Source organism: Micromonospora sp. WMMD714 (assembly GCF_029581315.1).
GTDB classification, from domain to species: Bacteria; Actinomycetota; Actinomycetes; order Mycobacteriales; family Micromonosporaceae; genus Micromonospora; species Micromonospora rifamycinica.
The window spans coordinates 4,195,198-4,310,540 of record NZ_CP120744.1 but is presented as its reverse complement, the minus strand read 5'-3'; the positions used below and the strand labels follow the sequence as shown (position 1 = coordinate 4,310,540).

Genomic DNA, 115,343 nt, shown 5'->3' with positions numbered 1-115,343 from the left:
CGGAATCGCGCCCGCCGGCGGCCATGCTGCATTCACGTCGACATCCACACCTGCATTCACGTCGGTGTTCTCCACGACCAAACCGGTCGCGTGACACACCCACGAATCATCACCACCCCCATCACCGCCACCACTACCATTCCCATTCCGGGAATACACCGCCACCCGGCCATCCCCACCCACCACCGTCTGCACCTCGACAAACCCCGACCCCTCCACCACCAACGGCACCTGCACCATCAACTCCCGCACCACCGACAAACCCACCACATCACCCGCACCGATCACCCATTCCACAAACTGCGTCCCCGGCACCAACACCACTCCATTCACCACATGATCCCCCCACCACGAACCCACCCCCACCGCAATCTCCACCGACACCACCACACCACCATCACCCAACCGCACCACCCCACCACCGCCACTACCACTGCCGCTGTTTCCGGTGTTGCCGTCCAGCCAGAAACGTTCCCGCTGGAACGCATACGTCGGCAACTCAGCCGGTGCCACCCCTACGGGCATCACCGAATCCCAACTCACCGCTACTCCTGCTGTATGCAGCGTGCCTGCTGCCCGTAGCAGGTCTTTCATGCCCCCATCGCCGCGCCGCAGTGTTCCCGTCACCACACCCCCAGGCACCATGTCTGCTATCCCGGCCAGCAACACCGGGTGGCCTGACACCTCCACGAACCGATGCAACCCATCACGAGCCGCCGCCCGCACCGCATCCTCGAAACGCACCTCCCCCCGCAAATTCTCAAACCAATACCCGCTATCCAGTTCCCCACCGTCCACCAACCCACCCGTCACCGTCGAATACCACGGCACCACACCAGACCGAAAACCCACCACACCCAAACGCTCCCGTAGGACTCCTTCGACCACATCCACCTGCACCGAATGCGACGCATAATCCACATCCACCCACCGCACCCGCGCCCCACCCCAATCCACCGACCCCAACACCCCACGATCCCCCGACACCACACACAACCCCGGACCATTCACCGCCGCCACCGACACCCCCACCACACCCACCAACCGCAACCGCACCTCCTCCACCGACAACCACACCGACAACATCCCCCCACCACCACCCGACAAAAACTCCCCCACCACACCCGCCCGCACCGCCACCACCCGCGCACCCTCCTCCAACGACAACACCCCCGCCACCACCGCCGCCGCCACCTCACCCTGCGAATGACCCACCACCCCCACCGGAACAACCCCCAACGACCCCCACACCCGCGCCAACGACACCATCACCGCCCACATCAACGGCTGCACCACCCGCACATCACCACCCACCACCCCACCCGACAACAACACCCCCACCACCGAACAACCCACCCACGGCAACAAAACCCGATCACACTCCCCCATCGCCCCCGCAAACACCCCCGACTCCACCAACAACCGACACGCCATCCCCTCCCACTGCCACCCCTGACCCGGAAACACCAACACCACACCCAAACCAGAACCAGAACCAGCACCAGCACCAGCACCAGCACCAGCACCAGCAGCTAAAGAACCCCGCAAACCATCCAACAACTCCTCCACCGAACCACCCACCCCCACCGCCCGGAACGGCAACAACGCCCGACCCCACAAACCCACCGCCACCGAACCCACCGACACACCCGAACCCACCCCCGACACAAACCCCTCCAACCGCTCAACCTGCCCCCGCAAAGCCACCTCAGAACGCGCCGACACCAACCACACCACCGGACCACCAACCCCATTGGCATCATCGGCATCAACGCCGCCAACAACAGCACCAGCCGACACCACAACATCCCCAGAAACCACAACGGAACTGGAACCGGAATCCAAATCCGAATCCGAATCCGACCGCACCAACGCCCACTCCGAATCCGGTCCCTGTTCCAGGATCACGTGCGCGTTCGTGCCGCTGACCCCGAACGACGACACCCCCGCTCGACGCGGCCGACCCACCTCAGGCCACGCCGTCCGCTGGACCGCCAGCTCCACCGCACCGGTCGACCAGTCCACCTGCGGAGTCGGCGCGTCGACGTGCAGCGACCTCGGCACCACACCATGCCGCATGGCCAGGACCATCTTGATCACACCAGCCACACCCGCCGCCGCCTGCGTATGACCGATGTTCGACTTCACCGACCCCAACAACAACGGCCGGTCACGATTCTGCCCGTACGCCGCCAACACGGCCTGCGCCTCGATCGGATCCCCCAACCGCGTCCCCGTCCCGTGCGCCTCCACCACATCCACGTCGGCCGGAGACAACCCCGCCGACACCAACGCCTGCCGAATCACCCGCTGCTGCGACGGACCATTCGGCGCCGTCAACCCATTCGACGCACCATCCTGATTCACCGCCGAACCCCGCACCACCGCCAGGACGCGATGCCCACGCTCCCGCGCCACCGACAACCGCTCCAGCAGCACCAGACCGATACCCTCGGAGAAGCCCGCGCCGTCAGCCGCGGCCGCGAAGGACTTGCACCGGCCATCGGCGGCCAACCCACGCTGCCGGGAGAACTCCACAAGGACACTCGGCGTCGCCATGATCGATACCCCGCCGGCGAGTGCCATGTCGCATTCCCCGGCCCGCAGCGACTGCGCCGCCAGGTGCAACGCCACCAACGACGACGAACACGCCGTATCCACCGTCACTGCCGGACCCTCAAAACCAAACGTGTACGACACCCGACCCGACGCCACACTCCCCGCATTACCGTTCGTGAAATAACCCTCCAACTCCACCGGAACCGACCGCACCCGCGACCCGTAATCGTGATACATCAACCCCGCGAACACACCCGTCCGACTCCCCCGCAACGACAACGGATCCAAACCCGCCCGCTCCAACACCTCCCACGACACCTCCAACAACAACCGCTGCTGCGGATCCATCGCCAACGCCTCACGCGGCGAAATCCCAAACAGATCAGCATCGAAATCCGCAGCGTCGTACAGGAAGCCACCGTGTCGGGTGTAGGCGGTCCCCGGCTTCTCTCCAGTCGGGTCGTAGAGCGAGGCCAGGTCCCAGCCCCGGTCGGTGGGCAGATCACCGATCACGTCGGCGCCATCCGTGAGCAGCTGCCACAGATCCTCGGGTGAGGACACACCGCCGGGGAACCGGCACGCCATCGCGACGACGACGATCGGGTCCTCCTGCGTCGCGGTCGCCGTCGCGGGCACCTCCGAGGGCTGCGGCGAACCGAACACCAGCTCGTCGAGGTGGGCGGCCAGCGCCACAGGTGATGGATAATCGAAGACCAGCGTGGCCGGCAGCCGTACGTCCAACTGCGCAGCCACACGATTGCGCAGGTCTACCGCGGTCAGCGAATCGAAGCCCATGTCCCGGAAGGCCGAGCGGGGCTCGATCCGTCCCTCGTCGCGGAAGCCGAGAACCGCAGCCGCCTGTCCGCACACCAGCCGCAGGATGTCGGCACGGCGGTGCTCCATGTCCAGGACGGCGAGACGGCGAGCCCAGGTGGCGTCCCCCTCGCCAGTCGCGGCCACGGGACGAATCACCTTGACCAGCTGTGACAGCAGCGGGGGCACCTCTGTGGAGCCGGTCAGGCGCAAACGCGCCGGCATCACCACGGGAGCGTCCACCCGGAGTGCGGCGTCGAACAGGCGCAGCCCGAGTTCGTCACCGATCGGCAGTACCCGGGACCGCTCCAGGCGCTCGCGATCGGCCGAGCCGGTCATCGCGCTTTCACTGTCCCAGAGGCCCCAGGCGAGTGACTGACCGGGTAGTCCCTGTGCCCGCCGTTGTCGGGCCAGGGCGTCGAGGTAGGCGTTCGCCGCGGCGTAGTTGGCCTGACCCGCCGAGCCGAACACACCGGCGGCCGAGGAGAAGAACACCAACGCGTCGAGCTGCCGGTCGCGGGTCAACTCGTGCAAGAGGTACGCGCTGCGGGCCTTGGCGGCAAAGACCGCCTGCAACCGCTCCGGCGTCAGATTGACGATCGTGGCATCGTCGAGCACCCCGGCCGCATGAACCACCACACGCGGCCGAACCTCGTCGAGCAACGCCGCCAACGTCTCCCGATCAGCCACATCACACGCCACCACCCGAGCCCCCGGCAGATCCCGCACCAACCCGTCGGCACCCGGGGCGCCCGGGCCACGGCGCGAGACCAGGACCAGGTCGTCCACCCCGTACCTGCGCACCAGATGCCGGGCCAGGAGACCACCCAACGTGCCAGTACCACCGGTGATCAACACCGGGCCGGCACCGAAATCAACCCCGACATCGCCCTTGGCCGGCGCGGCCCGCACCAAGCGGGGCACCCGAACACGGCCGTCGTCATCCACCTGTAGCTGCGGCTCGTCGCACACCGCCACCGCCGCCCGCGCCACCGCCGGGTCTACGGTGTCGACCAGTACGAACCGGTCGGGGTGCTCGGTCTGCACCGACGCCAACAAACCCCACACCGCCGCCGCGTCCGGAACCGTCTGACCACCAGGGACCAGAACCAGCCACCGCCGCTCGTCGGCAGCCAACCGCTCCTGCACCCCGGCCAGAACATCAGCCAGGTCGGCACCCGCGCAGTCCCACACCGGCAACTCAGCTTCCACCACACCGAGGTCGACCGCACCGAACTGGCTGCCCTGACCGGCATGGCCGACCTGGTTCGCCTCCCCGGCCTGGCTGACCTGGCTGAGTTGGCCACCGTGGCGGACCTGGCCGGCGTCGATCCAGTCGATGGTGTAGAGGTCTCGCACCGTCCTGGCTGGCAGCTGGTCCGGCAGCGGCCGCAACACCAACGAACCCACCGTCGCCACCAACCCACCACCACTATCGGTCAAGACCACCGACAGCCGATCCCCGTCAACCCGCATCCGTACGCGCGCCTCGGTCGCACCGGTCGCATGCACCACCACGTCCTGCCACGCAAACGGCAACACCACCGGTCCACCACCATCAGCACCCCCACCCACCACCACCGCCGCATGCAACGCCGCATCCAACAACGCCGGATGAATCACCAACCGCCCGACACCCTCATGCCCCGACACCGGCAACTCCACCTCAGCGAAAACCTCACCACCACCCACCCACACCGCCCGCACACCCCGGAACACCGGACCATACTCATAACCCCGCGCCGCCAAGCCCTCATAAAATCCCTCAACCGACACCGGAACCGCACCCACCGGCGGCCACGCCGAACCAAACTCCACCGGCAATGCCGACACCCCATCCGACACATTCACATCGGCAGCAGCAGCCAACAAACCCGTCGCGTGACACACCCAATCGCCATCCCCATCACCGCCACCATTCCCATTCCCATTACGATTCCCATCGTCGTTCGCGTTCCGGGAATAGACCACCACCCGGCCGTCTCCGGCCACTACCGTCTGCACCTCGACAAACCCCGACCCCTCCACCACCAACGGCACCTGCACCATCAACTCCCGCACCACCGATAAACCCACCACATCACCCGCACCCACCACCCACTCCACAAACTGCGCCCCCGGCACCAACACCACCCCACCCACCACATGATCCCCCCACCACGAATCCCCACCACCCACCCGACCCGACACCACCACACCACCGTCACCCAACCGCACCACCCCACCACCACTACCACTGTCTCCGGTATGACCTTCAAGCCAAAAACGCTCCCGCTGAAACGCATACGTCGGCAACTCGGCCGGTGCCACCCCCACCGGCATCACCGAACCCCAATCAACCCCCACCCCCGCCACCCACAACACACCCGCCGCCCGCAGCACATCCCCCATACCGCCATCGCCGCGCCGCAACGTCCCCGTCACCACACCCCCCGGCACCATGTCCGCCACCCCCGCCAACAACACCGGATGACCCGACACCTCCACAAACCGACACAACCCATCACGAGCCGCCGCCCGCACCGCATCCTCAAAACGCACCTCCCCCCGCAAATTCTCAAACCAATACCCCGCATCCAAACCCCCACCATCCACCAACCCACCCGTCACCGTCGAATACCACGGCACCACACCAGACCGAAAACCCACCACACCCAAACGCTCCCGTAGGACTCCTTCGACCACATCCACCTGCACCGAATGCGACGCATAATCCACATCCACCCACCGCACCCGCGCCCCACCCCAATCCACCGACCCCAACACCCCACGATCCCCCGACACCACACACAACCCCGGACCATTCACCGCCGCCACCGACACCCCCACCACACCCACCAACCGCAACCGCACCTCCTCCACCGACAACCACACCGACAACATCCCCCCACCACCACCCGACAAAAACTCCCCCACCACACCCGCCCGCACCGCCACCACCCGCGCACCCTCCTCCAACGACAACACCCCCGCCACCACCGCCGCCGCCACCTCACCCTGCGAATGACCCACCACCCCCACCGGAACAACCCCCAACGACCCCCACACCCGCGCCAACGACACCATCACCGCCCACATCAACGGCTGCACCACCCGCACATCCCCACCCACCACCCCACCCGACAACAACACCCCCACCACCGAACAACCCACCCACGGCAACAAAACCCGATCACACTCCCCCATCGCCCCCGCAAACACCCCCGACTCCACCAACAACCGACACGCCATCCCCTCCCACTGCCACCCCTGACCCGGAAACACCAACACCACACCCAAACCAGAACCAGAAACCAAACCAGGAACACCCGACGAACCCGAACCCGAACCCGAACCGCCCGACGAATTCGAACCCGAACCTAAAGAACCCCGCAAACCAGCCAACAACTCCTCCACCGAACCACCCACACCCACCGCCCGAAACGGCAACAACGCCCGACCCCACAAACCCACCGCCACCGAACCCACCGACACACCCGAACCCACCCCCGACACGAAACCCTCCAACCGCTCAACCTGCCCCACCAACCCCTCCCACGAACGCGCCGACACCAACCACACCACCGGACCATCCACATCAGCCCCAGCACCATTGCCAGCAACATCAGCACCAACCGGCACCACAACATCCCCAGACACCACAATCGAACCAAAATCCGAATCCGAACCTGAAACAGAGCCGGAGACCACACCCTCGGCAGCATCCGATCCAGAAACAGAATCCGAGCCCGACGACACCGCAACCCACTCCGGATCCGGCCCCTGCTCCAGAATCACGTGCGCGTTCGTCCCACTCACCCCGAACGACGACACCCCCGCCCGACGCGGCCGACCCACCCCAGGCCACACACTCCGCTCCACCGCCAACTCCACCAAACCCGCCGACCAATCCACCTGCCGAGTCGGCGCATCGATGTGCAACGACCTCGGCACCACACCATGCCGCATCGCCAACACCATCTTGATCACACCAGCCACACCCGCCGCCGCCTGCGTATGACCGATATTCGACTTCACCGACCCCAACAACAACGGCCGCACCCGATCCTGCCCGTACGCCGCCAACACCGCCTGCGCCTCAATCGGATCCCCCAACCGCGTCCCCGTCCCATGCCCCTCCACCACATCCACATCGGCCGGAGACAACCCCGCCGACACCAACGCCTGCCGAATCACCCGCTGCTGCGACGGACCATTCGGCGCCGTCAACCCATTCGACGCACCATCCTGATTCACCGCCGAACCCCGCACCACCGCCAACACCCGATGCCCACACTCCCGCGCCACCGACAACCGCTCCACCAACAACACCCCCACCCCCTCAGACCACCCCGTCCCATCCGCCCCCGCCGCAAACGACTTACACCGCCCATCCACCGCCAACCCCCGCTGCCGCGAAAACTCCACAAACACCCCCGGCGTCGCCATCACCGTCACCCCACCAGCCAACGCCAGATCACACTCACCCAACCGCAACGACTGCACTGCCAAATGCAACGCCACCAACGACGACGAACACGCCGTATCCACCGTCACCGCCGGACCCTCAAAACCAAACGTGTACGACACCCGACCGGAGACCACGCTAGCGGCATTCCCGGTCAGCAGATGACCCTCCACCTCGGCGGGAACGTTCGCGTCGGCCGGGCGGTAATCCTGACCGTTGCTTCCGACGAACACCCCGGTACGGCTACCGCGCAGCGACAGCGGATCGATACCCGCCCGCTCCAAAACCTCCCACGACACCTCCAACAACAACCGCTGCTGCGGATCCATCGCCAACGCCTCACGCGGAGAAACACCAAAAAACCCCGCATCAAAATCCCCAGCCCCATACAAAAACCCACCCTCACACGCATAACTCGTCCCCACCCGATCCGGATCCGGATCAAACAACCCACCCACATCCCAACCCCGATCCACCGGAAAACCACCCACCGCATCCCGCTCCCCCACCACCAGATCCCACAAATCCTCCGGCGACCACACACCCCCCGGAAAACGACACGCCATACCCACGATCACCACCGGATCCCCCTCCACCACCCCCAAACCCGACACCGAGGCCGACCCCACACCCACACCACCGAACAACACCTCATCCAGATGACCAGCCAGCACCACCGGCGACGGATAGTCGAACGCCAGGGTCGCGGAGAGGGGTTCGCCGACGGCTGTCGACAACTGGTTGCGGAGTTCGACGGCGCTCAGCGAGGTGAAGCCGAGGTCCTTGAAGGCCCGTTCCATGTCGATGCGCCTCGGGTCGGGCTCGCCGAGCACGAGCGCGGTGTGCTCGCGGACGAGGTCGCTGAGGCGTGCCCGGCGTGCCGCCGGGGCGAGTTCGCCGAGTTCGGCGATCGGCCGCCGGTCCGGTGCCGGTGGCGCGGCGACGGCGAGGTTGCTCAGCAGCGGGCTGGGCCTGGTGGCGGTGAAGGCGGCCGGGAACCTCTCCCAGTCGATGTCGGCGATCGTCACCGAGGTGTCGCCACGGTCGAGGACGTGTCGCAGGGCGGCCAGTGCCCGCTGGGGTGGCAGCGCGGTGTAGCCGGTACGACGGAGTTCGCGGACGCCGTCGGCCATGCCCGCGCCTGCCCACGGACCCCAGGAGATCACCACCGCGGGGCGTCCGGCCCTGCGCATCGAGCGGCCGAGGGCGTCGAGGTACGCGTTGGCGGCGGCGTAGTTGGCCTGTCCGGGGGTGCCGATGGTGCCGGCGACCGAGGAGAACAGCACGAACGCGGTCAGCGGGTGGTCCCGGGTCAGCTCGTCGAGCAGGCGTGCCGAGTGTGCCTTGGCGGCCAGGACGGTCGCGAAGCGGGACGGCGACAGCGAGGCGATCACCCCGTCGTCGAGGACCCCCGCGGTGTGGAAGACCGCGGTGACCGCGCCGACGGTCCGCAGCGCGTCCGCGACCTGGTCCCGGTCGGCGACGTCGCAGGCGAGGACGGTCACGTCGCAGCCGTGCTCCCGCAGGTCCCGTACCAGGCCGGCGGCACCGGGCGCGTCCGGGCCACGCCGGCTGAGCAGGACGACGTGGTCCGCGCCGCGTTGCGCCACCCATCGGGCGACGCCCGCTCCGAGCGCACCGGTTCCCCCGGTGATCAGTACCGTGCCGTGCGGTGTCCACGACGTGTCGTCGGTGGCGTGCCGGGTCAGCGGCAGCCGCTCCAGCCGGCGGGCGAGGACTCCGCCCGTCCGGATGGCGAGCTGGTCCTCGCCGCTGTCGGAGAGCAGCACGTCGACGAGGCGGTCGGCGGCGGCCCGGCTTGCGGCGGGTAGGTCGACGAGACCACCCCACCGGGTGGGGTGTTCGAGGGCTGCCACCCGGCCGAAGCCCCAGGTGGCCGCGGCGGCGGGGTGCTCAGCGGCGCCGGTGGTGCCCACCCACAGGCGACCGGGTGCCGTCTCCGGGACGGCCTGGAGCAGCCCGAGCACGCTGGTGAGGCCGACCGGCACGGCGGCTTCCGGGTCGTCCCCTCCGTCGACGTCGCACAGCGAGAGAATCCCGTCGTAGTCGTCCCCGATCGGCTCGGGCGGCGACCCGGGATCCACCGTCAGGGTGGTGACGTCGGCGCCGGCCGCGGTCAGCGCGGTGGCGGCGAGGGCGCCCCAGCCGCCGGGGTCGCGGTCGTCGGCGACCACCAGCCACCGGCCGGGGCGTCGGGTGCGGTCGAGCCGGGGCACGCTGGTCCACGTCTCGCGGTAGCACCAGCGGCGCAGTTCGGCCTCGTCCCGCTGCTGGTGCCGCCAGGCGGCGAAGGCGGGCAGCAGCGGGGCGAGTTTCTCGTCAAGGGGTATCTCGCCGCGCTCCAGCGCCGCCCAGAACCCCCCGTCGCCGTCCGGGTCGGCCGCCGCGGCGGGTCGCGGCGGCAGCCAGAAGTGTTGCCGTTGGAACGCGTACGTCGGCAGGTCGTCGGGTGCCGCCACCGTGGGCGACACCGGTGCCCAGTCCACCGGCACCCCGGCGGTGTGCAGGGCACCCAGGGCGGTCAGCCAGGTGACCGCCTCGTCGGCGTCCCGGCGCGACACCGGCACCACCCGGTGATCGGGCAGCATCGCCGTCAACGTCGCGTCCGGACCCACCTCGACACAGGTCCCGGTGCCCACCGCGGCCATCGCGTCGGCGAACCGGACCGTGTGCCGGATCTGACGCACCCAGTAGTCCGGCACGGTCAGCTCCGCGCCGACCTCCACGCTCGACACCATCGGCACCCGCGCGGGCCGGTACTCCACCGACGCCGCGACCTGGGCGAACTCGGCGAGCATGGGCTCCATCGACGCCGAGTGGAACGCGTGCGACACCCGGAGCCGGCGGACCCGTACCCCGGCCGCCGTCAACCGGTCCGCGGCGGCGTCGACCGCGGTTTCCGGGCCGGAGAGCACCACCTGGTCCGGGCCGTTGACCGCCGCCACGTCCAGCCCCAGACCGGCCACCGCCGACTCGCCGGCCTGCACGGCGAGCATCGCCCCACCGGCGGGCAGCGCGTCCATCAGGGCCGCCCGCGCCGCCACCATCCGGCAGGCGTCCGCCAGGTCGAGGATGCCGGCGGCGACCGCCGCGGCGTACTCGCCGACGGAGTGCCCGACCAGCGCCCGTGGCCGCACCCCGAACGAGCGCAGCAACGCCACCTGCGCCACCTGCACCGCGAACAGGCCCGGCTGGGCGTAGCGGGTCCGGTCCAGCAACGGGCCGCCCTCGGCGACCACCGCACGCAACGGTCGCGGCAGAAGCCCGTCGAGCAGGTCGCACACCCGGGCGAACTCCTGGGCGAAGACCGGGAAGCGCGCCGCCAGCCCCAGCCCCATGCCCGCCCGCTGCGACCCCTGGCCCGGGAACAGCCACCCCACGGCCGCCTCGCCGGTGGCGACCGGCTGCGGTGCGGCCCGCAGGCTCGCCAGCAGTTGCGGGGGCGAGACGCCGACCCCGACCGCCCGGTAGGGCAGCACCGCCCGTGCGGCGAGCCCGGACGCCACGGCCTGCGCCGACACCTCCCGCCGCTGCTCGACGTATGCCGCCAACCGGCCGACCTGCGCCCGCAACGCGTCGGCCGACCGCGCCGACACCGTCCACACCGTCGGACCGTCGACCTCGACCTCGACGGCCGGCTCCGGCACGGCCTGCGGTGCCTGCTCCAGGACGACGTGGGCGTTGGTACCGCTGACGCCGAAGGACGAGACGCCGGCGCGACGGGGACGGTCCACCCGCGGCCAGTCACCGGTGCGCGCCGCCAGCTCCACCGCGCCGGCCGACCAGTCCACCTGTGGGCTCGGCGCGTCGACGTGCAGTGACTGCGGCACCACGCCGTGGCGCATCGCCAGGATCATCTTGATCACCCCAGCGACGCCCGCGGCCGCCTGGGTGTGACCGATGTTCGACTTGATCGAACCCAGCAGCAGCGGCCGGTCACGATCCTGTCCGTACGTCGCCAGGAGGGCCTGCGCCTCGATCGGGTCGCCCAGCCGGGTTCCGGTCCCGTGCGCCTCCACCACGTCCACGTCCGCCGCCGACAGACCCGCCGAGGCGAGCGCCTGACGGATCACCCGCTGCTGGGACGGGCCGTTCGGGGCGGTCAGCCCGTTCGACGCGCCGTCCTGGTTGACGGCCGAACCCCGTACCACGGCCAGCACCTGGTGACCGTTGCGCCGGGCGTCCGACAGCCGCTCCACCAGCAGCACACCGGCGCCCTCCGACAGGCCGAACCCGTCCGCGGCCGCAGCGAACGACTTGCACCGCCCGTCCGGTGCGAGGTTGCCGTGCGTGCTGAACTCGACGAACATGCCGAGGCTGGGCATCACGGTCACGCCGCCGGCCACCGCCAGCGGGCACTCGCCCCGGCGTACCGCCTGCACGGCCAGGTGCAGGGCGACCAGCGACGACGAGCACGCCGTGTCGACGGTCACCGCCGGACCCTCGAACCCGAACGTGTAGGAGACGCGGCCGGCGACAACGCTGATGGTGTTGCCGGTGAAGGCGAAGCCCTCGTGTCCGGAGCCCTCGTCGAGCCGGGGGCCGTACTCCATGCCCATCGCGCCGACGAACACCCCGGTCCGGCTGCCGCGCAGGGTGGTGGCGTCGATGCCCGCCCGTTCGATCGTCTCCCAGGTGGTTTCGAGCAGCAGGCGCTGCTGCGGGTCCATCGCCAGCGCCTCGCGCGGGGAGATGCCGAAGAAGTCCGCGTCGAACAGGGCGGCGTCGTAGAGGAAGCCCGCCTCGCGCTGGTAGTAGCGGCCCGGCCCGGTGGGCGGTTCCTGGTGGGCGGCCTCGCTGTCCCAGCCCCGGTCGGTGGGGAACTCGGACACCAGGTCGGCGCCGTCGACGAGCAGCGGCCACAGCTCCTCGGGACCGGTCACCCCGCCGGGCAGGCGGCAGCCCCAGCCGACGATGACGACGGGGTCGTCGTCGGCCGGTGCCGGGGACGCCGCGTCCGCCGGGGTGTCCTCCCACCCGGGGACGAGTTCGGCGTGCAGGAACTCGGCGAGGCGGCGGGGGCTCGGGTGGTCGAAGATGGCGGTGGCCGCAATGCGCAGTCCGGTCGCCGCCACCACCCGGTCGCGGACGGCCATGCCGGTGACGGAGTCGAAGCCGAGCTGGCTGAACGTCCGGTCCTCGGCGAAGGTGTCCACCCCGAGCCCGGCGCACTCGTGGCGGATCAGGTCGATCAGGCGGTCCCGCTGTTCGGCGCGGTCCAGGCCGATCAGCTCGGCCGCCAGGGTGGAGGGCCCCGGCACGGTGTCCCCGGCCGGCCGCTCGTAGAGCCGCCGGCCGAGGTCGGCGGGCAACGTGGTGGCGGTGTCGCCGTAGACGGTGGCCGGGGTCAGCGGGCCGCCCGCCACCCACAGCTCGGCCAGGGAGGTGGCCAGGCGGCGGAGCCCGCCCTGGCCACGGCGCAGCGAGCCGACGGCGGCCAACGGGCGGTCCGCGCGCTCGGCGGTCTGCACCATCGCGGCGGTGAGCACGGGGTGCGGGCTGACCTCCAGGGCGAGCTGGTAGCCGGCGGCCAGGGCCGCCTCGGTGGCCAGGTCGAAGCGGGAGACCTCCCGCAGGCAACGGCACCAGTAGTCGACGTCGGCGGGCGTCGCGCCCAGCGGTCCGCCGCGCGCGGCGGTGAACACGGGCAGCGTGGCCGGACGCGGACGGATGCCGGCCAGGTCGGCCGTCATTCGGGGGACGATGCGGTCGATGTGCGCCGAGTGGGCGGCGTGGGCGACCGCCGCGGTCCGGGCGTGGATGCCCCGCTCGTCGCAGGCCCGCCGGAACTCGTCCGCCGCGTCGGCGTCGCCGGTGACGACGACCGAGGTGGGGCCGTTGACGACGCCGACGACGAGGCGGCCCTCCCAGCGGTCGAGCATCCGACGGACGGTGTCGAGCGGCGCGAGGACGGAGACCATCGCGCCCGCTCCGGCCAGGGTCTGCTGGGCCTGGCTCCAGCGGGCCATGACGCGGGCGCCGTCGTCGAGGTCGAGCACGCCGGCGACGACGGCGGCGGGCACCTCGCCGATGCTGTGCCCGATGACCGCGGACGCCTCGACGCCGACGGCCCGCCAGGCTTCGACCAGGCCGAGGGTGACGGCGTAGAGCGAGGGTTGGACGACGTCGGTCCGTCGGAGCAGCCCGGCCGGCGCGTGGCCGCGCAGCACGTCGCCGACGGGCCAGTCGACGAACGGCTCGATCGCCTGCGCGCATTCGTCGACCCGTCGGGCGAAGGCCGGTGACGTGTCCAGCAGCTCGGTGGCCATGCCGTCCCACTGGGCACCCTGGCCGGGGAAGACGAACAGCACCCGGTCGTCGTCCACCGGCTCGCCGCGGACCAGCGCGGGGGTGTCTGCGCCGGCGGCGAGCGTGTCCAGGGTCGCCGCCAGGTCGTCGTGGCCGTCGGCGACGACGGCCACGCGTGGCTCCCGGGAGCCGTGGTCGGCGGCGAGCCGGGCCAGGGCGTGTGCCACCTCCCGTGACGGGGCGTGGTCCCCGGTCGGCAGATACTCCCGGACGATGCGCGCCCGCCGGGCGGGTGAGCCGGTTCCGGGCAGGATCCACGGCAGGGAATGCTCTGCAGGGCTGGCACACATCCGCTACCACGGCTCCTTCTCAAATGACCACGACGCAGATCGAGCCTCACACGACGGCTACCGGCCGGACACCCCTAAGAAAACCCCTAAGGGCTAGGTAAGAATTCTCCGGAGTACTGATGTGCGTCACTTCGGCTCTACGCTCGGATCGCCATGGTTCAGCCATCTGTACCGGGGAGTGGAAAATGACCGGGGTAGTACCAGGAGCGCCCATGCTGCCAACGGCGCGCAGTTCACCATTCGATCCACCGGAACCGTTGGGACAACTGCGGCAGCATTGTCCGGTCGCACCCATGACGTTTCCTGACGGGCATGTCGGCTGGCTGGTCACCAGTCACTGGGCGGCACGGTCGGTCCTTGCCGACACCCGGTTCAGCTCGCGGCAGGAACTGCTGCGGTCGCCGATTCCGTTGCCGGTTCCGGAGCCACGCGTGCCGGCCGACCCGGGCAACTTCATCCGGATGGACCCGCCCGAGCAGACCCGGTACCGCCGGCTGCTGACGAGCCAGTTCACCGCGCGCAGGCTCCGGCAGCTGGAGCCGCGGATCACGGAGATCGTGGACGTCCAGCTGGCCGCGATGGCCGGCGCGGGCACCCACGCCGACCTGCTGCGGGTGTTCGCGCTGCCCATCCCCTCGCAGGTGATCTGCGAGCTGCTCGGCGTGCCGTACGAGGCCCGGGAGCAGTTCCAGCGCGACGTGGCCACGCTGCTCAACATGACCTCGTCGGTGGAGGCCATCGTCGCGGCGCACCGCAGCGCCGACGGTTTCGTCGAGGAACTGGTGCTGGACAAGCGGGCGCGACCGGCCGACGATCTGCTGAGCAGTCTGGCGGCACTGCCGGAACTGACGGTTCAGGAACTCAAGAGCATGGCGTTCCTGTTGTTCTCGGCGGGTTACGAGACCACCGCCAACATGCTGGCTCTGGGCACGTTCGCGCTGTTGACCGCGCCTGATCAGTTGGCCGCTCTCATGGCGGACGAAACACTGGCCGACGCCGCCGTCGAGGAGCTGCTGCGCTATCTCACCATCATCCATATCGGACCGGTCCGGACCGCTTTGGAGGACGTCGACCTCGGCGGCGTGACCATCCGCGAAGGCGAGAGTGTCACGCTTTCGTTGAGCGCGGCGAATCGCGACCCGGCGAAATTCCCCGGACCCGACACGTTCGACATCGGACGCCATGCCGCCGGCCATCTGGCATTCGGCCACGGGGCGCACCAGTGTCTCGGGGGGCAGCTCGCGAGAATGGAGATGCGGATCGCGTACACCCGGCTTTTCGCGCGTTTTCCGCGGCTGCGCCTGGCGGTGCCGGCCGACGAGGTCGAGGTCGCCGCGGACATGACCATCTACGGCGTGCACCGGCTGCCCGTGCGGTGGGACTGAGCGCGGACCGGCCGGCGGGTGTTGACGCGTGTCCCGGCGTCGGGATGCGCGTCAGTCCGTCGGGTTGGTGCTCAGGTCCCGGGCGAGGAGACCGCCGGCACGGTCCGTCCGGGGGCCGGGGCGGGCTGGCTCCAGCGCCGGGCGATCGGCCGCTCGACGGTGACGTAGAGGAGCCAGGCGAGCAGGATGCTCAGCCCGACGGCCAGCGCCACCAGACCGAGCGCGACCGGTGTGCTGAACTTCCGGTCACCGAGGAAGAACGGCCGTCCCCAGTACAGGACGATGGCGTGCGACATGAACAGCGCGTACGAGATGTTGCCGAGCCACAACGACAGCCGGCTGCCGAAGAACCGGTTCGTGCCCCGGATCTCGGTGTTCGCCGCCGCGAGCACCAGCAACGCGGCCGGGACGACCTCGACGGCGACCACGCCGTACGGTATCGGCACGGGCAGCATGCCGAGGTAGGTCACGCCCAGGATCGCCAGCGCCCCCCACAGCGGCAGCCCGACCCACATCCGCTCCCGCACCGTCCGGGCCAGCACCATGCCCAGGACGAACTCGCCCAGGCGCGCGACCGGGAAGTTGTAGGAGAACCAGAACTCGTACGTCGGCACGCCGACCACCGGGATGGTGGGCTGTTCGGGCATCGTCAGGACCGCGACGAAGGGCACCGCGATCGTCGCCAGGAGGGCTCCCAGCGCCCAATACCACAGTTTCCCGCGCGGGATGCGTCGCACGCCGCGCAGCAGGAACGGGAAGAGGGCGTAGAAGAAGACCTCGCAGGACAGCGACCAGGTGACGATGTTGACGCTCGACGCCACCTCCAGCCTGGGCACCCAGGACTGCAGGAGCAGCAGGTTGAGCAGCGCGACCCATGCCGGCGCACCGCCGAGGAGGATCAGGCACGCGGCCCAGGTGACGACGTGGTTGGGGAAGATCCGGAAGAAGCGGCGGCGGTAGAACGCGCGCGGCGTGTCGTCGTTACGGGTAGACCAGGTGAGCACGAAGCCGCTGAGGATGAAGAAGAACGTGATCGAGACGAAGCCGATCTTGCTGACCAGGAAGGTCAGGATGCCGGCGGCCCGCTCGTCGGCGAAGACGGTGATCGGCGGCACGGCGATCGCGTGGAAGAGGATGACGGCCACCGCCCCGAAGAAGCGGAGACCGGTCAACGAGGGCAGCCGGTCGGGGAGCCGGACGGCTGAGGTCATGCGTACTCCTCGGAGGAACGGTGGCGTCGGCGGCGCCACGCTGACGGCCGTGACCGGGTGGCCCACCAGCCGTGGCCGGCGGGCGCACCCACGGGAGCGCCTCCGGCTCAGCCGGCCGGGACGGTCGCCTCCGAACTCACCCGGCTGATGCCCAGCCGCGGCTCGGTCACCAGGTAGAGGCCGCTGGCCGCGTCGTACAGGTCGTTGGCGTCGATGTACATCGGCGCCATGGTCAGGCGCTGGTTCGGCGCGGCCTCCTCGGCCCGCCGTCGGGCCTGCTCGGCGGCCCCGAGCAGCTCCTGCACCGGCTTGGCGCCCCCGGTCGCCGCCGCGTCGATGGTCTCCGTGATCGGCGCCGCCGCCTTCCCCGCCTGGTCGGCCGCCTCCCGCAGGTCGGTGAGGCCGGCGATGATCTCGCCGAAGGCCAGGTCGGCGCTCTGGGCACCGTCGCCCTGCGCGGCCCGGCTCAGCGTGTCGGCCAGCGCGAAGTACCGGTCCTTGCCGGCGTGCTGCTGGTAGAAGCTGATGACCAGGGTGAAGAGACGGTGGTAGGCGTTGCGGTACAACGACTCGAAGAACGCCTGCGCCTCCGGTTCGTTCACCTCACCCCGGTCGAGCGAGAGGATCGACGCCGCCGCCAGCATGCCGCTGTACATCGCGAGGTGGACCCCGGTGGACAGCAGCGGGTCGAGGAAGCACGCCGAGTCGCCGACCAGGTAGTAGCCGTCACCGCAGAACTTGTCCGCGGCGTACGAGAAATCCTGTTCCACCCGCACGTCGGGGAGCTGGGTCGCCTGGGCGAGCACCCGCTTCATCGTGTCCGACTCGTCGATCATCGCCGCGAGCATCGCCTCCTGCGTGTCGAACTCCCGACGCCTTTCCACGAAATTCGTCTTGTGCGTCACGAACCCGACGCTGAAACGGTTGTTGCGCAGCGGGATGAGCCAGTACCAGCCGTCCGGGGAGGAGATGACGTTGATTCCCCCGTCCGGGCTCCCGGGCAGCAGTTCGGCATTCTCCCAGTATCCCCAGATGGCGACGTTGCGGAAGATCTCGTGCGGCCGCCGGTTGTGGTAGTGCTGGGCCGAGATGAGTCCGGCGCGGCCGGAGGCGTCGACGACGTAATCGGCCGTCTCGGCCCGCAGCTCGCCGTCGGCCGCCTGCCACTCGACGCCGACGGCCCGGTCGCCGTCGAACAGGACGCGCTTGACGTGGGCCTGCTGCACGACCTCCGCACCGCTGTCGGCCGCGTTGTCCAGCAGCACCTTGTCGAAGATCTCGCGGTCGACCTGCCAGGAGCGGGTGTCCGACCCGAACTGCGCGGTCCAGTCGATGATCCAGTCCTGCTCCCGGCCCCACCGCATCAGCACGCCGGTCTTGGAGGTGAAACCACACGCGTTCACCTTGTCCAGTGCCCCGACGTAATCGATGATCGCGCGACAGGAGGTCGTGATGGACTCCCCGATGTGATACCGCGGGAATTCCGCGCGTTCGAGCAGCTTGACCTCTGCGCCGCCCCTTGCGAGAAGCCCGGCGGCGGTCGAACCGCCGGGGCCACCACCGATGACAATCACCTTCGGCATCGCATCCGCCATTCTCTCGGGGATCTGCGGCCGGGACATCGATCCCGGTCATGCATCATTGACCCTATTCAGGCACAATTCGATGCCCAACCCCTACGTGCCCCAGACCCCGGTGCACTGCCGGTCGGCGGTCAGGCCGAATCCGCCATGGTGGGCATGCACGCCGCCGCCAGGTCGGCCCGGTTCGTCACCTTGAGCTTCCGGTACGCCTTGGTGAGGTGCTGCTCGACGGTGCTCACGGTGATGTAGAGCTTCTGCGCGATCTCCCGGTTGGTGTGCCCGGTGGCCGCCAGCGCGGTGACCCGACGCTCGGCCCGGCTCAGCTTCACCAGCCCGCCGTTGGGCTGCTTCGTCACCATCGACTCGACGTGCTCGTCGGAGGACTGGTGCAACAGGCTCCGGCGCAGCGGCTCGGCCCGGCACTCGGTCGCCAGCCGCAGCGCCTGCTGGAACGCCGCGTTCGCCCGCTGCCGCTCCCCCATCGCCTGGTGCACCTGGTGCAGGTCGGCCAGCGCGCTCGCCAGCTCGAAGCGGTCGCCGCAGGCGTGCAGCACCTCGACCGCCTCGCGCAGCAGCTGCAGGCGTCCGTGGGTGCCGCTACAGGCGGCCATGGCCCGCAGCGAGATGCCGGCCGTCCGGGTCAGCCCCTGCCGGGCGCCCCTCAACTGGGCACCGGCCAGCTTCTGGGCCCGGTCGCGGTCCCCCAGCTTGAGGTACAGCCGGGCGGCGGCGCCCCGCCAGGGAACGAAGGCCGGCACGTCCATCTCCCACTCCGCCGCCAGCTCCCCGCAGGTCAGCAGGTCGCTCATCGCAGCGTGCCAGCGCTCGCACGCGGAGAGGTAGAGCCCGCGCGCGTAGAGGTAGCGCAGACCGAACCGGGTCTTGAACATCTCCTGCGGCACCGGGGCCTTGGCGTAGGCGCCGGCCGCGTCGAGGTCCCCCATCATCGTGGTCGCCTGGATGAACGTGGCCAGCGGCGCCCCCACCGCCACGCCCCAGCCGCGCGGGGCGATCCGGTCGAGGGCGGCGCGGGCGTACCGTGCGGCGTTGGGCAGGTCCCCCTGGTACAGCGCGATCTCCCCGCGGACGGCTTCGAGCCGGGCGCTCCACGTCGGCGCGTAGCGTTCCGCCGCCGCCGCGAGCAGCGGATCACACCAGGTGAGCGCCCGGTCCGCGTGATCGGAATAGAGCAGGGCCAGCAGCGCCGCCTCGGCCGGTTCCAGGGTGGCCTCGTCGACCTCGGTACCGCAGCCGCGCAGGATGTCCTCGGCGCGGCGCACGACGTCCACGGCACCACGGGTCAGCACCTCCGACAGCAGCGCCGCGCCGAGCAGGTGCTCGTCGGCCACCTCCGCACCGTCGGGTGTCCCCGGTCGCCGCGGCACCTCGGGCACCATCCTGGACAGCGGCGGGTGCCAGGACCGCAGCCACCGCCGGATCATGCCGAGTTCGGCGTCGCGCCGATCGCCACCGGCCCCGCCGGTACGGCCCGTCGCATCGATGACCTGCATCGCCTCCCCGGTCATGCCGTGCCAGACCAGCGACCTCGCCACCGCGCTGACCTGCCGGTCGGAGAGCAGACCGCGGCGGGACGGCTCGATCAGCAGGGACACGTGGCGGACGGCGGCGACCGGGTTGCGCCGCCACACGACCCCGGCCAACCGGGCGAGCACAGAGGCCCGCTCGTGGTCGTCCGGGCTGCTCTCGAACGCCAGGCCGAGACAGTCGCAGGCGAAGTCGAGATCGTCGGAGGCGATGGCGACCTCCGCGGCCTCACGCAGCAGGCGCTGGGTCCACCGTTGCCGTGTCCCGTCCGTCTCCAGCAGGTGCCGGGCCACCGTCGAGGCCGAGGCGCCCTGCACGTAGAGCAGCTCGGCCGCGCGTTCGTGCAGCCTGCGTCGCTCCTGGGGGCGCAGGTCCGCCAGGACGGCGGCCCCGCTGGCCGGGTTGCGGAAGTCCCCGCCGGTCACCAGCCCGGCCAGTTCCAGCCGGCGTAGCGCGGTCCGGGTCTGCTCCTGGCCGAGTTCGACCAGGTCGGCGAGCAGCCCGACGCCGGTGGGCCGCCCCAGGATCGCGATGCCGCGCGCGACGGCCAGGGAGTCCGGCGAGCTGCGGTGCAGACAGGCCACGACGGCCTGGCCGAACGCGATGTCGGGACGGCGCGGATCCGCCCCGCGCAGGTCGTCGAGCAGCGCGCGTACCAGCAGCGGATTGCCGCCGCTGAGCCGGTGGATGTCCGCTCCGGACAGCGGCAGGGCGGTCCAGTCCGGCTGCGCACGTACCAGGGCGGTGACCCCCTCGACCGACAACAGGGTGAGGTCGATGCGCCGCCAGTGGTCGTTGCGCAGCAGCTCGGCCTGGACCAGCGCGGTCGCCGCGTTCTCGTCGTCGGACTGGGTGAACACGAGCAGCGCCGAGGTCCGCCGCAACCGCGAGGCGAGGTCGAGCAGTTCGCGCAGGGATTCCCGGTCGGCGCACTGGACGTCATCGACCGTGATCACCACGGGGCGGTCGGTGGTCCAGGTCAGCAGTTCGGCGTAGAGGACGCGCAACGCCTGCGTGCCGGCGGCGTCCACCGGGTTCGTCGACGGGACCGCGTCGACGAGCCGATCCAGCTGTGCCCGGAGCCGTCCGGGGGCGGTGCCCGCCCCGAACAGCTGCACCAGGACGTCGAACGGCACCTCGGCCCCGGACCGCTTCGCGGTGGCGCTGAGGAGGAGCGCGCCGGCCCGCAGCGCCCGTTCGGCGAACGCGTCCAGCACCTCCGTCTTTCCGCACCCGACCGGCCCACTGATCAGAGCCAGTTGGCCCACCCCGCTCCGGCATGCCGAGAGCATCTCGTCGAGGGCAAGAAGTTCGTTAGTTCGCTCTGTCAGCGCCATGGACATCCCGCTTCCCCGTATGTCGCTGCGGTCGCCGGTGCCCGGCGGCACCGGCGGCCGCGGCTGTCATTTGCCGCTTGTCGCGTCTACCCCCGGCTTGTCCGCCGCGGCCGGCAGGGGGCCGGTGGGGGTCTTCGAGCCGCTGTTCGCCGGCTTCTTCGACGGGTTGGTGGAGACGCCCGCCGCGTCCGGGGCCGACTCGAACTCCGGCGGCACCGGATAGTCGGGCATGAGATAGCGGGGGCCCTGGCGCTTCACCTCGTCGGGGATCATCGCGCCGAGCCCGCCGTCCTCGTTGACGCCCTTCTCGATGATCGCCATGGAGTGGAAGAAGTGGATCCCCACCACGCTGCGATCGGTCGGCCTGCGCCGGTAGGTCGTGTCCGACACCAGCGCCTCGTAGTTCAGGCCGTCGACCATCTGCTTGAGATAGCCGACACCGGTGGCGGGATTCGAGAAATCGCTGCTCGATCCGCCGAATCCGGGCCAGTACGACGTCTCCATGTCCTCGATGACATAGAGGCCGTCGTCGGCGAGCCGCGGAAAGAGGTACTCGAACGACCTGATCTGGTCGGAACAGAAGTGGCTGCCGTCGTCGATGACGATGTCCAGCTCGCCGGTCTCCTCCAGCACCGTGGCCAGGAATTCGGGATCGGCCTGGTTGCCCCGGAACGTGCGGAGCCGCTGCGTCTCCAGGAAACGCTTGTCCTCGATATCGATCCCGAAGACCAGCGCCCTCGGAAAATAGCGCTTCCACATCTCCAGCGAGGCACCGCCACGGTCGGCCTCCTGAAAACCGCCGATGCCGATCTCGAGGATGCGTACCGGCCGGTCGCGGTAGGCGGCGAAGAATCGCTGGTACTGGCGGGCGTACCAGCGGGCGCCCCACTTGTCGGACCCGAAACGCAGGGCGAGACCGGCCAGGTCGGCGTTGTGCCGGCTCCGCTGGGCGAACAGCTCGCCCCACGGCAGGCCGGTGCCCCGGTCGCCGGCCGCGAGGATGTCCGCCACCTGCGCGGGGTCGGCGCAGGCGGCGGGCCCGAAGACCGCGCGCAGCATGCCCGCGAAGGCCGGGAGGTCCTGGTGGATGCGTACGTCGGCGTCGGCGGCGGCGGCCCGGGAAAGGTCCTGGCTCCAGGGCAGCGGCTCGACCGTCACCGTGTCCCGCTCGGCCCGGACGAGGTAGCCCACCACGTGGCGGGCGATCTCCAGGTCGTGTTGCACGACCAATTTCTCCCGGCCGTCGTATGGCAGGACGTCCAGCAGAACCTCCTGGTACAGCAACTCCAGGACGTAGTGATGCTGCAACCGGTTCGCGATTCGGAGAGTCGCTTCGTCGTCCACGCCCGCCGCGTTTGTCAAATCGCCGATCGCAGCCATTCTGCTATCCATCAAGACAACCACATCCTTGGTCGATCGTCACCACGGGGCATGCCGAGGTAATGACTATCACCGCTGGCCCGGCGGGGTAACCCCTAGATCCCAGCGACCATAGGGGCCATGGATTCCCAGTTCACACGGGGTGAGGACGAATCGCTCAACTCTCCGACACACATTGGACGCACAGCATATTACATTGACGTCTATCGTTCACAGTAGAATGTTGGCCGCAAGCCGCGGGTTACCACACCGGGCCGATCGGACGTCAGTACAGCCAGACCTGACATCCCCCTCCTTGATTGGCGCTGATCAGTCGCTCAGACCAACTTACTCGCTGTCAGTGTGCCAGGCATCACCCAGAGCAACAAGATTTGGCGCGGGAAGGGCGGCGATGCCCCGGCATGCAGGGCAAACGCCCGAACCGGGTACTGCGTACCAGATTGTGGTACCCCTTGCCCGGCAGATCTAGGGGTTAACGACCGCCGCGACCGCCGCTAGCTTCGATCTGGCCTCGCGCGCCCGAGCAGCCGGGGCCAGCCGACCACGGAGGCACCATGCCAGACGCCAGGTTCCCGTTCCCGGAGTCCGGGGGCGCAGGCCCCGCACCGCAGTTCGACGAGATCCCCGATCGTCGTCCCTGCCCCGTAGCCCTCTACGGCGGCGCTCCGGCGCTGCTGCTCACCGCGTACGAAGACGTACGCCGGGTGGTCACGGATCCGCGTTTCGACCGGGTCGGCGCCGCCCGGGTCGGGCTCACCAACCGCTCCCCCGACTCGCTCGAGCACGACAGCGCCGACGCCCCCGACCCGGCCCGCCGACGCCGGACCATCACGACGGCGTTCACCGCCCGGCGCGCACAGACGCTGATCCCGCAGATCGAAGCCATCGTCGCCGAACTGATCGACGACCTTCGCGCCGGCGGCGACCGGGCCGAGTTCCACGACGCCTTCGCCCAACCCCTGGCGGTCCGGGTGATCTGCCTGCTGCTCGGCATCCCCTACACGAACTACGAGACGTTCGGGCCGCTCGTGGAGATCGTCATGTCCGCCACGGCGTACCCGCCCGAGCAGGTCCGCCAGGCGCACGGTCAACTCTTCGCCGACTTCGCCGAACTCTACGACCGACGCGCGGCCCAGCAGGATCCGCCGCAGGACGTCCTCACCGACCTTATCGCGGCGACCCGCTCCGGCGAGCCGATGAGCCGGGAGGACGCCATCCACGCCGGGTACGGCCTACTGATGGCCGGGTACGAGACCACCAGCCACCAGCTCGCCATCTGCCTCTACCTGCTGCTGTCCGAGCGGGACCGCTGGGAGCGGCTGCGCGCCGAGCCGGAGCTCGTCCCGACCGCCGTGGAGGAGCTGCTGCGCTACACCTCGCTGCTCTCCACCGGTGGTGCGCCGCACATCGCCGGCGCCCCGGCCACGCTGGGCGACGCGCCGGTCGAGCCGGGCCAGGTCGTGGTGCCGGTGTTCGCGGCGGCGAACCGGGATCCCCGGGCGTTCGACCGGCCCGACGAGATCCTCCTGGACCGCAGCCCCAACCCCCACCTGGCGTTCGGGCACGGCCGGCACGTCTGCCTCGGCGCGTCCCTGGCCCGCATCGAGTTGACCACCGCGATCTCGGCCCTGCTGCGGGAACTGCCCACGCTGCGGCTGACCGGGACGGAACTCGGGTGGCGCGAGGGGAGGTTCATCCGAGGCCTCACCGCCCTGCCGGTGCGGTGGTGATCCCGCTTTCCCACCCCCCGGTCGGCGCACCGGCCCGACCGTCGGTGTGCCGACCGGGGGTGGACGGCACCGGGAGCCCCCGGCCGAGACCACCGGGGAACGATCACAGGGGGATGTTGCCGTGGCTGCCCCGGCCCGCCGTGGCGGTGGCCAACGCCTCGGCGATCCGCCGACGGCTCGCGGCCGGGTCGATCACCTCGTCGATCATCCCCAGCCCCAGTCCGCGCCGGGTGCCACCGGAGATGCGGCGGTGCTCGGTGACCAGTTCCCGGCGTAGGCGGTCCCGGTCGGCCTCCGGCGCGGCGGCCAGGGCACGGCGGTGCAGGATGCCCACCGCAGCCTCCGGCCCCATCACGTCGACCTCGGCGTCCGGCCAGGTCAGCACGGTGGTGGCACCGAGCGACCGGGAGTTCATCGCGATGTAGGCACCGCCGTACGACTTGCGCACCACGAGGGTCACCCGGGGCACCACCGCCTCGCCGAAGGCGTACAGCAACTTGGCGCCGCGGCGGATCACCCCGCCCCACTCCTGGTTCAGGCCCGGCAGGTAGCCCGGCACGTCGACCAGCACCAGCAGCGGGGTGCCGAACGCGTCGCAGGTACGGACGAACCGGGCCGCCTTCTCCGCGCTGAGCGAGTCGAGACAGCCGCCGCGGTGCAGCGGGTTGTTGGCCACCACGCCGATCGCCCGACCGGCGAGCCGGCCGAAGCCCACCACGATGTTGCGGGCCCAACGCGGTTGCAGCTCCAGGAAGGCGGGTTCCCCGTCAGCCGGCCCGTCGAGCAGGCGCGCGATCAGCGGGTGGACGTCGTAGGCGCGTCGTGCCGACGCCGGCAGGACGTCGACCAGGCCCTCGTCGTCCGTGACCGAGGACAGGTCGAACCAGCCGGGGCGGGTGAACACCCCGACGAGGTGCCGGGTGGCGGCGTACGCCTCGGTCTCCGAGCCGGCGCTCACGTGCACGACGCCGGACTTGCGCCCGTGGGCCTCGACGCCACCCAGCCCCTCCATGTCGATCTGCTCACCGGTGACCGAGCGGACCACGTCGGGGCCGGTCACGAACATCCGGCCGCCGTCGGCCATCACCACCACGTCGGTGAGCGCCGGTCCGTACGCGGCGGCACCGGCGGCCGGCCCCAGGACGACCGAGATCTGCGGAACCCGCCCGGAGGCCCTGATGATCGCGGCGAAGATCCGCCCGACGCCGTCCATCGACTGGATGCCCTCGGTCAGCCGGGCTCCGCCGGAGTGCCAGAGCCCGATCACGGGGAGCCGGTCCCGTACCGCGAGGTCGATGGCGGTCACGATCTGCATGCTCTCCTCGGCGCCGAGGGAGCCGCCGGCCCGGGTCGCGTCGGTGCAGAAGAGCACCACCGGGCTGCCGCCGATCCGGGCGTGCCCGGCCTTGACCGCGTCGTGCGGACCGAAGAGCCGCAGCGAACCCGGGTCGGCCAGTCGCGCCAGCCGGGTCAGCGGCGCCCGGGGATCGCCCGTGCCCGGATCCACCGCGTCACCCAGCTCGGCCGTCGTCATCTGCGGAGCCTCATCTCTGCGGGGCGGCGGCCGCGGCGGCGGCCGGGGCGGGGGCGGCGGCGGGGGCGGCGGTCCGGAACCGGTTGATCGCGTTCTCGTGGCGGACCCGCGTCTCCGGGTCCGAGACGCCCCTTCCCTCGTCGGCGAGACAGAGCACGCCCACCTTGCCGTGGTGCTGGTTGCCGTGCACCTCGTCGACCGCCTGCCCCACCCGGTCGAGGGGGTAGACCGCCGACAGCGTCGGATGGATCCGGCCCCGCGTCACCAGACGGTTCGCCAGCCAGGCCTCCCGGTAGTTGGCGAAGTGGGAGCCGACGATGCGCTTGAGGTGCATCCACAGGTACCGGTTGTCGAACTCGTGCCGGAAACCGGAGGTGGAGGCGCAGGTCACGATGACGCCGCCACGGCGCGCGACGTAGACGGACGCGCCGAACGTCTCCCGCCCGGGATGCTCGAACACGATGTCCGGGTCGTCGCCGCCGGTCAGCTCGCGGATCCGCTCGCCGAGCCGCCGCCACTCGCGCGGATCCGGGGTCTGGTCGTCGGCCCAGAACCGGTACTGCTCGACGCTGCGGTCGATCACCGCGGCGGCCCCCATCGCCCGGCAGATCTCGGCCTTCTGCGCGTTCGAGACGACACAGATGGGGGTTCCGCCGCCGTTGAGGACGTACTGGGTGGCGTACGAACCCAGACCGCCGGCCGCGCCCCAGATCAGCACGTTGTCGCCCTGCCGCATGACCGCGCCGTGCGGGGAGACCAGCTGCCGGTAGGCGGTGGAGTTCACCAGCCCCGGCGCGGCGGCCTCCTCCCAGGTCAGGTGCGCGGCCTTGGGCATCAGCTGGTTGGCCTTGACCAGGGCGAGTTCGCCGAGGCCGCCGAAGTTGGTCTCGTATCCCCAGATCCGTTGCTGCGGGTCGAGCATCGTGTCGTCGTGGCCCTCCGGCTCCTCCAGCTCGACCGAGAGGCAGTGCGCGACCACCCGGTCGCCGGGATGCCACAGCCGCACCCCGGGTCCGGTCCGCAGCACGACTCCGGAGAGATCGGAACCGACCACGTGGTACGGCAGGTCGTGCCGGGCCGCGAGGCCGCCGGTGCGGGCGTACCGCTTGAGGAACCGGAACGTCGGCACCGGGGCGGACAGCGCGCTCCACACGGTGTTGTAGTTGATCGAGCTGGCCATGACGGCGACCAGGGCCTCGCCCGGTCCGGGCTCGGGGGTCGCCACCTCGCGCAGGTGCAGCGCCTTGCCGGGCTGCCGGTCCGCCACCGCCATCGCGGCGTACCTCTCCTGCTCCTCCTCCAGGAGCACGGCCGCCCGGTAGCCCGGCGGCACGGGCAGCGCCTCGACGGCGGCGCGGTCGGTGCCGGCCGACTCCAGGGTCTCCACGAAGGCACGGTTCATCGCGCTGCCTCCCTGCTCGGGCGCTGGACATGGAAGCCGGCCCCGGTCTTGCGGCCGAGCCGGCCCTCGGCGACGAGGCGGGTGAGCATCGGCCCGGGCCGGGTCGCCGGGTCGCCGAACTGCTGGTGCAGGCGGCGCAGGATGGCGGCGGAGACGTCGAGGCCGATGGTGTCGAGCAGGGCGAAAGGACCCATCGGAAAGCCGTGGGCCTCCTCCATCTCCCGGTCGAGTTCCGCTACGCCCGCCTGGCCGCGCTCCACCATGCCGACGGCGTCGTTCAGATAGGGGAACAGCAGGTAGTTGACGATGAAGCCGGACCTGTCCGGGCAGGAGACCGGCACCTTGCCCAGCTGACGGGCGAGGGCGCGGGCCACCGCGGTGGTCCGGGCGGCGGTGTGCGGGGTGTGGCCGACCTCGACGAGCCGCATGACCGGCGCCGGATTGAAGAAGTGCATCCCCACCACGTCGGCCGGGCGGCCGGTCGCCGCGGCGCAGTCGGCCACCGACAGGCTGGAGGTGGTGGTCGCGAGGACGGTGCCGGGCCGGCAGACCCGGTCGAGGGCGGCGAAGACCGTACGCTTGGCGTCCTCCTCCTCAGCCACCGCCTCGACGACGAGGTCGCAGTCGGCCAGGTCGTCGAGCAGGACGCCGGTCCGGAGCCGGCCGGCGGCCGCGGCGGCCGCCGCGGGGGTCACCCGGCCCCGGGTGACGGCCCTGTCGAGCGCCGCCGAGACACGGTGGCGGGCCGCCATTGCCCGCTCCTCGTGGCGGGCCACGAGGGTGGTGTGAAGACCGTGGACCACGAGGGCCTGCGCGATTCCGGTGGCCATCGTCCCCGACCCGACGATGCCGACCGAGGACGGCGCACCGGCGGCCACCGGTTCCGGCGCGGCGGGTCCGGTCCGGCGGCGGGGATCCCGGTGGAGCCGTTCCGGCCACGCCCGGGTGGTCAGCAGTGGTGCCGGGGGTACGGCTGCCTCCGCCATCAGCTCCAGTACCCGGTCGAGACCGATCTCGTCCACCATGGTCAGCGGGCCGGTGGTCAGGCCACAACCGAGGCGCATCGCGGTGTCGATGTCCGGACCGGTGACATAATCCTGTCCACACAGGATGGCGGCCCGGTTGAGATATCGCAGTAGCAACACGTGCCCGGCAGCGATCCCATGCTCCTGTACCGTCATCGCCACCCCTTGATCGCGTTGTTCCGCGCGGCCGAACTGCCGGATCAATGCGGACTCTAAGAGGCGGCGGCGGGCGCCGGTAACCCCTACAAGCGCGGTGTGATTCGTTACGACCTAGGGGTGGAACATGAATAGGACCCCTGGCCGAGCGGTGGATTCATCGCGTTTTCCCGGCGGATTCTTCCACATCAGGAAAGACGTGCGGAATTGCCGGCCGGAAACGGAGGGTGGGGATTTCACGGCGCGCGACGGCCGTCAGGCGAGACAGGACACCGGACAGTGCGGTAGCATATGGACGAAGCAAGAAAGTCCTGTCCTTTAAATCCTACCATGGGGTGGCGCTGTTGTCAACAGTTCCCTCGGAGGCGTTCGCCGCTTCCGTCAACGACACGCTAGAGGACGAGCGCCGCTACGTGGCGATGCTCTACCGCCACGTCGACAAGCTGCGTGACGTCGCCACACAGCGGCTGGCCCGGACCAAGCTCGACAACGCGAGCAACCCGTCCGCCCGCGCCGAACGTGACGCCTCCGCCACCATGTACCGGGAGCGGATCCGGCAGCTGGAGGGCATCGACGAACGGCTGTGCTTCGGCCGGCTGGACATGGACGACGGCGAGCGCCGCTACGTCGGCCGCATCGGGCTGGTCGACGAGGACGACCAGTCGTCGCTGCTGATGGACTGGCGGGCCCCCGCCGCCCGCCCGTACTACCTGGCCAACGCGATCACCCGGGAGGGCGTGCGCCGACGCCGGCAACTACGGATGAAGGGCCGCACGGTCACCGGCCTCGACGACGAGATCCTCGACGTCGAGAGCGCCCCGCCGGACAGCACCACCTCGCTGACCAACGAGGCCGCGCTGATGGCCGCGCTCACCGCCCACCGCACCGGCCGGATGCAGGACATCGTCGCCACCATCCAGGCCGAACAGGACGAGATCATCCGGGCCGACATCAACGGCGTGCTGGTCGTGCAGGGCGGCCCCGGAACCGGCAAGACGGCCGTCGCGCTGCACCGGGTGGCGTACCTGCTCTATGCACACCGGGAGCGGCTGGAGAAGCGCGGGGCGCTGATCCTCGGCCCCAACGCGACGTTCCTGCGCTACATCAGCCAGGTCCTGCCGTCGCTGGGCGAGACCGGCGCGTTGCTCTGCATGGTCGGCGACCTCTACCCGGGCGTGGTCGCCACCGGCAGCGAGCCGGACGAGGTCGCCGAGATCAAGGGTCGCATCTCGATGGTGCAGGTCATGGCGAACGCCGTCTACGACCGCCAGGAGACCCCCCCGGTCAAGGAGGTGCTCTTCGAGGGCGACCGGCTACGGCTCACCCACAAGCTCACCGCGAACGCGAAACGGCTGGCCCGCGACACGCTGCGCCCGCACAACGAGGCCCGGCCGTACTTCGTCCGCGAGATCATCGAGGCGCTGACCAACCAGGTCGCCTCGCTCATCGGCCGCCACCTGCTGGTCGACGAGGACATCAAACAGATCCGGTTCGACCTGAGCAGGTCACCGGAGGTGCACCGGGCCCTGCACGAGCTGTGGCCGATCCTCACGCCGGAGCAGCTCCTGGCCGACCTCTACGCCTCGCCGGAGCGGATCGAGGCGGCCACCCCGGATCTCGCTCCGGCCGAGCGGGAGCTGCTGCGGCGTGACCCGTCGGCGCCGTGGACGCCGGGCGACGTACCGCTGCTCGACGAGGCCGCGGAGCTGCTCGGCTGGGACGACCGGGCCGAGCGGGCGCGGGAGGCCGAGCAGTGGCGGGCCGACCTGGAGTACGCCCAGGGTGTGCTGCAGATCCTCAACTACGAGGAGGACGAGATCGACGAGGAGGTCCTCCAGGCCACCGCCCTGATCGACGCGTCGACGCTCGCCGACCGGCACGACGACGACGGCTACCTGTCGGTCTCCGAGCGGGCCGCCACCGACCGCACCTGGGCGTTCGGGCACATCGTGGTGGACGAGGCGCAGGAACTGTCCCCGATGGTGTGGCGGCTGCTCATGCGCCGCAGTCCGAGCCGCTCGATGACCGTGGTCGGCGACGTCGCGCAGACCAGCGACCCCAGCGGGACCACCACGTGGGGCGACGTCTTCGCGCCGTACGTCGCGGACCGGTGGCGGCTGACCGAGCTGACCGTCAACTACCGGACGCCGGCCGAGGTCATGGCCGTCGCCGCCGATGTGCTGGCCGCGATCAGCCCCGAGCTCAAGCCGCCCCGCTCGGCCCGTACCTCCGGCATCACCCCGTGGCACGGGCAGGTCGAGAGCTACGCGCGGGCCGTGCCCGAGGCGGTCCGCGCGGAGTACGCGGCGGTCGGTGGCGGGCAGGTTGCCGTGATCACGCCGACCGAGCTGGTCCACCCGCTCGGTGACGCCATCCGGGACGCGACGACGGCGGAGGTGGTCGTCGGCGACGGCGTCTCGCTCGGCGCGGGCGTCGTGGTGCTCGACGTCCGGCAGGCCAAGGGACTCGAGTTCGACTCGGTGCTGGTGGTCGACCCCGCCGGCATCGTCAGCGAGTCCCGACGCGGCCTGAGCGATCTCTACGTCGCCCTCACCCGCACCACCAAGCGGCTCGGCGTGCTGCACCGCGGCGACCTGCCGGCCGTGCTGCGGCAGCTGGGCGAACGCGACACCACGGACCTCACCGTCGAGGCAGCGCACGACCGAGCGGACGAAGGAGCGCGATGAGCACCATGCCGGAATCACCCACGGCACCGGGACAGCAGCCCGCCCCGGCCAGGAGCGTCATGATGACCGTCAACGGGCTGCTGCTCGGGATGTTCGTCGCGGTCCTGGCACCGACCGTGGTCACGGTGGCGTTGCCGAGCATCGTGACCCAGCTCGGCGGCTCGCAGTCGGCGTACACCTGGATCGTCACGGCAGAGCTGCTCGCCATGACCGTCTCGGTCCCGCTGTGGGGCAAGTTCGCCGACCTCTACCACAAGAAGTGGCTGTTGCAGGCCTCCCTCGGGCTCTTCCTGGTCGGGTCGCTCGTCGCGGGGGCCGCCGGGTCGATCGGGGTGCTCATCGTGAGCCGGGTCGCGCAGGGCATCGGGGCCGGCGGGCTCACCGCGATGGTGCCGGTCGTGATGGCGGTGATCGTCCCGCCCCGCGAACGCGGCAAGTACATGGGACTGTTCGGTGCCGTCTTCGCCGTCGGGACGATCGTCGGCCCGCCGCTGGGCGGGGCGCTGGCCGAGGTGCCCGGCCCCGGCTGGCGGCTGTGCTTCTTCTTCGGCGCGCCCTTCGCGCTGCTGTCCATGATCGTCCTGCAGCGGACCTTCCACCTGCCCGCGAGGCGTCGGGAGGTGCACGTCGACTACCTGGGCGCGGCGCTCATCGTCGTCGCCGCCAGCGCCCTGCTCATCTGGTGTTCGCTCGCCGGCGACGTGTTCGCCTGGCGCTCGGGGTGGACCGTCGTGCTGGTGACCGTCGGCGTGGTGGCCCTGGGGCTGACCGTCTGGGTCGAGGCGCGCAGCCCCGAGCCCATCCTGCCGCTGAGCCTGTTCCGCAACCGGACGATCGTCCTCACCACCCTCGCCAGCCTGCTCGTCGGGGTCGTGCTGTTCGGCGGGTCCGTCTTCGTCCCGCCGTACCTGCAACTGGCGCAGGGCCTGTCGCCCGGCCAGACGGGCCTGTTGAGCCTTCCGCTGGCGTTGGGCGTCGTGGTCGCGTCCACGGTGGCGGGACGCCTCATCACCGCCACCGGCCGGTGGAAGGCGGTCCTGGTGACCGGTGGCGGGCTGACCGGCGTCGGCGCGGTCATGCTCGCCATGGTCGACGAGAACTCCGGCCTCGGGTGGTTCGCGGCGGCCATCACCCTGCTCGGGCTCGGCGTCGGAAGCCTGATGCAGAACCTGGTCCTGGTCGCGCAGAGCTCGGTGGACATGAGGCAGCTCGGGGTGGCGACGTCGACGCTGTCGTTCTTCCGGAGCCTGGGCGGTTCGGTCGGGGTCACCGTCCTCGGCGCCGTGTTCGCCCACCGGGTCCGGTCGGTGATCGAGTCCCGGCCGCCGCAGGGCGTCGGCACCGGTGACGGGGACGTCGGCGGAACCCTGCCGGACCTGGGATCCCTGCCGGAGCCGGTCCGCGCCGTCATCGCCGAGGCGTACGCGGTCGCGACCGGCGACATCTTCGCCCTCACCGTGCCGGTCGCCGTGCTCATCGTGCTGACGGTGGCGCTGCTCAAGAACCGTCCGCTGGCGTCGCACTTCGGCATGCCACCGGGACCGCGGCGCGCGAGCGGACAAGGCCCCGGCGGGGACGGACCCGGCGGGCAAGGTCCGGGTGGACACGGACCGGGCGGGCACGCACCGGGCGGGCACGCACCGGGCGGGCACGCACCGGGCGGGCACGGTCCCGGCGGGCACGGACCGGGCGGGCACGGTCCCGGCGGGCACGGTCCCGGCGGGCACGGTCCCGGCGGGCACGGGCCGGTCCCCGGGGGGCCACAGCCCGCCCAGACCGGCGAGCAGAGCCGGCCGTCGGCGGGCTGACGCACGGTGCACGGTGACGGCCGGTCCCTCCCGGGCCGGCCGTCACCGTGCGGGCGCCGTCACCAGTCGACGTGCGCGGAGTACTCGTCGTACTTCTGAGCGTGGGTGAGGTGGGCCAGGTCCGCCTCGACCATCATCGTCATCAGCTCCTCGAACTTCAGCCTCGGCTGCCAGCCGAGCTCCTCCCGCGCCCGGGTGGGGTCGGCACAGAGCGTCTCGACCTCCGCCGGGCGGACGAACTCCTCGTCCACCACCACGTACCGCGACCAGTCCAGGCCGACCGCGCCGAAGGCGATCCGGACCGCGTCGCGTACCGAGTGCACGACCCCGGTGCCAACCACGTAGTCGCGCGGTTCGTCCTGCTGGAGCATCAGGTGCATGGCGCTCACGTAGTCACCGGCGAAGCCCCAGTCGCGCCGGGCGTCGAGGTTGCCGAGCTTCAGCTCGCCGGCCAGGCCGAGCTTGATCTTGGCAACCGTGTGCGAGATCTTCCGGGTGACGAACTCCAGGCCCCGGCGCGGCGACTCGTGGTTGAACAGGATGCCCGAGACGGCGTACATCCCGAACGACTCCCGGTAGTTGCGGGTGATGAAGTGCCCGTAGGCCTTGGCCACGCCGTACGGGCTGCGCGGGTGGAAGACGGTGCTCTCGGACTGGGGGGTCTCGGCGACCTCGCCGAACATCTCCGACGACGACGCCTGGTAGAAGCGGACCTGCCGGGACGGCGTGCCCGACGAGCCGACGCCCGAGACCACCCTCAGCGCCTCCAGCATGCGCAGCACGCCGAGTCCGGTGACCTCACCGGTCAGCTCCGCCTGCTGCCAGGAGAGCGGCACGTACGAGATCGCGCCCAGGTTGTAGACCTCGTCGGGCTGGACCCGGTCGATGGCGGCGATCAGGCTGCTCTGGTCGAGCAGGTCCCCCTCGACGAAACGCAGGTCGTGCACCAGGCGGCTGACCCGTGACCGGCGCGGATTCGCCTGGCCCCGGACCAGGCCCCAGACCTCGTACCCCTGCTCCAGCAGATGCTCGGCCAGGTACGACCCGTCCTGGCCGGTAATGCCGGTGATCAATGCTCGGCGCGACACGGTTCCTCCTGCGGGGTCAGCTCGGTGGGGTTCGGTCTGCGGGTGCGGCGTCGGCCGCCGTGCCGAGCAGGCCCAGCCGGCGCTGGATGAGGTACGCCGCGGCCACGCTGCCGCCCGCGGCGCGCAGCTCGCCCGCCCAGTGCTCGGCACGTCGCCGGTACGCCGGATCCGTCACCAGCTCGGTGATCTTGTGAACGATGTCGTCGATGTCCGGCGTGTCGACGTTGCGCACCACGAGCCCGGCGCCGCTGTCGGCCGCGCGGGCCGCGAAGTCGTTGCAGTCCATCCAGAACGGCATGACCAGCAACGGCTTGCCGTGCACCAGCCCCTCGTGGAACGCGTTGCCGCCGCCGTGGTTGAAGAACACCCGCACGTGCGGATGGGCCAGGACGGCCAGCTGGGACGGCAGCCACGCCTCGACCCGCAGGTTCGGCGGCAGGTCGGCGGGCAGCATCCGCTGCCGGGTCTCGTCGAGTTTCCACAGCACGTGGTGCCGGGGACCGAGCCGGCGGGCCGCCTCGACCAGCGCGGCCACCTGACCCGCCGAGGGGCGCATGAAGGTCCCGAACCCGATGTAGACGATCGACGGGTGGGCGTCCAGCCAGGCGTCCAGCGACGGATCCGCGGTGACCTGCCCGGTCTCGCCGGGCAGCACCGCGCCCACCATGTGCAGGTTCGGCGACGCGGCCGGGAACGGGTACTCCAGCCCGAACACCGAGCAGCCGAGCACGTCGGCGGCGGCACGGGCGTAGTGCGACGGGAGGCCCGCCGCGTTCGGCAGTCCCTCGGCCCGGCGGCGTCGCAGCGCGGCCAGCGCGGGGCGCAGCCGCCGGGGACTGGCCAGGACCGCCCGGGTGCCCAGCCGGAAGAGCACGTTCTCGGCCCGCTGCCGGGGCGACATCCGGGCCGGCAGACCCGACCCCGGCGTCGGGTAGCTCCACGGCAGGGTGTCCACGTAGAAGCTGCTGACCGGCACGGCGATCGTCAGGACGTACGGGACGTTCCGCTTCATCGCGGCGTCGATCGCCCAGCCGGTGCACGAGTCGGCCACGATCAGGTCGGGTCGGACCTCGTCGATGGCGGCCAGCGTCCTGCGGTACAGCTCCTCGGTGTACCCGTGGTCGACGTTCGTGTCCATGAACGCCGCGAAGTCGCGTACCCGCCGGCCGGTGGTCATCGCCCGCAGGGTCTCCTGGTCCCAGTTGGCCGGCCAGAGGTGGGGGCGGTAGCGGCCGAGCGAGACGAACCGCACGGTCCCGCCGCCCGCCGCGCCGACCCGGCGGATCTCCGCCGCCCGTTCGTCGGTGCAGGCGAACCAGAGGTCCACGTCGCGTCGCACCAGCTCCTGGGCGATCGCCAGCAGCGGATTGATCAGTCCCGCGCTGGGCAGGCTGGTGAAGAGCAGCCGGCCCCGGGTACCGTCGTCGCCCACGTCAGGCTCCCTTCGCCAGGATCTCGCCGTCCCCGGACCCGGGGCGCGCGGTGCCGTCCCCGGACCCGGGGCGCGCGGCGAGCAGCAGCTCGGTGATGAACCCCGCGATGGCGGCCACCGTCGGCTGCTGCCAGAGCAGCGTGGTGGGCAGGTCGTGACCGAAACGCCGTTGCAGCCGTCGCCGGACGACCACCGTCATGACCGAGTCCATGCCCTGCTCGACGAGGGGCCGCCGGCGGTCGAGTTCGCCGGCCGACAACCGCATCTCGCCGGCGATCAGCCGGTCGGCCTCGTCGGCGACGACCCGGTGCAGCTCGTCCGGCGGGAGGCCGTCGAGATCGCCGGTCCCGGGGCCGGCGGCGTCGGCCGGGCCGTCGCCGGCCGGGCCCTCGACGCCGGTCAGGGCCGCGAGCAGCGGTGGTCGCGGTTCGTCCCCGGACGTCGGGCTGACCACCGTGTACGCGCCGGGGCCGTGGCCGAACGCGTGCCCGACCGCCTCGAACAGCAGGCCCGGATCCACCGCGCCGGTGCCCGGCAGGTCGCCGGCCGGCCAGCCGATGCTCCAGGTCCCCCGGCAGCCGCTCGCCACCCGGTGCGCGGTGAGCGAGTCGACGTACGGGGCGACGGCCGCCCTCGCGTCGCCGGGTTCGGGCGACACCCGGGCCTCCAGCGGCACCGTGAAGAGCAGGAAGTCCAGGGCCTGCGGCGGGTGGGCGGCGTGCAGGGAGTCGATCACCGCGAGGGAGGCCCGCAGGTCCGGGGCGGGGGTGTCCGACGCCGCGTACACCACGCCGCGTACCGGGGGCAGGTCCCACACCTCGGGTACGAGGCTGCCGGTGCGTGCCCAGGCCGCCGCGTCGACCGGGGCGGTGAAGACCGCGACACCGCGCCCTTCCAGGGTCCGCACGGCGGCGATCTCCGCGCGGCGGTCCCCGGTGGAGTCCCACTGCGCGCGGGGAGGCAGCGCCTGCTCGTCGAGCAGGACCAGGCGACCGGCGCCGAGCCCGGCCAGCCAGTGCGCGGCGGCGATCCCGGCCGGGGTGAAGGCCCCGACGACGGCGTACGTGCCGTCGGCGCGCACCGGGGGTGGCGCGCCGGTGCCGTCGAGGTCCACCCGGGTGAGTCGCGGCACCGCCGGCCCGTCCGCGTCAAGCGCGACCACGTCCTCGTCCGCCGCCCCGTCCAGCGCCGCCAGGAACGCCTCCGCCGCCGACCCGTCCCACGTCGGGCCGAGATCGACGGCGGCCACCCGCAGCCCGGGACGGCCGGCCCGCAGGGTGCGGACCAGGCCCCACAGGGGAGCCTGCCGGATGTGCGCGGAGTGGCTGCTGTCCCGGACGCCGGAGGTGAGGCACCAGAGCCGGGGACGGCGCTCCTGCGGCAGCCGGCAGACGGCCTCGGCCACGGCGTCGAGTTCCCGCTGTGCGAGCCCGGTGGCCACGCTCACCGGGCGGACGTGGTCGACCAGGCTCACCAGCACCTCGGCCGTCCCGTCGAGGAGGGGGGCGAGGGCGTCGACCCCCGTGGCGTCGGTCGCCGTGTGACACGTGACGCCCGCGGCGGAGAGCCCGCCGGCCAGCCCGGCCAGCCCGGAGCCGACCAGGACGACGGTCCGGGTCGGGGGGCGCGCGGCGGGGGCGTCCGGTGACCGCCAGGTGGTCGTGTGCACCGCCCGCCGCGCATCGGTCGCCGGTGCCGTCTCGCCGATCTCGGCGTAGCGCAGGCCGTCGACCCGGGCGACGCGCCGGCCGGCCGGGTCGGTCACGACCGCGTGGGTGACACCGAGGCGCTCGTCCGCGAGCACCACGGTGACCGTCACCGTCTCCGGTGCGTCGCCGTCGACCGCGATCAGGTCGGTGTCCACGGCCATCCGCAGCAGCGGTGCTCCGGGGAACACCGCCGGGGCGATGGACATGACCGCGTCGAAGGCGACCGCCCAGCTTCCGACGCCGGTACGGCCGTGCGGCGCCTTCACCTCCGCGACGAGCACCCCGGCACCGCGCCGCAGCCGCTGCACGGTCCACTCGAAGCCGGTGGCCGGAACGCCGACGGCCGCCAGCCGTTCACGGACCAGCCCCGGATCGGCGAACCCGGTGTCGTCGCCGACGCCCGGGGCGATCGGGCCACCGTCGAGGTCGACGTCGGTCGCGATCTCGGCCTGGGCGTTGAGCAGCCAGGTGTCCCCGGCCGGCGACCGCGACGCGAGCCGCAGCGCGCCGCCGTCGCGGACCACCTGGATCTCCCGGTGATCGTTGGTGATCAGGGGCTGGCGCATCACCAGGCCGGCGAGGTGCGCGGGCCGTCCCCCGGCGTCGGCCCCGGCCGCCATGAAGGTACCCACCAGCACCGAGGCGGGGACGATCTCCACACCGTTGAGCGCGTGGCTGCCCGGGTACGGCCGGTTGTCGTCGTCGAGCCCGGTGCGCCACACCACCGTCGGGCTGCCCGCGATGGTCTGCCTGGTGCCCAGCAGGGTGTAGCTTCCGACGTCGTGGCCACGCTGCCGGGTCTGCGTTCCGTCGCTGGTCTCGCGCCACAGCCGCCGACGCTGCCAGGCGGTGGTGGGCAGGTCGGTCAGGAAGCCGCCGGGTTGCAGACCCGACCAGTCGACGCCGACGCCGGCGCAGTGCGCCGCCGCCACCGCCGCGAGCCAGGTCCGCGCCTCCGGCCGGTTGCGGCGCAGCGAGATGCCGGTGAACGCCTCGTCCATGCCCTGCTCGGCCAGCGTCTCGCCCACCGAGTGGGCGATCAGCGGATGCGCGGACACCTCGAGGAAGGCGTCGAAGCCGTCCTCGGCGGCGGCGCCGACGGCGGCCGCGAGCCGCACCGGCTGACGCAGGTTGGTCGCCCAGTAGGGGCCGTCGCTGGACGGGACGGCGCGCGGGTCGGGCAGCGCCGTGGAGTACATCGGTATCGTCGGCCGGCCGGGGCGCAGCCCGGCGCACAGCTGCGTCAGCTCCTCCAGGAGGGGATCCATGTGCGGGCTGTGGAACGCGATGCGGGCCGAGACCCGGCGGGCCTCGATGCCCTCGGACGGCCAGCTGTCGAGCACCTCCTGCACCGCGGGCAGGTCGCCGGCGAGCACTGTCGACACCGGCGACGCGGCGATCGCCGGTGACAGGTCGGCCCGCCCGGCGAGCCGCTGCGCGGCCTGGTCGAACGGCAGCGAGACCATCACCATGTCGCCCCGGCCCTCGGCCCGGGTGAGCAGCCGCGAGCGCCAGCAGGACACCCGGGCGCCCTCCTCGACGCTCAGCAGGCCACAGGTCACGGCGGCGGCGACCTCGCCCATCGAGTGGCCGATGACGGCGTCCGGGGTGACGCCCCGGCTGCGCCACAGGGCCGCCAGGCCCACCTGCATCGCGAAGATCATCGGCTGGATGCGGTCGACCGTCTCGAAGGTGCCGCTGCGGATCAGCTCCCGGGCGGTGAATCCGCTCTCGGCGGCGAACACCGGGTCGAGGACGTCGACGACCCTGGCGAACTCGGGCTCGGTCGCCAGCAGCTCCCGGCCCATGCCGCTCCAGTGCGAGCCGTGCCCCGAGAAGACCCAGACGAGCCGCCGCCGCGGGGTCGGCCCCGGCCGGACCACGCCGGTGACCACACCGTCGGCCGGACGGTCCGCGGCCAGCAGGCGCAGGCCGGTGACCAGTTCCGCACGGTCACCGGCGACGATGCCCGCCCGGTGTGACTGGTGCGTACGGTGGCGGGCCAACGTGCGGCCGACCGCGCGCAGCGGCACGTCGGTGCGGCTGGCCACGTGGTCGGCCAGCTCGGCGGCGGCCTGCCGCAGCGCCGCGCCGCCGGCCGCCGACAGCGGGTAGAGCCGTACCTCGTCGTCGTCGCGCGGGTCCGGCTCGACGACGGTCTCCGGTGCCTGCTCCATGACGAGGTGCGCGACCGTGCCGCCGTAGCCGAAGCCGGAGACACCGGCGCGGCGCGGGTGCGGCCGGCGCGGCCACCGCTCGGCCGACTCCGCGAGACGCAGCCCCGAGTCCGCCCACGGGATCTCCGGGTTGGGTCCGGTGGGCAGCAGGGTGGCCGGCACCACCGCGTGTCGCAGGGCCAGCGTGGTCTTGATGACGCTGGCCACGCCCGCGGCGCCCTCCAGGTGGCCGATGTTGGACTTCACCGAGCCGACCAGGCAGGGCTCGTCGTCGGTCCGGCCCGCGCCGAAGACGGCGCTGACCGCGCTCGCCTCCATCGGGTCGCCGAGGCGGGTGCCGGTGCCGTGCGCCTCGACGTAGTCGACGGTGGCCGGGTCGATGCCGGCCTGCGCGCAGGCGCGGACCATCACGTGCTCCTGCGCCGCGCCGCACGGGGCCATGATGCCGTTGGTGTGGCCGTCCTGGTTCACGGCGCTGCCCCGGACGACGGCGAGCACCCGGTCGCCGTCGCGCTCGGCGTCGGCGAGCAGCTTGAGGACGACGACGCCGCATCCTTCGCCGCGGCCGTATCCGTCCGCGCTCGCGTCGAACGGCTTCGAGCGGCCGTCGGGCGCGAGAGCGCCGGCCGCACCGAGGGTCAGCGACTGTCCGGGGGAGGCGATCAGGTTGACGCCCGCCGCGATGGCCACGGTGCTCTCGGCCAGGCGCAGGCTCTGGCAGGCGAGGTGCACCGCCACGAGCGAGGCGGAGCAGGCCGTGTCCACCGCGATGCTCGGCCCCCGCAGGTCGAGGACGTGCGAGATCCGGTTGGCGGTTGCGCAGCTCGCCGCGCCGATGCCGGTCCAGGCCTCGATGCCGGGCAGGTCCTCCAGCAACCGGCTGCCGTAGTCTCCGCTGCACAGCCCGACGAAGACACCGGCGTCGGTGCCCGCCAGGGTGCGCGGCACGATCCCGGCGTGCTCCAGTGCCTCCCAGGTGACTTCGAGCAGGATCCGTTGCTGGGGGTCCATGAGTTCGGCCTCGCGGGGCGTGATGCCGAAGAACTCGGTGTCGAACTCCTCGATGCCGGTGATGAAGTTGCCGCGGGCGATGGCCCGCCGCATGGCGGAGGTGAACTCCGCGCCGTGGGCGGCGTACGGCGCCCACCGCTCCCACGGGACGTCGCCGACGGTGCTGCGCCGCCCGCCGAGCAGGTCCCAGAACTGTTCCGGTCCGTAGACGTCCCCGGGCAGGCGGCAGCCGACGCCGACGACGGCGACCGGGGCGGCCGGCCGGGGGTCGGTGGGCCCGGTCATCACGCACTCTCCGGCGTACGGAGGATCCTGACCACGGCGCAGGCCAGGTTGATGCCCGGCCCGGTGCCGAGCAGCAGCATGTGCTGGCCCGGGAGCAGCTGCCCGGTGTCCACCAGGTGCTTGAGCGACAGAATGTGGTCGCTGGCGCCACAGTGTCCGATGGTCCGGCCGTAGTCCCACGACGACCTGGCCATCGGCAGGCCGAGCGGCGCCATGCACCGCTGCTCCACCACCTCGCGGGAGTAGTTCATGAACGCGACCCGGTCGAGGTCGGCGAACGCGAGACCGCACTCGGCGACCGTGTCCGCCACCGTACTGATCATCAGTTCCTGTGCCCTGGCGAGCGCCGCCATCCCGGCGCCTCGGGCCACCACCTGCTGCTGGAAGCGGCCGGCGAAGCTGAGCGACCGGCCGACGGTGGCGGTCGGCGGGAAGAGCGGCTCGCCGCCCCGGTGCAGCTCCTCGGCCTCGGGCACGGTCACCGACGACACCGCGAGCAGCTGGGCGAAGCCGGGTTCCCTGGTGAGCACGAGGGCGGAGCCGGCGTCGCCGGCCACGGTGCCCGGGTTCATCCGCCAGCGGTCCATCATCGGGGTGCCGTAGTTGTCCGCCGCGACCAGCAGGGCGTGCCGGTGGCGGTCGTCCGCCCGCAGGTGGCTGACCGCGAGCATCATGGCGCTGAACATGCCGTTGCACCCCTGGCGGATCTCGACCGCGGGGACCTCTCCCCCGGTCAGGTGGCGCTGCAGATAGGCGTGCGGCAGCCACCCGTCCGGCCCCTGGTGCCAGGTGCTGGCATAGAGCATCAGGCTCAGCTCGGTCGCCGGGCGTCCGAACTGCTTGACCGCCTGCTGGGCGGCCCGCAGCGCCATCTCCGGCGCCGGCAGGTCGCCGGCGACCGCGGCACCCCCGAGCTGGTGGATCTCCACGTCCTCCGCCGGGTAGCGGCCGTCGTCGACCGCCTCCTGCACGGTCACCGTCGGCGGCAGGAAGGCGCCCATCCCACCGATGTAAACGTCTGGTGTGTGCACGGGCACGCCTCCTCGGGCAAATGCAATTCGACGGGAAGAAGCCGCTGTCAGGAAACGTACGAGCAGGGCCGATCGGCGCAACACCCCTAAGCTCGCGGACGACGCGCCTTCTAGGGGTGGCGACCGCCGCGAGGAGCGGGATAGGAATATGCGGTAAACACCGAAGCCGATCGGAAAGCGCGTCTGATGACCGAGGAAGAGAGCCGCTGGATTCGTCGATTCCATCAGTCCCCCGACGCGGAAATCCGGCTTTTCTGCCTACCGCACGCCGGCGGTTCGGCCAGCTATTTCTTCCCGATGTCGCGGAGCCTGACGCCGGCCGTGGAGGTGCTGCCGGTGCAGTACCCCGGCCGGCAGGACCGCCGGTTCGAGGCCTGCGTCGACGATCTGCACGAGCTGGCCGACCGGGTCTTCGCGGCGGTCCGCGGGCTGGCCGACCGGCCCGTCGCCTTCTTCGGCCACAGTATGGGCGCGGCGCTGGCGTTCGAGGTGTCGCTGCGGATGGAGGCGACGCTCGGGGTCAGCCCGCGGCACCTCATCGTCTCCGGTCGACGGGCCCCCTCGACGTCCCGCGTCGAACAGGTGCACCTGCGCGACGACGACGGCATCGTGGCGGAGTTGCGCACGCTGAGCGGGACCGCGGACGACATGCTCGGCGACCACGACATCCTGCGCATGATCCTGCCGGCCATCCGGGCCGACTACCGGGCGATCGAGACGTACCGGGGCCGGTCGGACGGTACCGTGCGCGCACCGATCACCGTGCTCACCGGCGACGCCGACCCCCGGGTGTCGCTCGGCGAGGCCCACCGGTGGCGCTCGCACACCACCGGCGCGGCGGAGGTGCTCGTCTTCCCGGGCGGGCACTTCTATCTCAACGACTGCCGCAACGACGTGAACGGTGTCGTCGCCCGCATCCTCGCCGATGCCTGACGTGTCCGCCGCGCGGGCGTCCCCGGCGGGATCCGGCATCCGGATTTCCCACACCGTACGTCTGCGGGGGCACGCCCCGGCGCGGTACGCCGGCCGTCCCGGGGGGTGGACGGCCGGCGTACCCGTATCGGGGACCGGGCCGGGGAAAGAAACGCAACGGGCCACCGAACCGGCTCCTACCGCAACGACGATACGGTATAGACTGACCCGCCCGCCCCCTAAAGAAGCCCTTACTTCGCGCGCCGGCACGTGGGCACGGAAATCGGCCACGACGATTTTCGTGGCCACCCCTAACTGCCGTACCCATTTAGGGGTTCCGATGTTTGCCACGGCCCGATGAATATGGGCGACATGACCAGACGGGCGCTGTGCACCGGCATTCGCGGCCGGGGACGCCCACACCTCGCCGCGGCGCTGCCCGCCGGTGGCCACGGCGGGTGGGATCCGCGGTGCCCGGGCTGACCCCACCGGGGTACCGGCTGCTTCCCACCTGGTCAGCCAGGTGTGACTGACCAGCGGCGGTCCACCCGGTCGACGCGGCCGGACGGCACGACCGGGCGGTGCACGCCGGGCGGTCGGCGGCCATGACATGAAGCCAGGACCGAGAAGCCACACGGGCCGAAAGGGTCAGCCGGATGAACTGTCAGATCTGCTCCAGCAGGAAACTCGTACACGTCGTGTCGCTCGGGCACCACGCTCTGCCGGACGTCTTCGTGACACCGGCCGAGGCGACCGAGCCGTTCACCGTCTACCCGCTGGATCTCTACGTCTGCGGACAGTGCTGGCTCGCCCAGATCGGCTACCAGGTCGATCCCGAACTCCTCTTCCGGGACTTCGTCTACACGACAGAGTCGAATCCCGCCTCGAAACCGCATTTCGGCAGGCTCACCACCTCGCTGGTCGAGCGTTTCCAGCTCGGGAACGAGGATCTGGCGGTCGATCTCGCGAGCAACGACGGCACCCTGCTCGAACAGTACGACGGGCGGGTCCGGATTCTCGGCGTGGACCCCTCCTCGGCCACCGCCGGGGCGATGGCGAAGGGGGTGCCCACCATCGTCGACTTCTTCACCGAGGCCACCGCCAAGCACATCCTCGCGACCTGGCAACCGGCCAGGGTGATCACCACGATGAACGCGTTCGCGCACATCAAGGAGCTGGACGCCTTCATGGGTGGCGTCGTGACGCTGCTGGCCGAGGACGGCGTCTTCGTGAGCGAGTCGCACCACCTCCAGAACGTCATCACCGGGATGCAGTACGACCTCATCCATCACGAGCACCTCCGGTTCTACTCCCTGCGCCCGTTGACGGTGCTGTTCGACCGCTACGGCCTGGAGATCTTCGATGTGGAGGAGACCACGACCCAGGGCGGCTCCCTCCTCGTCTACGCCGGCCGGACCGGCGTCCGCCCGGTCTCGCCGAACGTCGAGCGGTTGCTCGCGCAGGAGACCACCGCCGGTCTCTACTCGATCGACACCTACGTGGCCTGGGCGGCCCGGTTGGCGCAGTCGAAGCGGCGGCTGCTGTCCCTGCTGTACGACCTCAAGTCGCAGGGGGCGACGATCGCCGGGGTCGGGGCGTCCGCCAAGGGGAACACCATCCTCAACTACTGCGGCATCCGGCCGGACCTGCTCGACTACATCACCGACGGCTCCGAGCTGAAGCAGGGCAAACTCGCCCCCGGCTCGCTGATCCCGGTCACCGGCGACCAGGAGCTGCTCGACCGGCAGCCGGACTACGCGCTCGTCCTGACCGCGAACCTGAAGGACATCATCATCGGGAAACTGAGAGGAAAAGGGTACCGGGGCAGGTTCATCGTCGCCGGCGAAGTGCCTTCCACCGAGTAGACGGCGACAGGTCTGAAGGGATTATCATGAAGAGGGCTCTGATCACCGGGGTCGCCGGGCAGGACGGCAGTTACCTGTCGGAGTTCCTGCTCGCCCAGGGCTACGAGGTCTGGGGCATCGTCCGCCGCAACTCCGTGCCGGAACATCAGATCTCCCGGATCGGCTCGCTCGGTGACCTGCGTCTCGAGTACGGGGACCTGCTCGACAGCGCGTCGCTCGAACGCTGCATGCGACTGGCCGCGCCGGACGAGATCTACAACCTGGCGTCCCAGAGTCACGTCCGGATCAGCTTCGACATCCCGCAGTTCACCGTCCAGGCGAACGCCACCGGGCTGTTGAACCTGCTGGAGGTCTACCGGCGGGTCGCCCCGGAGGCGCGCTTCTACCAGGCGAGTTCGTCGGAGATGTTCGGCAACACGGTGGACCCGGACGGCTTCCAGCGCGAGACGACACCCATGAACCCGGTCAGCCCGTACGGATGCTCCAAGGTCTTCGGGTACCACGCGGTCCGCAACTACCGTAAGAGCTACGACCTCTTCGCCGTCAACGGCATCCTGTTCAATCACGAGAGCCCGCGCAGGGGGTCGAACTTCGTCACCAACAAGGTGGTGAAGACGGCCGTCCAGATCAGGCACAAGCTCGCCGACAAACTGGTGCTCGGCAATCTCGACTCGCACCGCGACTGGGGCCACTCCAAGGACTACGTGCGCGGCATGCACATGATCGTCAATCACGAGGTGCCCGGTGACTACGTGATCGCCACCGGGCACACGCACTCCATCCGGGAGCTCTGCGAGCACGTCTTCAGCAGACTCGGCATGGACTACCGGGACTACGTGGTGCAGGACGCCAAGTTCATGCGTCCCTCGGAACTCACCTATCTGCGGGGTGACTCCTCGCTCTTCCGATCGACGTTCGGGTGGGAGCCGGAGTACACCTTCGAGGCGTTGCTGGACGAGATGATCGAGCACTGGGAATCGGTCCTCGGCCGGCGGGACGGGTCGAGGACGGCCGGTCTGCTCCCGGTGCTGCCCCGGTAGAGCGCCCGGAAGGGCTGGCGCGGTCCACCCCGACCACGGCCACTGTCCACCCGCCGCAGCCGCTGTCCACCCGGCCTCGGCCGCTGTCCACCCGACCACAGCTATGGAAAGCCGGAGTGGGAGACGCCCGATGAACGTTCCGCCCGCCGAGATCCCCCCGCCCGCCGGCCCGCCCGGGCGGGCCGTCCGGGTACTCCTGGCGTCCCTGCCCAGCACCGGGCTGATCAGGCCGCTGCTGGAGATCGCGCAGGAGTTGAACGAGCGCGGTGCCGCCGAGCTGTGGTTCGCCTCCACCGAGGAGGGACGCGACGCCGTCGAGCGGATACCGGGGCCGGACAGGGTACGTTTCGTGTCGCTCGGCCACTACAAGGCCGCCCTGGATCCGAGCCGGTGGGACGACGCGACGCTCGCGTCGATGAGCTCCCCCTCGCGGCTGCGCAACCTCGCGGCCTTCCTCGACAGGAATGTCGACCACGAGTACACCGCGCAGCAGTACGACCGGGCCGTCGCGGAGTTCGCCCGGGTCCGCCCGGACGTGGCCGTCATCGACCTGTGCACCCCGTGGGCCATCGACGCGGCCGTCACCCTCGGCGTGCCGTACGTGCTGAGCGTGCCGGTGCCGATCAGCGGGGTGTACCTCGACCGGCTGCCGTGGAGTTTCCCCACGCCGTTCTCCGGGCTCCCGCTGCGGATGAGCCGCCGCCAGCGGCTCGCGAACGTGGGGTTCCGGTTGGGGGCGATGGCGACGTACGCCCGGCCGCGCAACCTGCTCCCCATGCTGGCCGCGACGCGTCGACGCAGAAGGGCCGGTATCGCCAACGCGGCGGCCGTGCCGTCGCGGTACGCGGACGCCGCCGCCGCCGTCCTCTCCTTCTCCGTGTTCGGGCTCGAGTACCGGTTCCCGGCGGCGCCCGACCACCTGCACATGGTGGGTACCCTGATGCCGCGCGCCACCACGGCGGGCTCCGGGGACGCCGGGATCGACGCCTGGATCGAGTCGTACCGCTCGGTGGTCTACGTCGGGTTCGGCACGGTCATGCGCCCGTCCCGTGAGCTGGTGGCCGCCGTCGCGGCGGCGTGCGCCCGGCTCGGCCCTGACGTCGGCGTGCTGTGGAAGGTGTCCCGGGCGGCCGGTTCGGCCTTCTCCGACGCGCTGCCCGACCCCCCGCCCGACAACCTGAGGGTGGTGGGCTGGGTGCCCTCGCAGCTGGGCCTGCTGGCGCACCCCCGGGTACGGGTGTTCTTCGGACACGGCGGGGGCAACGCGGTCAACGAGGGCCTGGTCTTCGGCAAACCGCAGCTGATCCTCCCCTTCTGGATGGACTGCCACGACCTGGCGGCGCGGGTGGTCGAGGCGGGGGTCGGCCTGTCCGTCCCCGGAGCCGACGTGGACCAGATCGTCGACGGGCTGCGCCGGCTGCTCCACGACGACGGGTTCCGCGACCGCGCGGAACGACTGGGTCGCCGCCTGAGCGAGGCCGGCGGCGTGGCCCGGGCGGCCGACGTGGTGCTGGCCTGCGCCCCGAGCCGTCAGGTGGCCGCGCCGCTGCGACCGTGAGCGTAACGTCGAGGCCCACCCCGTCGGCCGGGTGCCCGCTACAGGAACTCGCTGCGGTACGCCGGGGCCAGTTCCACCGCACGGCGACGGCGTTGCGCCAGCTCGTCCGGGGTCAGCGTCGGCGGTGGCGCGTCCCGGCCCGCCAGCACGTCGCCGATGCGCAGGAAGTACTCGTCCTGCCCGGCGGGGGTGCACATGCACAGCATCCGGGCCGGTGCGCCGGAGACGTTGCGGAAGTGGTGCGGCGCGTTGGCCGGTACGTTGATGGTGGACCCGGCCCGCACGGTGTGCCGTTCCCCCCGGAAGGTGAACTCGATCTCGCCGTCGAGGACGGTGAACATCTCCTCGAAGTCGTGCCGGTGCGGCGGCGGACCGCCCCCGTCGGGCACCCGCATGTCGATCAGGCAGTACCGGCCGCCGGTCTGCGCACCGGTGATCAGCATCCCGTAGGTGTTGCCCACCAGCGAGACGTACGTCGTACCGGGGTCGTCGGGGTCCGCCACGGTCAGCGAGCGGGACGGGTCGTCGGCGGGAAGGGTCATGGTCGGCTCCCTCGGTGCGTGGTCGGACGGGTCGGCGGGTGGTCAGGCGTCGGCCACCACGACGACGACCTTGCCGCTGGGCAGCGTGCCCCCGGCCGCGTCGGCGTGCAGCGCCGGCAGGTCGGCCAGCGGCACCCGCCGGGCGACCTCGACGCGCAGCTCGCCGGTGTTCACCCGGGCGGCCAGGTCGGCGAGCTGGTCGGCGTCGCTGCGGACGAACAGGTCGATACCGCGCACGCCGCGCTCCTCGTCGGCCGGGGCGGGCATCCAGACGGTGGTGTTGACCAGCGTCCCGCCGTCCCGGATCAGCGTCACCAGCGCGGCGAGCTGCTCCGGGGCGACCGGCGCGAGGTTGAGCACCAGGTCGACCGGCTCGGTCAGCGCCGCCGTCACGTCGGTGGCGGTGTGGTCGATCACCTCGTCGGCGCCGGCGGCGGCGACCCGGTCGGCGCTGCGCGGGCTGGCCGTGGCGATCACCCGGGCACCGGCCTCCTTCGCCAGTTGCACGGCGTAGCCGCCGACCGCTCCACCGGCCCCGTTGACCAGCACCCGCTGACCGGCGGTCAGCCGGCCGTGGTCGAACAACGCCTGCCACGCGGTCAGGCCCACCAGTGGGAGCGCCGCCGCGTCGGCCAGCGGGATGCTCCTGGGCGCCCCGGTCAGGATCTCCGCCGGTGCGGTCACGTACTCCGCAGCCGCTCCGGCGTCCGTCATCGGCAGGAACCCGATCACCCGGTCGCCGACCGCGACGTCGTCCACGCCGGCGCCGACCGCGTCGACCGTGCCGGCGACGTCGATGCCGGGGGTGTGCGGCAGCACGACCGGGATCGGACCCTGCATGAAACCGGCGCGGATGTTGGCGTCGACGCCGTTGAACGACGTCGCGGCGACGCGGATCCGGACCTGACCGGCACCGGGGACGGGCGTCTCGACGTCGTCGTGGCGCAGCACCTCGGGACCGCCGAACTCGTGGAATCGCACTGCCTTCATCGTCGAACCTGCTTCCGTGAGCGCCATCGGTGTGCCTCGTACCCGCAGCGGTCCCGACGCCGGGCCGGCCCCGGTGACACCGCCGCGGGTGTGCGGGCGTCCAGTCCGCTTTCCCAGCGTCGCCCGGAGGCGGCCACCGGACCCGCGGTCGCTGGAGACGTCACCCAATCTCGCAGGATCCGGCGTGCTCAGCCTGGGCCGGACTGGCCCACCCTGATGACCGCCGGTCCCCCGGTGACACCGACGATCTCCGCGAGCCGCGCCGCGTCGGCCGAGCCCGGCGTCGCGGTGAGCAGCAGGGCCGCCAGGTCGTCGCCCGGGATGGCGAGCAGGCTGCCGACCAGGGTGACGGGGTCTCCCTCCGGCTGGACGAAGGCTGCGCTGCTCTCGTAGGCCGTCACCGGCCGTGGCGTACGCCACAGGGTGTCGAACGGGCGGCTGCGGCTGCGCATCTCGTCCACCAGCGCGGCGAGCGACACGTCGCCGGGATAGCGCAGCAGCGTGCTCCGCAGGCGGGCGACGAGGACCGCCTCGTGCACGGTCGCCTCGGTCGCGGACTGTTGGAACGCGCGGCACGGGTCACAGAACGTCCGCCACGCGATGTTCCACTCCCACGGCCCGCCGGTGGGTTCCCAGTGCCCCAGCGCCAGGAACGCGCTGTTCACCGCGACCAGGTTCATCGCCGCGTCGGAGACGAACATCGGTGTGTCCGTGAACCGCTCCAGCAGGCCCAGGGCGCCCGGTCCGATCTCGTTCGGCACCTGGCCGGCCACCGCGGCGTACCCGGCCAGCGCGCAGAGCCGCTCGTACTCCGCCCGTCCGACGCGCAGCGCGCGGGCGATGGCGTTCACCACGCCGGCCGACGGATGGCTGCGCCCCTGCTCCAGCCGGCGTACGTAGTCGGCGGACATCCCCGCGAGTTCGCCGAGCTCCTCCCGCCGCAGCCCCCGCACCCGCCGCCGACCGACCGGCAGCCCGACGGCCGCCGGGGCCGTGCTCTCCCGCAACTGGCGCACCGCGGCACCGAACTCGTGACCTCCCACGACCCCAGTGTGCCCCGGGCGCTGTTCGCCGCCACCGCCACGTCCCGCAGCGGTGCCCCACCGCACCCGGCCGGGGCGGTGTCGTCGTCACGTGGCGATCAGTGGCCGCGGTCCGGCCGCACGCGGCGATCAGTGGCCGCGGTCCGGCCGCACGCGGCGGTCAGTGGCCGCGGTCCGGTCGCAGGAAGCACGACAGCAGGTGCCGGAACTCGTGCGGGTGCTCGACCGCCGGCACGTGCCCGCACCGGCCGAACACGTGCAGCCGGACGTCGGCCAGGTGGGCGAGCAGGGGCTGGGCGGCCGTCGCGAGCGGGGTGACCCGGTCGTCGGCACCGTGCACGAGCAGCACGGGCGCGCGGACCGCGGCCAGCGTCCGCGCCGAGAGGGTGAGATCGTCGGCCCATCGCTGCCGGGGTGGCGGAAACAACGACGCGTACGCGGCCGCCCCGGCCCGCATCGCCGTCGCCCGGGCCTCGACGGCCGAGTCGGTCACCAGCGCCTGGTCGAGGACGAGGCGGCTCAGCATGTCCCGGGCCCCGGCCGGGCCGGCGGGGGCGGCCCAGATCGCGTCGAGGTCGGCGGAGAGCGGTGCCCCGGGGGCACCCATCGTCGAGACCGCCACGACCCCGGTGACCTGCCGGGGGCGTGCGGCGGCCAGGGCCAGCGCCACCGCGCCACCCATCGAGTGGCCCACCACGGCGTAGGTCTCGACCCCGAGGGCGTCCATCAGGCCCGCGGCCTGCTCGGTCCAGAGCCGGAGCCCACCCGTGGCGCCGGCCGGGACCGGGGTGCGACCGAACCCCGCCTGGTCGGGGGCCACCACGTGCCAGCACCCGTCGAGCGCCTGCGCCGTCGCCGCCCAGCTGCCGGAGCCGGTGGTGCCGGGTCCGGAGCCGTGCAGCATCAGCACCGCCGGCCCGGCGCCACTGCCGCCGCCGACCAGGACGTGGACGGGCGAGCCGTCGACGGTGACGGTCCGCAGTTCCGTCACCGGGGCAGACCGGCACGGCTCATGCCGACGCGGGGTCGACGGACTTCGTGAAGACCTCCATCATCGCCCTGCCGAACTGCGGCATGTCGGGCCAGCCCCGGCACGAGACGAGGTTGCCGTCCACCACGTCGGGGGCGTCGACGACCGTCGCGCCGGCGTTCTCCATGTCACCGGTGATGGGCGGGAAGCACGCCGTCCGGCGCCCCTTCAGCAGCCCGTACACCGCGGGCACCTGCGCGCCGTGGCAGACCAGCGCGATGGGGAGGTTGCGGGCGAAGAAGTGCTCGGTGATCCGCCTGACGTCGGCGTCGACCCGGATCCACTCGGGCGCGCGTCCGCCGGGGATGATCAGGGCGTCGTAGCGCTCGACGTCGACCTCGGCCCAGGGCACGTCGACCGGCAGCTTCCGGCCGTTCTTCTCGACGTAGGCGTCGGAGTCGGGGTCGAACTCGTGGATGACGAGCTGCACGTCCCGCATCGTCCGGGACGAGACGTCGACGTCCCAGCCGCCTTCCTGGACGCGGTAGTAGGGGTACATGGTGTCGAGTTCCTCGGCGGCGTCGCCGGTCAGGAGCAGTGCTCTGGGCACCTGCTTCTCCTCGCGTCAGGGGGCGGTGGTGGGTAGATCAGATCCGATCCGATCCGGTGGAGTCAGCATTCCCCGACCCCGCCCGCCCGTCAAGCCTTGACCACCACGGCGTCCACGCTCTCGGCCTCGTCGAACAACCGCCGGAACCGCTCGCCGGACCGCAGGATGTGCCGCCGCATCGCATAGGCGGCGGCGTCCGGGTCACGCGCGGCGATCGCGGCCACGACCTCCTCGTGCTCGGCCATGGCCAGGTGGGTGACCTGGGTGTCGTGGTGCAGCCGGAAGAGGTGCACGTGGCTGTGCAGGCGGGCGAGCGCCTCCCGGATCACCTGGTTCTCCGCGCTCAGGGCGACGAGATCGTGGAAGGCGGCGTCGCGCAGCCCGAAGGCGCCGTAGGCCGTGGGCGCGTCGCCCCCCTCCAGCTCCGCCATCTCCTCCAGCATCCGGCGCAAACCCGCCACCTGGGCCGCGGACGCGCGTTCGGCGGACCGGCGGGCCGCCGCCGGCTCGAGCAGGAGGCGGACCTCGAGCATGTCCTCGAAGCGGTGCCGGGTGATCTGCGGGGGGATCCGGTAGCCGGCGTGCGGCACCCGCACGACCAGGCCCTCGGCCTCCATCCGGTTCAGCGCGTCCCGGATCGGCGTCTGGGAGACCCCCAGCTCGCGGGCCAGGACGTCGATCGTGACCCGGGAGCCCGGCTCGATCCGCAGCGACATCAGCTGTCCGAGCAGCGTGTCGTACACCTCGTCGGCGAGCCGGCCGCCGGATCTCCCCGGGGGTGGTCCGCCCGTCCCGGCCCGCCGGCCCCGCGCGGTCATCGCTTCGTCGTCCATCGTGACGTGCGGTCCTCTCTGGCGTGCCCGGGAACCTGTTGACATCGGTCACCACGCTGCGACATGCTGACGCCCCCACCGGATCGTATAGGAAAAGTGCGGGACGCCCGCCGTCCGGCACCATCGCGGAACCGCCCGCCATCGTTGCACCTCGACCGTCCCGAGCTTCGACGAGCCCGCTCGGCGTACCCGTGACGCCGGTCCGCGGGTCGGCCCCGCGACACCCCGGCACCAGGCCCGAACGACCCAGCGACCGCGCGGCGAAGCACATGGCGAGGTTCAGGAGTCCCCACCGAGAAAGCAGGCGACAAGATGCGGCAACCCAGGCGAACAGGACGAATGTCGGCTTCCGTGCGGAAGGTGCAGTTGGCGACCGCGGCCATGCTGCTGGTGGCCACCACCATGACGGCCTGCGGCGACAGCGGGGACGACGGCGCGAAGGCGAGCGCCCCCAAGGCACCGGCGACCGTCCCCGAACTCACCACGGACCCGCTGACCCTCAGCTTCATCTGGTTCGACTGGCCCCCTGCCCGCGCCCTGGAGACCTTCGCGAACGCGGAGTACAAGAAAGAGCGGCCGAACGCGACCATCAAGGTCAACACCGTGCCGAACGCGAACTGGCACGACGCGATCTTCACCCAGTTCGCCGCGCGCAAGACCGACTTCGACATCCCGATCCTGGACTCGCAGCACATCGGCGAGGCCGTGACGAACGGCAACATCCTCGACCTCACCGACTTCGTCAAGCAGAACATCGACGTCCAGGCCTACAACCCGTACCTCCTGGCGGCCTACGGCCAGTTCCCCCAGGCCGAGACCGGCAAACGCGACGAGAACGCCAGCCTGTACGGCCTGCCGCTGCTCGGCGACACCTGGACGATGATCTACCGCAAGGACCTGATCGGCGACAAGCCCCCGCAGACCTGGGACCAGATGATCTCCGTCGCCGCGAAGTGCCAGGCGGACCACCCGGGCGTCAGCGGACTGGCGTTCCACCAGGCCAACGGCTCCGACGCGGCGGCCGTCACCTACAACACGGTCAACGGCGTCTACGGCGGCAACCTCTGGGACGCCAAGAACCGCAAGATCGACGGCGTCCTCAACGACGCCGCCGGCCAGGAGGCGATGGACGTCCTGGTCAACAAGATGAAGCCGCTGACCGCCAAGGGCTCCGGCAACTGGTTCATCGACGAGGTGAACGCGGCCGTCGCCCAGGGCAAGGCGTGCATCGCGTTCAACTGGATCGCCGCGAGCGGCGGCCTGCTCGACCCGAAGCAGTCGACGCTCGGCACCACCCGGGAGCAGATCCTCGACAAGCTGGGCTTCGCCACCCTGCCGACCCAGAAGACCAATCTGGTCCCCCTCGGTGGGATGGGGATGCACGTCTCGGCCTACTCCCCCAAGGCGAACCAGGCGGAGGCCCTCAACTTCATGAAGTGGTTCGAGCGGGCCGACGTGCAGAAGAAGTGGGCCGCGGCCGGCGGCGTGCCGGCGCGGACCGACGCCCTGCAGTCGCCCGAGTTCCTCAACGCCGGACCCTTCAACCAGGTGTACACCGACTCGGTGCCACGGATGCGGGACATGTGGAACGTGCCCGAGTACGCCCGCCTGGTCGACATCGAGAACACCGGCGTGAACGCGGCGCTCAACGGCGCGAAGAAGCCGAAGGAGGCGCTCGACGACATCGCCCGGGAGCAGCAGGCCGTGCTCGACTCCGGCAACCGCAAGGGCGGCGGCGGACTGTGAGTGAGCCCGCACCCCCGACGACCGGGCACCCCGGGCAGGTGGCGTCCGCGACGCCGCCTGCGCCGGGCCGGTCCCGCCGGCTGGGCGACCGCGGGCTCGCCGTCGCCTTCGTCTCCCCCGCGCTGCTGCTGTTGCTCGGCATGTCGGTGTTCCCGCTGCTGTGGGCGTTGTACCTGTCCTTCACCGACTACTCGGCCACCCGTGGCGGCCCCGCCCACTTCGTCGGGTTCGGCAACTACACCGCCATCCTGACGTCGGCGCAGGTCCACCTGAGGGCGCTGACCACCCTGATCTACGTGGTCGGCGCGGTCTCCCTGCAGACCGTGCTCGGCTTCTCCATCGCCTACCTGATCTCCCGGCGCACCCACGGGCGGGGAGTGCTGACCACCCTGTTCCTGGTGCCGATGATGCTGTCGCCGGTGGTGGTCGGGCTGTTCTGGCGGTTCATGCTCGACGCGCAGTTCGGGGTGGTCAACAGCATGCTCGGCTCGCTCGGCCTCGGGCAGGTGGAGTGGCTGACCAAGCAGCGGACGGCGCTGCTGTCCCTGATCGTGGTCGACACCTGGCAGTGGACCCCGTTCATCATGCTGATCGCCCTGGCGGGCCTGACCGCGGTGCCGAAGTACCTGTACGAGGCCGCCTCGATCGACCGGGCGTCCGAGTGGTTCCGGTTCCGCACCATCACCCTTCCGCTGGTGTGGCCGCTGCTGCTCATCGCCGTGCTGTTCCGGGCCATCGAGGCGTTCCGGCTGTTCGACCTGGTCTACATCCTCACCAGCGGGGGTCCGGGTGTCTCCACCGAGACGTTGTCGTTCCACGTCTACAAGGTCGCGTTCCTGGGCTTCAACACCGGCACCGCGTCGGCGTACGGGATCCTCATGGTCCTCGTCGTCATCGTCCTCACGCAGCTCTACCTGCGCTATCTCAACAAGCTCAAGGAGGACTGATGGCCGTCTCCGTCGACGTGGCCGGGTCCACCGGTGCGGCCCGGGACCACCCGCCCCCCGCCCGCCGTCGCCGTCGCGGCCGGGGCCGCGCCGTGCTGGAGGTCGCGCTGCTGACCGCGCTGGCCGTGGTGATGCTCTTCCCGGTGCTGTGGATGATCGAGACGTCCATCAAGGACAACCGCGACGTCTACGCCGTCCCGGCGAAGTTCGTCGACTTCCAGGTCACCCTGGACCACTTCCGGGACGTCTTCGTCGCCCCCGACGGCGGTCGCTCGGCCCTGTCCGTGGCGTTCCTCAACTCCGTCGTGGTCGCCGGGGTCTCCACCGTGCTGGCCACCGTGCTGGGGGTGCCGGCGGCCTGGGCCTACTCGCGCTTCGCCCTGCGGGCCAAGAAGGACCAGCTGTTCTTCATCCTGTCCACCCGGTTCATGCCGCCCGTGGTGGTCGTGGTGCCGATCTTCCTGATGTACCGGCAGGTCGGGCTGATCGACACCAAGCTCGGCCTGATCCTCATCTACGCCGCGTTCAACGTCCCGTTCACCATCTGGATGATGAAGGGGTTCGTCGACGAGGTGCCCGCCGAGTACGAGGACGCCGCCATGCTCGACGGCTACACCCGCCTCCAGGCGTTCTGGAAGTTCACCCTGCCGCTGCTCGTCCCCGGCATCGCCGCGACGGCGGTCTTCGCGCTCATCTTCTCCTGGAACGAGTTCGTGTTCGCCATCTTCCTCACCTCCAGCGACGACGTGCGGACCGCGCCGCCCGCCATCGCCGGCCTGATCGGCGGCACCACCGTGGACTGGGGTCTGGTGGCCGCCGCCTCGGTGGTCTTCGCCCTGCCGGTGCTCGTCTTCGCCTACCTGGTGCGCCGGCACCTCGTCGCCGGTGTGACGCTCGGGGCGGTGCGACGCTGATGGCGGGCATCGAGGTGACCGCCCTGCACAAGCGGTACCCGGACGGGACGGTGGCGGTCGAGCACGTGGACCTGTCCATCGCCGACGGCGAGCTGTTCGTGATGCTCGGCCCCTCGGGGTGCGGCAAGACGACCACGCTGCGGGCGGTGGCCGGTCTGGAGCGGCAGACCACGGGCGACATCCACATCGGTGACACGCTGGTCAACGACCTACCGCCGGCCGAGCGTGACATCGCGATGGTGTTCCAGTTCTACGCCCTCTACCCGCACCTGCGGACCCGGGACAACCTGGCGTTCCCGCTGCGGGCCGAGGGGCTGCCCAAGCCGGAGGTGCAGCGGCGGGTCGCCGAGGCGGCCCGGCTGATGCGGCTCGGCCCGCTGCTCGACCGGCGGCCACGCCAGCTGTCCGGTGGCGAGCAGCAGCGGGTGGCGCTCGCCCGCGCCCTGGTGCGCCGACCGCGCGCCTTCCTCATGGACGAGCCGCTCACCAATCTGGACGCTGAGCTGAGAGCGGACATGCGTACCGAGATCAAGCACCTGCAGGGTGAGCTGGGCGCGACCATGGTCTACGTCACCCACGACCAGGTGGAGGCGATGTCGCTCGGTCACCGGATCGCGATCCTCAACAAGGGTCGGGTCGAGCAGATCGGCACGCCGCTGGAGGTCTACGACCGGCCGGCGAGCCTCTTCTGCGCGGCGTTCATCGGCTCCCCGCCGATGAACCTGATCGAGGTGGAGGTGGCCGACGGGAAGCTGCGCGGTCAGGGCGGACTGGTCCTCACCCCGCCGCCGGACCTGCCCCGCGACCGTCCACTGGTCGCCGGCGTCCGCCCGGAGGCGCTGGAGGTCACGGCACCGGGGGCGCACGGGTCGGTCCCGGGCCGGGTGGTGTCGGTGGAGTGGCTGGGCGACGAGATCATCTACGTGGTGGACCACGGCGGCCGGCGCGAGGTACGGGTCCGGATGGCACCGACCGTGCGCTTCGCGGCCGACGCGCCGGTCGGGCTGCGGCACACCGGCGGCATCCCGGCGGTCTACGACGTGCACACGGAAAGGCTGGTGGCCTGATGGGAACCGTGGCGGTGCGCGGGCTGCGCAAGTCCTTCGGCCGGGTCCAGGCCCTGGACGGGGTGACGCTGGACGTGCCGGACGGCTCGTTCTTCGTCGTGCTCGGCCCCTCCGGCGCGGGCAAGACGACGACCCTGCGGGCCATCGCCGGCCTGGACCGGCCCGACGCCGGATCGGTGCACCTGGACGGCAGGGACGCGACCGGGGACGCCCCGGCCGACCGCGACCTGGCCATGGTCTTCCAGAACTACGCCCTCTACCCGCGCCACACCGCGTACGAGAACATCGCCTCGCCGCTGCGGGCACGCCGCTGTTCTCCGCGCGAGATCGCCGCCGCGGTGGAGCGGATGTCGAGCCTGCTGCACATCGAACGGCTGCTGCAGCGGCGTCCGGCGCAGTTGTCGGGCGGTGAGATGCAGCGGGTCGCCCTGGCACGGGCGCTGGTCCGCAGCCCACGCGCGTTCCTGATGGACGAGCCGCTGACGAACCTCGACCTCAAGCTCCGGGTCGAGATGCGTACCGAGCTGACCCGGATCCACCGCAGCCTCGGCGCGACCTTCGTCTACGTGACCAACGACCAGGTCGAGGCGCTGTCGATGGCCGACCGGGTGGCGGTGCTCAAGGAGGGGCGGGTGCAACAGGTCGGCACACCGACCGAGGTGTACGAACGTCCCGCCAACCAGTGGGTCGCGGGGTTCGTCGGGAGCCCGCCGATCAGCCTGCTCGCCTGCCACGCCGAGGGGGACCGGTTGGTCGGTGCGGCGAGCTGGACGCTGCCGCGGCCCCGCGCCACCACGGCGCGGGACGGGCAGGCCCTGCTGCTGGGCCTGCGGGCGGAGGACCTGTCCGTCGAGACGCGGGGGTCCGCGTCGCTGCCGGGGGAGCTCTACGGCCTCGAACCGCTGGGTGACCGCACGGTGGTCGACGTCCGGGTGGGAACGGAAATCCTCAAGATCAAGGCACGACCCACCATCACCGGTACGCCGGGCGAGCGGCTGCTCGTCACGGTCGACCTGGACCGGGCACACCTGTTCGACGCGGGCACCGGGCTGTCGCTGTCCGAGGCCGGGCGGTAGCCGCACCGACCCGGGTGGCGAACACGCCCCCCGGGGGACGGGCGCGGCCGGTCCGACCGTACGGGGGCGCGACCGCTCGGGTCCGCCCCCGGCCATCACCACGAGGATCAACAGGAGGCGACGCGATGAGTGATCCGATGGACGTCCTGGCTCCCGAGCACCGGCGGCTGCGCATCGGCGGCGACTGGCGCGACGCGGCGAACGGCGCCACCTTCGCCGTCGAGGACCCGGCCACCGGCAGGACCATCGCCGAGGTGGCGGACGCCGAGGTCGCCGACGGTCTCGCCGCGCTGGACGCGGCGAGCGGGGCGATGGCGCAGTGGGCGGCGACCCCGCCGCGCAGGCGGTCGGAGTTGCTGACCGCGACGTACCGGGCGCTGACCGCGCGGTCCGAGGAGATCGCCCGGCTGATCACGCTCGAGATGGGCAAGCCGCTCGCCGAGGCACGGGCGGAGGTGGGCTACGGCGCCGAGTTCTTCCGGTGGTTCGCCGAGGAGGCGGTCCGCGTCGAGGGGCGCTACAGCACCGCTCCCGCCGGCGGATACCGCATCCTCACCGTGCCGAAGCCGGTCGGGCCGTGCGTCTTCGTGACGCCCTGGAACTTCCCGCTGGCCATGGGCGCCCGCAAGATCGCCCCCGCGCTGGCCGCCGGGTGCACCACGATCACCAAGCCGGCGGGCCAGACACCGCTCACCATGCTGCTGCTGGCCCGGATCATGGAGGAGGTCGGCGTCCCTGCGGGCGTCGTCAACGTGGTGACCACCCGGCGTTCCGGCGATGTGGTCTCCGCGCTGCTGGCCGACCGGCGGACCCGCAAGCTGTCGTTCACCGGGTCGACCGAGGTCGGGCGGGTACTGCTCCGCCAGGCGGCGGACAACGTGCTGCGTACCTCGATGGAGCTGGGCGGCAACGCGGCCCTGATCGTGTGCGCCGACGCCGACCTGGACGTCGCGCTCGACGGCGCCATGGTGGCCAAGATGCGCAACATCGGGGAGTCCTGCATCGCCGCCAACCGGATCTACGTCGAGGAGCCGGTACGCGAGGAGTTCACGGCGCGCTTCGCCGAGCGGATGGGCGCGCTGTCGGTGGGCCACGGCCTCGACGACGGGGTGGACGTCGGGGCGTTGATCGACGAGGCCTCGGTCGCCACGATCGACGGGCTCGTGACCGACGCGGTCGACCGGGGCGCCCGGGTCCTGGTGGGTGGCAAACGTCCGGACGGGCCGGGTCACTTCTATCCGCCCACCGTCCTCGTCGACGTGCCCGACGACGCGCGGATGCTGGCGACCGAGATCTTCGGCCCGGTGGCGCCGGTCATCGCGTTCACCTCCGACGACGAGGTGCTGGCGAAGGCCAACGACACCGAGCACGGTCTGGCCGCTTACGTCTTCACCCGTGACCTGCGGCGGGCGCTCCGGTTCGCCGAGGGGCTGGACACCGGGATGCTCGGTGTCAACCGTGGGCTGATCTCGGACCCGTCGGCCCCGTTCGGCGGCGTGAAGCAGTCCGGGATCGGCAAGGAGGGCTCGCACGAGGGCATCCTCGAGTACCTCGACCTCACCTACGCGGCGGTCGACCTACCGTGACCGGCCCCCTGCTCCGGCCGCCCGGCGCCCGCGCCACCCCGGCGGCCGACCTCGCCGATGCCGTCCCGGTCGCGTGTGTGGCCGGCACGCCCGCCCAGCAGATCGCCGCCGACGTTCCGGAGAGGCACCGCCATGCTTGAGACCGTCCGCGGCCCACGCCAGCTCATCGTGGGTGAAGGGGTCGCGCAGAACATCCCCCGGGTGGTGGCCGAGAGCGGCTCGCGCGTCCTGGTCGTGACCGACCGGGTGCTGCTGGGGCAGCCGGGGGTCGCCGGGATCGTGGCCGCCGTGCGGGAGCGGGTCGAGGTCGTCGCGGTGTTCTCCGACGCGACGCCGGACGTGCCGCTCACCGACGTCGACCTGGCCGTGTCGGCCGCCGCCGAGGCGGACGCGAACGTGATCCTCGCCATCGGGGGCGGCACGGTGATCGACCTCGCCAAGATCGTCGGGGTCATCCGGCGGCACGGTGGGACGCCACGCGACTTCTACGGTGAGTCGCGGGTGCCGGGGCCGACGATTCCTCTCGTCGCCGTCCCGACGACCTCGGGCACCGGCTCCGAACTCACCCCCGTCTCGGTGCTGACCGACCCGGACCGCGCGCTGAAGGTGGGGGTGTCGAGCGTCCACATCGTGCCGGACTTCGCCATCGTCGACCCCGAGCTCACCTACACCTGCCCGGCGACCGTCACCGCCCACTCCGGCATCGACGCGTTCTGTCACGCGGTGGAGAGCTACACCGCGCGACCCCGGCCGCACGGACCACGCGACCCGGTGGAGCAGGTCTTCCTCGGCCGCAACCCGGTCACCGACCACTACGCGCTGCTGGCCGCGGAGCGGATCGCCCGCAGCCTGCGTCGGGCGGTCAGGGACGGCGGCGACACCGAGGCCCGCGCGGACATGTCCTACGGGTCGATGCTCGCCGGGCTCGCCTTCTCCCACGCGGGCAACGCGGCCCCGCACGCGCTCCAGTACCCGATCGGTGCGGCCACCCACACGCCGCACGGCCTGGGCGTCGGGCTGCTGCTGCCCTACGCGCTGGACGCGGCGAGGGACGCCGTCGGCGACCGGCTGGCCGACCTCGCCCGGGTGTGCGGGCTCGACGTGGCCGACGCCTCCGACGCCGAGGCCACGGACACGTTCCTCAGCTGGCTCGACGGGCTGCTCGCCGACATCGGCATCCCGGCCACCCTGGCGGACATCGGCGTGGCCCGCGCCGACCTCCCGCGTTTCGCGGAGATGGCCGGTGGGGTCACCCGCCTGATCCAGAACCATCCCGGCCCAACCGACACCGCCAGCCTGACCGCGATCCTCGAAGCGGCCTGGACCGGGGAGCGGACCTGACCGTGCAGGCCCGGTGGTCCCCGCCAGCACCACCCGGCGGCCGGGCGGTGCGCGCCGCTGCCCGGCCGGTGGGCCGGGCCGTGCCCTACGTCCCCGGCTCCCAGGCGATGAGCTGCTCGAAGACGCGCCGGTCGCCCTCGATCCGCAGCGAGTCCATCGTGATGCGGCCGTAGCAGAACATGACCAGCTCGTGGGCCGTCCCACGGGCGGAGGCCCAGGTCACCGCCGGGACCTCGGCGGCGACCGGGTCGGGGAGGCGGGCGGTCCGGGCGCCGTCGGGGGAGAACCAGATCCGCCAGGAACGGCCCTCGACGGCGTGGTAGTCGATGACCGCGGGCTCGTGCGGCCACGGGAACGTCGTCGCGACGCAGGTGGTCAGGAACTCGTCGACACCGTCGAGGGCCACCGCGACCGGCAGCGGCTGCGGGTCACCCACGGTGACCTGGGCGTCGTAGGTGTGCACGGCGACCTGCTGGAGCTGGTGCCGGGCGACCGCGCCGGTCGTCTGCGGCGACTGCGACGGGCCCCACCACGTCCAGCAGCCGCGGTCCGGGCCGGCCTCCCGCAACGCGTCCAGCAGCTCCCGCGTCGACACGGTGAACCAGGCCAGCAGGGCGGCACGCTCCCGGGGCGCCGCCGGAGCGGACACCTGCGGGGCCGCCTCGGCGGGTCCTGCGGCCACGGTGACCGCCCACCGGTGACGGCCCTCGCCCAGATGCCGCACCAGGTCGAACAGCGTCCACTCGGGGCAGGTCGGCACCTGCACGTCGAGGCTGGGGGCCGCGGCGACCGCTGCCCGGAAAGCGCTCGACCGTTCGTCCATCAGCCGCAACAGATCGGCGAATCCCAACGTCTCTTCCACGGCAGGTTTGTACTACCGCCGCGCGCCGGACGCCAGCGGATTAACCCCGTCGCCGACGGGCGGGCCGGGTGGCGGATCCGTCGCGGAGGGCGGGCCGGGTGGTTGTCGCCACCCGGAACGACGTGGACGTCCGGGCACCCTCCTGGAGATCAGGGCCGGCCCACCCGGCGCGGTGTGGGCCGGCCCTGGTCGACCGTGGTCGGGGTCAGCGCGTGCCGGCGGCGGCGCCCTGTGCGGCGGCGACGATCACCTCGGAGACGACGGCGGGCTGGGTGGCGAACAGAGCGTGGCTGGCCGGGACGTTGGTGACCGTCGCGTTGGCACGCTTGGCCATGTGTTGCAGCATCGCCTGGTCGAACGCCCTGTCCTCGGTCGCGATGACGGCCCAGCTCGGCTTGTCGCGCCAGGCGGCGTTCTTCACCGGCGTCGAGAACACCGCCATGTTGACGGGCACCTGCGAGTCGCGGAGGAACGCGGCGTCGGCGTCGCTGGTGTCCGCCGCGAACCCGGCCTGGAACGTGTCGGGGTTCAGGTAGCCGTAACCCTCCACGACGTCGATGACGAAGTCGGGCGTCGGGCCGAACCCCTCGTACTGCTGGGCGGAGTTCTCGCCGGCGTCGGGAATCAGCGCCGACACGTAGACCAGTCCGGCGACGCTCGGGTGGACTCCCGCCTCGGTGATGACCGTGCCGCCCCAGGAGTGGCCGACGAGAATCGTCGGGCCGTCCTGCCGGTCGAGGATCCGCACGGTCGCCGCGACGTCGTCGTCGAGCGAGGTGAGCGGGTTCTGCACGACGGCGACCCGGTATCCCCTGGCTGTCAGGTTGTCGTACACGCCGCGCCAGCCCGAACCGTCGGCGAACGCGCCGTGCACGAGCACGACGTTACGGATCTCGGTGGTACCCATGGTTTCTTCCTTCCGTAGCCGCGCGGGCGTTCCCGGGCGGGGTTCCCGACGGGCCGGCGGCCCGTCACGTGAGGTCAGGCGGCCGCGTACCCGAGCTTGAGTGCCCGGGCGACCGCCACCACCCGCTCGGCCTGGTGCCGCGCCAGGCCAGGTTCGCCTCGATCGCCGCCGACGGTGCCAGGTGAGGCGCCTACCCAGCCTAGATACCGTGAGGGTGACACGTCACCATCTTGTGTTGGATGACACATCACCCTTCACGTGCCCCGGCGACGGCCGCCGCACCGCGCCCACCAGCGCCGGTCAGTCCTCGATCGGCTCGTCCTGCAGCGCCTGGAGGACGGCCTCCGAGACGGCCGCCAGCGCGTCGACCTGCCGGGGGCTGATCGCGTCGAAGAAGACCCGCCGCACGTGGTTGACGTGCAGGGGGGTCGCCAGCTCGATCGCCGAACGACCCTGCCCGGTGAGCGCCACGACGTTGCCGCGTGCGTCTTCACGGGAGCTGCGCCGCTCGACCAGGCCCCGGGTGACCATGCGCGACACCTGATGGGTGAGGCGGGTCTTCTCCCACCGCAGCAGCTCGCGCAGCTCGAAGACCCGCAGCGAGCCGTCCGGGGACTGGGACAGCGCGCTGAGGACGGAGAAGTCGGCCAGCGAGAGGCCGCTCGCACCGAGCAGCTGCCGGTTCATGTGCCGACGAAGCTCTTCCTGCATGGTCAGGAAGCCATGCCAGGCGCGCCGCTCACGGTCGTTCAGATACTCCGGCTCAGCCATGAGCAGGACGCTACCCTGAGGTGACCCATCACCCATGCCCGCCGTCGGATTCGCCGCTCTCATTCACCCAGGGGACGACGGCAGCCCGGCCGGCACCGCCGGATGACGGACCCCCGGGCCACTGGGCGCCGATCGTGGACGAGTCGCGGCACGGCCCCTCTGATACATCGGGATCGAATTCTTTCAGCCATTGCCAAAACCGCCGGGAAGAACGCCCCATTCAATCGATGAGCATCGTTAATTGCGCTATTGGCGGTAGAGTCCCGAACAGCGAACGGGCCGGTGCGATGTTTTCGGTGCCCTGTCGCCATGACACGGAAGGAGCTGTTGATGAAATTGCGGAACAGAGCCATGGTGATTCGTTCACGTCAATGTGATCGTACGGTCGTCGCCCTCGTCGCCGCCCTGCTGGCCGCCGTCACGGTCGCCCAGCCGGCGGCCTCGGCCGCCGGCTCGACGGCGATGCCGGGTGCCGTCGGCCCCATCCTCGGGGCCGGCAGGGCGACCGCGGTACCGGGTGAGTACATCGTGGTGCTGAAGGACGGTGCGGTCGGTGGCCCCGCAGGTAGCCGGCAGTCCGCGGTGACCGGCACGGCCCGGATCCTGGCCGGTCGGTTCGGCACCGTGCCGGACCAGGTGTGGGACGACGCCCTCAACGGCTTCTCGGTACGCACCTCGGCGTCGGTCGCCCGGCGACTCGCCGCCGATCCGGCGGTGGCCTACGTGGAGCAGAACCAGACCGTCGACGTCCCCGAGACGCCGGCCCGGACGACCATCGCCCAGCCGGACGCGCCCTGGAACCTGGACCGGATCGACGCGCCCGTCGGTCTCGACACCACCTACAACTTCGTGAGCAAGGGCACCGGAGTCCGGGTCTACGTCATCGGCCCCGGGATCCGCACCACCCACCAGGAATTCGGCGGCCAAGCCTACCACGGCTACGCCATGAACTGCTTCACATCGCTCGGCACGCACGTGGCCGGCATCATCGGCGGCACCACGTACGGGGTGGCCAAGGACGTCACGCTGGTCTCGGTCGGCCTGCCCAGCTGCAACGGCACTCTCAGCGCGCTGATCGGCGCCGTCGACTGGGTGGTCGCCGACCACACGCCGTGGGGCCCACCCGCCGTCGGAGACTTCGTCCTGGCCGGCGGATTCAGCATGGCACTGAACACGGCGGTCGCCAACGCCGTCGGCGACGGCATCGTGATCACCACACCCGCCGGCGACGCCACCCACGACGCCTGCCTCGACTCGCCCGGCTCGGTGCCCGCCGTCCTCACCGTCGCGTCGGTCCAGTCGAACGACGCCCGGCCGGCCCACTCCAACTTCGGCCCCTGCGTCGACCTCTTCGCCCCCGGTGTGGACATCGTGTCGGCCTCGTCGGCCTCCGACACCGCCGCCACGTCCCTGAATCTCACCCTCCAGGCCTCCGCGCACGTGGCCGGGATGGCCGCCCGGGTGCGGGGCAGGAATCCCAGCTGGACGCCGGCCCAAGTGCACGCCTTCCTGGTCGACAGCGCGACTGCGGGCGTGGTGACCAATCCCGGCGCCGGCTCGCCGAACCGCCTGCTCTACGGATCGCCGACGCTCTGACCGGCCTGCGGCGGCCCGACCCGGCCGGGCCGCCGCAGCGGCGGGCGGCGACCCCGGCCGGGCTCAGGGGCGTACCGCACGGATCCGTTCGAGGCCCAGTCGCGGGCCGGTGACGAGGCGGTAGTCGGCCGACTCCGCGTCGGAGAGCGGGTTGCCGCGGACCGGGGTGAAGTCCGGCCCCTCGGAGCCCGGTGCCTGCACCGCCCGCAGTTGCGCCCGCAACGCCTCCGACCGCAGCTGATCGGTGATGACCCGGGTGGACGAGTCGGCCGCCTCCCGCAGGTCGGACAGCCCACCGATGATCTCCGCGAAGGAGCGGGAGGAGACATCCTCGTCCGCCCGCACCTGCTGCTCCTCGCCGATCAGCCGGTCGGAGGTCAGGAAGAAGCCGTCCTTGCCCAGATAGCGCTCGTACATGATGGTCACCAGGGCGAAGAGCCGCATGTACGCGCGGCGGTAGGCGAATTCGAAGAACTTCAGCGCCTCCGTTTCGCTGACCTCGCCACGGTTCATCGAGGCGACGCAGGCGGCGGCGGTCAGGGCGCTGTAGAGCGCGAGGTGCACGCCGGTGGACAGCAGCGGGTCCAGGAAGCACGCCGCGTCACCCACGATCGCGTAGCCTGGCCCGCAGAACTGGTCCGCGATGTAGGAGTAGTCGGTCTCGACCCTGGTGGTGCCGAGGAACTCCGCCCCCTCGGTCAGGCCCGCGATGGTGGGCGAGACGGCGATCAGGTGCCGGTACAGCTCGTCCGACGACGGGTGCACGTGACGATCGCGCGCGAAGGCGTCCTTGGTGGTGACGTAACCGATGCTCATCCGCCCACCGGCCATCGGGATGACCCAGTACCAACCCTCCGGCGAGGAGATGATGTTGATGCCTCCGGTCGGCGTCTCCGGCAGCAGCCGGGCCCCCGTCCAGTAGCCCCAGATGCCGACGTTCCGCAGGTTGCTCAGCGGTTGACGGTTGCCGAAGTGCCGGGCGCTGAGCAGCCCGTTACGTCCGGTGGCGTCGACCAGGAAGTCGAAGTCGTCCACGGTGAACGGCTCGCCGTGCTCCGGCGAGCACTCCACGGCCACCGGCCGACCGTCGGCGAACCGGACGGACCGACCGGTGACGCCGGTGGTGACGGCGACCCCGTTCTGACGGGCGTGCTCCAGCAGCAGCGCGTCGAACTCGCTCCGGTCCACCTGCCATGACTGCACGCCGGCCTGCTGGTACCAGTCGAACGCCCACTGGTCGTCGTCCCAGTGGATGACGCCTCCGTTCTTCTTGACGAAGCCGTAGTCGTCGACGATCTTCGACAGGCCGATCGCGTCGAGCACGACCCGGCACGACGGCGTGAGCGACTCCCCCACGTGGTACCGCGGAAAGTGGGCGCTCTCGATGAGCCGCACGTCGAGCCCGGCCTGGGCCATTGCCGTTGCCGCGGTGCTCCCAGCCGGGCCACCACCGATGACGAGAACCTTCATGCCACTACCACCCTGCCGTTCTGGCCGTATGCGGGTCGCCGACAAGGTGACGACGACGTCTTTTCCGAGGTCGAACTGCGGCCCGGCCAGCCGGGAAAGCCGGCCCATCCGGGCATCGACGGAATACCGATCCGGGCGCAGCCGGAATCAGGGGTGGCGCGGACCGTCGGCCCCGGTGGTAATCCCACGTCGATACTTGTGCGCCGGATGAGACGAACTCGATTGCGAACGAAGCAGCACCGGAAGATCCCTATCCTCGTACGGCATCGATAGACGATCGTACATGAATATGGCTTCGGTAACCGCGTCGCCGCACGCCTCGACCGGGAACCGCAGGGATTCCGCCAGCTCAATGCCCGGAAGGAGCCGCGCACCGGGTGCAGCGCCGCCGTAAAGCACCGGCACGTCCCGCCGGCAGCCGGACGGCGCTCCTGCCCGACCTCCCGGCCAGATGCCGCTTCGGGAGACGACAGCGCCGCCCAGCAGGACGGCCGGTGTGACCGTCCCCGCGATCGGGGACGGTCACACCGGCCGGTTCGACGCCCGGGTCAGGAGAGGGTGCAGCCGACGCCGTTGAGGGTGAACGAGTCGGGCCTGCCGGTGTTGCCACTGTGGGTGGCCTGGAAGCCGATGTCGGTGGACCCGCCCGGTGCCAGAGTCCCGTTGTAGGAGACGTTACGGGCGGAGATCTGCCCGCTGGAGCCGGTGTACGTGGCGTTCCAGCCGTTGGTGAGGGCCTGCCCGCCGGGCAGGGTGAACGCCAGGGTCCACCCGTCGATCGCCGAGGTGCCCCGGTTGGTGATACGGATGCTGGCGGTGAAACCGTCGTTCCAGGAGTTCATCGTGTACCCCACCTCGCAGGCACCGGACGGACCCGGCGGCGGCGTGGTGGTCGGCGGTGGGGTCGTCGGCGGCGGCGTGGTCGGCGGCGGCGGCGTCGGCGGCGGCGGCGTGGTCGGCGGCGGCGTGGTCGGCGGCGGCGTGGTCGGCGGCGGCGTGGTCGAGAAGGTGATGTTCGAGACGTAGGCGTTGATGTTCCAGCTCGCGTCCGCGTCGGTCTGGCTGGTGACCGGCCGGCCCTGGACGGTGAAGTTACTGAAGTGCACGCCGCTGATGTTGACGCTCGACGAGCGTCCATGCAGGTTGACGACCTTCTTCACGTCCGAGGAGACGTTGGTGAAGTAGGCGTTGCGGATCGTCGAGGTGTTCTTCACCGTGCGCCAGGACGGTGGGCGGTCCTCCTGGAGGTCGATCAGGCTGTCGGTCTGTTCAACTCTGATGTCCTCCCATCGGGTGTTCGACACGACGGCGGTGTCCACCGCGTCGATCACCATCGAGCGTCCCGCCTTCACCACGTCGATGTCGCGGAAGACGATCCCGTCCATCGACGTTCCCTCGGTCTTGGTGCCGATCTTCGCGCAGGCGGAGTTGCTGTAGCAGACGACGTGCTCGTGGACGACGTTCCTGGTGTTGACGATGCCGCTGGCGAACTCGTTCTTGGTCGCCATGTTGTCGTCGCCGGTGTAGAGGAACGCGTTCGACAGCAGGCTGTTGGTCGACTCGTCGAAGTCCACGCCGTCGGTGTTGTTGTACCCCGAGTTCGGCCGGCAGTTGATCAGCTTGTAGTTCCTGATGGTGACCCGGTCACTGCGGTAGACCAGGGTGTTCCAGTAGCTGGAGTCACGGACGGTGACGCCGTCGACCAGGATGTCGGAGCTTTCCTCGATCTTCAGCACGGCCAGGTTGATGCCCTGGGCCCGCAGGTACTTCCCGTTCCCGTCGATGACCCCGCCGCCCAGCAGCTTGGCGTTGCGCACCTGGTACATCCGCAGCGAGGCGTGCTGCATGCCCTCGATGTTCACCCCACCGCTGCCGGTGTTGAAGTCCGCCTTCTGGTTCGAGCCGTAGAGGACCGCGCCGGTGGCCAGGTACAACGTCATGTTGCTCCGCATCCACAGCTCACCGACCTGGTACCGGCCCGGTGGCACGTAGAGGACGTTGCGGGCCGCCCCGGAAGCGGCGTTGATGGCACTCTGGATCTTGGCGGTGACCAGCGTCGCCCCGGTGTTGTCGACGCCGTAGTCGGCCAGGTTCTTGACGTTGGCGTCCCCGATCTGGGGCGCGTTCGTCTCCGGCGCATCGATCAGGACGAACAGCAGTTCCTTGGTGTCGAACTGGACGATCAGGTAGTTCGGGCCACTGGTGAAGCTGATGGTGTTGCCGCTGCGGGCGACGGCGAGCTTCCGGCTCTTGGGGCTGACGGTGTACGAGCTGAAGCCTTCGGCCACGGTGACGGAGAAGTTCGCCGTTCCCGCTCCCGCCATGGAGCAGTGGGCGTAGTGCACCTGCATCTCGGGGGCGTACTTGGTCATCTTCTCGACGAACAGCGGTGCGCCGTCCGCCGTGACGGTGTAGAGCGGGCTCTTCGTCGCGCCGCGCAGGGCGGGATCCGCGACGCAGCCGCCGGCGGCCAGACCGGGCGCGTCGGCCCCGGCCGCCGTGGGCGCACCGTAGACCGGCGCCAGCACGGCGCCCGTCCCGACACCGCCGAGGGCGAGGAGCGCGACCGTGACCCAGATCGCGAGACGTCTGTTCTTCATGGGCACCTTTCTCGGAAGGGGACGGAGGAGGCCCCACCCGGGCGCGGGGCGACCGCTCACCGGGCGGTGCCGGTCCACTGTCCGACCGGGTGCCGTGGAGCCCGCACTGCCGCCGGTCGGGTGGATCGGGTGGTGGGGTGGGCCTGACCGCGGCGGTCAGCCGGGCGACCGGCATCGCGACGACACCCGGTGACGACGGTGGTCCGCGGCGGTCCTTTCTGTTTCGCCCTGTTCATCACCGTGTTTCTTCGCCGTGGGGACCATCCGGCCAGGCTGGGCCTCCATCAAGAGAAAACTTTCACCGTGACGCTACGCGCTGACATGGACAATCGTCAATCACATCCGCCCAGGGAAGCAGAAACTATCGCTCTAGATCCTGAAAATTTCGAGCAGTCCGGGTCCGGCACCGAGCCGCGACCCGGCGCCCACCACGGAGGGCGTACTGCCCCACCGCGCATCGACGGCCGGGAATCCGTGCGTCGGCCCACCGGGTCCGATAACGTCGGTACGGACCGCAGGGAACCCCACCGGCCGCTCCCGGAGTTCCCATCGACGTCTCCGCCCGGCCGGGGACCGGACGTGACCCGATCGGCCGCCCGACACCCACTGCCAGCCGCCAGCGGCGCAGCCCGGCCCTGACGGCCCGTCCCCTGGAGACGGCATGACACGTCCCGCTCCCGTCCGCCTCGCCGCACCCCTCCTGGTCGTCGTCGCCCTGGTCGCCGGCCTGCTCGCCGCACCGGCACACGCCGTACCGGCCAAGAACCCGCCGCTGACCACCCCCTGGACCGCCCAGGCGCTCGCCGGCACGCCGCTGCCGGAGTACCCGCGACCGCAGATGACCCGGGCGGACTGGCTCAACCTCAACGGCGAGTGGCAGCTCCGCCAGTCCCCCACCGACGACGCCCCGCAGTTCGCCACCGACCTGCCCGAACGGGTCAACGTGCCGTTCCCGGTGGAGAGCGCCCTGTCCGGGGTGCAGCGCGCCGCCGGTGACAACCGCAACTACCTGTTCTACCGCCGGCTCGTGACGGTGCCCGCGAGTTGGAGCGGACGCCGGGTGCTGCTCCACTTCGGCGCGGTCGACTGGCAGACCACGGTCTGGGTCAACGGCGTGGCGGTCGGCGGCCACACCGGCGGCTACGACGCCTTCACCTTCGACGTCACCGCGCCGTTGCGCGGCGGCGCGAACGAGATCGTGGTGAAGGTGTGGGATCCGACGGACAGCCGGCAGAACGGCAGCCTGCCGCCGATCGGCAAGCAGACCAAGCAGCCCGGCGGGATCTTCTACACCCCGAGTTCGGGCATCTGGCAGACGGTGTGGCTGGAACCGGTGCCGACGGCCTCGATCAGCGGCGTCGACCTCACTCCCCGGCTGGCCGACGACACCCTCCGGGTCCGGGTCTCCACCCGGGGGGACGTCAGCGGCCACAGCGTGCTGGCCGAGGCGCTCGACGGCACCACCGTGGTCGGCTCGGCCACCGGCGGTTTCACCGAGTTCGCGGTGCCCGTGCCGGCCGCCCGCCGCTGGTCGCCCGACGACCCGTTCCTCTACCACCTGCGCATCACCCTGCGTAATGCCGCCAGCAGCCAGGTAGACCGGACCACCCACTACTTCGGCATGCGCGAGATCAGCACCGGCGTGGTCAACGGTGTGCTACGGCCCAAGCTCAACGGCCGTTTCGTCTTCCAGACCGGCACCCTGGACCAGGGGTTCTGGCCGGACGGGCTCTACACCGCGCCCACCGACGCCGCGCTCGCCTTCGACCTGCAGAAGCACAAGGACCTCGGTTTCAACATGGTGCGCAAACACATCAAGGTGGAACCGCAGCGCTGGTTCTACCACGCCGACCGGCTCGGCCTGTTGGTGTGGCAGGACGTCCCGTCCCTGACCGCGCAGGACATCAACGCGACCGACGCGCAGCAGGCGCAGCTCGAGACCGAGGCCCGCGAGATCGTGAACGAGCACCGCGGCTCGCCGTCCGTCGTCGTCTACACCGTCTACAACGAGGGGTGGGGGGAGCGGGCGCTGGCCGACACCCGCCGGGTCGCCCAGGCCGTCAAGACCCAGGACCCGACCCGGCTGGTCAACGCGCACAGCGGCCACAACTGCTGCCAGTCGTTGGGGGATCCCGGCACCGGCGACATCGACGACTGGCACGTCTACCTGGGGCCGGACTCCCCGCTAGCGTCGAGCAGCCGGATCGCCGTGCTCGGCGAGTTCGGCGGCCTCGGCCTGCGGGCGCCCGGCCACGAGTGGAGCCCGAACGGCAGCTTCTTCGCCTACGAGTGGCAGCCGAACTCCACCGCGCTGACCGACCGCTACGTCGGGCTGGTGCAGGGCACCCAGAACCTGATGCTCGGCAAGGGGCTGAGCGCCTCGGTCTACACCGAGATCACCGACCAGGAGGGTGAGCTGAACGGGTTCCTCACCTACGACCGGCAGGTGGTCAAGATGGACCAGGCCCGGGTGCGGGCCGCGAACCTGTCGCTCATCGCCGCGTCGAGGTCGGTCGGCAGCTCCGCGCCGGTGGCGCTGCCCCTGAACACCCGGCGCTCGTTCCAGGTGACGACCCCCGGATACACCAACCGGTTCCTGCGCCACCGGGACAGCCTCGCCTACACGGAGATCGTGGACGCGAACAGCTCGGCGGTGCTCAAGGACGACGCGACGTACACGGTCCGGGCCGGGCTGGCCGACGCTTCGTGCTACTCGTTCGAGTCGGTCAACTTCCCGGGGCAGTTCCTCCGGCACCAGGAGTCGCGGGTGCGCAACTCGCCGAACGACGGTTCGGCGCTGCTCCGCGCGGACGCCACCTGGTGCGCCCGGGTCGGGGTGAGCGGAAGCGGGGTCTCGCTGGAGTCGTACAACTTCCGTGGCAGGTACCTGCGGCACTACGACGCGCAGGTCTGGCTGAGCAACGGCACGGGCGGCGCGGCGTGGAACTCCCCCGCGCTGTGGGCCGCGGACAGCACCTGGAACGTCACCACACCCTGGGCACCGTGACCGGGGCGGTCCGGGACGCCGGTACCGCTCGGCGTCCCGGACCGCCCCGGCGGCTCAGCCGATGCGGAACTGGTCGCCGTAGACGGCGAACACCAGCGGCGTGTTCAGGTCGAAGTTGCCATTGTCGAGGAACACCCGCTGCGCCGTGTCGACACGGGAGGTGTCGGAGTGCGCCTCTTCCTTGCGCATCTCGATGACCCGCTCGTCGAGGAAGGCGTTGAGCCAGGTCCGCTCGTTGCCGCCCTGCGCCGGGGGCTTCGCCCGGGTGAGGGCGCGGCTGCGGATCTGGCGCATGCCCTCGTACCCGTGCATGACCGCCGCATCGTAGTAGGCGAACTGGCCGAGTGCCCGGACCCCGTCGTTCTTCCCGTCGCGCACGGACGGGTTGAAGTAGACCCGGTCCCGTTCGGCCTCCTGGGCGGCCCGGAACACCGGGTCGGTGGCGGCGGTGCGCCAGTCGCGGGGGTAGTTCGGGTCCAGGCCCGCGTGCGACGCGGTGCCGTTCACCGCGCGCAGCGCCGGCAGGTAGCCGGCCAGCACGTTGCCGGGCCTGGTGTTCGTGTACGCCTGGACGAGTTCGAGCATGTCGCCGGTGCCGGAGCAGAAGCCGATGATGCCGGCGGTGTAGCCGCGCCCGTCGCCGATGTCCTCGATGTAGGAGAACTGGGCACGCCAGTCGAGCGAGGAGTTCTCCGCCGCCGAGACGAGCTGCATGGCGACGTCCTTCTTCGCCGGGTCGTCGAGGTTGGTGCCGGCCGGGGCGGTGGCGGTCGGGGTGGGGGTGCCGCCGCCGGGCAGGGTCCACTGCTGGTTGGTGGTGCCGCCGCAGGTCCAGATCTGGAGCCGGGCACCGTTGGCGGTGCTCCGGTCGGTCACGTCGAGGCACTTGCCCGAGGCGGTGTTGACCAGGGCGCCACCGCCGGCGGCGGTCCACTTCTGGGCGCCGGTGCCGTTGCAGTCGTACAGCTGGATCCTGGTGCCGTCGGCGGTCGACGCGGCGGTGACGTCGAGGCACTTGCCGAGCGCGCGGATCGAGCCGTCGCTGTTGCCCACCGTCCACGTCTGGGCCGCCGTGCCGTTGCAGTCGTAGAGCTGCACGGCGGTGCCGTTGGCCGGGTTGGCGCCGGCCACGTCGACGCACTTCCCGGCCAGACCGGTGATCGGGCCGGCGGTCGCGGCGCTGGCCGACGGCAGGCCGTAGCCGACCGCGGTGACGCCGGTCAGCAGGGTGCCCACGGCGTAGGCGACTGTTCTTCTGTGCACCAGGGCGCTCCTCGGGGAAGGGGCGGCGGGCCGCCGGCCGGTCGGTACCCGGACGCGACGTGCGCCCCGGCGGGCACCGCAAGAATCAGTAAACTGTATTAACAAATAGCAGCACCCCCATCGGCTGTCAATCGACGCCGGGCCGGCCCGCGCGCGGAGGCGACGGCGGCCCCCGGTGATCGTCCGCTACGGCGACGGGTAGCCGGCGACCGGGGCCTGCGCGGGGGCTCCGTAGCCGGCTGGCTGCTCAGCACAGCTGCGCACGTACGACCGGCCGGAGACGTGACGGTCCCACTCCGCTTGGCTGAGGTTCCGACCGGCCAGCTCACACGCCTGACGTACCCAGGTGCCCGGGGTGGCCCAGAGCCGGACCGTACCGTCGTCGGCGGCGCTGGCCAGCAGCCCGCCGTCCGGGCTGAAGGCGACGGCGGTCACCCGCCTGAGGTGCGGGGTCAGCGGGTCGGCGACCGGCTCGGCGGTGGCGACGGCCCAGAAGACGACCGACCGGTCCTCGCCGCCGGTGGCGAAGAGCCGGCCGTCCGGGCTGAACGCCGCCGCGTTGAACGCCGCCTGCCCGGGCAGTCGGTGGTCCCGTAGCTCGGCACCGGAGCGGCGCCAGGTCCGCGCTGCTGCTCCCGCTCGGTGCCCTCGGCGACCGGGTGGGCCGCAGACCCGTCCTGCTCGCCGGCCTGGCGGTCTTCGGCCTGGCGAGTGCGGCGGCGGGCCTGGCCACCTCGGCCGAGATGATGATCGCCGCCCGGCTGCTCTCCGGCGTCGGCGCCGCGATGATCATGCCGGTCACCCTGGCCGTCATCACCTCGACCTTCCCCGACGAGGAACGCTCCAAGGCCATCGGCGTCTGGACCGGCGTCGCCGGCGGCGGCGGCATCCTCGGCATGTACCTGTCCGCGGTGCTCGTCGACTGGGCGAACTGGCGCTGGCTGTTCCTGCTGCCGGTCGTGCTCGTGGCGGCGGCCACCGTCACGGCCCTGCGCGCCGTGCCCAACTCCCGCGAGGAGTCGCCGCACCGCTTCGACCTCGGCGGCTCGCTGGCCTCGGCGCTCGCCGTGGTCGCCCTCATCTACGTCCTGCACGAGGGTCCGGTCCACGGCTGGACCGCACCGGTCACCGTGGCCGCCCTGCTCGTCGGCGTCGTCGCCGCGGCCGGTTTCGTCGCCTGGGAACTACGCCGGGCGGCACCCCTGCTCGACGTGCGCCTGTTCCGCGACCGGCGGCTCGCCAGCGGCTCGCTGGCGCTGCTGACCCTGTTCGGTGTCCAAGCCGGGATCTTCGTCGTGCTGTTCCCCTACTTCCAGGCCGTCCTCGGTTGGTCCGGGCTGCGCGCCACCCTCGCGCTCATGCCCATGGCGGCGACGATGATGCTCGCCGCCGGCCTCGCCCCCCGGGTGGCCGCCCGTGCCGGAGCCCGGGCGACGATGGCGGCGGGAGTCCTGCTCGGCGGTGCCGGCCTGGCGTTGATGGCGTCCCTCGTCTCCGTCGACGGCGGCTACCCGGCGATCCTGCCCGGCATGCTCGCCATGGGACTCGGCATGGGTCTGACGCAGACCCCCGCCACGGAGGCCATCACCTCCGCCCTGCCCCGCGAACGGCAGGGCGTCGCGTCCGCACTCAACGACGTCACCCGGGAGTTCGGCACCGCCCTCGGCGTCGCCCTGCTCGGAGCGGTCCTGGCCGTCGGCTACCGCACCGCGATCGGCCCCCGCCTCGACGCGGTACCCGCCGACACCGCCGACACCGCACGCGCTGGCATCGCCAACGCCCTGGACGCCGCCGACACCGCCGGCCCGCAGGCGCCCGCCCTGGTCCGGGCCGCTCAGGAGTCGTTCGTCGACGGCTGGCGACAGGCCATGTGGACGGGAGTCGCCGTCATGACGATCCTCTTCGTCCACGTCCTGGCCCGGGGTCCGCGACGTACCGCGTCCACCCCACCGGCACCCGCGCACCCGACCGGCGACACCGTCGCCGGGTGAGCGGGGGACGACGCCCGCCGCATAGGCGGGCGTCAGCCGGCTCGGCGAAAATCCCGGGATCACCCAAGACGCCATTCCCATGATTATCTTTTCCCGGTAGCCTCGGCCACACCTCCGCCGACCAGGTGTCGGATTCCTGACCCGGCCCGGGAGGCACGTCCGTCACCACATTCACCCATCTCCACCTGGTGTAATATTTTTCATATTATTTCCTCGGCGGTCGGGCGATGATTCGCGATCATGAATTCGCGATCACGCAGTGACGCACCTGGAAGTCGGTTTGACGTCGGGCGGGATGATAAAGTCACGATCCTTTCAGATCGGCATTCAGGAGCTGATCCACATGGGTGCTGTCACTCCGACATCCGACGTTCCGGACATCGGACCGGCCGGTTCGGTGCGCCTCCAGGTCGCCGGACGCGGGGCGGACCGGGAGCTCGACGCGCTGGCCAAGTGGCTCCGGGGAAACCCCGTGTTCGGCGGCGGGTGGCCGGTCTCCCGGCTGCGGCCGCAGGACGATCCGGACGGCACCCGGATGGGCGCCGGGGACCTGGACACCCTGCTGGTGATCCTCCAGTCGGTCCTCGGGCTGGGCCAGCTGGTCGTGGCGGTCGAGGCGTGGCGGGAGGCCCGCGCGGTCAAGGGCCGGAGCGATCTCGTGGTCACGATCATCTACCAGGGAGAGGTCACCGTCCTCGGCGACCCGGTGGCTTCCGCCGGCCCGAGTTCGCCGCCGGCGGCCGAGGCGGCGCCAGCGGAGGCCGACGATGACGAACGCTGACCGCCATCCGGTGGGTGACCCGGCCGTGTCACACGCCGTGCTGATCGGCACCGCCACCTATCGGCACCCGTCCTACCGCGGCCGGAACCTCCCCGGCGTCTCCGCCAACGTGGCCAAGCTGGGGTCGATGCTGCGGCAGGACGTGCCGTGGGGGCTGGCACCGGTCCGGTGCCTGGCGGTGATGAACCCGACCTCGGCGGACGAGATCCTGACGGCCATCGAGAGCGCCGGCACGCAGTGCCGCGGCACCCTGTTCGTGTACTACGCCGGGCACGGGTTCTGCTCCTCGACGAACCCGGACGAGCTGTACCTCACGCACTCCGGCTCGGCCGAGGACCGGCAGGCCACCGCGCTGGAGTACCGGCACCTGCGGGACGCCCTCATCCACTGCGGCGCCCCGAACAAGATCCTCGTGCTCGACTGCTGCTATGCCGGCAACGCGACCCGGACCATGGGGTCGCTCAACGGCCACCTCGCGATCGAGGGCACGTTCGTGCTCGCCGCCACCGGCCCCAACCGGGCCGCCCGCGCCGACTCCGCGACCGGGCTCACGGCCTTCACCAACGAACTCGTCGGGGTGCTGGGCAAGGACGGCGTACCGGGCGCGGGGCCGTTCGTGAGCATCGAGGAGGTCGCCGCGCGGACCCACGAACGCCTGGAGGCCAGCGGTCTCCCCCTGCCGACCAGACAGGCCCACGGGTACGCCGGCCGGCGGCCGATCTTCAAGAACTACGCCCACCCGGCGACCATCGCCGGCTTGCTGGACAGCCTCACGGAGCCGGAATCGCCGCCGGCCGCGCGCGATCCCCGGCTGACGCTGCCGCACCTGGCCTGGGGCCTGCTCTGGTCACTCGCCATCGGGGTGGCCTGTGCCACCATCACGCGGTCCGGTCACTCCGAGGTCTGGGCGCTGCGCGCCGGGGTCGTCACCAGCCTGCTGGCCTGCGCGGCCTTCTTCGCCACCGGCGCGTGGCTGACGCGCACCGGCCGTCAGCCCACCGCCACGGGAAGCCGGACGATCTCATGAACCTGCCGATGAGACCATCGGGGTCGCTGTCGCCTCCCCTTCTCCCGCTCGCCGCGGCGACCGTCGTCGGGGTCGTCATGACCGCGTTCTCGGCCACGTTCCTCCCCACGTCCGGGTCACCCGGACCCACACCCGCGCCGACGCACGTGTCGCCGGTGGCCGACCCGACGACCGACCCGTTCGCTCCGCTTCCGCCCGGGGAAAAACTGCTCATCGCCAGCGGAGCCGACGAAAGCAAGAACAAGGCCCGGGAGCAGGCGGTCAACAACTGGAACGTCAGGCATCCGGATATTCCGGCCGACATCCTCGAAGTCGAGGGCAACACCGACGTTCAACGCGCCAAGTTCCGTGATTATCTCGATCCCGCGGCACCGGAGCGCGTCGACATCGTGAACCTTGATTCCGTCCACCTGGCGGAGTTCGCGGACGCCAAGGCGCAGGGGAGTCCGCTGCTCGTCGCACTGGACGAGAAGGCACCGGGCATTCCCAATCCGATCACCGAAGGCATGCTCGGGGACTTCCTCCCCAACCCATTGCTGACCTGCAACTGGCAGAACAGGTTGTATGCACTGCCGTACAACTCGGATGTCGGTCTGCTGTTCTTCCCGGCGGGCACCACCGTTCCGAAGACAGCAGCGGAGCTGTCCGAGGCCCTGGCCGCCGGCCCCGCAGGGCACCAGGGGGTCGCCATCCAGCTCAGCAATGACGAGGCTTTCGTGGTGAACGTCCTCGAACAGTTGCTGGCGGTCAATCAGAATCTGTTGAACAAGGACGGCACCCCCCCGGTGGTCGTCCAGGCGGAGTGGGAGAAGGCGCTGACAGTGGTGCGGGGCAAGGTGGCTGCTGGTCAGCTCTGGTATCCCCCCGGCTCCGGCGGGTCCGCCGAGGAGAGGACCGCGCTGGCCTTCGGGCGCAAGGAGGCTGCCGCCATGCGCAACTGGCCGGTGTGGTTCGGCGACATCCAGCCGCAACCCGAGGTCCGCAGGCTGTTCGGACCCGGCATCCTCGGCGGGCAGAACCTGGCGGTGGCCGAGAAGAGCCGACACAAGGCCCAGGCGATCGAAATGATCAAATTCCTCACCAGCTCCGAGACGCAGCAGCGGCTCCTGCTCGACGGACGCTTCGTACCGACCACCAGGTCGACGTACAAGTCACCGCAGGTGCAGCACATCCGGTACCTGGACGAGCTGCTCGCGGCAGTCGAGGAGGCCAGGCCCCGCCCCATCACGCCGGACTACTACGAGGTCTCGAAAGTCATCCTCACGTATCTGTACCCGGTCGTCGTTGAGGGGAAGGAACTCGACGAGAACTTTGAACGGGATATGACGATCGCACTGACCTGAGCCGGTCGGCCGCGCCCCGGTGCGTGGTCACGACCGCCGCGGCGATCCGGTCGACCTGCTCGTGCAGGTGTGGCAGAGGTACCGACAGGTCGAGCCGGTGCACGCTGATCCGCACCCCGCTGCCGTTGAGTCGGTAGCTCGCCGGCCCCGCTCCGGTCGCGGCGTAGACGAGGTGGCCGTGGGTCAGCCGGAGCGTGGTGCAGTAGGCGAGCAGCTGGTAGACGTCGTCGCGGGGCGGGGTGCTGCCGGGTGTCTTGTACTTGGCGTCGATGACGGCCAGGCACCGTCGCCCGTCCCACCAGGTGATGTCCGGCCTGACCAGGGGCAGCAGATGGTCGTGGTCGAGGCGCACCGGGTGCTGGCGGGCGATGGTCCCGCCGTAGTGGGTGGTGAGCGCGTCGCCGAGGGCGGTGGTCAACCAGTCCTCGAAGACCGTGTTGAGGTCGAACACGAAGCCGGTCGCCAGGGTCGACCCCGGGATGTGTTCGATGCCGGCACCGGCCAGGATCAGCCGGGCGAGCCGTAGCGCCGGCTGGTAGCGGGCGGTGAACCGGTTGGGCACGGTCCGGGGCACGGGGGTACCCGGCGTGAGGGGTGTGACGTCGGCGAGTGCGCCCGCGAGGCGGTGCAGGGCGTTGCGGGTGGCCGGTGGAACACCGGGGAGCCGGTGCAGGCGGCGTACCGCCGACAACAGGATCCGGTTCTCCGGTACGTCCGGGACGTAGTCGTCGTAGCGCACCTCCACCGGCAGGGCCAGACCCGGCCGGGCGCGCAGCTGGTCCGCCTCCCTGATCCGGCCGCGCACCAGCGGCGTCGCCTCCTCGACGGTGCGGTACCCGGACAACACCCCGGACGCGAGAGCCCGGGACGCGGCGGTGGCGAAGGCGACCGCCATCGCGGGCACCAGGTCCTGGTCGGCGGTCAGGCCGACCGGTTCGGTACGCCAGCCGCCGGGATCCCGCGCGTAGCCGAGCAGCCAGAGCAGCCGCGCGATGCCGACCTTCGGCCGTACGTGCAGCTCCAGGTGGTCGTCGCCGGCGGTGATCCGGGCCGCGCCCACCCGGGAGCCGGATCGCAGCCGGAGCCACCCGTCGAGGGTGAGTGCGGTGTCGACGAGCCCGGTGGCGCCCATCGCCCGGGCGAGCGCCGGCGTGGTCGGCTCACCCTCGTACGTCTGGTGCTCCCGGAGGCTGATCAGTGCCACTGCGCCGGATCCCCGGCCGGTCCGCCGGAGGGCGAAACCCCGGTGGGGGCGGTCTGCTGCCGCAGCCGTCTGCGGAGTGCGTCGAGACCGTAGCGTTGGCCGACGTCGACCCCGTCGCCGAGGTGGCGCTCCTCCAGCAGGGGCAGGATGGCGTTCCGCCAGATCCTGGTCAGCCCCTTCTCGGTGGCGGCCCGGGTCGTCATCAGGTAGGACGGGCCGACGGCGGCGTCCCGGTCGCCGATGACGCGGTTGAGTTCGTCGAGCAGGTCGGCGCGGTCGGGGGGAAGGTCGTGCTTGGTCAACCACGCGCGGAGCAGCCCGTCCAGGGGCATCTCGCCGGGGAACAGCGGTTGGAAGTAGAACCGGCGGCGCATGGCGGCGTCCACCAGGGCGATGGAGCGGTCGGCGGTGTTCATGGTGCCGATCAGGTAGACGTTCGGTGGCAGGGCGAAGTCGTCGCTGGGTGAGTACTGCAGTTGGATGCTGCGGTCGCGGTACTCGAGCAGGAAGTACAGCTCCCCGAAGACCTTGGCGAGGTTCGCCCGGTTGATCTCGTCGATGATCAGGACGTGGACCTGCGACGGATCGTCCTTCGCCTGGGCGACGAGTTGCTTGAGCGGCCCCGGTTCGAGCGCGAAGCCGAGTCCGCCGTCGGCGGTGGCCCGGGGGCGGAAACCCTCGAAGAAGTCCTCGTACGAGTACGAGGGGTGGAACTGGACGAGCCGGTGGGCGTCGTCGGCCTGCCCGGTGAGGAACTGGGCCAGCGCCTGTGCGAGGTAGGTCTTGCCGGTGCCGGGCGGCCCGTACAGCACGATCTGCTTCTTCTCCCGCAGCAGGTCGACCGTATCGCTGAGCCAGACCTGGTCGACGAGCAGCTCGTCGGCCAGCTCGGCGGTGGGCTCGGGCAGCTCCACCTCGGCCACCTCGACCGGGTCGACGACCTCCGTCGCCGGCGGGTCGTCGAGCTCGGCGAGGGCCGCGAACTCGTCGACGTAGCTGCCGAGGTCCGACACGGTGAGCTGACCGGACAGTTTGTCCCGCGCCTCGGGGGACAGTTCGTTGCGCGTCAGGGGTGCGTCGGGGTTCGCCCAGGTGACCCTCCGTCGCCGGTTCGACCGGCCCTCCGGCGTGTCCAGCCAGGTGGCGGGGCCGGCGACGGTGCCGACATGCACCTTCGGCCCGTCGACGGTGACCACCACGTCCCCCACGCCCATCCGGTTGAGGAACCGGTCGAGCACGCCCACGTGCAGGCCCCGCTGGGACGGCGAGAAGTCCGGCAGCTCCTCCCGCAACCGCTGGTCCAGCTCCGCCCTCGACAGGCCGGGCTTCAACTCGGGCAGCCCCGGGTAGGCGATCGAGCAGAACCCCTCGGCGAGCCACTGCCCGACCAGGTTGTGCCCGTGCACCTTCGCGCCGCGCACCAGCCAGCCGCGTCGCCCCGTGCCGTCACCGGCCGGCGCGGCCTTTTGCCGCCACCGGTCGACCCAGGGTGGTTGGTAGAAGTGGACCGGTGTGCCGGCCCGGGCCGACAGCACCGTGTGCACCCCGGCCAGGTCCCGGTCGACGTCGCCGGTGCGGTGGGGCAGTTCGTCGCCGAACGCGTCCACGATCAGTTTCTTGTGCCGCCGGGAGGCGATGGCCGGGAAGGTGTCGGGGAAGGCGAGGTTCAGCAGGATGTTGCGTTGGCTGTAGGCGCTGTTGATCGGCAGCTCGTCCAGCACGGCCCGGAACTCCCAGGGGTCGTGCAGGGCCGCCCGCCGACGGTCGGCGGGCAGGTGCTTCCACGCCCGCACGAGCCGTACGAGCCAGGCGAGCTGCCGGTCGCGCTGCGTCAGGTAGGCGGTGCCGGCGCGGACGACGCCCGCGTCGAGAACCGTGTCCAGGTCGGCGGGGATGTCGACCGGCTCGGGCAGCAGGGACAGCGCCCCGGAGATCACGGCGCGTTTCGCCGGGCCGCCGATGTCCCGGGGCAGGAGCAGATGCAGGTAGATCAGCTCACCCATGAGCTGGACCGCCGTCGGCGACGCCCCGGCGAGCTGCCCCTGCAGCTTCCGGACGAAACTGCCCCGGCCCGCGTTCGGCTGCTGGACGAACCGGGCGTACAACTGGTCGGCGGCCTGCGCCGTCCACACCGCCCGGCCGGGTGTGAAGGCCGACCCGTCACCGGCCAGACCCGCGTCGATCACCCGGCGGGCGACGGTGTAGACAGCGTCCTCGTTCACGGCACTCCTCGTCAGTGCAGGCGGACCGACGCACCACCTGTCCGGCCCCCACGGTAGGCGCACGGCGAGGGAGCCGGTCACCGGTGGGGTGGCCGGGGACCGACCCCGCGGGGACGGCGACCGACCTGGGATGACGCGTCGTCGCGGGAGGCCGGCGTCGGGTGGCTCAGGCGTCGGTGTGCGGTGCCGGTCGCCCTGTCGGATCCCGGACTCCGGGCGGATTCCGCCATGTCCGGCATGGGCGTCGGTGGCGGGTGTGCGGTTGACTGTCGGGTCCGAGGTGGAGGATGGGGGTCGGGGTGGACGACGGCGTCGAGCTGGCTGATCTGATCTGGCAGGTACGGCACGAGTTGAGTCGTGCGATGTGGGCGGGCGAGCACACGGATCTGCGGTTCGAGGCCGGGCCGGTGGAGCTGGAGCTGACGGTGGCGGTGGAGAAGTCGTCGCAGCCCGGGGTGAAGGCGAAGCTGATGGTGGTGGATGCCGAGTGGGGCGAGAGACGGGCGTCGGTGGTGACCCAGCGGATCACGGTGGTGTTGCAGCCGCGCCGGGCGGACGAGCCGGACCGGCCGCCGCTGATCTCCGGTGCTCCGGAGCAGGGCGAGCGGTGATCGGTGGATGGTGAGGTGTCCGGGCGGGGGCGGTGGGAGGCGCTGGCGGCGCACCGGGTCGCCGAGGTGCTCGTCGTGCGCAGCGACGGGACGCCGGGTCGGGGTTCGGGTTACCGGGTGCGTGACGACCTGGTCCTGACGGCGGCCCACGTGGTGACGGGCGGGACCGGCGTGACGGTGCGTTTCGACGCGGAGCAGCCGGGTGAGTGGTCGGCTCCGGGCACGGTGGCGTGGTGTGACCCGACGGCGGACGTGGCGTTGGTGCGGTTGGCGCGGGTCGACGGGGTGTCGGTGGTGCCGGTCCGCTTCGGGCGGTTGACGGCGACGGCGCAGCAGGTGCCGACGCACGTGGTCGGGTTTCCCCGGTGGAAGCTGCGCACGACGCCCGACGGTGTGCCCGTGCGGGAGGCGCACCACGCGGTGGGGTCGATCGCCGGGTTGTCCAATCCGAAGTCGCGGACCCTGGAGATCAGGGTCGACCCGCCCGCTGCGGATCCGCAGGCGGGTGTGTCGCCGTGGGAGGCGATGTCGGGGGCTGCGGTGTGGGTCGCCGGGTGCGTGGTGGGTGTGGTGTCGGCCCATCACCGGCGGGAGGGGCCGGGGTTCCTGACCGCGGTCCGGATCGAGCACTGCTTCTCCGGCCAGGACGGCCCTGGTGAGCTGTTGGGGCCGGGGGCGGGGTCGTTGGTGGACGTGCTCGCCGAGGACGGTGCGGGTGCGGGCCGGGTGGTGACGGAGCCGGCGGCGGTCGATCTGGTGCTGCGGGTCGGCGGGGACGGCAGGGTCGAGCTGATTGGCGGGCAGGTCGTGGTGTCGGGGCGGCATCGGGGGGTGTCGCCCGAGCTGGCGGACGCGGTGGCCCGCCTGGTCCGGGCGCGGGCGGACCTGGTCGGTGTCCGGGGTACGGGGGCGGCGGTGGAGGATCCGGTCGGGGTGGCGGCCGGGGTGGCGGGGCGGTTGCTGGCGGCGGATCTGCTGCCCGAGGCGGTCGTCACGGGCCTGCGTCAGGAGTACGCGCGGGCGCGGGCCCGGGACCTCCCGGTGCGGCTGGGTGTGCAGGTGGACGGTGAGCTGGCCCGGCTGCCGTGGGAGACGTTGTGGCTGCCGGGCGAGGGTTCGGCGTTGGCCCTGGACGGTGGGGTTCGGCTGTACCGCCGGGTCGGCACCGGGACGGCGACGCCGACGGGCGGTCCGTTGCGGATCGTGGTGGCGATCTCCTCGCCGCTGTCGGGCGGTGGCGGGCTGCTCGACTACGAGCGGGAGCTGCGCAACGTCGTGCAGGCGGTACGGGGCGCGCGGGCGCACGAGGCCGAGGTGCGGATCGTGCACTTCGCCACGACGAGGGAGATCCGGGCGGCGTTGACCGAGTGGCCGGCGCACGTGCTGCACCTGTCCGGTCACGGCGGGCCGGGCGTGGTGGAGTTGGAGGACGAGACCGGCGCGGCCCGGCGGGTGGACGTCGACACGTTCGTCCGGGAGGCGATCCCGGTGGGGCGGATGCCGCCGGTGGCCGTGTTGGCGGCCTGCTACACCGGCGCCGAGGCGGGGGTGTCGTCCGTCGGCGGCGGGTCGTTCGCGGCGGGTCTGCTGGCGGCCGGCGCGAGTGTGGTGATCGCGAGCCAGACCGCGATCACCGATGTGTACGCGACCCGCATGTTCGCCAAGATCTACGAGAACGTGGCCGCCGACCCCGGCGCGGACGTGATCGCCGCGGCTGCCCAGGCCCGCCGCGAGGTCCAGCAGGAGCTGGAACAGTCGACGGTGGACGGTGCCGGGCGGTCGCCGGGGCTGGGTGAGTGGGCGGCGGTCAGCGTACTGGCCGGGGTGGGCTGGTTCCCGGTGATCGACCCGGCCCGGCCCGGCCTGGTCGGGGTCACCACCCCGACCGCCGCCGGGGTGCTGCGCCGTCAGCCCGGGGACGTCGTCGGGCGTCGCTGGGAGCAACGACGGCTGCCGGCCCGGCTCCTGGGTCGGTCGACCGCCGGTGTGGTGCTGCACGGCGTCGGTGGGGTCGGCAAGACCACCCTGGCCGACGAGCTGATCGCCCGGGTCGTCGAGGCCGACCCGTCCCGGCTGGTGGCGGTCGTGCGCAACCAGGTCGGTGTCGACGAGGTCATCACCGCGATCCTGGACGCCGTCACCGACACCCTGCGGCTCTCCCGACCGGTGTGGGCCGGCTCTGTCGTGCTGGCCGGGCTACGGCAGGCCCACGACGGCAACCTGAGCTGGCGGCGTCGGCTGGAGATCCTCGACGGTCAGGTGCTGCCCACCGTCCCGGTGCTGCTGGTCGTCGACAACTTCGAGGACAACCTGACCCCGGCCGGTGACGACGGACGCCGCGAGGTGGCGGATCCGGATCTCGCGACGCTGCTGGCCCGGCTGGCCGCCTCGGCCGGCGCCGTCCGACTGCTGGTCACCAGCCGCTACCGGTTCACCCTGCCCGAGCACGCCGAGTACGCGCTGACGTTCCAGCCGGTCGGGCCGCTGTCGGCGGCCGAGACCCTGAAGCTGGCCTGGGCACTGCCCCAGCTCGACCGGCTCGACGAGACCCAACTGGACCAGGTGTGGCGGTCCGTCGGTGGGCATCCACGCTGCCTGGAGTACCTCGACGCGCTGCTCGCCGGCGGACAGGCCCGCTTCGCCGACGTGCGGATCCGCCTCCTCAACGCCGTCGCCGCCCGGCTGGCCGCCCGCGGTCACTCCACAGTCGACATCGACCGCTACCTGTCCGAACACGGCGATCTCGACGCCGCGCTGGCCGAGACCGCCGCGCTGGCCGCCGACGACGTACTGCTCGACGACCTGCTCACCCAGCTGGACCGCACACCCCACGCCCGCGCACTGCTGTGGGGCGCCTCCGTCTACCGCAGGGCTGTCGACCACCACGCCCTGGCCTTCCAGCTGGGCGTCCCCGACCCGCACGCCGCGAACACCGCCGCCGTCCACGCCGCGCGGCAGGCCGTCCAGGACATCCTCGCCCGGGCACAGGTCCCACCCGGGCCGATCGACCTGGCCCGGCTGCCCGCCCCGGTGCGGGCGCTGCTCGACCCGCACCTGGCGGTACGCCCCACGCCACCGGTCCGGGTGGAGGTGGACCTGGCCCCGCCGCTGGGCGCCTGCACGGCCAGCAGTCTGCTCACCGCGACCACCCCCGACGGGCAGGCACACGTGTTCGTCCACCGCTGGACCGCGTCCGAGCTCCACCGACGCGAACAGTCCCGGGGCGACACCACCGCCCTGACCCGGGCACACCGGCGCGCCGCCGACTACTGGCGGTGGCGCGTCGCGGCCTGGCCGCAGGCCGCCGACCAGGACATCGACGACCTCCGCGAAGCCCACCACCACTACCAGCAGGCCCACCTGCTCGGTGACACCACGGTGGCCGCCGAGCTGGCCACCATCGCCTGGACCCTGGAGGTGCGCCTGAGCAGGCTCGGCCGCCGCGCTGAAGCTCTCGCCTACTGCCAGCACGCCGTCGCCCTCAAGCGCGACCTGGCCCGCGCCGACGAGCCCACCCACATCCGCGACCTCGCCGGCTTCCTCAACAACCTCGGCATCCGCCTGTCAGAGCTGGGCCGGCGGGAGGAGGCCCTGGCCGCCACCACCGAGGCCGTCGCGGTATACCGGCGGCTGGCCGCGGTGGACCCGGGCGCGTTCGAACCCGGTCTCGGCATGTCGCTGAACAACCTCGGCACCACGCTGGCGGGCCTGGGACGGTGGGCGGAGGCGCTGACCGCCACCACCGAGGCCGTCGAGGTACGGCGGCGACTGGCCGCCGTCGACCCGGGGGCGTCCGAACCCGACCTCGCGATGTCGTTGAACAACCTCGGCGGGGTGCTGTCGGGCCTGGGACGGTGGGCGGAGGCGCTGACCGCCACCACCGAGGCCGTCGAGGTACGGCGGCGACTGGCCGCCGTCGACCCGGAGGCGTCCGAACCCGACCTCGCCGCGTCGCTGGTCAACCTCGGCATCCGGCTGTCGGGGCTGGGCCGGCGGGCGGAGGCGCTGACCGCCACCACCGAGGCCGTCGAGGTCTACCAGCGGCTGGCCGCCGGAAACCCCGGCGCCTTCGAGCCCGACGTCGCCAAGTCGTCGAGCAATCTCGGCATCATGCTGTACGAGCTGGGACGGTGGGAGGAGGCCCTGGCCGCCACCAGCGAAGCCGCCGAGCTCTACCGGCGGCTGGCCGCGGTGAGCCCCGGAGCGTTCGAACCCGACCTCGGCATGGCGTTGAACAACCTCGGCGCCGTGCTGTCCGAGCTGGGGCGGCAGGAGGAGGCGCTGACCGCCACCACCGACGCCATCGAGATACGGCGGCGGTTGGCCGCGGTCAACCCGGGCGCGTTCGAACCCGACCTCGCCACCTCGTTGAACAACCTCGGCATCCGACTGTCGGAGCTGGGGCGGCGGGAGGAGGCCCTGGCCCCCGCCACCGAGGCCGTCGAGGTCTACCGGCGGCTGGCCGCGGTCAACCGCGCGTGCGAGCCCAACCTCGCCACCTCGTTGAACAACCTCGGCGTCCGGCTGTCGGAGCTGGGGCGGTGGAGGGAGGGGCTGACCGCCACGACCGAAGCCGTCGAGGTGCGGCGGCGGCTGATCGCGGTCAACCCGGACGCGTTCGAGCCCGACCTCGCCGGGTCGCTCAACAACCTCGGCGCGATGCTGGCGGGCCTGGGGCGGGGGGAGGAGGCACTGACGGTCACGCGCGAGGCCGTCGAGGTACGTCGGCGGCTGGTCCGGGTCAATCCGGGCGGCTCCGAACCCGACCTCGCCGTGTCCCTGCGCAACCTCGGTGACATGCTGGCGAGCCTGGAACGGTGGGAGGAGGCGCTGGCCACCCTCTCCGAGGCGGTCGGGATCTACCACCGGAGACCGGCCCAGCGACCTGCCATCTACACCAGGCCACTGCGCGCCAGCCTGACAACGTTGGCGGACGTACTCGTCCACCTGGGGCGGCACGACGAAGCGAACGGTGTACGTCGTGAGATCGACGGACTGTAGCGGGCCCGCGGTCGCCCACCGCCATGCCCCGGGAAGCCGGCGGCGGTCGCCCACCCACCCGACGGGAGCCGAACCGTGAACCGGCGGAATTCCCCGGCCGAGCAACGCGATCCCCCGACCGGACGGCTGGTCCTGGTCGAGTACTACCTCACCGGGGACCAGGCGCTGATCTTCTTCGTCACCGCGGAGGACACCGAGCCGGCGCTGGTCAGCCTGCCGGTGGACACCGGGGAACTCGCCGCGCTGGTGGTGCGGTTCGCGCTCGCGCTGGACCGGGTGACCGAGGGTCCGGCCCTGCTGGAGCAGGCGAGCGCCATCCTCGACCATCCGGTCCTGGTGAGTCTCGTCGCCCCGGTCCTCGACCGGGTACGACCCGGGGACCGGCTCTGTCTGGTGCCGCACGGGCCGCTGCACCGGGTGCCGCTGCACGCCGTACCGTGTCGGGGTGTGCGGTTGGCCGACGCGCACCCGGTGGTCTACACGCCGAGCGCCGCGGTGCTGCGCTACTGCCAGGCCAACCGGCGCGGCGCCCGGTCGACCGCGCTGGTGGTCGCCGACCCGCCCGGCACCGAACCGCTGACCTTCGGCCTGGTGCACGCGGCCGCGCTCACCGGGCGGTTCGACGCCGACCGGATGCAGGGTGCCGAGGCCAGCCGGGCCGCACTGCTGCGTCGGCTCGGCGGCCCGGCCCCGGACGCGGGGACCGCCGCCGCACACCGGCCACCGCCGGGAATCCTGCACATAGGCGCGCACGGCGTCTTCGATCCCGAGGATCCGATGGCCTCCGGCGTCGAGCTGGCCGACGGTCGCCTCACCGCCACCGACATGCTCGGATTGCGACTGACCGGGACGCTGGTGGTGCTGGCCGCGTGTCGTACCGGTGTCTCCGACACCCGGCCCGGAGACGAGCTGCTCGGCCTGATCCGGGCGCTGCTCCACGCCGGCGCGCCGGCCGTGCTGGTGAGCCTCTGGAAGGTCGACGAACTCTCCACGGCGATGCTGCTCGACGAGTTCTACCGGAGCCTCGGTGACGGGTCGCCGGCCGTGGTGGCGCTCCACCGGGCCCAGTCGTGGTTGCGCCGCCGCACCGCCGCCGACGTCCTCGCGTACGTCGGGCAGGCCCGGGACAGTGCCGGGACGAGCCATCCGGCGGCAGCGCGACTCGCTCTCGCGGAGGCGCGGATCCGGCTCGTGGCCCAGGACTTCGTCGGCGCGGCCGGCACCGCGCAGGCGGCCCTGACCCTGGCCGGCACGGCACGGGACCGCCGGCGGGTGGAGGGCGTCCTGTATCGGGCCCGCTTCCTGGCCGGGACCGGGAAGGGTGTCCCGGTCGACCTCGACCGTCGGTTGTACGACAGCTTCTTCTTCTGGGCCCCGTTCGTCCTCGTCGGAGACTGGGACTGAGCGGGTGCGACGCGACGACCGTCCCGCGGCGGCGGGAGTGCCCTCGACCGGTGCGGCCCCTGGGCCGGACCGACCAAGCAGGAAGGAAACCCGAGCATGAGCCTGACCGCACGGGACCTGATGCTCACCGACCATCGGGTCGTCGAGACCGAGGACGGGCCGCCGGAGCGGGCCGACGAGCTGACCCTGGGCGTCGACGGGCGGGGGACACCACGCTGGGTGGCCGGCCCGGGCGGCCGGGGTCCGGCCCTGCTCGTCGCGGCGTCGACCCCGGTGGACGAGCTGTTGACGTCGGATGCTCTCATCCGGCTGCTGAGCGAGCAGCTCCCGGCGCTGGTGGTGGTCGACGATTCCGGGCGTCCGACGGGTGTCGTTCCCGCCGAGGCACTCGCCGAACAGGTGCTGCGGCACCTGGGGCGTGACGCGTGGCCGGCCTACGGCATCGAACTGCTGGAGGCGGAGGTGCCCTTCGGCATGGACGATCCGCTTCTGGCCGGGTCGTTGCGGCCCCCGACGCTCCCGATCCGGGTCTTCTGCGAGTACTGCGGCGCGCTCAACCATTTCGACGAGTTCCCGGAGCCCGAGCAGGACTGCGTGGCCGGTGGGCACCAGCTCCGACCGGTCTGGTGGTGACCCGGTGGGCGTCCTCTTCGAGTCCGCGACCGCGCTGCTGGACCGTCGCCGGCTGACCACGGTCTGGCTACCGGTGCTGGTCTTCGTGGGCGCGCTGGGCACGGTGGTCGTGGCCGGGGTCGGGTGGGGGGCCGCCCGCGTCTGGTGGGGCGGCCTCGGCACCGAGGGCAGCTCCGCGCTGGTCGTCGCGCTGGCCCTGCTGACCATCCTGCTCGGGCAACTGCTGGCCGGCTACCGTACCGACCTGCTCCGGCTGTTCAGCGGTTACTGGCCGGCGCTGCCCGGCCTGACCTGGCTCGGTCGGCAGATGACCGCCCGCCACCAGCGGGTGCACGCCGGCCGGACGGGCGGCGACCCGACACTCTTCCTCGGCTATCCGCGCCGGGCGGACCGGGTGCTGCCCACCCGGCTCGGCAACACGCTACGCGCCGCCGAGGAGCACGCCGACCGGTACGGCCTGGACGGGGTGGCCGCCTGGCCGCGGCTCTACGTGGTGCTGCCCGAGCAGTTCGTCGCCACCTTCTCCGCAGCGGCCACCGGCCTGGAGGCGGCGGTGACCATCAGTGTCCTCGGTGCCGGCTTCGCACTGCTCGGTGGCGGGTTGGCGGCGGCGGTCCTGCCCTGGTACGGCGCCCTCGCCTGCGTGTGGGGCGGGATCGGGGTGGCCCTGCTGGGCTACCGGGCGGCGGCGCGGGCGGCGGTGCCGTACGCGCAGCTGGTCCGGACCGCGTTCGACGTGCACCGGTTCGCGTTGCTGGAGGCGATGCGGCTGGAGCTGCCACCGAGCTTCGGCGCGGAACGGGAGCAGTGGCTCCAGCTCGGCAAGGTCTGGTACTCCGGCTGGCCGGACAGTGACCGGGCCGCCGCCCTGCGCTATCCGCAGCCCGTCGGGCCGGCAGAGGGCAACGGGCCGGCAGAGGGCAGCGGGCCGGCGGGGGTCAGCGGGCCGCACCGGCCGGCGGCCACGGTGCCGTCCGGGGCGTCCCGGGAGCCGGGGCCGGCCACGCCGTCACCCGCCGACGCTCCCCCGACCGCCGCCGCATCACCCGCCGATGCTCCCCCGGCCCTCGCCGCATCGCCCGCCGATGCTCCCCCGACCGCCGCCGCATCGGCCGCCAGTGCTCCCGCGGCCGTGGTCGCGTCGGGCACCGCCGGTCAGCGCCGTCCCTTGCCGGTACGGGCGGTCGCACTCGTGGCCGTCGGGCTGCTCGGGGGCGTGGCGGCCGCGGTCGCCGCAGGCCGTGCCGACGGCACCCCGGTGGCCGCCCGGTCGTTGCCGGCGTTCCACGTCCTGACCGCCGCCGACGTGCGGGGACGACCGGACGGCAACTCCCTCGGCCGCTACACCGTTCGGGCGGTCGCGAAGGGCCGGCCGCTGCACACGCGCGAACTGGGGCCGAAGCTGCCCGACGGGGTGCTGGTCGGTCGTAGCATCGTCGCTCTGCCCGCCGCCGGCCTGGCCGACCGATTCGGGCGGGGCGCCCGGGTGACCCTGGTGGTGGTGCCGGCGACACCGGAGACGGGGCCGGCGGCACCGCCGGAGCGCTTCGTCGACGTACTGGTGCTCGACCGGCTCGACCGCGATCCGTACCCCCTGGTGGTGGCCGTTTCCAGCACCAGGGTCGACCGGCTGCTGGCCCTCACCGCCGATGGTGCGGTGCACGTGGTCGTCGACTGACCGCCCACCGACGGAGGGAGCCCGGTGACCAGCGACGGAGGGAGCCCGATGACCAGCGACCGCGATGCCCGGACCGGCCGGCACGACGGACCCGGACCGGAGGGGCTGCGGCGTCTGCTGGACGAACTGCCGCTGCCGGAGCTGGAGCGGACCCTGCGGGGGCTGCTCGCCGACCGGCTGCGCGAGGCGGACCTGCGCGGTGCCTTCGAGGCGAGCCTGAACCTGACCGAGGTGCTGGTCCGGACCGGTCGGTTCCGGGCCGCCTTCGCCGCCAACGAGCAGACCCGTGACCTGGCCGACAGGGCACCGGTCGGGCCGTGGAGCCGACACGCCGCCGAGGTGCAGCACCTACGCCTGCTGCACGAGTTGGGCCACGACGAGGAGGCCCTGCCCCGGATCGCGGAACTCCTGCTCGAACTGCTGCCCGATCCCGCCTCGGCCGTCGGCGAGGCCGCCCACCGGGTCGACAGCGGGGTCGACGAGGTCGTCGGCGGTGACGAGGTACTGGAGGTGCTCGTCGATGTCGGCCGCAGCACCGTCGTCGCTCTGGGGCGGTGGCGTGACGCGCTCTACTTCAGCGACCTGCACCTGAGCCTCCTCGACGCCCGACGGGCGACACCGGTCGAGATCGCCACGGCACAGCTCAGCCGATCGGCCGCGCTGCGGGAGGTCGGTGAACTCGATGCCGCCGACACCGTGCTGCTGTACTGCCAGGAGGTCTTCACCGACGCCGACGACGGACCCGGCCTGACCCGCGTGCTGGGCGGCCGGGGGCAGGTGTCCTGGGCGCGGGGGGACCGGGAAGCGGCCGTCGCGCTGCAACTGGCCGCCCTCGGTATGGCCTACCGCCGTCCGGACCGGCACACGGTCGCCACCGCGCACCGGCACCTCGCCGCCTACCTGCCCGCATCGGCGGCGGCACGGCGGTTGGCGCACGGGCTCGCCGCCGCCGTGCTGCACCGCCTCACCGACCACGAGGCCGAACTCGACGCGACGGTCGGCGACATCGTCGCCCGGGCGCCCGGCGACGACCTGCTCGACGCGGTGGGCGTCGGATGGCTGGTCGCCGAGGTCGACCGGGTGGAGGGGGTCGACTTCGTGGCGTTGACGGCGGAGTTCGGCCTCGACGCCGACGGGGTCGCCACGGCCCTCGCCGAACTGGTGCCGATCCTGCGCGGGCGGTCGTCGGCCGGCAGCCGGTCCGCCGCCAGGGCGCTGCGCCGGTGGGAGCCGGCGGTCGCCACCCTGGTGGCCGCGGTCAACGGCGACCACCAGGCCCGCCGCGCCCTGGACGAGTACCTGGCCCTCCAGGAACAGCGTCCGGAGTACACGAGACTGGTCGCCGCGCTGCGGGCCATCGCCGACGGTGTCCGCGATCCGGACCGGCTCGTCACTGGACTGGACGACACCGCCGCCCGGATCGTCGGCCACGCTGCGAATGCCCTGGCCGGGCGGACCCGCCTGCTGGCGGCTCCGACGGACCTGCCGGCGGCGCTGTACGACGCGCGGCAACGGCACCGCGAACTCGTCCGGACCATCGCCGCCGCCGCGCACGGTCGTCCTGCCGCGTTGGCGGAGGTGTGGCGGTGGCTGGACGCCGGCCTCGGCCTCCCCGGATTCGGGCCGCTGTTCGCGGCGGTTCGTACCATCGTCCTCAACGGACTCGGCAGTTCCCTCCGCGCTTCCGCCGGCAGCCGCGCCGATCGCCGCGCTGCGCGCCGTGCGGCCAGTCGGATCGACGTCAGGGCACTGACGGCGAACCTGACCGGCCCGCAGGCGGCGCTGGTCCGGGCCGTCGTCGACGAGATCCGGCTCGCCCCGTCGCCGCCGCCCCGTGCCGCCGAGACGGTGGCGCTGCGGGTGCGGGCCGCACTCGACCGGGAGCCGGGCCTCGGCCCGGACGAACTCCGGGGCGCCCTCGAACACGGGGTCGCGGTGGACGACGTGCTGCGCCGGGTCTGCCAGGCGGTGGACCGCTGGGTCGGCGAGGGATCCGTCGAGATGGCGGTGTCGCTGCTCAACAACGTGGTCTCCCAGCTGCTGGGCCGAGGTGACCCGGCCAGTGCCCTGGTTCCCGCCGAGCGCCTGGTGGAACTCGCGGTCGCCGGACCGCCCGGTGGCGGCCGACGCCAGCCCTCGGAGGTGTCGGCCGGCAGGGAACAGGTGGCCGTCGAGCCGATCGTGCCTCATCTGATCCGCGAGACGGCCTTCGACGCGGCCCGTCGGGCCTACGCCGGCACGTCCGCGCTGGTCGGTCAGGCCCTCCCGCAGCGCGCTCCGGCTCCGCTCGGCATCGACGTCCCGGCCGCGGAGGTCGAGCAGGCCCGCCGCTGGGTGGTGCTGGCCCACCGGCTGCCGACCGAGAGCGAGCACGCCCGGGCGCGGCTGATGCTGGCCGACGCCCTGGTCAGCTCCGCCGGTGGGGACCTCGACCGGGCGCTCGACCGGGCCCGCACCGCTCAGGAGATCTTCACGGACCGGTCCGGCGCGACGGTCGAGGCCCTGGTCGCGGCGACGGTCCTCGCCGCAGTCCATCGACAGCGGGGTGAACTCCGGGCAGCGCTGGCCGGCTACGACCGGCTCGTCGACGCGTGGGGGGCGGCACCCGACGGCCGGGAGATCCTCCTGGCCGAGGCGTACACCGCACGAGCCCGGGTGCGGGCCACGATCGGCCACCACCACCGCGCCCTCGCCGACCTCCAGCAGGCGCTGGCCGTGGTCCGCCGGGTTCCCGGCCCGAAGAGCACCCTCGCCGAGGGGCCGATCCAGGCCTGTCGGGGAAACCTGTACGAGGACCTGGGTGACCTGCCGGCAGCGGTGGAAGCCTACGGACGCGCCTGGCAGATCGCGGTACGCACCGGCCACCGCAACTCCCAGGCGGCCGCACTGCACACCCTCGGCGGCTTCTTCGGCCGGCTCGCCACCGGGGAACTCGGGCCGGTCGGCAGCGGTGAGCTGCTCCGGCTGACCGGCAGCGGTGAGCTGCTCCGGCTGATCGGCCCGCTGCTCCGCAGCGGTCTGCCGCTGGACCGAATTCCGACGGAGGACGGTGCCCGCTCGCTGGCGATGCTGCTGATGCGTCGGGCCGCCGCGCTGTACCGCGAGAACAACAACGAACAGGGCTGGGCCCGGGCCACCAACGACCTGACCCATCTGCTGCCACCGGAGCAGGACACGGAGGTGCTCGACCTGTTGGCCGAGGTGCTCCGGGCCAAGGAGTCGACCGGTGACCGCCTCGATCAGGCGACCACCCTGGCCAACCTGGCCGGCCGGCTGAGCTCGCTGGGCCGGGTCGACGAGGCGGTGGCGGCGTACCGGGACAGCCTCGCGATCTCCCGTCCGGCCGGGCACTTCGATTCCGCCGCTGCCGCCACGCAGAGCCTGGCCGGCCTGTACGCCGCCCATGGCGAGCTGGCCGAGGCCGAGCCGTTGTACGCCGAGGCGGTGGACCTCATCGAGGCCAGCCGGGGGGAACGACCGCACGACGACCGCTCCCGGATCAGCTACGTGCGCGGCAGACAGGGCGCCTACCAGGGGCTGGTGCGCTGTCTGCTGGCGCGGGAGGCGGTCGGTGAGGCGTACGCGGTGGTACAGCGGGCCAAGTCCCGCGCGCTGGTGGAGCTGGTCGCCGGCGCGGAGATCCGACCCACCGCCCCGGTCGACGACCGGTTCGCCGCCCTCCTGGCGGCCGAGCACCGGCATCTGGACACCCTGCGCGGCGGCACACCCGGCGCTGCCGCCGTCGAGGCACTGGACCATCTGCGGGCCGTCTACGACGAGATGGCCGGGCACGACCCCGGTTACGTGGCGCTGCGGCGCGCGTCCGCCGCCACCGTCGACGAGATCCGACGCCTCGTCGGGTGACACCGCCGGATCCCCGGCGGCCGGTGACCCGGCGGTGCGGGCCGGTCGGGCACCACGGTCGCCCCTGGTGTGCTTACCCTTCCGGTATGCCGCACCCGATCATGTTCGACGACGCAGATCCCCTCCTGAGCAGGCTGCGGACGCTCGCCCTGAGCTTCCCCGACGCGGCCGAGAAGATCTCCCACGGACATCCCGCCTTCTTCACCACCAAGGTCTTCGCGTACTACGGGGGGTCGGTGAAGGTCGACGGCGTCTACCGGCAGCACGAACACTCGGTGCTGGTGCTGGTGGATCCCGGCGAACGGGCGGCGCTGGTGGCGGACGACCGCTGCTACGTGCCGGCCTACCTGGGCCCCTACGGGTGGATCGGGCTGGACCTGACCGCCGACACCGACTGGGACGAGGTGGTAGAGCTGCTCGACGCCAGCTACCGGCGGACGGCCGGGCCACGCCGGGTGGCCCGGCTGGACTCCCGGCGATCCCCGGCATGAGCCCGGCCGGGGCCGGAGCGGCGGCGACCGCCACGACGGCGTAGCGACCCGCCCGGCGAACGGGCGCTGCGGCACCCACCGTCGGCGGGTGAGGGCCACCCGGTCCTCTGACCGAAGCCGCAACGCCGGGCACCGTGCGGTGCCCGGCGTTGCGGTCGGACGGTCAGCCGGCGGCTCGGTCGAGCATCCGGGCGTCCCCTACGGTCAGCCGGCGGTCGCGGTCCGGCGTCCGGGCGTCCTCCGCGGTCGGACGATCAGGCGGCGGTGGCGGCCTGCCGGGCGAGCGTTCGGGCGTCCTCCGCGCGCCGACGACGCCAGCCGCGCCACAGGTTGCGGCCCCACATCGCCAGGCCGCCGCCGTTGAGCAGCCCGGCCAGCACCGCGACCGTGGCGAAGTCGGCCGACGAGAACCGGGTCGGCTCGCCCAACGCCAGTAGCACGAACTGCTCCAGGTAGACCCAGAGCAACGGCAGGATCGTGAACACCAGGGCGAACAGCCCGAAGATCCGCCCGAACACCCACACCGCCGCGTACACCCGCACCTTGCGCATCTCGCCGCGCGGGACGCCGGCCTGCGAGACCACCTTGTCCCGGCGGAAGGTCAGCCGCTTGAACCCGTTGGACAGGAACCGCTCGGTGTCCGACATGAGGTTGCGGCAGTTCAGCGCGGTCGCGATCACGTAGTAGACGTCGGTCCGCAGGTAGAAGAAGAACTGGAAGCCGATGCGTACCAGGAAGGTGAGCAGGGCCGCGCTGGCCAGCAGGCTCGCCCAGCCGGGTACGGCGACGAGGTCGTGCCGGGTGGCGTAGATGAACGCGATCAGCAGGGAGCCGAAGAACGCGTCCACGAAGAACCCGGCGAGGAACGCCTTGTACCGCGCCCGCTTGGAGGCCATCCAGATGCCGCTGATGTCCGTCTGGGCCACCAGGACGTACATGAGGTTGCTGATGCCGAGCGTCGCCGACACACCCACCGACCGGGCCGCCATCGCGTGCGCGAGTTCGTGCAGCGACAACCCGATCATCGCCAGGGTCACGCTGACCACGGTGAGCACCGCGAAGTTCCCGCCCTCGAACAGCAGCGCCCGGGAGCCGGGGATCATCCCCGGGTCGGCGATCACCAACGCCACGCCGGCGAGGATGACCGCGAGGCCGGGCAGGATCACGGCGGGGCCGGTGAGCCGGCGCGCGGTGGCCTCCGGGATCCAGTCGAAGCTCCACCGCCGGATCATCTGGTGCGCGTGCTGGTGAGCCGGCTCGGCGGCGGCCTTCGGCTCCTCGCCGCGGACGACGAAGCCCTCGTCGGCCAGGACCGCGACGAAGTCCTCGACGTCCACGCTCTCGCCGTGCTTGCGCTCGTAGATGCGGGCCGCCTCGGCCATGGTCCGGCCCTCGGCGAGCGCGTTCAGGATGTCCAGCCCCTCGGCCGGAATGGCGAGATAGACCTTGCGGCCGGTGTCGCCGATGATGACGTCCGAGCCGTCGACGGTCGAGACGAACGGACGGACGGTGACGACGGACTCAGCCGTGTTGACGGCCATGGGGCGATTCCTTCCAGTTCCGTGGTGCATACGGCGATCGGCGGGGACCGGAGCGATCACTCACCCCGATCCCCGCCGATCGTGAACCCTGTGTCAGGCGGCCGCGGGCACGCAGTCCGCGTTGGCACTGGTCTTGATCGGCTCCAGCTTGCGAACGACAAGCTTCTTCATGTGACCTCCCTGGACGATGGGTCTTCCTGGGAAGATCTTCCACCGCCGGAGGTCCGGCGGTCTGCTCAGTAATGAGCAGTCAGTGCGTCGGGTTGGAGATCCACGAGATGAGGCGCTCCTCGTGGACGGTCAGGTGCGACCGGGTGGTGAAGTCCACCACCTTCAGCTCGCGGAACCGCTTGAGGAACTGGCCGATGCGGGTACGCGTGGTGCCGACCATCTCGGACAGGTCCTCGTGGGTGAACGCGATGTCCACGCGGGTGCCGTCCGGGCCGCGTTGACCGAACCGCTCGGCGAGGTCCAGCAGGCGGACCGCGAGGCGCAACTCGCTCGGCAGGGTCACCATGTCCGCCACCTGTTGCTGCTGTTGCCGGAGCCGGAGGCTGAGGTGACGGGCGAGCACGTCACCGGAGCCGTCGGCGGCCAGCACCGCGGCGGCCCGCGCTGCCGGCACCCGCAACAGCACCGTCCGGGTCAGCGCGATCGCCGAGTCCAGGCGTTCCAGACCGAGCAGGGCGATCTCGCCGAACAGGTCACCCACCACGTGCACCGAGAGCAGGCAGCGTTTGCCGCTCGCGGCCACCATCTGGGTCTTCACCTGGCCACGTTCCACGACGTAGACGTGGTCGTCGCAGGTCCCACCGTGATAGACGTGGCTGTTACGGGAAACCTCGATCAGCGAGGTTCCGGGCACCCGCGCCGCCAGCGCCCGGAAGTCCGAGATGTCGAGCCTCGACAGGGATTTTGCTTGTGTCACGTCGGCCCACCTTCCACCCGGCAGAGCACTCCTAGAGAGAATCACAGCGGCACGGCAGACACTAGGCAGGGAGACTCATAAATACCCGTAAAGACGAGTAGAGAGTCGTCCGGGTGTCGCGGGTGTCGGTCACCTCGGTGGCGGGGTGGCCACCGACGCCGACGACCGGGGTGGCGGTGGGCGGGAGGAATCGCGGATCCGGGGACACCCGCTCCCGGGAGCGTCGCCGGTCGGACCGGGCGGGGCGGTCACCCGCCGCGCCGGCCCGGCGGTCGGCAGGCAGCGCTGCGGCCCCGGCGGCCGGCAGGTTGAGTTACGACCGACCCGGGGACCGGCAGGCTGAGCTACGACCGGCCCGGGGGTCGCCCTGGCGGCCCTACGGGCCGGACCGGCGGCAGCCAGGCGGACCGGGGCTGTCCAGCGACGCCAGGGTCGGCCGGGGGCGGCAGGCGGATCCGGCCGGGGCCGTCAGGCGGCGCTGCGGTCGGCGGGGGCCGCCGGGAAGATCTCGTCCACGACCGGGGTCACCGGATCCAGGTCATGTCCCGGTGCGGCGACCGCCCGGGCCGCGACCTGCGCCCCGGTGGCCCGACGGGCGGACGCGCTGTTGCCCCGGCGGCTGACCGGCACGCACTCCCCCGCCGCGGCGAGGCCGGTGGCCTCCGGCATGTGGTTGTAGACGGCTTCGTACTCGCCGTCGTGCACCACGTAGGACTCGTGCCAGATGCCGACGGCGGGGTTGTCCTTCATCCGCCGGAAGTAGTCCTGCAGAGCCTTGGAGTGGGCCAGCTCGCGGTTGTTGGCGAACCGCTCCAGGTGCTCGATGCTGCGGAAGTAGACGATCATGACGGCACCGCGGTTGCCCCAGTAGGCGTGCGCGTGCAAAGCGCCGGTCGTCTCCTGGTCGGCCCACATCGCCTTCAGCACGCCGCCCATCGACCAGAAGGTCGGCAGCCAGCGCTTGACCTTGAAGAAGTTGTTGACGCGCATGCCCGTCATGAAGACGGCGAAGTCGCCCTCGATCTCGGCGGTCATCCTCGGGCCCACGACTGGCTTCTTGCCCATGCCGGGACATCCTTTCGAGAGACGGATCGAATACTACGGAACACTAGCAATGACTCTTGTCACCGAACAAGACACGTCAAGACACGTGCGAAGCCTCGGTGTCGACCGGCGCGGGCGACCCGGCGTCCGCCCCGAAGTAGCGTTGCCGCAGCGTCTCGCCGCCCCGGTAGGCGGTGCGGAACATCCCCCGCCGCTGCAGCTCGGGGATGAGCAGGTCGCAGATGTCGCCCAGGCCGTCCGAGGGGCTGCACGGGATCAGGTTGAAGCCGTCGACACCGGCGACCTCCAGCCACTGCTCCATCCGGTCGGCGACCTCCTCGGCCGTGCCGAACAGGGTCATCGGCGCGTCCCGGCGGGCCCGGCGGGGGCGGGACACCAGATACCGCACGTCGCCGATGGTCCACGACCGTTCCGGACTCAGCCCGCGCAGGAAGCCCAGGAACGACTGGCTGCCCTGGTTCTTCACCGCGTCGACCGGGGTGTCTTCCGGATACGCCGCCAGATCCACGTCCATCCAGCCGCACCACTTCGCCAGCTGCCCCTCCGGGCTCCACAACTGGTGGTACTGCGCGGCCTTGCGCTTGGCGTCGGCCCGGTCCGCGCCCACCATCACCATGGTGCCCTGCAGGGCGCGGACGCCCCGGGGGTCGCGTCCCGCGTCGGCCACCCGCTGGCGGAGCCGCCGGACCGTCTCGGCCCCGCCCTGCGGGTCGGCCATGGTCAGGAAGACCACCTCCGCGTGCCGGGCGGCGAACGCGAGGCCCCGGCCCGACGCGCCCGCCTGGTAGAGCACCGGCGTGCGCTGCGGCGACGGCTCGCACTGGTGTGGGCCGCGCACGGTGAACCAGTCGCCCCGGTGGTCGATGGCGCGCACCCGCGACGGGTCGGTGAAGACGTCGCCGTCGACGTCGCGGACCACCGCGCCGTCGTCCCAGCTGCGCTCCCAGAGCGCCCGGACCACCTCCAGGTACTCGTCGGCCCGGTCGTAGCGCAGGTCGTGGTCGAGATACTCGCCGAGTCCGTTGTCGGTGGCGGAGCGCAGGTACGAGGTGACGATGTTCCAGCCGATCCGGCCCCGGGTGAGGTGGTCGAGGGTGGAGAACAGCCGGGCGCACTCGTACGGCTGGTGGTACGTGGTGGAGTAGGTGACCGCGAAGCCGAGGTCGGTGGTGGCCATCGCCGCCGCCGCGACGACCGGCACCGGGTCGATCGAGGGGATCTGCACGGCGTGCCGGACCGCGGTCGCCCACGAACCCCGGTACACGTCGTAGGTGCCGTGGATGTCGGCGAAGAACAGCGCGTCGACGCAGGCCGCCTCCAGCCGACGGGCGACGGCGGCCCAGTAGTCCAGCGACCGGTAGCCGGTGCCGGTGGCGTCGCCGGGCGCCCGCCACATCCCGACGAACTGGGGCGACGGCGAGCATTCGGTGAACACGTTCAGGTGCATGTCTCCCCCTTCGCACCGGTCGCGCCGCCACCCGGGGACCGGATGGCGGCGCGACCGTGACGCTGGTCAGGACCGGGCCGTGCGGTCCAGGCTGAGCTGCTCGATGGCCGCCAGCAGGTCGGCCGGCTCGGTGCGTTCCCAGTGGCGGGCGTGCGCCGAGGCGAAGCGCAGCACCCCGTCGGTGCCGGCGAGGAACACGCCGGGCATCGTCATACTGTTGCTGTCGTCGCCGTTGATCTTCGAGAAGTCCATCCCGAAGCCGCCCCACACGTCGAGCAGGTCCTGGTTCATCGTGTAGGTCAGGTTGAACCGCCGGGCGTAGGCGTTGCCCCGGTCGCTGAGGATCCGGTACGAGATCTTGTTGCGACGGATCGCCGCCCGCAGGTTGGGCATGGTGACCGGCGACACCGCCACCAGGTCGGCCCCCAGCTCCCTGATCTGCGGATAGATCTCCTCCAGCGCCTCCAGTTCGAAGTTGCAGTAGTCACACCAGATGCCCCGGTAGAACACCACCGCGAGCGGCCCCCGGGACAGCAGGTCGGCGGAGGAGACGACGTCGCCGTTCTCGTCGGGCAGCTCGAAGGACGGGAACGGGTCACCCGCCTTCAGCACCCGGTCCTCCGCGTCAGTGGCGGCGAGAGCCTCCGCCTCCCGGTAGATCACCTCAAGGTGGGCCGGCGTGATCGGTGGCACCTCGCCCGCCTCCTGACGGGCCTTGTACTCCCGCAGTCTTTCGTTGAGGGACATCGACTCTCCTCTCCAGTGGTCCGGACCCGGGTCTCAGGTCCAGCCCACGGGCATCACCTTGATGCCGTTGACGAAGTTGGACTCCAGCCGGACGACCGGGCCCGTGGTGGCAAGTCGGGGAAGGTGGGGGGCGACGGCGTCGAGCAGCGCGGCCGTCTCCATCCGCGCCAGGTGGGCGCCCAGGCAGAAGTGCGGGCCCATGCCGAAGCTGAGGTGCGGGTTGGGCGTCCGCTCCAGGTCCACCCGGTGCGGGTCGGCGAAGATCCCGGCGTCCCGGTTGGCCGAGACGTAGAACATGACCACCTTGTCGCCCTCGGCGATCCTCGTGCCGGCCAGGGTGGTGTCCCGGGTGGCGGTCCGCCGGAACTGCATGATCGGCGTGACCACCCGGAGGAACTCGTCGACGGCGGTGGCGGTGGGCAGCGGCCCGCCGAGCCACCGACGGCGCAGCGCCTCGTCGTGCAGCAGCAGGTGCAGGGCGCCCGAGATCAGGTGTCGGGTCGTCTCGTTGCCGGCGACCACCAGCAGCATCCAGAACTGGCAGAACTCCCGGTCGGTCAGCCGCCGTCCGTCGACCTCCGCGGTGGCGAGCAGGCTGATCAGGTCGTCGCGGGGCGCGGCCCGCCGTCGTACGGCCACCGCCAGCGCGTACTGGAACGCCTCCGCGAACGTCTGCCGGTAGACCTCGACGTCCCCGCCGCCGTACTCCGGGTCGTCGAAGCCGACCAGGTTGTTGCTCCACCGGTACAGCAGGTGCCGGTCCCCGCGCGGCAGGCCCAGCAGGTCGGCGAGGACGAGCAGGGGCAGCTCCGCCGCCAGGTCGGTGACGGCGTCGAAGGTGTCGCGCTGGAGCACCCCGTCAACCAGTTCCCGGGCGTGCCGGGTGACGGTGTCGGCGAGCGAGCGTACGGCGCGGGGGGTGAACACCGAGGTGACGATGCGACGGATCCGCACGTGCTGCGGGGCGTCCATGTTCACCAGCAGCTGGCGCATGAAGTCCAGGTCGGCCGGGGTACGCGGGTCGTGCAGGAACGCCCCGCGCCGGGCGGAGGAGAACACCTCGGGCTGTCGGGACACCTCCATGACCGCCTCGTGAGTGGTCACCGCCCAGAACCCGGATCCGCGCTGCTGGATCCGCCCGGCGGAGCTGTGCCGCCACAGCGCCGGCTCCGGCACCCAGCCGACCGGCTCCTCGCGGCGGCGTCGTTCGAACTCGGCGTGCGGCACCGCCCGCGCGTAGGTCGCCGGGTGGGCGATGTCCTCGGTGGACGTCGGTTCTGTCGTGGGCATCTCGCTCACCGCTCCCATCGGTCGTCTCCGCAGAGCGTGCGCAACTGGTCGAGCCGGACCTTGCCGGTCGGCTCGCGGGGCACGGCGTCGACCGACCGCCACGAGCGGGGCACCTTGAATCCGGCGAGGTGCCGCCGGCAGTGCTCGTCCAGCGTCGACCAGGGCGGTCGCCCGCCGTCGGGCTCCCACTCGACGACGGCGGCGACCCGCTCGCCGTACTCCTCGTCGGGCAGGCCGAGGACCACGGCGTCGCGTACGTCCGGGTGCCGTACCAGCACCTGCTCGACCTCGGCCGGGTAGACGTTCACGCCGCCGGAGACGACCATGTTCTGGGCGCGGCCGGTGAGGTACAGGTAGCCGTCCTCGTCGAGGTGACCCACCTCGCCGTAGGTGAAGACACCCGGCGCGAGGTACGCGGCCCGGGTCTTGCCAGCCGCGTTGTGGTAGTGGAAGCCGCGGCCGGGCCGGCGGATGAAGATCCGACCCCGCTGGTGGGGGCCGAGCTCACGGCCGTCGTCGTCGACGACGACGATCCGGTTCGGCGGTACGGCCCGCCCCACGCTGCCCGGGTGGGCCAGCCAGTCGGCCGAGTCGATGAGGGTGACCACCCCGCCTTCGGTGGCCGCGTAGTACTCGACCAGCACCGGACCCCACCACTCGATCATGCGCCGCTTGACGTCCGGCGGGCAGGCCCCGCCGCCGTGCCAGATCCGGCGCAGACTGGCCGGGGAGAACGCGGCCCGGACGGCCGGGTCGAGGCGCAGCAGCCGGACGAACTGGGTCGGCACCAGGTGGCACTCGGTGATCCGCTCGGCGGCCATGGTGGCCAGCGTCGCGGCCGGGTCGAAGCGTTCCCGGACGACCAGGGTCGCGCCGTTGAGCAGGGGCAGCAGCGCGTAGAACAGTTGGGCGGAGTGGTACCAGGGCCCGACCAGCAGCACCCGCCCGTCGGTGGGCACGCCGAGCGTCCCGGTGGCGTACTCGAGCAGGCGGGTGGCCCGGGCGAACGGCGCTCCGGTGACGAACAGACCGTTGAGCACGCCCTTGGGGCGGCCGGTGGTGCCCGACGTGTAGATCATCAACTGCCCGCACTCCTGGTCGGCGGGGGCGGTCCGCGGGTCGGCCGCGGCGAGCAGCGGCTCCACCGGCGCCAGGCCGTACGCCGCCTGGTCACCGGTGACGACCGCCCGGACGGTGCCCGCCTCGGCCGCTGCCTTGGCACCCACCTCGGCGCGCGGCGGGTCGACGGCGAGCAGCCGCGCCCCGGCGTCGGCCAGCAGGTAAGCGACCTCCGGGGCGGTGAGGTGCCAGTTGACCGGCACCACCGTGACACCGGAGTGCAGGCAGGCCAGCAGCGCCTCCACCGCCTCCCGGCGGTTGCCGAGCATCAGCGCCACCGCGTCGCCGGAGCTGACGCCCGCGTCGGCGAGCACCGCCCGCCACCGGTGCACCCGCTCCCCCAGCTGTGCCCAGGTGAGGACGCCGTCCTCGGCGGCGAGCGCCGGCGCGTCGGGGGTCGCGGTGATCCGGGCGGCGAGGAGAGCGGGCGGGTCCTGGCGACTCGGCATCATCAGTCCAGCAGGTCCGGGTGGCGGCGCAGGACACCCGCGTAGAGGGGCTTGAAGTTGTACCGGCCGATGCCCGGCGAGCCGATCACCTCGCGGGTGCGCTCGGCGTCCTCCGGACCGATGGGCACCGGCTTGCCGGCCGCCTCGGCGGCGAGCTGCACCTGGCAGGACCGTTCCATGGCGACGAACCACCAGGCCGCCTCCGCCACCGAGCCGCCGACGGTCAACAGGCCGTGGTTGCGCAGGATGGCGGCCTTGCCGGGGCCCAGCGCGGCGGCGATCCGCCGGCCCTCCTCGGTGTCGAGCACCACGCCGGTGTAGTCGTCGAAGAGGCTGTGGTCGCCGTAGAAGGCGCAGGCGTCCTGCGTGATCGGGTCGAGGAGCCGGCCCAGGGTGGAGAAGGCCCGGCCGTACACCGAGTGGGTGTGAACGGCGCAGACGACGTCGGGCCGGGCGGCGTGCACCGCCGAGTGGATGACGAAACCGGCCGGGTTGATCCGGCCCTTGCCGCCCAGCACCTGCCCGTCCGCGCCGACCAGCAGCAGGTCGCTGACCCTGACCTGGCCAAAGTACATGCCGAACGGGTTGATCCAGAAGCAGTCGGGCCGCTCCGGGTCGCGGACGGTGATGTGTCCACCCGCGCCCTCGTCGTAGCCGAGTTCGGCGAACAACCGCAGCGTGGCGGCCAGGTGTGCCATGCGCTGCTGGCGGAGAGCCGGTGTGTCAGGAGGGAAACTCATCCGCAACCACCCGTCGTGTCGGTGTCGTAACCGCCGGAGGCCACGATCGCCTCCGCCCGGTCGGGAAGTCCCGCCTCGGCCGGAACGGCCCCCGCGACGGCGGCCGCCGTACCGGAACCGTTGCGGGCCACCGCCCCGGCGGCTGTCGGGTCCGGCCGCCACACCGCCAGGAAGCCGTCCAGCCGGTCGAGCCCCCAGAACCGGTGCCGCCCCCACTTGAGGTACGGGATCCCGAAGATGTCGTCGAGGTAGGCGCGTTCGAGGCAGCCCGCCCCCTCGTCCCGCAGCTGCGGATCGTCGACAGCGCCGGTGACCACTGCCGGATCCAGTCCGGCCCGCTCGGCGCAGCCGGCCACCACCGCGGGGTCGCAGATGTTCTCGCCCCGCTCCCAGCGGGCGGCGACCACCTCGTCGTAGAAGGGCGCCGCCCGGCCGGCGCGGCGGGCGGCCAGCCAGCCGAGATGCGGCACCTCCCAGTGCGGGTCGACGTCGATCGGCCAGGCCATCGGCACACCCTCGCGCTGCACCAGGCGTTTGGTGTCCATCAGCAGGTAGAGGTGCTTCGCCCGGCTCATCTGCACGTAGTGGAACTCCGCGCCGCGCGCGGCGAGCGCCTCGGCGGTCCGGGCGTCCGGATCCCAGTAGGGGAACCAGTCGAAGTCCGTGAACGCGGTCGGCACGGTGGCGCGCAGCCGGCGGACCGTCAGCCAGCTGTACGGGCTGCGGAAGGAGAAGAACAGCCGCGGGCGGGCGGGGGCGCGGGTCACGGCCGGTCCCCGGTGAGGATCGCGCACACCTCGGGGTCGAGCCGGGCGAGCTGGCCGGCGTCCGGTCCCCGGCTGATCGCGTAGCCGTGCAGGATGGTCGCCGTGGCCACCAGGACCAGCCGGTCGCCCCGGTGGACCCAGCAGTCCATCCGGCCGCTGAACATCATCTCCCGGAGCACGTCGTCGACGGTGAAGACGGTGTGCACCGTCTCCTCCATGTGGGCCGGCTCGGCCAGGCGTACCCGGGCCCGGGAGACCACCGGGATCCACGCGCGTTCGGCCAGCATGCGGCCCACCGAGATGCCCCGGTCGGCGAGGAACCGGTCGACGACCTCCTCCAGGGCGCGCACGTAGCCGGAGTGCTGCACCCGGTCGGAGAAGTGGCAGTAGAAGTACGGTGCCCGCCAGGACCAGAGGAAGGCCCCCGAGCCGTCCGGCGTCAACACCGACGCGGGGTCGGCGTCGGCCGGCAGCGCGAGTTCCGAACGCAGGCCGGTCGCCGCGTCGAGGGTGGCCGCCTCCCAGGTCGCGAGCGCCGCCGGGGCGGGCCGGTGGGTCGGCGCGTCGGTCTCGGGCAGCAGCGCGACGGTGACGTGTCCGCGCAGCACCACGACGTCCTGGCCGCCACGGCTCACCGACAGCTGCACCCGCAGCCGCCGCCCGGTGCCGGCGACCACCTCGGCGCGGACCTCGTCGTCCACCTCCAGCACCGCCGGCAGCTGCACCGAGCAGTCGACGATCTCGGTGCCGAGGCCGTGCTGGTGGAACAGCGCGTGGGCGCCGTGGCCCTGATCGCGCAGCCAGTTCAGGACGGCCTCCTCCACCAGGTACATGAAGTGCTTGAAGCCGATCCAGGTGCGGATGTTGGCGCCCTCGTAGCGCGGTCGGCTGACCAGGACGCTCGGGGTGGGCGCGGGCGGGGCGAGGGTGCTCACGGGGCTGCTCCTTCGGGATGACCGCTGACGACGGGGGCCACGTCGAGGAAGGCCCGTAGGCGGGACGCGACATCCTCCGGCTGGCGGGCGTAACAGAAGTGGTCGTAGCTTTCGCCGACCGACAGCACCGCGTGCGGCATGGCGTCGGCCAGGGTCCGCGCCGCCTCGGGGGACAGCGTCGGATCGGACCCGCCGGCGAGTACCAGCACCCGGGCCGTCACCCGGTCCAGCCGCATCGAGGCGCTGGCGCAGAACTGGTCGAAGACGGTCAGGAACCCCGAGGGGCCGACCCGGTCGAACGCCTTGGCGATCATCCGTTCCACCACGTCGGGGTCCAGGGCACGCAGCCGGGTGCCGAGCCGGCTGCGCAGCGAGTCGTGGATGTGCTGCTCGAAGGAGCGTCGGGCGCGTTCGAACAACCGCCAGGTCACCACGACGTCCGGCGGGCGGTACAGCGGGCAGATCAGGATGACGGTGTCCGGCACCCGCCGGTCGCCGGCACAGAGCAGCTCGAGCAGGGCGTTGGCGCCGTAGGAGTGGGCCACCAGCAGGTCCGGTCGCCGGTCGAGACCGTCGAGGCCGTCGGCGAGCCACTGCGCCGAGGGCCGGTGCCGCCACCGGTAGTCGTTGCCGGGCCGCCAGGGCAGGTCGAGGGCGACCGGGTGCCAGTCGGACGGCAGTACGGTGCTCAACGGCAGCCAGCTCGCCCAGGAGTCCTCGAGCCCGTGCGCGAAGACCACCAGCGGACCGTCCGGTGTGGGCGGCCGCAGCTGCCGTACGGTCGTCGTCACGGCTGCCTCCCGGGCGGGGCGAGCAGGGCGGTACGCCAGCCGTCGTCGGTGCCGCCGCAGAGCACCGCGACGCCGTCCGCGCCCTCGGCGACGAGCCGCGTGGCGAGCGCCGTCTGGAGCACCCCCTGGAATCCGTAGCCGTCGCCCCAGGCGGCGGCCGGGTCGAGGTGGCCGGGGCCGACCACGACCGGCACCGGCCACGGGGGTACGTCGGCGCGGTGCCGCACGGTCGGCCCGACGGTCACCGTGGCCAGCGGGGTGCCGGCGCGGGTGGCGGGTTCCAGGACCACGCAGGCGGCCCCGGCGCGCAGCGGTGGGCCGCCGGCGGCGTGGCCACGGACCGCCACCGCGGTCTCGTCGTCGGGTTCCGCGCCGACCACCAGCACCCGGTCGGCCCGGCGGGCGCGCAGCAGCAGGGCGCCGAGCGCCAGCGCGTCCAGGCCGGCGGTCTCGCCGGAGCAGACCATCAGGTTCGGTCCGGCGAGGCGGAACCACATCGCGATGCTGCTGGCGATCACGTTGCTGGAGGCGTTCGGTGCCGCCATCGGGCTGACCCCCCGGCTGCCCTCGCGGGCGACGGCGCGGGTCACGTCGACGACCGTGGCGACGTTGCCGAGGTTGCTGGCGGCCACCACGGCGGTGCCGGGATCGAGCGGGACGTCGGGGCGTACGCCGTCGGGCAGGCCCAGCGCCCGGTGCGCGGCGCAGAGCGCGAGCCGGGTGGCCGGTTCCTTGTACAGCAGCCCCTTACGGCCGAGCAGGGTGTACGCCTGGTCGGCCGGGCAGCCGGGCGTGACCGCCGGCAGGCCGGCGGCGGTGGCGACTGGCGGCAGGCCGGCGGCGGTGGCGAAGCGGTCGTCGGCGGGCAGGTGGATGCTGTAGGAGGTGACGACCACGGCGGGGGCCGGCGTGCCGGTCATCGCGCCTCCACCAGCGTCACCGCGTTCACGCCGCCGAAGCCGAAGGCGTTGACCTGGGCGAGGGTGACGTCCCGTCGGGCGTGCACCTCCCGGACGAAGCTGAGTCCGTCGCCCTCGGGCAGGGGGTTCGTCAGCCCGACGACCGGCGGCACGGTGCCGCTGGCCAGGCAGCGCAGTGCCACGTCGACGTTGGCCAGGGCGGCGGCGCCCGACAGGTGGCCGACCGCGCCCTTGATGCCGGTGACCAGGGGTGCCTCCGGTCGGGGCAGGCACCGCAGCAGCGCGGCGCACTCGGTGGGGTCGTTCAGGGCGGTGCCGGTGCCGTGGGCGACCACCAGGTCCGCCTCGTGCGGGCCGCGACCGGCCCGGGTCCAGGCGTCGCGCACCGCCCGGCAGATCCCGTCGACGTCGGGGGCGGTCTCGTGCACGGCGTCGCAGGACAGCCCGGTGGCCAGGAGCCGACCGACGGCCGGGCCGGCCCACGTCTCGCCGACCACGACGAGCGCGGCGGCGCCCTCGCCGAGCAGGACGCCGGTGCGGTCCCGGTCGAACGGGCGGACCTGGGTGGTGGGCGACGGGGTGACCTTGCCGATCATCGCGAGCATGGAGGTGGTCGTCGTGTCGGCGGCGCCGACGACGACCGCGTCGGCCTCGCCGGTCTCGATCAGGTCCTGGGCGAGCGCGAGGGCGTGCCCGCCCGCGCTGCACGCGTTGGCGAGGGTCACCACCTCGGCCAGGTCGGGCGCGGCGTCCCGGACGGCGGGGCCGAAGTGCAGGCGGGACGGGGTGGTGGCCGCGCCGGTGCGGGCCATCTCCTCCACGGCGGCCAGTTCCCGCAGCCCGGTGCCGACGAGCGCCACGACCCGGTGGCGGCGCGGGTCGACGGCGGCCCGGGTCAGCACCTCGTCGACGCACTCCCGCAGCCAGGTGCCGGCCCGCAGGGCCACCCCGGGGGCGGGCTCGTCGATCTGGTAGCCGGCCGTCACGTTGAGCTGGGCGGTGAGGGGGTGCCGCAGCCCGCCCACTCCGCTGCGTCCGTCCAGCAGGGCGGCGAAGGTCCGCGCGCCGTCGCCGAAGCACGTGCGGAGGCTGCTCGCCGCGATCAACGCCGTCATGGTCTACCGCCGGACCAGGGCGGCGCCGACGCCACCGTCGGTGCCGTGGGCGGTGAGCAGGGTGAGGCCGGACCGGGTGCCGGGCTCGCGCAGCGCGGCGGCCAGGGCCAGGGCGGGAAGGGCCGCGCCGCAGTCACCCGCCGCCCGGCTCACCACCAGCTCGGCCGGCCGGTGCCCGTCGAGCGCCCGCAGGGCGGCGTCGCGCTGCGGGCGGGGGCCGGCGGTGACGGTCTCGCTGGTGGCCAGGAGGGTGACGTCGCCCGGTACGGCTCCGGCGGCGCGCAGGGCGCGAGCCACACAGTCGGTGAGGGCCTGCTCGGCCGTGCCGTCGGGGCCGTACCCGGTGGTCGCGGCGCAGACGGCCGGCCCGCCGGAGTCGGCGGGGCCGCCGATCACGAACACCGCGGCGCCCTCCCCGGCGGGGATCACGCCGCCGGTGGGGCCGAGCGCGCAGGCCCAGGCCCGGTGCGCCGAGAACTCCTCCACCGCGCCGACGAGCATGGTGTCGACGTAGCCGCGGCGGATCGCGTTGCCGGCGTACCGCAGGGCGTTGAAGAAGGCCAGCGGCCCGCCGGTGACGGTGGCGTTGACCCCCTTGAGCCCGTGGCGGATGGCCGCCTGGCCGGCGGCGCAGTTCATCACGGTGTTGGGGAACAGCACCGGGTTGACCAGGTACGGCTTGTCCTGCACCAGGGTCTCGCGGGTGTAGTCGCTGGTGGACTTGAGGCTGCCGACGGTGGTGCCGAGCACCACGCCGATCCGGGTCCGGGTGGTGTCGTCCACCGTCAGCCCGCTGTCGTCGAGGGCGTCGCCGCAGGCCACCACGGCCAGCGCGGTGGCCCGGTCGTAGAAGCTGGTGCCGCGCCGGCCGAGCCGGGCCCGGACGTCGAAGTCGAGCAGCGCCTGCCCCTGCGGGTGGGGCAGCGTCTCGGTGACGATCGCCCCCACCGGGACACCGGGATGGGCCGCCCCGGCGAGGTCGGCGACCCGCTGCGCGAGCGCCTCCGGGCGGTCACCGGCGGCGCTCAGCGTGGCCAGGCCGTTGATGGTCAGTGGATTCATCGGGCCGCTCCCAGCACCACGATCGCGTTGTTCCCGCCGAAGGCGAAGCCGTTGTTCTGCACCATCCGGACGGTGGCCGACCTGGCCTCGTTCGGCACCGGATCGATGCCGGTCAGCTGCGGATCCGGGTGCGTCCAGTTGACGGTGGGGGGCAGGAACCCCTGTTCGACGGCGAGCGCGGAGGCGATCGCCCCGAATCCGCTGGCGGCGCCCATCGTGTGCCCGATCATCGACTTGATCGAGCTGATGGGTGGCGGTTGCGGCCCGAACACGTCGAGCACGGCCTGCGCCTCGACCAGGTCGTTGGCCGGGGTGCCGGTGCCGTGGGCGCAGATGTAGTCGACCTGGTCCGGGGTGATGCCGGCGTTGCGGTGCGCGGTGCGGATGCACGCGGCGATGCTGTCCCGGTCCGGGGCCACCGGATGGTTGGCGTCGCAGTTGAGACCGTAGCCCAGCACCTCCGCGTAGACGTGCGCGCCGCGCGCCTCGGCGTGCTCCCACGTCTCCAGCGCCAGCACCGCGCCGCCCTCGCCGGTGATGATGCCGGAGCGGTCCCGGTCGAACGGCGAGCAGGCGTGCTCGGTGAGCGCGCCCAGCCGGAAGAAGCCCGCGTGCGCCCATCGGCAGACCGAGTCGGCGCCGCCGGCGAACACCACGTCCGACTCGCCGGTGACGAGCAGGTCGTAGGCGTACCCGATGGCGTAGTTGCTGGCGGAGCACGCGGTGGCGAGGGTCAGCGAGTCGCCGCGCAGACCCAACTCCTCGCTGACCGCGTGCGCCAACCGACCGGCGGGCAGCTGCTCGACCAGTTCCGGCGGCATCGCGTCGAAGCCCGCCTCGACCAGTCGCGCGGTGAGCGCCTCCAGCACGACGGACTCGCCGCTGGTCGTGCCGATCACGGCGTGCGCCCGGGTGCGGTCCACGGTGTCGAGGTCGAGCTTCGCGTCGTCCGCCGCGAGTCGCGCGGCGGCGGCCGCGAACTGGCTGGACCGGCCCCACCGTGCGGTGGGCAGCCGGCGCAGCCAGGCGGCGGGGTCGAAGTCACGGACCTCACCGCCGTTGCGGTACGGGAACCCGGACGGGTCGAAGCTGGTGATCGGGGAGATCCCGGAGCGGCCCGCCCGTAGGGACGCGCCGAACGCCGTCACCCCCGTTCCGATGCTCGACACCGGGCCGAGGCCGGTCACGACCACACGCCGCACGGTCTCAGTCCTGCCAGCCGGCGTGCCGGGCGACGGCCTCGTAGGTGGTCTTGAGGTTGCGCAGCTCGGGCAGCTCCGACTGCGGGATCTCCACCTTGAACTCCTTGTCGATGCGGGCCAGGATCTCGATGGCCCGCAGCGAGTCCGCCTGGTACTCCTCGGCGAAGTCCCCGGTGTCGGTCAGTTCGTCGGTCTCGACTTCCAACACCTCGGCGATGATCTCCCGGAGCTGCTCGTACCGCTCGTTCTCACCGGACATGTCGGCCTCCTTGGGAACTGGTGTTAGCAGGGATGGTGCGGTCGGCGTCCCGGCCCTGCGGACCGGTCGCCGGTTCGGCGACGGCCGCGCGGGGACGGCGGGCGGCCATGAGCGAGCCGACGGTGGCGATGCGCCGCTCGCCGACCCAGCTCTCGCCGGTGGCGAAGGCGGTGTCGGCGACGACCCGTTCCAGGCGTACGACGTGCCGGACGACGTCGCCCGGGTAGGCCCGGCCGGTGACGGTGTAGTCCCGGGCGCCCACGAAGAGCAGCAGGGTGTCCTCGGTGGCGCGCTGCGCCGGGGCGGCACCGGCCAGCCAGAGCAGCGCCGCGCTCTGCCCGAACGACTCGATGAGCAGCGAGGCCGGGTAGGCGTAGTCCCCGGCGGTGGCGTCGTCGCCGAGGTGGGCGTAGCACGGTTCGGTGGCGGTGATCGCCTTGACCGTCTCGATGGTGTCGCCGTCCCGGCTGGTCACCCGGTCGACCAGCAGCAGCGGGTGACGCTGCGGCAGGACCGCCCGGATCTCGGCGGCGTTCACGCGTCGGCTCCGGCGTCGAAGTCGGCACGCAGCTGTGCGGTGACCGTCCCGTCGGTGCGTCGGGCGACGCCACGGACCTGCCAGCCAGTCGGTGCCGGCGTGGACGGTGCCGGGGTGACCGGTGCCGCCGGGTCGGCCGGTGCCGGGGTGGTCGGCCGGACGTCGAGGGTGAGCTCCATCTCGTCGCCGCCGAGCAGCGCCGCGAGGAACCGGATCGAGGTGACCGTCCGCAGCCGGGGTGCGCCGGGGACGGCCCGGGTCATCGCCTGGCACAGGGTCTCGACCACGAAGACGCCCGGGTAGATCGGCTGGCCGGGAAAGTGGCCGACGAGGTTCGGGTTCCGGGGATCGACCGCGACCCGGGCGACGACCGTCCAGCCGCCGTCGTCCTGGGCGGTGACCAGGAGCCGGTCGACCGCCGGCAGCGGGGCGGCGTACGGCACCGGGGCGGCGGGCCGCCAGGTCGGTGCTGTCGTCGCCGCGGTCACAGGACCATCCCCCCGTCCACCTGGAACACCTGGCCGGTGACGTAGTCGGCCTGGTCGGAGAGGAGGAAGCCCACCATCGCGGCGACGTCCTCGGGGCGGCCGAACCGGCGCAGGCCGATCATGCCGAGGGCCTGCTCCCGGGCCTTGGCGTCCAGCGCGTCGGTCATGTCGGTCTCGATGAAGCCGGGCGCGACCACGTTGACCCGTACGCCGTAGCGGGCGACCTCCTTGGCCAGCGAGCGGCTCAGCCCGATGATGCCCGCCTTGCTGGCCGCGTACGCCGTCTGCCCGACGTTGCCGTGGATGCCGGCGATCGAGGAGAGGTTGACGATGACGCCGGCCCGGCGCTTCATGAACCGGAAGGCCATGGCCCGGCAGAAGTTCCAGGTGCCGCCGAGGTTGATGTCGATGACCGCCTCCCAGTCGGGGCGGCGGGCCAGCACCAGCGGGCTGTCCCGGGTGATGCCGGCGTTGTTCACCAACCGGCCGATCGGGCCCAGCCGGTCCTCGGCCTCGGCGATGAACGCCTCCACCGCCTGGTCGTCGGCGACGTCGCAGGGTGCGAAGTAGCTGGGGACGCCGATCGCGGCGACCTGCGCCTCGGTCTTCTCGGCAGCCTCGCTGGGCCTGCTGTAGCAGCAGGCCAGGCCGTAGCCCTGCTCGGCGAGCCGGACGGCCACCGCGCGGCCGATGCCCCGCGAGGCGCCGGTCACCAGTGCCAGCGGTCGCTCGCTCACAGACGCCTCCTCTGCCCGTCGCACCCACGCCGGGTGCCCCCGATCGGCGACGGGAACTCGTATCTTGCACTCCCATGTTGAAGCATCTTCGGCTCGACATCAATAGAAGTAGCAAGAGACTCGCAAAGAGCAGCTAGATACTCTGCAAAAGCTAGCCGGACACTATCGCCCGTCGGGTTCCGGCGCGGTGTCGGCCAGCACGTCACGGCTGTCCGCGCCGGCCGCCGGCGCACCCCGGCGGATCCGGGTCGGGGTGCGGGAGAACTTCACCGCCGGGCCGGTGAGCGGCGCGACCGTGCCGTTGTGCAGCACCGTCGGCTGGAGCATGTCCCGCGCCGACACCTGCGGATCGGCCGCGACCTCGGCCAGGGTGCGGACCCGCTCGGCCACCAGGTTCGCGGCGCGGAACGCCGCCATGACCTCGTCGACCGTACGGCTGCGGCACCACTCGGCCACCAGGGCGTCGACCTCGGCACGGTTGCGGCGGCGCTGCGCGCCCCGCCCGTAGCCGGGCGCGCGCGCCAGCTCCGGTCGGCCGATCGTCTCCGCCAGCGCCCGCCAGTGCTTGTCGAGGGCGACGGACAGGTAGACCTCGCCGCCACGGCAGGAGTAGACGTTCGACGGGACCGCGAAGTCGGTCTCGTTGCCCCACCGCGCCGGCGGCGCACCGGTCGCGGCCAGCGTCAACAGCCCGCAGCTGCTGGCGAGCAGGCTGTCGAGCATGGCCACGTCGAGGTGCTGGCCCTCCCCGGTGCGGTCGCGGTGCGCCAGGGCGGCCAGCGCCCCGACGGCCGCGTGCAGACCGGCCAGCTCGTCGGCGAGGAAGGTCGGCGCCCGGACCGGGCCGCCCGCCGGGTCGCCGTTGAGCGCCATCCAGCCGCTCGCGGCCTGCACCACCGGGTCGTACGCCGGCCGGTCGACGTCCGGGCCGAACTGGCCCCAACCGGTGATCGAGACGAACACGACGTCCGGCCGGACCCGGCGGCAGTCGGCGTAGCCGACCCCCCAGCCGTCCAGCGTGCCGGGCCTGTAGTTCTCCACCACCAGGTCCGCGTCGCGCACCAGCCCGAGGAACGCCTCCCGGCCGGCGGGCTGCCGCAGGTCCAGCCCCACGCTGCGCTTGTTCCGGTTCACCGTCTCGCGGAACCACGACAGGCCCGTGCCCGGGATCTCCGGCGGCACCTCGCCGTCGCGGCCGTACGGCAGCTCGACCCGGAGCACGTCCGCCCCCATGTCGGCGAGCAGGCTGGTGGCCAGCGGGCCGGACCACACCTTGGTCACGTCCAGCACGGACAGGCCGTTCAGGGGGCCGTCGAGGTCGTCGCGGGCCTCCCGGTAGAACTCCTCGCGCCGCACGTCACACCCGGGCCAGGATCGTCGCGGTGCCCAGGGAGCCCCCGCAGCACATGGTGACCAGCGCGGTCTGCGCGTCCCGCCGCTCCAGCTCGTGCAGCGCGGTGACCAGCAGGCGGGTGCCGCTGG

At 72.0% G+C, this 115,343-nt stretch carries 75 protein-coding genes and 2 pseudogenes (2 of these 77 only partly in view); 28 read left to right on the top strand and 49 right to left on the bottom strand.

Annotated features, from left to right (window positions below):
* Window positions 1-14,316, bottom strand: the 5' portion of a protein-coding gene (locus tag O7625_RS18685) for a type I polyketide synthase (RefSeq protein ID WP_282340214.1). Its footprint begins 2,205 nt before the window's first position; only the first 14,316 of its 16,521 coding nucleotides appear in the window; its start codon is at window positions 14,314-14,316; its stop codon lies beyond the left edge, outside the window.
* A 416-nt stretch (window positions 14,317-14,732) separates the two neighbouring features.
* Between O7625_RS18685 and O7625_RS18680 the strand changes: the two genes are divergently transcribed.
* The gene (locus tag O7625_RS18680; protein WP_282340213.1) at window positions 14,733-15,824 is read left to right on the top strand and encodes a cytochrome P450; all 1,092 of its coding nucleotides are present in this window, start codon (window positions 14,733-14,735) and stop codon (window positions 15,822-15,824) included.
* A 71-nt stretch (window positions 15,825-15,895) separates the two neighbouring features.
* Here O7625_RS18680 and O7625_RS18675 read toward each other — a convergent pair whose 3' ends face one another.
* From O7625_RS18675 to O7625_RS18660, 4 genes are all read right to left on the bottom strand, one after another.
* On the bottom strand, window positions 15,896-17,035 hold the full coding sequence (locus tag O7625_RS18675) for an acyltransferase (RefSeq protein ID WP_282340212.1): 1,140 nt from the start codon (window positions 17,033-17,035) through the stop codon (window positions 15,896-15,898).
* Window positions 17,036-17,142: 107 nt separating this feature from the next.
* Window positions 17,143-18,618, bottom strand: coding sequence for an NAD(P)/FAD-dependent oxidoreductase (locus O7625_RS18670; RefSeq protein WP_282340210.1), 1,476 nt, complete (start codon window positions 18,616-18,618; stop codon window positions 17,143-17,145).
* Window positions 18,619-18,749: 131 nt separating this feature from the next.
* Window positions 18,750-21,500, bottom strand: a complete 2,751-nt coding sequence (locus tag O7625_RS18665) for an AAA family ATPase (RefSeq protein ID WP_282347006.1) — start codon at window positions 21,498-21,500, stop codon at window positions 18,750-18,752.
* Window positions 21,501-21,566: 66 nt separating this feature from the next.
* Window positions 21,567-22,880 (bottom strand): hypothetical protein, encoded by a 1,314-nt coding sequence (locus tag O7625_RS18660; protein WP_282340209.1) that lies wholly within the window; start codon window positions 22,878-22,880, stop codon window positions 21,567-21,569.
* Between the two features lie 554 nt (window positions 22,881-23,434).
* Here O7625_RS18660 and O7625_RS18655 point away from each other — a divergent pair.
* Window positions 23,435-24,610 carry a cytochrome P450 gene (locus O7625_RS18655; protein ID WP_282340207.1) on the top strand — a complete coding sequence of 392 codons (1,176 nt, stop codon included), beginning with the start codon at window positions 23,435-23,437 and terminating at the stop codon, window positions 24,608-24,610.
* Window positions 24,611-24,713: 103 nt separating this feature from the next.
* Here O7625_RS18655 and O7625_RS18650 read toward each other — a convergent pair whose 3' ends face one another.
* The 3 genes from O7625_RS18650 to O7625_RS18640 are packed head-to-tail and all read right to left on the bottom strand — an operon-like array spanning window position 24,714 to window position 28,727.
* The gene (locus O7625_RS18650; protein WP_282340206.1) at window positions 24,714-26,144 is read right to left on the bottom strand and encodes a carboxyl transferase domain-containing protein; all 1,431 of its coding nucleotides are present in this window, start codon (window positions 26,142-26,144) and stop codon (window positions 24,714-24,716) included.
* Window positions 26,145-26,154: 10 nt separating this feature from the next.
* Entirely contained in the window at window positions 26,155-27,546 is a 1,392-nt protein-coding gene (gene ccrA, locus O7625_RS18645) for a crotonyl-CoA carboxylase/reductase (protein ID WP_282340204.1), read from the bottom strand.
* Window positions 27,543-28,727 (bottom strand): 3-hydroxyacyl-CoA dehydrogenase NAD-binding domain-containing protein, encoded by a 1,185-nt coding sequence (locus tag O7625_RS18640; protein WP_282340202.1) that lies wholly within the window; start codon window positions 28,725-28,727, stop codon window positions 27,543-27,545. The genes ccrA and O7625_RS18640 overlap by 4 nt, the downstream gene beginning before the upstream one ends.
* Window positions 28,728-29,062: 335 nt before the next feature.
* On the opposite strand from O7625_RS18640, the gene O7625_RS18635 reads away from it, so the two are divergent.
* On the top strand, window positions 29,063-31,414 hold the full coding sequence (locus O7625_RS18635) for a UvrD-helicase domain-containing protein (RefSeq protein WP_282340201.1): 2,352 nt from the start codon (window positions 29,063-29,065) through the stop codon (window positions 31,412-31,414).
* Window positions 31,411-33,222 carry an MFS transporter gene (locus O7625_RS18630; RefSeq protein WP_282340199.1) on the top strand — a complete coding sequence of 604 codons (1,812 nt, stop codon included), beginning with the start codon at window positions 31,411-31,413 and terminating at the stop codon, window positions 33,220-33,222. The genes O7625_RS18635 and O7625_RS18630 overlap by 4 nt, the downstream gene beginning before the upstream one ends.
* A gap of 59 nt (window positions 33,223-33,281) precedes the next feature.
* On the opposite strand, the gene O7625_RS18625 is transcribed toward O7625_RS18630, so the two are convergent.
* Genes O7625_RS18625 through O7625_RS18610 form a run of 4 tightly spaced genes read right to left on the bottom strand, consistent with a single transcriptional unit; the run spans window position 33,282 to window position 41,955 of the window.
* Window positions 33,282-34,310 carry a GDP-mannose 4,6-dehydratase gene (locus tag O7625_RS18625; RefSeq protein WP_067310567.1) on the bottom strand — a complete coding sequence of 343 codons (1,029 nt, stop codon included), beginning with the start codon at window positions 34,308-34,310 and terminating at the stop codon, window positions 33,282-33,284.
* 16 nt (window positions 34,311-34,326) lie between these two features.
* On the bottom strand, window positions 34,327-35,742 hold the full coding sequence (locus tag O7625_RS18620) for a glycosyltransferase (RefSeq protein ID WP_282340196.1): 1,416 nt from the start codon (window positions 35,740-35,742) through the stop codon (window positions 34,327-34,329).
* Between the two features lies 1 nt (window position 35,743).
* On the bottom strand, window positions 35,744-40,924 hold the full coding sequence (locus O7625_RS18615; protein WP_282340195.1) for a type I polyketide synthase: 5,181 nt from the start codon (window positions 40,922-40,924) through the stop codon (window positions 35,744-35,746).
* Window positions 40,924-41,955, bottom strand: a complete 1,032-nt coding sequence (locus O7625_RS18610; protein WP_282340194.1) for a ketoacyl-ACP synthase III family protein — start codon at window positions 41,953-41,955, stop codon at window positions 40,924-40,926. The genes O7625_RS18615 and O7625_RS18610 overlap by 1 nt, the downstream gene beginning before the upstream one ends.
* Before the next feature lie 186 nt (window positions 41,956-42,141).
* On the opposite strand from O7625_RS18610, the gene O7625_RS18605 reads away from it, so the two are divergent.
* From O7625_RS18605 to O7625_RS18590, 4 genes are all read left to right on the top strand, one after another.
* Window positions 42,142-42,888: an alpha/beta fold hydrolase gene (locus tag O7625_RS18605; RefSeq protein ID WP_282340193.1), complete on the top strand. Its 747-nt coding sequence runs from the start codon at window positions 42,142-42,144 to the stop codon at window positions 42,886-42,888.
* 635 nt (window positions 42,889-43,523) lie between these two features.
* Window positions 43,524-44,732 (top strand): class I SAM-dependent methyltransferase, encoded by a 1,209-nt coding sequence (locus tag O7625_RS18600; RefSeq protein WP_282340192.1) that lies wholly within the window; start codon window positions 43,524-43,526, stop codon window positions 44,730-44,732.
* 26 nt (window positions 44,733-44,758) lie between these two features.
* The gene (locus O7625_RS18595) at window positions 44,759-45,772 is read left to right on the top strand and encodes a GDP-mannose 4,6-dehydratase (protein ID WP_067310548.1); all 1,014 of its coding nucleotides are present in this window, start codon (window positions 44,759-44,761) and stop codon (window positions 45,770-45,772) included.
* 130 nt (window positions 45,773-45,902) lie between these two features.
* The gene (locus tag O7625_RS18590; protein ID WP_282340191.1) at window positions 45,903-47,330 is read left to right on the top strand and encodes a glycosyltransferase; all 1,428 of its coding nucleotides are present in this window, start codon (window positions 45,903-45,905) and stop codon (window positions 47,328-47,330) included.
* A 38-nt stretch (window positions 47,331-47,368) separates the two neighbouring features.
* On the opposite strand, the gene O7625_RS18585 is transcribed toward O7625_RS18590, so the two are convergent.
* The 6 genes from O7625_RS18585 to O7625_RS18560 all read right to left on the bottom strand — a co-directional run bounded on the left by O7625_RS18585 (window position 47,369) and on the right by O7625_RS18560 (window position 52,318).
* Complete coding sequence (locus tag O7625_RS18585) at window positions 47,369-47,872, bottom strand: cupin domain-containing protein (RefSeq protein WP_282340190.1); 504 nt, start codon at window positions 47,870-47,872, stop codon at window positions 47,369-47,371.
* A 42-nt stretch (window positions 47,873-47,914) separates the two neighbouring features.
* A complete protein-coding gene (locus O7625_RS18580; protein WP_282340189.1) occupies window positions 47,915-48,862 on the bottom strand; it encodes an NADP-dependent oxidoreductase in 948 nt (315 codons plus the stop codon).
* A gap of 188 nt (window positions 48,863-49,050) precedes the next feature.
* Window positions 49,051-49,905 carry a helix-turn-helix transcriptional regulator gene (locus O7625_RS18575; RefSeq protein WP_282340188.1) on the bottom strand — a complete coding sequence of 285 codons (855 nt, stop codon included), beginning with the start codon at window positions 49,903-49,905 and terminating at the stop codon, window positions 49,051-49,053.
* A 160-nt stretch (window positions 49,906-50,065) separates the two neighbouring features.
* Window positions 50,066-50,896, bottom strand: coding sequence for an alpha/beta hydrolase (locus tag O7625_RS18570; protein ID WP_282340187.1), 831 nt, complete (start codon window positions 50,894-50,896; stop codon window positions 50,066-50,068).
* A 19-nt stretch (window positions 50,897-50,915) separates the two neighbouring features.
* Complete coding sequence (locus O7625_RS18565) at window positions 50,916-51,485, bottom strand: DJ-1/PfpI family protein (protein WP_067304207.1); 570 nt, start codon at window positions 51,483-51,485, stop codon at window positions 50,916-50,918.
* Between the two features lie 89 nt (window positions 51,486-51,574).
* Window positions 51,575-52,318 carry a GntR family transcriptional regulator gene (locus O7625_RS18560; RefSeq protein ID WP_282340186.1) on the bottom strand — a complete coding sequence of 248 codons (744 nt, stop codon included), beginning with the start codon at window positions 52,316-52,318 and terminating at the stop codon, window positions 51,575-51,577.
* A gap of 360 nt (window positions 52,319-52,678) precedes the next feature.
* Here O7625_RS18560 and O7625_RS18555 point away from each other — a divergent pair, with 360 nt between their 5' ends.
* From O7625_RS18555 to O7625_RS18525, 7 genes are all read left to right on the top strand, one after another.
* Complete coding sequence (locus tag O7625_RS18555) at window positions 52,679-54,064, top strand: extracellular solute-binding protein (RefSeq protein ID WP_231932707.1); 1,386 nt, start codon at window positions 52,679-52,681, stop codon at window positions 54,062-54,064.
* The gene (locus tag O7625_RS18550) at window positions 54,061-55,011 is read left to right on the top strand and encodes a sugar ABC transporter permease (protein ID WP_282340185.1); all 951 of its coding nucleotides are present in this window, start codon (window positions 54,061-54,063) and stop codon (window positions 55,009-55,011) included. The genes O7625_RS18555 and O7625_RS18550 overlap by 4 nt, the downstream gene beginning before the upstream one ends.
* The gene (locus O7625_RS18545; RefSeq protein ID WP_282273099.1) at window positions 55,011-55,925 is read left to right on the top strand and encodes a carbohydrate ABC transporter permease; all 915 of its coding nucleotides are present in this window, start codon (window positions 55,011-55,013) and stop codon (window positions 55,923-55,925) included. Before O7625_RS18550 ends, O7625_RS18545 begins: the two co-directional genes overlap by 1 nt.
* A complete protein-coding gene (locus O7625_RS18540; protein ID WP_282340184.1) occupies window positions 55,925-56,992 on the top strand; it encodes an ATP-binding cassette domain-containing protein in 1,068 nt (355 codons plus the stop codon). Before O7625_RS18545 ends, O7625_RS18540 begins: the two co-directional genes overlap by 1 nt.
* Window positions 56,992-58,068 (top strand): ABC transporter ATP-binding protein, encoded by a 1,077-nt coding sequence (locus O7625_RS18535; RefSeq protein ID WP_282340183.1) that lies wholly within the window; start codon window positions 56,992-56,994, stop codon window positions 58,066-58,068. Before O7625_RS18540 ends, O7625_RS18535 begins: the two co-directional genes overlap by 1 nt.
* Window positions 58,069-58,193: 125 nt before the next feature.
* Window positions 58,194-59,654: an NAD-dependent succinate-semialdehyde dehydrogenase gene (locus O7625_RS18530; RefSeq protein WP_282340182.1), complete on the top strand. Its 1,461-nt coding sequence runs from the start codon at window positions 58,194-58,196 to the stop codon at window positions 59,652-59,654.
* Window positions 59,655-59,786: 132 nt separating this feature from the next.
* Window positions 59,787-60,995 (top strand): iron-containing alcohol dehydrogenase, encoded by a 1,209-nt coding sequence (locus O7625_RS18525; protein WP_282340181.1) that lies wholly within the window; start codon window positions 59,787-59,789, stop codon window positions 60,993-60,995.
* A gap of 85 nt (window positions 60,996-61,080) precedes the next feature.
* Here the strand turns inward: O7625_RS18525 and O7625_RS18520 are convergent, their stop codons facing one another.
* The 3 genes from O7625_RS18520 to O7625_RS18510 all read right to left on the bottom strand — a co-directional run bounded on the left by O7625_RS18520 (window position 61,081) and on the right by O7625_RS18510 (window position 63,535).
* A complete protein-coding gene (locus O7625_RS18520) occupies window positions 61,081-61,857 on the bottom strand; it encodes a maleylpyruvate isomerase family mycothiol-dependent enzyme (protein WP_282340180.1) in 777 nt (258 codons plus the stop codon).
* 205 nt (window positions 61,858-62,062) lie between these two features.
* On the bottom strand, window positions 62,063-62,764 hold the full coding sequence (locus O7625_RS18515) for an alpha/beta hydrolase (RefSeq protein ID WP_282340179.1): 702 nt from the start codon (window positions 62,762-62,764) through the stop codon (window positions 62,063-62,065).
* Window positions 62,765-63,064: 300 nt separating this feature from the next.
* Window positions 63,065-63,535 (bottom strand): MarR family winged helix-turn-helix transcriptional regulator, encoded by a 471-nt coding sequence (locus O7625_RS18510; protein WP_282340178.1) that lies wholly within the window; start codon window positions 63,533-63,535, stop codon window positions 63,065-63,067.
* Between the two features lie 330 nt (window positions 63,536-63,865).
* On the opposite strand from O7625_RS18510, the gene O7625_RS18505 reads away from it, so the two are divergent.
* Complete coding sequence (locus O7625_RS18505) at window positions 63,866-65,131, top strand: S8 family peptidase (protein ID WP_282340177.1); 1,266 nt, start codon at window positions 63,866-63,868, stop codon at window positions 65,129-65,131.
* Between the two features lie 63 nt (window positions 65,132-65,194).
* Here O7625_RS18505 and O7625_RS18500 read toward each other — a convergent pair whose 3' ends face one another.
* From O7625_RS18500 to O7625_RS18490, 3 genes and pseudogenes are all read right to left on the bottom strand, one after another.
* Complete coding sequence (locus O7625_RS18500; RefSeq protein ID WP_282340176.1) at window positions 65,195-66,601, bottom strand: NAD(P)/FAD-dependent oxidoreductase; 1,407 nt, start codon at window positions 66,599-66,601, stop codon at window positions 65,195-65,197.
* 548 nt (window positions 66,602-67,149) lie between these two features.
* Window positions 67,150-67,602, bottom strand: a pseudogene (locus O7625_RS18495) (cellulose binding domain-containing protein); the annotation flags it as partial.
* Window positions 67,603-67,674: 72 nt separating this feature from the next.
* Window positions 67,675-68,925, bottom strand: a pseudogene (locus O7625_RS18490) (glycosyl hydrolase family 28 protein); the annotation flags it as partial.
* A 937-nt stretch (window positions 68,926-69,862) separates the two neighbouring features.
* On the opposite strand from O7625_RS18490, the gene O7625_RS18485 reads away from it, so the two are divergent.
* Window positions 69,863-72,208, top strand: coding sequence for an AbfB domain-containing protein (locus tag O7625_RS18485; RefSeq protein WP_282340175.1), 2,346 nt, complete (start codon window positions 69,863-69,865; stop codon window positions 72,206-72,208).
* A 54-nt stretch (window positions 72,209-72,262) separates the two neighbouring features.
* Here the strand turns inward: O7625_RS18485 and O7625_RS18480 are convergent, their stop codons facing one another.
* Together O7625_RS18480 and O7625_RS18475 are read right to left on the bottom strand one after the other, a co-directional pair.
* Window positions 72,263-73,471 carry a chitosanase gene (locus O7625_RS18480; RefSeq protein ID WP_348773956.1) on the bottom strand — a complete coding sequence of 403 codons (1,209 nt, stop codon included), beginning with the start codon at window positions 73,469-73,471 and terminating at the stop codon, window positions 72,263-72,265.
* Window positions 73,472-73,657: 186 nt separating this feature from the next.
* Entirely contained in the window at window positions 73,658-73,927 is a 270-nt protein-coding gene (locus O7625_RS18475; protein ID WP_282347002.1) for a WD40 repeat domain-containing protein, read from the bottom strand.
* A 170-nt stretch (window positions 73,928-74,097) separates the two neighbouring features.
* Here O7625_RS18475 and O7625_RS18470 point away from each other — a divergent pair, with 170 nt between their 5' ends.
* The 4 genes from O7625_RS18470 to O7625_RS18455 all read left to right on the top strand — a co-directional run bounded on the left by O7625_RS18470 (window position 74,098) and on the right by O7625_RS18455 (window position 78,613).
* Entirely contained in the window at window positions 74,098-75,462 is a 1,365-nt protein-coding gene (locus tag O7625_RS18470) for an MFS transporter (protein ID WP_348774021.1), read from the top strand.
* 343 nt (window positions 75,463-75,805) lie between these two features.
* Complete coding sequence (locus tag O7625_RS18465; protein WP_067304265.1) at window positions 75,806-76,243, top strand: hypothetical protein; 438 nt, start codon at window positions 75,806-75,808, stop codon at window positions 76,241-76,243.
* Entirely contained in the window at window positions 76,230-77,270 is a 1,041-nt protein-coding gene (locus tag O7625_RS18460; RefSeq protein ID WP_282340174.1) for a caspase family protein, read from the top strand. Before O7625_RS18465 ends, O7625_RS18460 begins: the two co-directional genes overlap by 14 nt.
* Entirely contained in the window at window positions 77,267-78,613 is a 1,347-nt protein-coding gene (locus O7625_RS18455) for an extracellular solute-binding protein (RefSeq protein ID WP_282340173.1), read from the top strand. Before O7625_RS18460 ends, O7625_RS18455 begins: the two co-directional genes overlap by 4 nt.
* On the opposite strand, the gene O7625_RS18450 is transcribed toward O7625_RS18455, so the two are convergent.
* Complete coding sequence (locus O7625_RS18450) at window positions 78,531-79,817, bottom strand: restriction endonuclease (protein WP_282340172.1); 1,287 nt, start codon at window positions 79,815-79,817, stop codon at window positions 78,531-78,533. The two genes, O7625_RS18455 and O7625_RS18450, sit on opposite strands and share 83 nt — an antisense overlap.
* Entirely contained in the window at window positions 79,808-82,039 is a 2,232-nt protein-coding gene (locus O7625_RS18445; protein ID WP_282340171.1) for an AAA family ATPase, read from the bottom strand. The genes O7625_RS18450 and O7625_RS18445 overlap by 10 nt, the downstream gene beginning before the upstream one ends.
* 287 nt (window positions 82,040-82,326) lie before the next feature.
* On the opposite strand from O7625_RS18445, the gene O7625_RS18440 reads away from it, so the two are divergent.
* The 7 genes from O7625_RS18440 to O7625_RS18410 all read left to right on the top strand — a co-directional run bounded on the left by O7625_RS18440 (window position 82,327) and on the right by O7625_RS18410 (window position 95,721).
* A complete protein-coding gene (locus O7625_RS18440; RefSeq protein WP_282340170.1) occupies window positions 82,327-82,650 on the top strand; it encodes a trypco2 family protein in 324 nt (107 codons plus the stop codon).
* Window positions 82,651-82,653: 3 nt separating this feature from the next.
* Window positions 82,654-87,651, top strand: a complete 4,998-nt coding sequence (locus tag O7625_RS18435) for a tetratricopeptide repeat protein (RefSeq protein WP_282340169.1) — start codon at window positions 82,654-82,656, stop codon at window positions 87,649-87,651.
* 75 nt (window positions 87,652-87,726) lie between these two features.
* Window positions 87,727-89,055 carry a CHAT domain-containing protein gene (locus tag O7625_RS18430; protein ID WP_282340168.1) on the top strand — a complete coding sequence of 443 codons (1,329 nt, stop codon included), beginning with the start codon at window positions 87,727-87,729 and terminating at the stop codon, window positions 89,053-89,055.
* A gap of 96 nt (window positions 89,056-89,151) precedes the next feature.
* Window positions 89,152-89,688 carry a hypothetical protein gene (locus O7625_RS18425; RefSeq protein WP_282340167.1) on the top strand — a complete coding sequence of 179 codons (537 nt, stop codon included), beginning with the start codon at window positions 89,152-89,154 and terminating at the stop codon, window positions 89,686-89,688.
* 4 nt (window positions 89,689-89,692) lie between these two features.
* Window positions 89,693-91,366 carry a hypothetical protein gene (locus O7625_RS18420; protein ID WP_282340166.1) on the top strand — a complete coding sequence of 558 codons (1,674 nt, stop codon included), beginning with the start codon at window positions 89,693-89,695 and terminating at the stop codon, window positions 91,364-91,366.
* A 48-nt stretch (window positions 91,367-91,414) separates the two neighbouring features.
* The gene (locus tag O7625_RS18415; protein ID WP_282340165.1) at window positions 91,415-95,230 is read left to right on the top strand and encodes a tetratricopeptide repeat protein; all 3,816 of its coding nucleotides are present in this window, start codon (window positions 91,415-91,417) and stop codon (window positions 95,228-95,230) included.
* Window positions 95,231-95,316: 86 nt separating this feature from the next.
* Window positions 95,317-95,721: an MmcQ/YjbR family DNA-binding protein gene (locus O7625_RS18410; RefSeq protein WP_282340164.1), complete on the top strand. Its 405-nt coding sequence runs from the start codon at window positions 95,317-95,319 to the stop codon at window positions 95,719-95,721.
* 254 nt (window positions 95,722-95,975) lie between these two features.
* On the opposite strand, the gene O7625_RS18405 is transcribed toward O7625_RS18410, so the two are convergent.
* From O7625_RS18405 to O7625_RS18305, 21 genes are all read right to left on the bottom strand, one after another.
* Complete coding sequence (locus tag O7625_RS18405; protein WP_282340163.1) at window positions 95,976-97,262, bottom strand: hypothetical protein; 1,287 nt, start codon at window positions 97,260-97,262, stop codon at window positions 95,976-95,978.
* Window positions 97,263-97,512: 250 nt separating this feature from the next.
* Window positions 97,513-98,190 (bottom strand): Crp/Fnr family transcriptional regulator, encoded by a 678-nt coding sequence (locus O7625_RS18400; RefSeq protein WP_282340162.1) that lies wholly within the window; start codon window positions 98,188-98,190, stop codon window positions 97,513-97,515.
* A gap of 468 nt (window positions 98,191-98,658) precedes the next feature.
* Entirely contained in the window at window positions 98,659-99,255 is a 597-nt protein-coding gene (locus O7625_RS18395; protein ID WP_282340161.1) for a DUF4188 domain-containing protein, read from the bottom strand.
* 76 nt (window positions 99,256-99,331) lie between these two features.
* On the bottom strand, window positions 99,332-100,702 hold the full coding sequence (locus tag O7625_RS18390) for an NtaA/DmoA family FMN-dependent monooxygenase (protein WP_282340160.1): 1,371 nt from the start codon (window positions 100,700-100,702) through the stop codon (window positions 99,332-99,334).
* Window positions 100,703-100,768: 66 nt separating this feature from the next.
* A complete protein-coding gene (locus O7625_RS18385) occupies window positions 100,769-101,449 on the bottom strand; it encodes a peroxiredoxin-like family protein (protein WP_282340159.1) in 681 nt (226 codons plus the stop codon).
* Window positions 101,450-101,482: 33 nt separating this feature from the next.
* Window positions 101,483-102,739 carry a cytochrome P450 gene (locus tag O7625_RS18380; protein WP_282340158.1) on the bottom strand — a complete coding sequence of 419 codons (1,257 nt, stop codon included), beginning with the start codon at window positions 102,737-102,739 and terminating at the stop codon, window positions 101,483-101,485.
* Window positions 102,740-102,744: 5 nt separating this feature from the next.
* Window positions 102,745-104,310 carry an AMP-binding protein gene (locus O7625_RS18375; protein ID WP_282340157.1) on the bottom strand — a complete coding sequence of 522 codons (1,566 nt, stop codon included), beginning with the start codon at window positions 104,308-104,310 and terminating at the stop codon, window positions 102,745-102,747.
* On the bottom strand, window positions 104,310-105,047 hold the full coding sequence (locus O7625_RS18370) for a class II aldolase/adducin family protein (RefSeq protein ID WP_282340156.1): 738 nt from the start codon (window positions 105,045-105,047) through the stop codon (window positions 104,310-104,312). The genes O7625_RS18375 and O7625_RS18370 overlap by 1 nt, the downstream gene beginning before the upstream one ends.
* A complete protein-coding gene (locus tag O7625_RS18365; protein WP_282340155.1) occupies window positions 105,044-105,814 on the bottom strand; it encodes a DsbA family protein in 771 nt (256 codons plus the stop codon). Before O7625_RS18365 ends, O7625_RS18370 begins: the two co-directional genes overlap by 4 nt.
* Window positions 105,811-106,749 (bottom strand): thioesterase family protein, encoded by a 939-nt coding sequence (locus O7625_RS18360; RefSeq protein WP_282340154.1) that lies wholly within the window; start codon window positions 106,747-106,749, stop codon window positions 105,811-105,813. Before O7625_RS18360 ends, O7625_RS18365 begins: the two co-directional genes overlap by 4 nt.
* Window positions 106,746-107,540: an alpha/beta hydrolase gene (locus tag O7625_RS18355; RefSeq protein WP_282340153.1), complete on the bottom strand. Its 795-nt coding sequence runs from the start codon at window positions 107,538-107,540 to the stop codon at window positions 106,746-106,748. Before O7625_RS18355 ends, O7625_RS18360 begins: the two co-directional genes overlap by 4 nt.
* Entirely contained in the window at window positions 107,537-108,460 is a 924-nt protein-coding gene (locus tag O7625_RS18350; RefSeq protein WP_282340152.1) for a beta-ketoacyl synthase N-terminal-like domain-containing protein, read from the bottom strand. Before O7625_RS18350 ends, O7625_RS18355 begins: the two co-directional genes overlap by 4 nt.
* Window positions 108,457-109,575, bottom strand: coding sequence for a beta-ketoacyl synthase N-terminal-like domain-containing protein (locus O7625_RS18345; protein WP_282340151.1), 1,119 nt, complete (start codon window positions 109,573-109,575; stop codon window positions 108,457-108,459). The genes O7625_RS18350 and O7625_RS18345 overlap by 4 nt, the downstream gene beginning before the upstream one ends.
* Before the next feature lie 3 nt (window positions 109,576-109,578).
* Window positions 109,579-110,637 carry a beta-ketoacyl synthase N-terminal-like domain-containing protein gene (locus tag O7625_RS18340; RefSeq protein ID WP_282340150.1) on the bottom strand — a complete coding sequence of 353 codons (1,059 nt, stop codon included), beginning with the start codon at window positions 110,635-110,637 and terminating at the stop codon, window positions 109,579-109,581.
* The gene (locus O7625_RS18335; protein WP_282340149.1) at window positions 110,634-111,839 is read right to left on the bottom strand and encodes a beta-ketoacyl-[acyl-carrier-protein] synthase family protein; all 1,206 of its coding nucleotides are present in this window, start codon (window positions 111,837-111,839) and stop codon (window positions 110,634-110,636) included. Before O7625_RS18335 ends, O7625_RS18340 begins: the two co-directional genes overlap by 4 nt.
* 4 nt (window positions 111,840-111,843) lie before the next feature.
* Window positions 111,844-112,098, bottom strand: a complete 255-nt coding sequence (locus tag O7625_RS18330; protein ID WP_067310308.1) for an acyl carrier protein — start codon at window positions 112,096-112,098, stop codon at window positions 111,844-111,846.
* A complete protein-coding gene (locus O7625_RS18325) occupies window positions 112,088-112,636 on the bottom strand; it encodes a beta-hydroxyacyl-ACP dehydratase (protein ID WP_067310311.1) in 549 nt (182 codons plus the stop codon). The genes O7625_RS18330 and O7625_RS18325 overlap by 11 nt, the downstream gene beginning before the upstream one ends.
* Window positions 112,633-113,124 carry a hypothetical protein gene (locus tag O7625_RS18320; protein WP_282340148.1) on the bottom strand — a complete coding sequence of 164 codons (492 nt, stop codon included), beginning with the start codon at window positions 113,122-113,124 and terminating at the stop codon, window positions 112,633-112,635. The genes O7625_RS18325 and O7625_RS18320 overlap by 4 nt, the downstream gene beginning before the upstream one ends.
* A complete protein-coding gene (fabG, locus tag O7625_RS18315; RefSeq protein WP_282340147.1) occupies window positions 113,121-113,861 on the bottom strand; it encodes a 3-oxoacyl-[acyl-carrier-protein] reductase in 741 nt (246 codons plus the stop codon). Before fabG ends, O7625_RS18320 begins: the two co-directional genes overlap by 4 nt.
* 162 nt (window positions 113,862-114,023) lie before the next feature.
* Complete coding sequence (locus O7625_RS18310; RefSeq protein WP_282340146.1) at window positions 114,024-115,217, bottom strand: CoA transferase; 1,194 nt, start codon at window positions 115,215-115,217, stop codon at window positions 114,024-114,026.
* 1 nt (window position 115,218) lies between these two features.
* Window positions 115,219-115,343: the final stretch of a steroid 3-ketoacyl-CoA thiolase gene (locus O7625_RS18305; RefSeq protein ID WP_282340145.1), read on the bottom strand. It continues 1,051 nt past the right edge of the window; only the last 125 of its 1,176 coding nucleotides appear in the window; the start codon falls outside the window, past its right edge — the gene reads right to left on this strand; it ends in the stop codon at window positions 115,219-115,221.

Coding starts and splice junctions, on each gene's coding strand:
- O7625_RS18680 (WP_282340213.1), top strand. CDS start 14,733: ATGACGTTTCCTGACGGGCATGTCGGCTGGCTGGTCACCAGTCACTGG.
- O7625_RS18675 (WP_282340212.1), bottom strand. CDS start 17,035: ATGACCTCAGCCGTCCGGCTCCCCGACCGGCTGCCCTCGTTGACCGGT.
- O7625_RS18670 (WP_282340210.1), bottom strand. CDS start 18,618: ATGCCGAAGGTGATTGTCATCGGTGGTGGCCCCGGCGGTTCGACCGCC.
- O7625_RS18665 (WP_282347006.1), bottom strand. CDS start 21,500: ATGGCGCTGACAGAGCGAACTAACGAACTTCTTGCCCTCGACGAGATG.
- O7625_RS18660 (WP_282340209.1), bottom strand. CDS start 22,880: ATGGCTGCGATCGGCGATTTGACAAACGCGGCGGGCGTGGACGACGAA.
- O7625_RS18655 (WP_282340207.1), top strand. CDS start 23,435: ATGCCAGACGCCAGGTTCCCGTTCCCGGAGTCCGGGGGCGCAGGCCCC.
- O7625_RS18650 (WP_282340206.1), bottom strand. CDS start 26,144: ATGACGACGGCCGAGCTGGGTGACGCGGTGGATCCGGGCACGGGCGAT.
- ccrA (WP_282340204.1), bottom strand. CDS start 27,546: ATGAACCGTGCCTTCGTGGAGACCCTGGAGTCGGCCGGCACCGACCGC.
- O7625_RS18640 (WP_282340202.1), bottom strand. CDS start 28,727: ATGACGGTACAGGAGCATGGGATCGCTGCCGGGCACGTGTTGCTACTG.
- O7625_RS18630 (WP_282340199.1), top strand. CDS start 31,411: ATGAGCACCATGCCGGAATCACCCACGGCACCGGGACAGCAGCCCGCC.
- O7625_RS18615 (WP_282340195.1), bottom strand. CDS start 40,924: ATGACCGGGCCCACCGACCCCCGGCCGGCCGCCCCGGTCGCCGTCGTC.
- O7625_RS18605 (WP_282340193.1), top strand. CDS start 42,142: ATGACCGAGGAAGAGAGCCGCTGGATTCGTCGATTCCATCAGTCCCCC.
- O7625_RS18600 (WP_282340192.1), top strand. CDS start 43,524: ATGAACTGTCAGATCTGCTCCAGCAGGAAACTCGTACACGTCGTGTCG.
- O7625_RS18595 (WP_067310548.1), top strand. CDS start 44,759: ATGAAGAGGGCTCTGATCACCGGGGTCGCCGGGCAGGACGGCAGTTAC.
- O7625_RS18590 (WP_282340191.1), top strand. CDS start 45,903: ATGAACGTTCCGCCCGCCGAGATCCCCCCGCCCGCCGGCCCGCCCGGG.
- O7625_RS18585 (WP_282340190.1), bottom strand. CDS start 47,872: ATGACCCTTCCCGCCGACGACCCGTCCCGCTCGCTGACCGTGGCGGAC.
- O7625_RS18580 (WP_282340189.1), bottom strand. CDS start 48,862: ATGAAGGCAGTGCGATTCCACGAGTTCGGCGGTCCCGAGGTGCTGCGC.
- O7625_RS18560 (WP_282340186.1), bottom strand. CDS start 52,318: ATGGACGACGAAGCGATGACCGCGCGGGGCCGGCGGGCCGGGACGGGC.
- O7625_RS18545 (WP_282273099.1), top strand. CDS start 55,011: ATGGCCGTCTCCGTCGACGTGGCCGGGTCCACCGGTGCGGCCCGGGAC.
- O7625_RS18540 (WP_282340184.1), top strand. CDS start 55,925: ATGGCGGGCATCGAGGTGACCGCCCTGCACAAGCGGTACCCGGACGGG.
- O7625_RS18535 (WP_282340183.1), top strand. CDS start 56,992: ATGGGAACCGTGGCGGTGCGCGGGCTGCGCAAGTCCTTCGGCCGGGTC.
- O7625_RS18530 (WP_282340182.1), top strand. CDS start 58,194: ATGAGTGATCCGATGGACGTCCTGGCTCCCGAGCACCGGCGGCTGCGC.
- O7625_RS18525 (WP_282340181.1), top strand. CDS start 59,787: ATGCTTGAGACCGTCCGCGGCCCACGCCAGCTCATCGTGGGTGAAGGG.
- O7625_RS18515 (WP_282340179.1), bottom strand. CDS start 62,764: ATGGGTACCACCGAGATCCGTAACGTCGTGCTCGTGCACGGCGCGTTC.
- O7625_RS18510 (WP_282340178.1), bottom strand. CDS start 63,535: ATGGCTGAGCCGGAGTATCTGAACGACCGTGAGCGGCGCGCCTGGCAT.
- O7625_RS18505 (WP_282340177.1), top strand. CDS start 63,866: ATGAAATTGCGGAACAGAGCCATGGTGATTCGTTCACGTCAATGTGAT.
- O7625_RS18500 (WP_282340176.1), bottom strand. CDS start 66,601: ATGAAGGTTCTCGTCATCGGTGGTGGCCCGGCTGGGAGCACCGCGGCA.
- O7625_RS18485 (WP_282340175.1), top strand. CDS start 69,863: ATGACACGTCCCGCTCCCGTCCGCCTCGCCGCACCCCTCCTGGTCGTC.
- O7625_RS18465 (WP_067304265.1), top strand. CDS start 75,806: ATGGGTGCTGTCACTCCGACATCCGACGTTCCGGACATCGGACCGGCC.
- O7625_RS18460 (WP_282340174.1), top strand. CDS start 76,230: ATGACGAACGCTGACCGCCATCCGGTGGGTGACCCGGCCGTGTCACAC.
- O7625_RS18455 (WP_282340173.1), top strand. CDS start 77,267: ATGAACCTGCCGATGAGACCATCGGGGTCGCTGTCGCCTCCCCTTCTC.
- O7625_RS18440 (WP_282340170.1), top strand. CDS start 82,327: ATGGGGGTCGGGGTGGACGACGGCGTCGAGCTGGCTGATCTGATCTGG.
- O7625_RS18425 (WP_282340167.1), top strand. CDS start 89,152: ATGAGCCTGACCGCACGGGACCTGATGCTCACCGACCATCGGGTCGTC.
- O7625_RS18415 (WP_282340165.1), top strand. CDS start 91,415: ATGACCAGCGACCGCGATGCCCGGACCGGCCGGCACGACGGACCCGGA.
- O7625_RS18410 (WP_282340164.1), top strand. CDS start 95,317: ATGCCGCACCCGATCATGTTCGACGACGCAGATCCCCTCCTGAGCAGG.
- O7625_RS18405 (WP_282340163.1), bottom strand. CDS start 97,262: ATGGCCGTCAACACGGCTGAGTCCGTCGTCACCGTCCGTCCGTTCGTC.
- O7625_RS18395 (WP_282340161.1), bottom strand. CDS start 99,255: ATGGGCAAGAAGCCAGTCGTGGGCCCGAGGATGACCGCCGAGATCGAG.
- O7625_RS18390 (WP_282340160.1), bottom strand. CDS start 100,702: ATGCACCTGAACGTGTTCACCGAATGCTCGCCGTCGCCCCAGTTCGTC.
- O7625_RS18385 (WP_282340159.1), bottom strand. CDS start 101,449: ATGTCCCTCAACGAAAGACTGCGGGAGTACAAGGCCCGTCAGGAGGCG.
- O7625_RS18380 (WP_282340158.1), bottom strand. CDS start 102,739: ATGCCCACGACAGAACCGACGTCCACCGAGGACATCGCCCACCCGGCG.
- O7625_RS18375 (WP_282340157.1), bottom strand. CDS start 104,310: ATGATGCCGAGTCGCCAGGACCCGCCCGCTCTCCTCGCCGCCCGGATC.
- O7625_RS18370 (WP_282340156.1), bottom strand. CDS start 105,047: ATGAGTTTCCCTCCTGACACACCGGCTCTCCGCCAGCAGCGCATGGCA.
- O7625_RS18350 (WP_282340152.1), bottom strand. CDS start 108,460: ATGACCGGCACGCCGGCCCCCGCCGTGGTCGTCACCTCCTACAGCATC.
- O7625_RS18345 (WP_282340151.1), bottom strand. CDS start 109,575: ATGACGGCGTTGATCGCGGCGAGCAGCCTCCGCACGTGCTTCGGCGAC.
- O7625_RS18340 (WP_282340150.1), bottom strand. CDS start 110,637: ATGAATCCACTGACCATCAACGGCCTGGCCACGCTGAGCGCCGCCGGT.
- O7625_RS18330 (WP_067310308.1), bottom strand. CDS start 112,098: ATGTCCGGTGAGAACGAGCGGTACGAGCAGCTCCGGGAGATCATCGCC.